The organism is Enterobacter sp. SECR19-1250 (assembly GCF_013391025.1).
GTDB lineage: Bacteria > Pseudomonadota > Gammaproteobacteria > Enterobacterales > Enterobacteriaceae > Enterobacter > Enterobacter cloacae.
The window spans coordinates 1-84,134 of sequence record NZ_JACASJ010000007.1 but is presented as its reverse complement, the minus strand read 5'-3'; the positions used below and the strand labels follow the sequence as shown (position 1 = coordinate 84,134).

General features: G+C 54.8%; 80 protein-coding genes, 2 tRNA genes and 2 pseudogenes. 36 read left to right on the top strand and 48 right to left on the bottom strand.

Going from position 1 to position 84,134, the window contains the following annotated elements:
• Window positions 1-50 precede the first annotated feature (50 nt).
• Window positions 51-587: pseudogene (locus tag HX884_RS03510) on the top strand (enterotoxin); the annotation flags it as partial.
• A gap of 53 nt (window positions 588-640) precedes the next feature.
• On the opposite strand, the gene rsmI reads toward HX884_RS03510, so the two are convergent.
• A complete protein-coding gene (rsmI, locus tag HX884_RS03505) occupies window positions 641-1,504 on the bottom strand; it encodes a 16S rRNA (cytidine(1402)-2'-O)-methyltransferase (protein ID WP_013098896.1) in 864 nt (287 codons plus the stop codon).
• A gap of 61 nt (window positions 1,505-1,565) precedes the next feature.
• Between rsmI and HX884_RS03500 the strand changes: the two genes are divergently transcribed.
• From HX884_RS03500 to dolP, 4 genes are read left to right on the top strand one after another with little or no spacing between them, the layout of a single operon-like run.
• On the top strand, window positions 1,566-3,725 hold the full coding sequence (locus HX884_RS03500; protein ID WP_040021951.1) for a penicillin-binding protein activator: 2,160 nt from the start codon (window positions 1,566-1,568) through the stop codon (window positions 3,723-3,725).
• Window positions 3,683-4,078 carry a YraN family protein gene (locus tag HX884_RS03495; protein ID WP_013098898.1) on the top strand — a complete coding sequence of 132 codons (396 nt, stop codon included), beginning with the start codon at window positions 3,683-3,685 and terminating at the stop codon, window positions 4,076-4,078. The genes HX884_RS03500 and HX884_RS03495 overlap by 43 nt, the downstream gene beginning before the upstream one ends.
• Before the next feature lie 21 nt (window positions 4,079-4,099).
• Window positions 4,100-4,690 carry a DnaA initiator-associating protein DiaA gene (diaA, locus tag HX884_RS03490; RefSeq protein WP_003861754.1) on the top strand — a complete coding sequence of 197 codons (591 nt, stop codon included), beginning with the start codon at window positions 4,100-4,102 and terminating at the stop codon, window positions 4,688-4,690.
• Window positions 4,691-4,699: 9 nt separating this feature from the next.
• Window positions 4,700-5,275 (top strand): division/outer membrane stress-associated lipid-binding lipoprotein, encoded by a 576-nt coding sequence (gene dolP / locus HX884_RS03485; RefSeq protein WP_038420691.1) that lies wholly within the window; start codon window positions 4,700-4,702, stop codon window positions 5,273-5,275.
• 49 nt (window positions 5,276-5,324) lie between these two features.
• On the opposite strand, the gene HX884_RS03480 is transcribed toward dolP, so the two are convergent.
• The gene (locus HX884_RS03480) at window positions 5,325-6,362 is read right to left on the bottom strand and encodes a permease (RefSeq protein ID WP_178327652.1); all 1,038 of its coding nucleotides are present in this window, start codon (window positions 6,360-6,362) and stop codon (window positions 5,325-5,327) included.
• Between the two features lie 40 nt (window positions 6,363-6,402).
• Entirely contained in the window at window positions 6,403-7,047 is a 645-nt protein-coding gene (locus HX884_RS03475; RefSeq protein ID WP_013098901.1) for an NAD(P)H-binding protein, read from the bottom strand.
• A 128-nt stretch (window positions 7,048-7,175) separates the two neighbouring features.
• Between HX884_RS03475 and HX884_RS03470 the strand changes: the two genes are divergently transcribed.
• A complete protein-coding gene (locus HX884_RS03470; protein ID WP_013098902.1) occupies window positions 7,176-7,694 on the top strand; it encodes a type 1 glutamine amidotransferase domain-containing protein in 519 nt (172 codons plus the stop codon).
• Here the strand turns inward: HX884_RS03470 and HX884_RS03465 are convergent.
• Entirely contained in the window at window positions 7,674-8,108 is a 435-nt protein-coding gene (locus tag HX884_RS03465; protein ID WP_013098903.1) for a YhbP family protein, read from the bottom strand. The two genes, HX884_RS03470 and HX884_RS03465, sit on opposite strands and share 21 nt — an antisense overlap.
• Window positions 8,109-8,122: 14 nt before the next feature.
• On the opposite strand from HX884_RS03465, the gene HX884_RS03460 reads away from it, so the two are divergent.
• Entirely contained in the window at window positions 8,123-8,452 is a 330-nt protein-coding gene (locus tag HX884_RS03460; RefSeq protein WP_020687335.1) for a GIY-YIG nuclease family protein, read from the top strand.
• On the opposite strand, the gene HX884_RS03455 is transcribed toward HX884_RS03460, so the two are convergent.
• A complete protein-coding gene (locus HX884_RS03455; protein WP_020687336.1) occupies window positions 8,439-8,942 on the bottom strand; it encodes a GNAT family N-acetyltransferase in 504 nt (167 codons plus the stop codon). The two genes, HX884_RS03460 and HX884_RS03455, sit on opposite strands and share 14 nt — an antisense overlap.
• Window positions 8,936-9,460: an SCP2 domain-containing protein gene (locus HX884_RS03450; protein WP_038420959.1), complete on the bottom strand. Its 525-nt coding sequence runs from the start codon at window positions 9,458-9,460 to the stop codon at window positions 8,936-8,938. Before HX884_RS03450 ends, HX884_RS03455 begins: the two co-directional genes overlap by 7 nt.
• Window positions 9,461-9,671: 211 nt before the next feature.
• Between HX884_RS03450 and HX884_RS03445 the strand changes: the two genes are divergently transcribed.
• The 3 genes from HX884_RS03445 (at window position 9,672) to HX884_RS03435 (ending at window position 12,638) form a co-directional block, all read left to right on the top strand.
• Window positions 9,672-10,667: a peptidase U32 family protein gene (locus tag HX884_RS03445; protein WP_062857462.1), complete on the top strand. Its 996-nt coding sequence runs from the start codon at window positions 9,672-9,674 to the stop codon at window positions 10,665-10,667.
• 7 nt (window positions 10,668-10,674) lie between these two features.
• Window positions 10,675-11,553: a U32 family peptidase gene (locus tag HX884_RS03440; RefSeq protein WP_038983605.1), complete on the top strand. Its 879-nt coding sequence runs from the start codon at window positions 10,675-10,677 to the stop codon at window positions 11,551-11,553.
• Window positions 11,554-11,630: 77 nt separating this feature from the next.
• Window positions 11,631-12,638: an LLM class flavin-dependent oxidoreductase gene (locus tag HX884_RS03435; RefSeq protein ID WP_023621081.1), complete on the top strand. Its 1,008-nt coding sequence runs from the start codon at window positions 11,631-11,633 to the stop codon at window positions 12,636-12,638.
• Window positions 12,639-12,723: 85 nt separating this feature from the next.
• On the opposite strand, the gene mtr is transcribed toward HX884_RS03435, so the two are convergent.
• From mtr to HX884_RS03375, 12 genes are all read right to left on the bottom strand, one after another.
• Window positions 12,724-13,968 (bottom strand): tryptophan permease, encoded by a 1,245-nt coding sequence (gene mtr, locus HX884_RS03430; RefSeq protein ID WP_038420695.1) that lies wholly within the window; start codon window positions 13,966-13,968, stop codon window positions 12,724-12,726.
• 141 nt (window positions 13,969-14,109) lie between these two features.
• Window positions 14,110-16,005, bottom strand: a complete 1,896-nt coding sequence (locus HX884_RS03425; protein ID WP_013098911.1) for a DEAD/DEAH family ATP-dependent RNA helicase — start codon at window positions 16,003-16,005, stop codon at window positions 14,110-14,112.
• Window positions 15,998-16,078 carry a protein YrbN gene (yrbN, locus tag HX884_RS03420; RefSeq protein ID WP_097533792.1) on the bottom strand — a complete coding sequence of 27 codons (81 nt, stop codon included), beginning with the start codon at window positions 16,076-16,078 and terminating at the stop codon, window positions 15,998-16,000. Before yrbN ends, HX884_RS03425 begins: the two co-directional genes overlap by 8 nt.
• A gap of 108 nt (window positions 16,079-16,186) precedes the next feature.
• Complete coding sequence (gene nlpI, locus HX884_RS03415) at window positions 16,187-17,071, bottom strand: lipoprotein NlpI (protein ID WP_013098912.1); 885 nt, start codon at window positions 17,069-17,071, stop codon at window positions 16,187-16,189.
• Between the two features lie 108 nt (window positions 17,072-17,179).
• A complete protein-coding gene (pnp, locus tag HX884_RS03410) occupies window positions 17,180-19,318 on the bottom strand; it encodes a polyribonucleotide nucleotidyltransferase (RefSeq protein ID WP_178327651.1) in 2,139 nt (712 codons plus the stop codon).
• Window positions 19,319-19,560: 242 nt separating this feature from the next.
• Window positions 19,561-19,830, bottom strand: a complete 270-nt coding sequence (rpsO, locus tag HX884_RS03405; RefSeq protein ID WP_013098914.1) for a 30S ribosomal protein S15 — start codon at window positions 19,828-19,830, stop codon at window positions 19,561-19,563.
• A 156-nt stretch (window positions 19,831-19,986) separates the two neighbouring features.
• The gene (truB, locus tag HX884_RS03400; protein WP_013098915.1) at window positions 19,987-20,937 is read right to left on the bottom strand and encodes a tRNA pseudouridine(55) synthase TruB; all 951 of its coding nucleotides are present in this window, start codon (window positions 20,935-20,937) and stop codon (window positions 19,987-19,989) included.
• Entirely contained in the window at window positions 20,937-21,341 is a 405-nt protein-coding gene (rbfA, locus tag HX884_RS03395) for a 30S ribosome-binding factor RbfA (protein ID WP_003024988.1), read from the bottom strand. Before rbfA ends, truB begins: the two co-directional genes overlap by 1 nt.
• A 102-nt stretch (window positions 21,342-21,443) precedes the next feature.
• Window positions 21,444-24,134: a translation initiation factor IF-2 gene (gene infB / locus HX884_RS03390; protein ID WP_013098916.1), complete on the bottom strand. Its 2,691-nt coding sequence runs from the start codon at window positions 24,132-24,134 to the stop codon at window positions 21,444-21,446.
• Between the two features lie 24 nt (window positions 24,135-24,158).
• Window positions 24,159-25,661, bottom strand: a complete 1,503-nt coding sequence (gene nusA, locus HX884_RS03385; protein ID WP_013098917.1) for a transcription termination factor NusA — start codon at window positions 25,659-25,661, stop codon at window positions 24,159-24,161.
• Window positions 25,662-25,689: 28 nt separating this feature from the next.
• Window positions 25,690-26,142: a ribosome maturation factor RimP gene (gene rimP / locus HX884_RS03380; protein ID WP_014833432.1), complete on the bottom strand. Its 453-nt coding sequence runs from the start codon at window positions 26,140-26,142 to the stop codon at window positions 25,690-25,692.
• 207 nt (window positions 26,143-26,349) lie between these two features.
• Window positions 26,350-26,426 (bottom strand) — tRNA-Met (locus HX884_RS03375).
• Between the two features lie 286 nt (window positions 26,427-26,712).
• Here HX884_RS03375 and argG point away from each other — a divergent pair.
• On the top strand, window positions 26,713-28,059 hold the full coding sequence (argG, locus tag HX884_RS03370; protein WP_178327650.1) for an argininosuccinate synthase: 1,347 nt from the start codon (window positions 26,713-26,715) through the stop codon (window positions 28,057-28,059).
• A gap of 177 nt (window positions 28,060-28,236) precedes the next feature.
• Here argG and HX884_RS03365 read toward each other — a convergent pair.
• The 6 genes from HX884_RS03365 to rlmE all read right to left on the bottom strand — a co-directional run bounded on the left by HX884_RS03365 (window position 28,237) and on the right by rlmE (window position 33,829).
• Window positions 28,237-28,323, bottom strand: a tRNA-Leu gene (locus HX884_RS03365).
• A 9-nt stretch (window positions 28,324-28,332) separates the two neighbouring features.
• On the bottom strand, window positions 28,333-28,665 hold the full coding sequence (secG, locus tag HX884_RS03360; protein ID WP_003861803.1) for a preprotein translocase subunit SecG: 333 nt from the start codon (window positions 28,663-28,665) through the stop codon (window positions 28,333-28,335).
• A gap of 223 nt (window positions 28,666-28,888) precedes the next feature.
• Window positions 28,889-30,226 carry a phosphoglucosamine mutase gene (gene glmM, locus HX884_RS03355; RefSeq protein WP_178327649.1) on the bottom strand — a complete coding sequence of 446 codons (1,338 nt, stop codon included), beginning with the start codon at window positions 30,224-30,226 and terminating at the stop codon, window positions 28,889-28,891.
• On the bottom strand, window positions 30,219-31,067 hold the full coding sequence (gene folP, locus HX884_RS03350; RefSeq protein ID WP_045902610.1) for a dihydropteroate synthase: 849 nt from the start codon (window positions 31,065-31,067) through the stop codon (window positions 30,219-30,221). The genes glmM and folP overlap by 8 nt, the downstream gene beginning before the upstream one ends.
• Before the next feature lie 98 nt (window positions 31,068-31,165).
• A complete protein-coding gene (gene ftsH, locus HX884_RS03345; RefSeq protein WP_178327648.1) occupies window positions 31,166-33,100 on the bottom strand; it encodes an ATP-dependent zinc metalloprotease FtsH in 1,935 nt (644 codons plus the stop codon).
• Between the two features lie 102 nt (window positions 33,101-33,202).
• Entirely contained in the window at window positions 33,203-33,829 is a 627-nt protein-coding gene (gene rlmE, locus HX884_RS03340; RefSeq protein ID WP_003861812.1) for a 23S rRNA (uridine(2552)-2'-O)-methyltransferase RlmE, read from the bottom strand.
• Between the two features lie 127 nt (window positions 33,830-33,956).
• Between rlmE and yhbY the strand changes: the two genes are divergently transcribed.
• The gene (gene yhbY, locus HX884_RS03335; protein WP_014833438.1) at window positions 33,957-34,250 is read left to right on the top strand and encodes a ribosome assembly RNA-binding protein YhbY; all 294 of its coding nucleotides are present in this window, start codon (window positions 33,957-33,959) and stop codon (window positions 34,248-34,250) included.
• Window positions 34,251-34,401: 151 nt separating this feature from the next.
• Here the strand turns inward: yhbY and greA are convergent, their stop codons facing one another.
• A complete protein-coding gene (greA, locus tag HX884_RS03330) occupies window positions 34,402-34,878 on the bottom strand; it encodes a transcription elongation factor GreA (protein WP_013098923.1) in 477 nt (158 codons plus the stop codon).
• A 227-nt stretch (window positions 34,879-35,105) separates the two neighbouring features.
• Between greA and dacB the strand changes: the two genes are divergently transcribed.
• Genes dacB through pmrB form a run of 3 tightly spaced genes read left to right on the top strand, consistent with a single transcriptional unit; the run spans window position 35,106 to window position 38,244 of the window.
• Window positions 35,106-36,539 (top strand): serine-type D-Ala-D-Ala carboxypeptidase, encoded by a 1,434-nt coding sequence (gene dacB / locus HX884_RS03325; protein ID WP_178327647.1) that lies wholly within the window; start codon window positions 35,106-35,108, stop codon window positions 36,537-36,539.
• A gap of 2 nt (window positions 36,540-36,541) precedes the next feature.
• Entirely contained in the window at window positions 36,542-37,204 is a 663-nt protein-coding gene (gene pmrA / locus HX884_RS03320; RefSeq protein WP_013098925.1) for a two-component system response regulator PmrA, read from the top strand.
• On the top strand, window positions 37,201-38,244 hold the full coding sequence (pmrB, locus tag HX884_RS03315; protein WP_178327646.1) for a two-component system sensor histidine kinase PmrB: 1,044 nt from the start codon (window positions 37,201-37,203) through the stop codon (window positions 38,242-38,244). Before pmrA ends, pmrB begins: the two co-directional genes overlap by 4 nt.
• 38 nt (window positions 38,245-38,282) lie before the next feature.
• On the opposite strand, the gene cgtA is transcribed toward pmrB, so the two are convergent.
• The 4 genes from cgtA to rplU all read right to left on the bottom strand — a co-directional run bounded on the left by cgtA (window position 38,283) and on the right by rplU (window position 41,111).
• Window positions 38,283-39,455: an Obg family GTPase CgtA gene (gene cgtA, locus HX884_RS03310; RefSeq protein ID WP_014833442.1), complete on the bottom strand. Its 1,173-nt coding sequence runs from the start codon at window positions 39,453-39,455 to the stop codon at window positions 38,283-38,285.
• Window positions 39,452-40,426 carry a DMT family transporter gene (locus tag HX884_RS03305; protein WP_178327645.1) on the bottom strand — a complete coding sequence of 325 codons (975 nt, stop codon included), beginning with the start codon at window positions 40,424-40,426 and terminating at the stop codon, window positions 39,452-39,454. The genes cgtA and HX884_RS03305 overlap by 4 nt, the downstream gene beginning before the upstream one ends.
• Window positions 40,427-40,522: 96 nt before the next feature.
• Window positions 40,523-40,780 (bottom strand): 50S ribosomal protein L27, encoded by a 258-nt coding sequence (rpmA, locus tag HX884_RS03300; RefSeq protein WP_004385076.1) that lies wholly within the window; start codon window positions 40,778-40,780, stop codon window positions 40,523-40,525.
• A 19-nt stretch (window positions 40,781-40,799) separates the two neighbouring features.
• Window positions 40,800-41,111 (bottom strand): 50S ribosomal protein L21, encoded by a 312-nt coding sequence (gene rplU, locus HX884_RS03295; protein WP_003025032.1) that lies wholly within the window; start codon window positions 41,109-41,111, stop codon window positions 40,800-40,802.
• Window positions 41,112-41,368: 257 nt separating this feature from the next.
• Between rplU and ispB the strand changes: the two genes are divergently transcribed.
• Both ispB and sfsB read left to right on the top strand, forming a co-directional pair.
• Entirely contained in the window at window positions 41,369-42,340 is a 972-nt protein-coding gene (gene ispB, locus HX884_RS03290; RefSeq protein WP_013098929.1) for an octaprenyl diphosphate synthase, read from the top strand.
• Between the two features lie 228 nt (window positions 42,341-42,568).
• A complete protein-coding gene (sfsB, locus tag HX884_RS03285; protein ID WP_038983629.1) occupies window positions 42,569-42,856 on the top strand; it encodes a DNA-binding transcriptional regulator SfsB in 288 nt (95 codons plus the stop codon).
• 63 nt (window positions 42,857-42,919) lie between these two features.
• Here sfsB and murA read toward each other — a convergent pair whose 3' ends face one another.
• From murA to mlaF, 7 genes are all read right to left on the bottom strand, one after another.
• Complete coding sequence (gene murA, locus HX884_RS03280) at window positions 42,920-44,179, bottom strand: UDP-N-acetylglucosamine 1-carboxyvinyltransferase (protein ID WP_178327644.1); 1,260 nt, start codon at window positions 44,177-44,179, stop codon at window positions 42,920-42,922.
• A 50-nt stretch (window positions 44,180-44,229) separates the two neighbouring features.
• Window positions 44,230-44,484 carry a BolA family iron metabolism protein IbaG gene (gene ibaG, locus HX884_RS03275; protein ID WP_008501458.1) on the bottom strand — a complete coding sequence of 85 codons (255 nt, stop codon included), beginning with the start codon at window positions 44,482-44,484 and terminating at the stop codon, window positions 44,230-44,232.
• A gap of 126 nt (window positions 44,485-44,610) precedes the next feature.
• Window positions 44,611-44,904, bottom strand: coding sequence for a lipid asymmetry maintenance protein MlaB (mlaB, locus tag HX884_RS03270; protein ID WP_013098932.1), 294 nt, complete (start codon window positions 44,902-44,904; stop codon window positions 44,611-44,613).
• On the bottom strand, window positions 44,904-45,539 hold the full coding sequence (gene mlaC, locus HX884_RS03265; protein ID WP_013098933.1) for a phospholipid-binding protein MlaC: 636 nt from the start codon (window positions 45,537-45,539) through the stop codon (window positions 44,904-44,906). Before mlaC ends, mlaB begins: the two co-directional genes overlap by 1 nt.
• 18 nt (window positions 45,540-45,557) lie before the next feature.
• Window positions 45,558-46,106, bottom strand: coding sequence for an outer membrane lipid asymmetry maintenance protein MlaD (mlaD, locus tag HX884_RS03260; RefSeq protein ID WP_013098934.1), 549 nt, complete (start codon window positions 46,104-46,106; stop codon window positions 45,558-45,560).
• A 4-nt stretch (window positions 46,107-46,110) separates the two neighbouring features.
• The gene (gene mlaE / locus HX884_RS03255; protein WP_178327643.1) at window positions 46,111-46,893 is read right to left on the bottom strand and encodes a lipid asymmetry maintenance ABC transporter permease subunit MlaE; all 783 of its coding nucleotides are present in this window, start codon (window positions 46,891-46,893) and stop codon (window positions 46,111-46,113) included.
• Window positions 46,894-46,900: 7 nt separating this feature from the next.
• Complete coding sequence (gene mlaF, locus HX884_RS03250) at window positions 46,901-47,713, bottom strand: phospholipid ABC transporter ATP-binding protein MlaF (protein ID WP_020687352.1); 813 nt, start codon at window positions 47,711-47,713, stop codon at window positions 46,901-46,903.
• A gap of 228 nt (window positions 47,714-47,941) precedes the next feature.
• Between mlaF and HX884_RS03245 the strand changes: the two genes are divergently transcribed.
• The 11 genes from HX884_RS03245 (at window position 47,942) to npr (ending at window position 55,861) form a co-directional block, all read left to right on the top strand.
• On the top strand, window positions 47,942-48,919 hold the full coding sequence (locus HX884_RS03245; RefSeq protein ID WP_013098936.1) for a calcium/sodium antiporter: 978 nt from the start codon (window positions 47,942-47,944) through the stop codon (window positions 48,917-48,919).
• 13 nt (window positions 48,920-48,932) lie between these two features.
• Window positions 48,933-49,919, top strand: coding sequence for an arabinose-5-phosphate isomerase KdsD (gene kdsD, locus HX884_RS03240; RefSeq protein WP_029883390.1), 987 nt, complete (start codon window positions 48,933-48,935; stop codon window positions 49,917-49,919).
• A gap of 14 nt (window positions 49,920-49,933) precedes the next feature.
• Entirely contained in the window at window positions 49,934-50,500 is a 567-nt protein-coding gene (gene kdsC, locus HX884_RS03235; protein WP_029883391.1) for a 3-deoxy-manno-octulosonate-8-phosphatase KdsC, read from the top strand.
• Window positions 50,497-51,072, top strand: a complete 576-nt coding sequence (lptC, locus tag HX884_RS03230; protein WP_013098939.1) for an LPS export ABC transporter periplasmic protein LptC — start codon at window positions 50,497-50,499, stop codon at window positions 51,070-51,072. The genes kdsC and lptC overlap by 4 nt, the downstream gene beginning before the upstream one ends.
• Window positions 51,041-51,595, top strand: coding sequence for a lipopolysaccharide ABC transporter substrate-binding protein LptA (gene lptA, locus HX884_RS03225; RefSeq protein WP_013098940.1), 555 nt, complete (start codon window positions 51,041-51,043; stop codon window positions 51,593-51,595). The genes lptC and lptA overlap by 32 nt, the downstream gene beginning before the upstream one ends.
• A 6-nt stretch (window positions 51,596-51,601) precedes the next feature.
• Window positions 51,602-52,327 (top strand): LPS export ABC transporter ATP-binding protein, encoded by a 726-nt coding sequence (gene lptB / locus HX884_RS03220; RefSeq protein ID WP_013098941.1) that lies wholly within the window; start codon window positions 51,602-51,604, stop codon window positions 52,325-52,327.
• Between the two features lie 47 nt (window positions 52,328-52,374).
• On the top strand, window positions 52,375-53,808 hold the full coding sequence (rpoN, locus tag HX884_RS03215; protein WP_013098942.1) for an RNA polymerase factor sigma-54: 1,434 nt from the start codon (window positions 52,375-52,377) through the stop codon (window positions 53,806-53,808).
• A gap of 22 nt (window positions 53,809-53,830) precedes the next feature.
• Window positions 53,831-54,118: a ribosome hibernation promoting factor gene (hpf, locus tag HX884_RS03210; protein WP_013098943.1), complete on the top strand. Its 288-nt coding sequence runs from the start codon at window positions 53,831-53,833 to the stop codon at window positions 54,116-54,118.
• A gap of 82 nt (window positions 54,119-54,200) precedes the next feature.
• Window positions 54,201-54,692 (top strand): PTS IIA-like nitrogen regulatory protein PtsN, encoded by a 492-nt coding sequence (gene ptsN, locus HX884_RS03205; protein ID WP_013098944.1) that lies wholly within the window; start codon window positions 54,201-54,203, stop codon window positions 54,690-54,692.
• 45 nt (window positions 54,693-54,737) lie between these two features.
• Window positions 54,738-55,592 carry an RNase adapter RapZ gene (gene rapZ, locus HX884_RS03200; RefSeq protein ID WP_013098945.1) on the top strand — a complete coding sequence of 285 codons (855 nt, stop codon included), beginning with the start codon at window positions 54,738-54,740 and terminating at the stop codon, window positions 55,590-55,592.
• Entirely contained in the window at window positions 55,589-55,861 is a 273-nt protein-coding gene (gene npr / locus HX884_RS03195; RefSeq protein ID WP_003861872.1) for a PTS phosphocarrier protein NPr, read from the top strand. Before rapZ ends, npr begins: the two co-directional genes overlap by 4 nt.
• A gap of 33 nt (window positions 55,862-55,894) precedes the next feature.
• On the opposite strand, the gene mtgA is transcribed toward npr, so the two are convergent.
• From mtgA to lptF, 5 genes are all read right to left on the bottom strand, one after another.
• Window positions 55,895-56,620 (bottom strand): monofunctional biosynthetic peptidoglycan transglycosylase, encoded by a 726-nt coding sequence (gene mtgA / locus HX884_RS03190; RefSeq protein WP_020687356.1) that lies wholly within the window; start codon window positions 56,618-56,620, stop codon window positions 55,895-55,897.
• Window positions 56,617-57,270 (bottom strand): isoprenoid biosynthesis glyoxalase ElbB, encoded by a 654-nt coding sequence (elbB, locus tag HX884_RS03185; protein ID WP_178327642.1) that lies wholly within the window; start codon window positions 57,268-57,270, stop codon window positions 56,617-56,619. The genes mtgA and elbB overlap by 4 nt, the downstream gene beginning before the upstream one ends.
• Before the next feature lie 231 nt (window positions 57,271-57,501).
• On the bottom strand, window positions 57,502-59,835 hold the full coding sequence (gene arcB / locus HX884_RS03180; RefSeq protein ID WP_013098948.1) for an aerobic respiration two-component sensor histidine kinase ArcB: 2,334 nt from the start codon (window positions 59,833-59,835) through the stop codon (window positions 57,502-57,504).
• Window positions 59,836-59,970: 135 nt separating this feature from the next.
• Entirely contained in the window at window positions 59,971-61,053 is a 1,083-nt protein-coding gene (lptG, locus tag HX884_RS03175; RefSeq protein ID WP_013098949.1) for an LPS export ABC transporter permease LptG, read from the bottom strand.
• Window positions 61,053-62,153, bottom strand: coding sequence for an LPS export ABC transporter permease LptF (lptF, locus tag HX884_RS03170; protein ID WP_029883394.1), 1,101 nt, complete (start codon window positions 62,151-62,153; stop codon window positions 61,053-61,055). Before lptF ends, lptG begins: the two co-directional genes overlap by 1 nt.
• A 265-nt stretch (window positions 62,154-62,418) precedes the next feature.
• Between lptF and pepA the strand changes: the two genes are divergently transcribed.
• From pepA to HX884_RS03145, 5 genes are all read left to right on the top strand, one after another.
• Window positions 62,419-63,930, top strand: coding sequence for a leucyl aminopeptidase (gene pepA / locus HX884_RS03165; protein ID WP_013098951.1), 1,512 nt, complete (start codon window positions 62,419-62,421; stop codon window positions 63,928-63,930).
• 86 nt (window positions 63,931-64,016) lie between these two features.
• Window positions 64,017-64,460, top strand: a complete 444-nt coding sequence (holC, locus tag HX884_RS03160; protein ID WP_008502815.1) for a DNA polymerase III subunit chi — start codon at window positions 64,017-64,019, stop codon at window positions 64,458-64,460.
• Entirely contained in the window at window positions 64,460-67,315 is a 2,856-nt protein-coding gene (locus HX884_RS03155; protein ID WP_178327641.1) for a valine--tRNA ligase, read from the top strand. The genes holC and HX884_RS03155 overlap by 1 nt, the downstream gene beginning before the upstream one ends.
• A 123-nt stretch (window positions 67,316-67,438) precedes the next feature.
• Window positions 67,439-67,942: a GNAT family N-acetyltransferase gene (locus HX884_RS03150; RefSeq protein WP_040021921.1), complete on the top strand. Its 504-nt coding sequence runs from the start codon at window positions 67,439-67,441 to the stop codon at window positions 67,940-67,942.
• Window positions 67,943-68,025: 83 nt separating this feature from the next.
• Window positions 68,026-69,045: an NAD(P)-dependent alcohol dehydrogenase gene (locus HX884_RS03145; protein ID WP_038420701.1), complete on the top strand. Its 1,020-nt coding sequence runs from the start codon at window positions 68,026-68,028 to the stop codon at window positions 69,043-69,045.
• 60 nt (window positions 69,046-69,105) lie between these two features.
• Here HX884_RS03145 and HX884_RS03140 read toward each other — a convergent pair whose 3' ends face one another.
• Window positions 69,106-70,752 (bottom strand): glycerone kinase, encoded by a 1,647-nt coding sequence (locus HX884_RS03140; RefSeq protein ID WP_020687364.1) that lies wholly within the window; start codon window positions 70,750-70,752, stop codon window positions 69,106-69,108.
• Between the two features lie 137 nt (window positions 70,753-70,889).
• On the opposite strand from HX884_RS03140, the gene HX884_RS03135 reads away from it, so the two are divergent.
• Window positions 70,890-72,392 (top strand): helicase HerA-like C-terminal domain-containing protein, encoded by a 1,503-nt coding sequence (locus HX884_RS03135; protein ID WP_038420703.1) that lies wholly within the window; start codon window positions 70,890-70,892, stop codon window positions 72,390-72,392.
• Here the strand turns inward: HX884_RS03135 and HX884_RS03130 are convergent.
• Complete coding sequence (locus HX884_RS03130) at window positions 72,372-73,313, bottom strand: TIGR01212 family radical SAM protein (protein WP_178327653.1); 942 nt, start codon at window positions 73,311-73,313, stop codon at window positions 72,372-72,374. The two genes, HX884_RS03135 and HX884_RS03130, sit on opposite strands and share 21 nt — an antisense overlap.
• Before the next feature lie 680 nt (window positions 73,314-73,993).
• Between HX884_RS03130 and gltB the strand changes: the two genes are divergently transcribed.
• Window positions 73,994-78,454, top strand: a complete 4,461-nt coding sequence (gltB, locus tag HX884_RS03125) for a glutamate synthase large subunit (protein WP_013098958.1) — start codon at window positions 73,994-73,996, stop codon at window positions 78,452-78,454.
• Window positions 78,455-78,463: 9 nt separating this feature from the next.
• The gene (locus tag HX884_RS03120; RefSeq protein WP_178327640.1) at window positions 78,464-79,882 is read left to right on the top strand and encodes a glutamate synthase small subunit; all 1,419 of its coding nucleotides are present in this window, start codon (window positions 78,464-78,466) and stop codon (window positions 79,880-79,882) included.
• Window positions 79,883-79,912: 30 nt separating this feature from the next.
• Here the strand turns inward: HX884_RS03120 and HX884_RS03115 are convergent, their stop codons facing one another.
• From HX884_RS03115 to HX884_RS27135, 5 genes and pseudogenes are all read right to left on the bottom strand, one after another.
• The gene (locus HX884_RS03115; RefSeq protein WP_013098960.1) at window positions 79,913-80,464 is read right to left on the bottom strand and encodes a membrane protein; all 552 of its coding nucleotides are present in this window, start codon (window positions 80,462-80,464) and stop codon (window positions 79,913-79,915) included.
• Window positions 80,461-82,887 (bottom strand): fimbrial biogenesis outer membrane usher protein, encoded by a 2,427-nt coding sequence (locus HX884_RS03110; RefSeq protein ID WP_178327639.1) that lies wholly within the window; start codon window positions 82,885-82,887, stop codon window positions 80,461-80,463. Before HX884_RS03110 ends, HX884_RS03115 begins: the two co-directional genes overlap by 4 nt.
• 6 nt (window positions 82,888-82,893) lie before the next feature.
• A complete protein-coding gene (locus tag HX884_RS03105) occupies window positions 82,894-83,601 on the bottom strand; it encodes a fimbria/pilus chaperone family protein (RefSeq protein ID WP_178327638.1) in 708 nt (235 codons plus the stop codon).
• A 110-nt stretch (window positions 83,602-83,711) separates the two neighbouring features.
• Window positions 83,712-83,918, bottom strand: a pseudogene (locus HX884_RS03100) (hypothetical protein); the annotation flags it as partial.
• 143 nt (window positions 83,919-84,061) lie between these two features.
• The coding region (locus tag HX884_RS27135; RefSeq protein ID WP_225677653.1) for a hypothetical protein at window positions 84,062-84,134 on the bottom strand (73 nt) is incomplete at its 5' end.

Here is an 84,134-nt window from a genome sequence, read left to right as displayed (position 1 = left end):
CATGATTGCACAAGAGTTAATCAGGCGCATAATCAGGGGAAGTCCCTTCCATTCGTAAAGGTCCGCTATTCCCGCTGAACTCCCTGATGTATCACGGGATCGTCAGCGCGGAGAATGCGTATTACGGTCTGGAGAAGGTGCAAACGGACAGCGATTTTGCTGACCAGGTCTGGAGCTACTTCGCCACCGGCACCCAATTGCAGGAGCTGTATATCACCCCTTCAATGCTCAACAAGGCGAAGTGGGATACCCTGGCGCAGGCTGCCAAATGGTCCCGGGATAACGCCAGTGTGCTGGTGGATACCCACTGGATTGGCGGAGACCCAACGGCGCTTGAGATCTACGGCTGGGCGTCGTGGAATAAAGACAAAGCCATTTTTGGATTACGAAACCCGTCGGATAAGCCGCAAAGCTATTATCTGGATTTGACGAAAGATTTCGAAATCCCGACCGGAGACGCGACGCCGTTTAGCCTGAAAGCGGTCTATGGCAGTAACGCCACGATACCGGCAGAGTATAAAAACGCAGTGGTGATTACCCTCAAACCGCTGGAAACGCTGGTGTTTGAGGCGATGCCTGTTCACTAATCGTAGGCCGGGTAAGGCGCAGCCGTCACCCGGCAAAATAAGCACGCAGGGGCTTACTCCCCCTGCTGCTCCAGCGCATATTTATAGAGCGCATTCTTCTTCACGCCGTGGATTTCTGCCGCCAATGCTGCCGCTTTCTTAAGCGGCAATTCAGCCTGTAGCAGTGCCAGAGTACGCAGCGCATCGGCAGGCAGTGCGTCCTCCTCCGCTTTATGCCCTTCGACAATCAGTACCATCTCGCCCTTACGACGGTTTTCGTCCTCTTTCACCCACGCCAGCAGTTCGCCGACCGGCGCGCCGTGAATGGTTTCCCAGGTTTTGGTCAGCTCGCGCGCCAGCACCACGTAGCGGCTCTCTCCCCAGACGGTCACCATATCTTCCAGGCTTTCCAGCAGGCGATGCGTGGATTCGTAGAAAATCAGCGTACGCGGTTCAGCTTCCAACTCTTTTAACACGTCACGGCGGCCTTTGGATTTGGCGGGCAGGAAACCTTCATAGCAGAAACGATCGGACGGCAGGCCCGCTGCGCTCAACGCAGCAATCGCAGCACACGGTCCCGGCAGTGGGACCACCCGGATCCCGGCTTCACGGCAGGTACGCACCAGATGGTAGCCCGGGTCGTTAATCAGCGGCGTACCGGCGTCAGAGACGAGCGCAATGTTCTGCCCCTCTTTGAGCTTCGCCACCAGCGTTTCTGCTTTTTGCTGCTCATTATGATCGTGCAGGGCGAAGAGACGAGCGTTAATCGCAAAGTGTTGCAGCAATAAACCGGTATGCCGGGTATCTTCAGCGGCAATTAAATCAACAGCTTGCAATACGGTCAGCGCACGTTGGGTAATATCAGACAAATTCCCGATAGGAGTAGGTACAATATAAAGCTGGCCTTGAGAATTCTCTGCCGTTTCGTGTTGTTTCATTGTTTCGTCCGTATTGCCGATTTAATATTGAGCATTGCGTAAAAAAATCACTGGATACAGTATGGTACCGTTAACGTTTCTTCGAAAAAAAGCCACGCGCAGCGTGCCGCTTCTGCTGGCAGCCCTGATCTTTGCAGGCTGTGGCACCCAGGCACCTGACCAGAGCACGGCCCATCTGCAGGGATCCGCTCAGGCTGATTCTGGCTTTTATCTGCAACAAATGTCGCAAAGCTCAAATGATACCAGGATCAACTGGCAATTACTCGCCATTCGTGCACTGCTGAAAGAGGGCAAAACCCAGCAGGCCGCCGAACTGTTCAACCAGCTTCCGCACGAGCTTAACGATGCCCAGCGTCTTGAGCAGAGCCTGCTCTCTGCCGAGCTGAAAGTCGCGCTGAAAGATTATGCCGCCGCGAAAAAGATCCTTGGCGACATCGACGTAAGCGCACTGGATAAAAATCAGCAGGCCCGTTTCTGGCAGGCGGGTATCACCGCTGAGCAGGGACGTCCTTCCCTGACGCTGCTGCGGGCGCTGATCGCCCAGGAGCCGCTGCTCGGCGGTGCGGACAAGCAGAAAAATATCGATGCCACCTGGCAGGCGCTCGCCTCAATGACCCAGGAACAGGCGCAGGCGCTGGTCATCAATGCTGATGAAAACGTGTTGCAGGGGTGGCTGGATCTGCAACAGATGTGGTTTAACAACCGCAGCGATCCAAACATGCTGAAAGCCGGTATTACCGACTGGCAAACGCGCTACCCACAAAACCCGGGCGCGAAAATGCTGCCGACACAGCTGGTGAACGTGCAGAACTTTAAGCCTGCCTCCACCAGCAAAATCGCCCTGCTTCTGCCGTTAAACGGCCAGGCGGCGGTATTTGGCCGCACCATTCAACAAGGTTTTGAAGCGGCGAAGAACGGTACCACGCCAGTGACCGGCAGTGCAGTTCCGGCGCAGGCAGCTCAGGCGGCAAACGTGAACGACGTTGTCAGCCCTTCCGCCGCGGAAACCAGCGACCTGACCACAGCACAAACGCCGCCGCAGGGGACGATGCAGAACCCGGTGACGGCACCGACTACACCTGCGGCCTCAGCACCCGCGCCTGCGACTCCGGTAGAGACACAATCCGCACCGGCGACGGAGCCTGCGACAGAGGAGCAACCTCAACCGCAGACCACTGAGCCCGCAGCACAACCTGCCGCTCAGCCTGCCGCCCAGCCACAGGCCGTAGCTACCACCAGCGCTAACCCGGCCGCTGAGCTGAAAATCTACGACACCAGTTCTCAGCCGCTCGATCAGGTTCTGGCGCAGGTGCAACAGGATGGCGCCAGCATCGTTGTGGGTCCGCTGCTGAAAAACAACGTCGAAGAGTTGATGAAGAGCAACACTGCGCTGAACGTGCTGGCGCTCAACCAGCCTGAACAGGTTCAGAACCGCGCCAATATCTGCTATTTCGCCCTCTCTCCGGAAGATGAAGCCCGCGATGCGGCGCGTCATATTCACGAGCAAGGGAAACAGTCTCCGCTGCTGCTGATCCCTCGCAGTACGCTGGGCGATCGCGTCGCCAACGCCTTTGCCGAAGAGTGGCAGAAGCTGGGCGGCGGCATCGTGCTGCAGCAGAAATTCGGTTCCGTCTCTGAACTGCGCGCGGGCGTTAACGGCGGCGCGGGTATTGCGCTTAACGGCAGTCCGGTGAGTGCAAGCCTGCCACAGCAGCAGAGCGTGACGATTGGCGGTCTGACCATCCCTGCCCCACCTACCGACGCGCAGATTAGCGGTGGCGGTAAAGTGGATGCGGCCTATATTGTCGCTACGCCACAAGAGATTGCCTTCATCAAGCCGATGATCGCCATGCGTAACGGCAGCCAGAGCGGCGCCACGCTCTACGCCAGCTCTCGCAGCGCACAAGGCACCGCAGGCCCGGATTTCCGCCTGGAGATGGACGGCCTGCAATACAGCGAAATTCCGATGCTGGCGGGCAGCAATCCGGCCCTGATGCAGCAGGCGCTGAGCGCAGTCCGTAACGACTACTCACTGGCGCGTCTGTACGCGATGGGCGTCGATGCCTGGACGCTGGCGAACCACTTTACCCAAATGCGTCAGGTGCCGGGCTTTGAGCTAAACGGCAATACCGGCGATCTGACGGCCACTCAGGATTGCGTGATTAACAGGAAGTTATCATGGCTCAAATACCAGCAGGGACAAATCGTCCCGGCCAGTTAAGCCGTAAAGAGACCGGCGACGCCTGGGAATTAAAAGCGCGTCGCTGGCTTGAGGGCAAGGGACTGCGCTTTATCGCCGCTAACGTTCGCGGACGTGGCGGCGAGATCGATCTGATCATGAAAGAGGGTCAGGTCATTGTGTTTGTGGAAGTACGCTACCGACAGTCTTCCCGTTTTGGCGGTGCTGCCGCCAGCGTGACGCCCGCCAAACAACATAAATTATTACAGACTGCCCACTTGTGGCTTGCCCGCCATAATGGGAGTTTTGATACTGTGGATTGCCGGTTCGATGTGTTAGCCTTCACGGGAAACGAGATCGAATGGCTGAAAAACGCTTTTGGCGAAGACGCATAATTAAGATTTAAAAGGGATAACGTGCTCGAAAGAATTAAAGTGTGCTTCACAGAAAGCATTCAGACTCAGATTGCCGCGGCAGAAGCCCTCCCTGACGCAATCTCTCGCGCCGCCATGACGCTGGTGCAGTCCCTGCTCAATGGCAACAAAATCCTCTGTTGTGGCAATGGCACGTCCGCTGCCAACGCACAGCATTTTGCTGCCAGTATGATCAATCGTTTTGAAACAGAACGCCCCAGTTTACCTGCCATTGCACTTAATACCGATAATGTGGTCTTAACAGCGATTGCTAACGATCGTCTGCATGACGAGATTTACGCTAAGCAGGTGCGTGCCCTGGGCCATGCGGGCGATGTGCTGCTGGCCATCTCCACGCGCGGCAATAGCCGTGACATTGTCAAAGCCGTCGAAGCCGCCGTTACCCGCGATATGACTATCGTTGCCTTAACCGGCTATGACGGGGGCGAGCTGGCGGGCCTGCTGGGGCCGCAGGATGTGGAAATCCGCATTCCGTCTCACCGTAGCGCACGCATTCAGGAGATGCATATGCTCACGGTGAACTGCTTATGTGATTTGATCGATAACACGCTTTTCCCTCACCAGGATGATTAAGGAGTTCTCATGAAGGCTTTATCGACCCTCGCAGTCCTTATGTCTGCATTACTGCTGCAGGGATGTATCGCTGCGGCTGTCGTGGGTACCGCTGCCGTCGGCACCAAAGCAGCGACCGATCCGCGCACCGTTGGCACCCAGGTAGATGACGGCACGCTGGAGCTGCGCGTCAACAGTGCGCTGTCGAAAGACGAGCAAATTAAGAAAGAAGCGCGCATCAACGTGACGGCTTACCAGGGCAAAGTGCTGCTGACAGGCCAGGCGCCAAATACTGACCTCTCCAGCCGCGCAAAACAGATCGCGATGGGCGTAGAGGGCACTGCGGAAGTCTTCAACGAAGTGCGTCAGGGGCAGCCAATCAGCCTTGGTACCGCCTCCAATGACACGTGGATCACCACCAAAGTCCGTTCCCAGCTGCTGGGTTCAGACCAGGTGAAATCATCCAACGTGAAAGTGACGACCGAAAACGGCGAAGTGTTCCTGCTGGGTCTGGTTACCGATCGTGAAGGGAAAGCGGCGGCCGATATCGCCAGCCGGGTGAGCGGCGTGAAACACGTCACCACCGCATTTACCTACATTAAGTAATTCCCACCTGACTGTAAGCCCGGTGAGCACTCGCGCCACCGGGCTTTTTTCACAGAAGCGCAATACCCCCCACAATCACCCCACTCAACGCCACCAGCCCTGCGGTGAGCCACAGCGCTTTCGCCGGGAATGACTTACGCAGCATGATAAGCGACGGCAGGCTGATGGCAGGCAAGGTAATGAGCAATGCCAGTGCCGGTGCGGTGCCCATGCCGGCCAACATCATGGTCTGCACAATCGGAATTTCAGCCGCCGTTGGGATCACAAACAGACAACCGGCAATGGCCATCGCAATGACCCACATCAGGGTATTGTTGATGGCGCCGTCGGCATGCGGGAATAGCCAGACGCGTGCGGCCCCGAGCACCAACACCACCAGGATATACACAGGAATGGTGCTCCAGAAAAGCTGCCACAGAGCATTCCCCCAGCGCGCAAAGAAGCTTCCCTGTGGCTCGCTGACATCAAGCTCAATGGCGGCCGGTTCAACGGCGTTATCTTTCACCCATTTCTGCACCAGCGTTGCCACCACCAGCACCGTCAGCAGACCGGCCACCAGGCGGATAAAGGCGAAATGCCAGCCCAGCACAAAGCCCATAAACACCAGCGTTGCCGGGTTTAACAGCGGGTTGCCCATCCAGAACGCCAGCGCACCGCCCATAGAGACTCGCTGACGGCGCATACCGGCGGCGACAGGCGCGGCACAGCACGAACACATCATGCCCGGCAGGGAGAAAATGGTCCCCAGCAGGGTGCCCTGAAAACGTGGCTGCCCCAGGGTTTTCACCAGCCAGTGACGCGGGATAAGCACCTGGATCAACGAGCCCAGAATGACGCCTAATACGGCGGCTTTCCAGACGGCAAGGAAATAGACCATGGCATAATCCCACGCCGCGCGAAGCGGGCTGGAATCAGCGTGAGCGAGAATAGATTTACCGATGCTGTGCGTTTCGGCGGCAGTGAAGGCTTTACCGTAGTACGGCTGCCATTTCACATACCAGAGGCCGATAATGACCACGAGAAAGAAGAGCGCGGGCTTCCACCATTGGACAGGTGTTGCCGCCTGAGATGAAGACTGACCAGTCATAGCATTCCCCGGAGAGTGTTATTTAATTAGCCGGGGGAGTTTACGCCTCGCCCTGCGCGATTTCACGCAGTTTCGCCGAAGGGATGATATTCACTCCCTCCTGCGATGGTGACAGCCCCTCTTTTAACATCGCACGTGCCACGTCGCGCGCCTCGATGGATTTCCAGTTACCAGGGAGAATGCGGAACAACGGGGCAAACATCGACTCGTTAAAACGACGCTCGTCGCGATGCCCCAGCAGCATGGAGGGACGGACTATTGTCAACCGCTCCCACTTCTGGGCAATCAGGGCCTCTTCCATCTCGCCCTTCACCTTGCTGTAAAAGAACGGCGAACGGGCGCTGGCGCCCAGCGAGCTGACCACCACAAAATGGGTGGCACCCAGCTTTTTCGCCGTTAGCGCCGTATCGACCACCAGCGTATAGTCAGCATGAACAAACGCCTCTTTACTGCCCGCCTCACGCCGCGTTGTCCCGAGGCAGCAAAAGGCGATATCGATGGGATCCTGCACCTGCGCCAGTGCGTCGGTCAGCTGTGGATCGTGAGGATTAAAGACGCCAGAAATGTCCGCCAGCGGTCGACGTGTCGGGGCCGCAATGTAGTTCACCCTGCGATCCTGGATCAGCAGCCGCAGCAGATGATCGCCCACCAGCCCGGTTGCCCCCGTAATCAGTACCTGACTCATTTCATCCCCTTTACAGAATAGTCCGTTTGCGAACTCAGCATGGTCAACCACACTTAGAAGTCTGTTACCGGTAAGTATTTACCACAAACGGGAAAAAAACAGTCTGAAGCGAAAACAACGGAGGAAGCATGGGTAAAAAAATCGCAGTCCTGATTACCGACGAGTTTGAAGATTCAGAATTCACCTCACCTGCTGAGGCGTTCCGCAAGGCGGGACATGAGGTCATCACCATTGAGAAAGAGGCGGGAAAAACGGTGAAAGGCCATAAGGGCGAGGCCAGCGTGACCATCGATGAGACCATCGATAACGTCAGCCCGTCTGATTTTGATGCCCTGCTGTTACCCGGCGGTCATTCACCGGACTCCCTGCGCGGCGACGAGCGCTTCGTAACGTTCACCCGCGATTTTGTCTCCACCGGAAAACCGGTCTTTGCTATCTGCCACGGTCCGCAACTGCTTATCAGCGCGGATGTGGTGCGCGGACGTAAACTCACTGCCGTGAAACCGATCGTTGTCGATCTGAAAAACGCGGGGGCCGAGTTTTACGATCAGGAGGTGGTCAACGACAAAGACCAGCTGATCACCAGCCGAACCCCGGACGATCTGCCGGCGTTCAACCGCGAAGCGCTACGCCTGCTCGGCGCGTAGCCAGTGCAGCTTTTTGCCAAAGCCCAGCGTGTTGTCGGTAAATTTCAGCTCATCAAGGCGGATTTCCCACACCGGGGCTTTTAAAGCGGCGGCTACCGGAAAGCGGCGCGTGTAGTGCTTACGGCGCGCGTCGCTCTCTTCACCGTCCAGACGACGGATCTCCCCTTTAAACTGCACCCCACGGATCAGTGCCACCGTTTTAGGCTGACCGTTAACTGTTCCTGCCACCTTCGCCTGCTGACCGGTCATCTGCGCATGGCGCGTTTTATCTTCGCTCATCACGTAAAACGCAACGCGCTCAGGGTCATAATAGTAAAACGCATTCGCGCACCACATTTCACCGTCGTCATACACGCACCAGGTGACAACATGCTGTTTCGCCAGCCAGCGGTTAATGGCAGCCAGAGTTTCCATTTTCGTTCTCTCTCATGCTATGGTGCGTTCACCTTAACATACTGAATCTGTTTACCGTGTGCTGGTTTCTCTATCTTGTCCGTACCGCCGATAACGCTCTCTACACCGGGATCACGACCGATGTGGCGCGGCGTTTTCTTCAGCATCAAACGGGAAAAGGGGCAAAAGCGCTGCGGGGGAAAGGAGAATTGACGCTCGCCTTTTCTGCCCCTGTGGGTGACAGATCGCTGGCGTTAAGAGTGGAATACCGCATTAAGCAGTTAACGAAGCGCCAGAAAGAGCGCCTCGTCACCGGAGACGGATCGTTTGAGGCGCTGTGTGAAAGCCTGATTAGAAGCGATTAAAATGGTCGTGATACTCCACGAGGCCATTTACGCCGTTGAGCGCGTCATCCGCCAGACGGTGCACCTGGAAGGCAGTTTCGGTGCCCGGCCAGCGACAGCGGAGATCATACTGCGCCGCCGGCTCGAAGCCCAGGCGACCATAGAAAGCAGGATCGCCCAGCGTCACCACCGCGGCGTAGCCAAACTCATTGAGCGAGTCCAGCCCTTCATACACCAGCTGACGTGCCAGCCCTTGTCCACGATAGTGCTCATCTACCGCAAGCGGCGCCATTCCTACCCACTGTAATTCTTCACCCTGAACGGTTACCGGGCTGAAGGCAACGTAGCCCACCACCTGACCTTCGTCATCGGTGGCAACCAGCCCCAGCGTGATCAGGCCGTCTTCGCGGAGATCGTGGACCAGTTGGGCTTCTGCGTCGCTCGCAAAAGAGCGGCGTAACAACGCATCGATACCCGGTGCATCAATCCCAATTTCGACTCGAATCAGCATGGCTCACCTACTGAAGTGTGTTTACTGTCAGGCGGGGTTTTCAGCCCGGCCTCAACGAAATCTGCCATTTGCATTAACATCACGCGCAGCGCTTTTGGCATCTGCTCCAGCTCAATGGCATCCATTAAATTTTTGACGTACAGACCCAGTTCCGTATCGCCTTCAATGACCAGACGGCGCTGGAAAAAGAGGGTATCCGGATCCTGCTTACGCGCGGCGATCATCAGCAGATCGCAGGCGTCGGCGCTAAAGCTCACATCCGCGTCGGCGGACTGGCGCACAATCAGCTGGTCATTCTCGACGGAGGTAAACCAGCGCAGACCGATATCACGCACTTCAATGCTTAACCAGCGGCCTTCCAGGAACGCCAGTTCGCCTTCCTGCAGCGCCTGGCGGAACTGCCAGCTCAGGAGCTGCTCCAGCACCTGACGTTTAAGCGCGAACGGCGCCAGTTTTACCGGCACGCTCAGCATTGATGGACCAAATTGTACGAGACGTGAACGCAGTTTATCCAGCACGAGCTTTACTCCCTGATAGCGATAGTCCGGGTATTTTGCCATATCCGGAGGAGAACATAGCGGCGTAAATCAACAAACCGTCGTCCGGTGTACCTCATTATTGGTGCCATCAATACGCCATTAGCTGCCTTAAATCAAAAATTGTCGCGTATGGGTTAATTAAAATCCCAGCTCGTTAACATTTTTGCTCTCGACGACATCAGGATAAATTATGGAGCTGCTCTGCCCTGCCGGAAACCTTCCGGCGCTTAAGGCGGCCATCGAAAATGGGGCCGATGCGGTCTATATCGGGCTGAAAGATGATACTAACGCCCGCCATTTTGCTGGCCTCAACTTTACGGAGAAAAAGCTTCAGGAAGCCGTTAACTTCGTACATCAGCACCGCCGCAAATTGCATATTGCCATCAATACCTTTGCCCATCCTGATGGCTATGCCCGCTGGCAGCGCGCGGTGGATATGGCAGCACAGCTGGGTGCCGATGCGCTGATTCTGGCCGATCTCGCCATGCTAGAGTATGCGGCAGAACGCTATCCTCATATTGAGCGCCATGTCTCTGTTCAGGCCTCTGCCACCAACGAAGAGGCGGTGCGTTTTTATCATCAAAATTTTGACGTGGCCCGGGTGGTCTTACCGCGCGTGCTCTCTATTCATCAGGTTAAGCAACTCGCGCGCGTCACGCCAGTGCCGCTGGAAGTTTTTGCCTTTGGTAGCCTGTGCATCATGGCTGAAGGCCGCTGCTATCTCTCCTCGTATTTAACCGGTGAATCCCCTAATACCGTTGGCGCCTGCTCGCCTGCCCGCTTTGTTCGCTGGCAGCAAACGCCACAGGGGCTGGAATCTCGCCTGAATGAGGTACTGATTGACCGCTATCAGGACGGTGAAAACGCTGGCTACCCGACGCTGTGCAAAGGCCGCTATCTGGTTGACGGCGAGCGTTATCACGCGCTGGAAGAACCCACCAGCCTCAACACGCTGGAACTGCTGCCGGAACTGCTGGCCGCTAATATTGCCTCGGTGAAGATTGAAGGTCGCCAGCGCAGCCCGGCCTACGTCAGTCAGGTGGCGAAAGTCTGGCGTCAGGCCATTGACCGCTGCATGGCAGATCCGCAGAACTACGCCCCGCAATCGGCCTGGATGGAGACGCTCGGCGCAATGTCTGAAGGCACCCAAACCACGCTTGGCGCGTATCACCGTAAATGGCAGTGAGATAACCATGAAATATTCATTAGGACCGGTGCTCTACTACTGGCCAAAAGAGACGCTGGAAGATTTTTATCAACAGGCCGCGACCAGCAGCGCCGATGTGATTTACCTTGGCGAAGCGGTATGCAGCAAGCGCCGTGCCACCAAAGCAGGCGACTGGCTGGAGATGGCGAAAAGCCTGGCCGGGAGCGGCAAACAGGTGGTGCTCTCTACGCTGGCGCTGGTACAGGCCTCATCTGAACTGGGTGAGTTGAAGCGCTACGTGGAGAACGGCGAGTTTCTGCTGGAGGCCAGCGATCTGGGCGTGGTGAATATGTGCGCCGAACGCAAGCTGCCGTTTGTCGCGGGCCATGCATTGAACTGCTATAACGCCGTGACCCTGCGCCTGCTGCTGAAACAGGGGATGACGCGCTGGTGCATGCCGGTAGAGCTGTCGCGTGACTGGCTGGTAAACCTCCTGAACCAGTGTGACGAGCTGGGTATTCGCAACCAGTTTGAAGTGGAAGTGTTGAGCTATGGCCATCTGCCGCTGGCGTACTCTGCCCGCTGCTTCACTGCCCGCTCTGAAGATCGCCCGAAAGACGAGTGCGAAACCTGCTGCATCAAGTACCCGAACGGGCGCAGCATGCTGTCGCAGGAGAATCAGCAGGTGTTTGTCCTGAACGGCATTCAGACCATGAGTGGTTATGTGTATAACCTTGGTAACGAGCTGGCGTCGATGGACGGACTGGTGGACATGGTGCGTCTGTCCCCGCTGGACACCAGCGTGTTTGCCATGCTGGATGCTTTTCGCGCCAATGAAAACGGCGCATCGCCGCTGCCGCTGACGGCAAACAGTGACTGTAACGGCTACTGGAAGCGGCTGGCCGGACTGGAGCTGCAGGCCTGAAAAGGCTCACTTTGTTAACAACGGTTATCATTATTTAATGCAGTATTAAAGATTGACCGTCGACAAAGTGAGCTGTTATGACTGACAAAACCCTTCCGTTTTCGGTGCTGGATCTGGCGCCGATCCCACAAGGCTCCTCGGCAAGAGAAGCCTTTTCGCACTCTCTCGATCTGGCTCAACTGGCCGAAAAGCGTGGCTATCACCGTTACTGGCTGGCGGAGCATCACAACATGGTCGGCATCGCCAGCGCTGCCACCTCGGTGCTGATTGGCTATCTGGCCGCGAACACCACTACCCTGCACCTGGGATCCGGTGGCGTGATGCTGCCAAACCATGCTCCTCTGGTGATCGCCGAGCAGTTTGGTACGCTGAATACCCTCTACCCGGGCCGTATTGATTTAGGCCTTGGCCGTGCGCCGGGCAGCGACCAGCCCACCATGCGCGCCCTGCGTCGCCATATGAGCGGTGACATCGACAATTTCCCCCGTGATGTGGCTGAACTGGTGGACTGGTTCGATGCGCGTGACCCGAACCCGCACGTGCGCCCGGTGCCGGGCTATGGCGAGAAGATCCCGGTATGGCTGTTAGGCTCAAGTCTTTATAGCGCGCAGCTTGCTGCACAGCTGGGGCTGCCCTTCGCGTTCGCCTCCCACTTCGCACCGGATATGCTGCATCAGGCGCTGCATCTCTACCGCACGAACTTCAAACCTTCTGAAAGGCTGGAGAAACCGTACGCGATGGTGTGTATCAACATCATTGCCGCCGACAGCAATCGCGATGCGGAATTCCTGTTTACCTCCATGCAGCAGGCGTTTGTGAAGCTGCGTCGCGGTGAGACCGGCCAGCTTCCACCGCCGGTGGAGAATATGCATCAGCTGTGGTCAGCTTCCGAGCAGTATGGTGTTCAACAGGCGCTGAGCATGTCGCTGGTGGGAGATAAAGCGAAGGTGCGTCACGGGCTTGAGGCGGTGCTGCGCGAAACGCAGGCTGATGAGATTATGGTTAACGGCCAGATTTTCGATCATCAGGCGCGTTTGCACTCGTTTGAGCTGGCGATGCAGGTGAAAGAGGAGTTGGTGGGGTAGTTTTTTTGCCCGGTGGCGCTTCGCTTACCGGGCCTACGGGATCGCGTAGGCCGGATAAGGCGTAGCCGCCATCCGGCACAAAAACTTACTGATATACCGGCAACAGATTAAAGCTCGACAGCACGTGGACCAGCGCGTTACCAACACCAAACACCAGAATCAGTGCAATCATCGGTTTACCGCCCCAGACGCGGAATTTCGGGCTACCGAAGCGCTGACGGGATTTACGCGCCAGCAGCGCCGGCACAATTGCCGCCCAGATGGTAGCCGCCAGACCGGCATAACCAATGGCGTACAGGAAGCCGTTCGGCCACAGCAGGCCGCCCACCATCGGTGGCAGGAAGGTCAGCAGTGCGGTTTTGAAGCGCCCCATCGCGGAGTCATCAAAGCCAAACAGGTCCGCCAGATAGTCAAACAGGCCGAGCGTCACGCCGAGGAAAGAGCTCGCAACCGCAAAGTTGGAGAATACCACCAGCAGCAGATCCAGACTGCGGCTGTTCAGTACACCGCTCAGCGCCTGCACCAGCACATCTATATTCCCGCCCTTCTGCGCAATGCCGATAAACTCAGGACGCGGGATGTTGCCCATCGTCCCCAGCAGCCAAATCACATACAGCCCCAGCGCCAGCAGCGTACCGTAAACTAGGCACTTGACGATTGTCCGCGGGTCTTTGCCGTAATACTTCATCAGGCTCGGTACGTTGCCGTGGTAGCCAAACGACGCCAGACAGAACGGCAGGGTCATCAGCAGATACGGCGTGTACGACGTATTGGTTTCAGCCACGTTAAACAGTGTTGACGGGGTAACGTGCCCCAGCAGGCTACCGAAGGTCAGAAAGAAAGTGATGACCTTTGCGCCCAGTACGATGGCCGTCATCCGGCTCACCGCTTTGGTACTCATCCAGACGATAAACGCGACACCCAGCGCAAAGCACAACCCGGCCAGACGCGCCGGAACGTTCAGCGACATCTCCGAAAAGGTGTGATGCAGAATCGAGCCGCTTGCTGAGATGTACGCGTAGGTCAGGATGTAGAGCACAAACGCGATGGAAAGGCCGTTCACCAGGTTCCAGCCTTTACCCAGCAGATCTTTCGTGATGGTGTCGAAGCTGGAGCCAATGCGGTAGTTCAGGTTGGCTTCAAGGATCATCAGCCCTGAATGGAGCATACAGAACCAGGTGAAGACCAGCGCAGCCAGCGACCAGAAGAACCACGCACCGGACATGACCACTGGCAGGGAGAACATCCCGGCACCAATAATGGTTCCGCCGATGATCACCACGCCGCCAAGCAGCGAAGGTGACGTTTGGGTGGTGGTTAGTGTCGCCATACAGCCATATCTCCAGTCAAAAATGTGGTTTGCATTTTAATGTGCTGCACTGTACCAGTACAAGAGTACAAAGGGAATAAAAAAAGCCCCGATAGTCTTTATCGGGGCTGTATATATTACTTTACGTCAGAAACGAAAGGCTTACGCGTCACCAAAACGACGACGGCTGGTGCCTTCTTCACGACGTGGGCCACGGCTATCACGGCGTTCACCGGAGAAACGACGACCTTCACCACCGCGACCTTCGCTGCGACCGCCTTCACGACGCTCGCCACCGAAACCGCGACCACCGCCACGACGTTCGCCGCCACGGTCAGGACGTGGCTGTGCATCGCCCAGCAGCTGCATGTTCATCGGCTTGTTCAGGATGCGGGTGCGAGTAAAGTGCTGCAGTACTTCGCCCGGCATGCCTTTTGGCAGCTCGATGGTGGAGTGAGATGCGAACAGCTTGATGTTACCGATGTAACGGCTGCTGATGTCGCCTTCGTTCGCGATCGCGCCAACGATATGACGAACTTCAACACCATCATCACGGCCCACTTCAATGCGGTACAGTTCCATTTCGCCAGCGTCACGACGTTCACGACGTGGACGGTCTTCGCCACCACGCTCTGAACGGTCACCACGTGGGCCACGATCGTTACGGTCACCACGGCGTTCGAAGCGATCGTCACGATCGCGGAACTCACGACGAGGACGCATCGGTGCATCTGGTGGCACGATCAGGGTACGTTCGCCCTGTGCCATCTTCAGCAGTGCTGCAGCCAGCGTTTCGATATCCAGCTCTTCGCCTTCAGCGGTCGGCTGAATCTGCGCCAGCAGCGCACGGTACTGATCCAGATCGCTGCTTTCCAGCTGCTGCTGGACTTTCGCGGCGAATTTTTCCAGACGGCGTTTGCCCAGCAGTTCCGCGTTTGGCAGCTCCGCTTCCGGAATGGTCAGCTTCATGGTGCGTTCAATGTTACGCAGCAGACGACGCTCGCGGTTCTCAACGAACAGCAGGGCACGACCCGCACGACCTGCACGACCGGTACGGCCGATACGGTGCACGTAAGACTCAGAGTCCATTGGGATGTCGTAGTTTACAACCAGGCTGATACGCTCAACGTCCAGACCACGTGCTGCCACGTCGGTTGCAATCAGGATATCCAGACGACCGTCTTTCAGACGCTCCAGCGTCTGCTCACGCAGAGCCTGGTTCATGTCGCCATTCAGCGCTGCGCTGTTGTAGCCGTTACGCTCCAGGGCTTCAGCCACTTCCAGGGTCGCGTTTTTGGTACGAACGAAGATAATCGCCGCATCAAAATCTTCCGCTTCCAGGAAACGCACCAGCGCTTCGTTTTTGCGCATGCCGTACACAGACCAGTAGCTCTGGCTGATGTCCGGGCGAGTGGTAACGCTGGACTGAATGCGCACTTCCTGCGGCTCTTTCATGAAGCGGCGGGTAATGCGACGGATTGCTTCTGGCATGGTGGCAGAGAACAGAGCGGTCTGATGACCTTCCGGGATCTGCGCCATGATGGTTTCTACGTCTTCGATGAAGCCCATACGCAGCATTTCGTCGGCTTCATCCAGTACCAGACCGCTCAGTTTAGAGAGATCCAGTGTACCGCGCTTCAGGTGATCCAGCAGACGGCCCGGCGTACCGACAACAATCTGTGGGCCCTGGCGCAGGGCGCGTAACTGCACGTCATAACGCTGGCCGCCGTACAGGGCTACCACGTTTACGCCGCGCATGTGTTTAGAGAATTCCGTCATCGCTTCCGCAACCTGAACCGCCAGTTCACGGGTTGGAGCCAGGACGAGGATCTGCGGAGCACGCAGGTCCGGATCAATGTTGTTCAGCAGCGGCAGCGAGAATGCTGCGGTTTTGCCGCTACCAGTCTGGGCCATGCCCAGCACGTCACGACCAGAGAGCAGATGTGGGATACATTCTGCCTGGATCGGAGATGGTTTTTCGTAACCGAGATCGTTAAGAGCTTCAAGGATAGGAGCCTTCAGGCCCAGATCTGCAAAAGTGGTTTCGAATTCAGCCATGTAGTACGAGTGCCTCAATGTCAATGGCGGCCAGTCTACTTAGCTCATCGTGAAAATGATCTGCAATTTTCATTGAAAAGTGTGAACCGGCTCAAATTAGGTGTATTGACGAACAACAACGCCCTCACCAGTGAAGGTGATGGCAATCAAAAAGATTACGGGCTGATGTTTATGTCGTCAGCTATTGCTGGTCCGATTCTGCCAGGTCATCTTGCTCCTGGCCCAAGAGCGATAATTCCAACAATGCATAACGGTGCTCAACGAAGTTGTGTACGTTGTTAGCAACCGCTAATTTGAACAGTGCCGTAGCGCTGTCCTTATCCCCCAGACTTAGGTAGTACTTACCTAAATAGAAGTTGGTTTCACTGAGATGCTCAGCGAGCGAGGTGTTATCCGTTGCGTCCGCCTTGAGGCGTTCCATCAGCGTTGCTTCGCTAATGTTGCCCAGGTAGAACTCGACAATGTTCCATCCCCACTGTTCCTTGTCCGATTTGTCGAAGCGCTGTTTCAGTGCCTCTTTTGCCTGCTTCTCATCGAGCTTCTGCTCAACGATGTAAAGCCACAGGCTACGGAAAGGATCATTAGGATCGTCTTGATAAAACGCCAGCAGATCATCTTGCGCTAACTTATCACGACCGCCGTAATACAATGCGATACCGCGATTCAAGTGCGCGTAGTTGTAAGTTGGATCAAGCTCAAGTACAGAATCAAACGCTTCATAGGCAGCATCAAAATTGCCTGCCTGCGTTAAATAAATGCCTAAGTAATTGAATACTTCAGGCATATCAGGTCGGATAGCCAGCGCTTGTGAGAAATCATTTCGCGCTAATGCCCTCAGACCGAGACTATCATACAACACTCCGCGCTCATATAAAAGCTGTGCGCGTTCGTCATCGGTTAAAGCCCGACTGGCAAGAATTTGTTCCATGCGTGCCAGAATCACTTCCTGCTGCAAAGTCGGTTGCAATGGCACTGCGAGGACTTCGCTCTTACGCCAGGCTGAGTTGCTGCATCCTGCCAGCGTTAAAGCTGTCGCAACGAAACACCAGCGCAAAAAAGGCTTCATTTCCCACTCCCGAAGACAACTATTGGATGAACGTCCTGTCCCCCGGCGGCTTAACAAGGCGTCCTGCCTGATAATGGCCCTCCGCGATGCGGAGGGCAAATGGCAACCTTACTCGCCTTGCTGTTCTGCTGCCGGTGCTTCTGGCGCAGCAGCTGGCTGAGACTGCTCGGTTGCTTCTTTAATGCTCAGACGGATACGGCCCTGGCGGTCAACTTCCAGAACTTTAACCGGTACTTCCTGACCCATCTGCAGGTAATCGGTCACTTTCTCAACGCGCTTGTCAGCGATTTGAGAGATGTGTACCAGACCTTCTTTACCGCCACCGATGGCAACGAACGCGCCAAAGTCAACGATACGGGTCACTTTACCATTGTAGATACGGCCCACTTCGATTTCTGCAGTGATTTCTTCGATGCGACGAATCGCGAATTTCGCTTTTTCGCCGTCGGTCGCTGCGATCTTCACCGTACCGTCATCTTCGATTTCAATGGTGGTGCCGGTCTCTTCGGTCAGCGCACGGATCACGGAACCGCCCTTACCGATAACATCTTTGATCTTGTCTGGATTGATCTTGATGGTGTGAATACGCGGAGCGAACTCGGAGATATCACCGCGCGGCGCGTTGATAGCCTGTTCCATCACGCCCAGGATGTGCAGACGCGCACCTTTAGCCTGGTTCAGAGCAACCTGCATGATCTCTTTGGTGATACCTTCAATTTTGATATCCATCTGCAGTGCAGAGATACCTTCGCGGGAACCCGCCACTTTGAAGTCCATATCGCCCAGGTGGTCTTCGTCGCCCAGAATGTCAGACAGAACAACAAAGTTGTCGCCCTCTTTCACCAGACCCATTGCGATACCCGCAACGGCGGCTTTGATTGGCACGCCTGCATCCATCAGCGCCAGAGAGGCACCACACACGGAAGCCATGGAAGAAGAACCGTTGGATTCGGTGATTTCAGAAACCACACGAACGGTGTACGGGAATTTGTCTGCGTCTGGCATCACTGCCAGCACGCCGCGCTTCGCCAGACGACCGTGACCAATTTCACGACGCTTAGGCGAACCCACCATACCGGTTTCCCCTACGGAGTACGGAGGGAAGTTATAGTGGAACAGGAAGCTGTCAGTGCGCTCGCCCATCAGCTCGTCGATGATCTGTGCGTCACGTGCAGTACCCAGGGTCGCGGTAACCAGCGCCTGCGTTTCGCCACGGGTGAACAGCGCAGAACCGTGAGTACGTGGCAGTACGCCAGTACGCACGTCCAGACCACGGATCATGTCTTTTTCACGGCCATCGATACGCGGCTCGCCAGCCAGTACGCGGCTACGAACAACGTTTTTCTCGATTGCGTGCAGAATTTCGCTCAGCTCGTTAGCGTCCAGCGTTTCGTCTTCAGCAACCAGCGTGGCGATGGTTTCGTCTTTGATCACGTCAACCTGAGCATAACGCTCCTGCTTGTCGGTGATACGGTACGCATCGCTCAGACGCGCTTCAGCCAGTGCAGCAACGCGTGCGTTCAGCGCGTCGTTAGCGGCTTCAGGCTGCCAGTCCCAACGTGGTTTACCGGCTTCTTTCACCAGCTCGTTGATGTTCTGGATAACAACCTGCTGTTGGTCGTGGCCGAAGACCACAGCGCCCAGCATCTGGTCTTCGCTCAGCAGCTCTGCTTCAGACTCAACCATCAGAACGGCGGCTTCCGTACCGGCAACAACCAGGTCCAGCTTACTTTCTTTCAGCTCTTCCTGAGTCGGGTTCAGCACGTACTGGTCGTTGATGTAACCAACGCGCGCGGCACCGATAGGACCATTGAATGGAATACCGGACAGAGACAGCGCAGCGGAGGCACCGATCATCGCAACGATATCCGGGTTAACCTGTGGGTTAACGGAAACCACGGTCGCGATAACCTGCACTTCGTTTACGAAGCCTTCCGGGAACAGCGGACGAACCGGGCGGTCAATCAGACGCGCGATCAGGGTTTCGCCTTCGCTTGGACGGCCTTCACGACGGAAGAAGCCACCCGGGATTTTACCGGCAGCGTAAGTACGCTCCTGGTAGTTAACGGTCAGTGGGAAGAAGTCCTGACCTGGTTTAGCTTTTTTCTGGCCAACAACGGTCACGAATACCGCGGTGTCATCCATGCTTACCATAACGGCAGCAGTAGCCTGACGTGCCATCATGCCGGTTTCCAGCGTGACGGTATGCTGACCATACTGGAATTTACGAACGATCGGATTCAGCAAAATTCTGTCCTTTCTTAAATGTTTGACAGCACACCACCGGTGTGCTGACGATTTAACCCGACCTTCTTCGCATCCTCGCGACTAATGACAACCAACACCCCCATGGGTGAAGCCTCTCATTAGCCGCGCGAACCTCTGCAAGGAAGATCATTTATAGCAACAATACAATAGTTTCCAGTGAATTGCTGCGGTCCGGTTGAAAAAAGGGGCCATCAGGCCCCCTTTTCTGAAACTCGCAAGACTTAGCGACGCAGACCCAGACGCTCGATCAGCGCGGAGTAACGTGCAACATCTTTACGTTTCAGGTAGTCGAGCAGTTTACGACGCTGAGAAACCATACGCAGCAGACCACGACGGCTGTGGTGATCTTTTTTGTGCTCTGCAAAGTGACCCTGCAGGTGGTTAATCTGTGCAGTCAGCAGTGCAACCTGAACTTCGGTAGAACCGCTGTCGTTAGTACCACGACCAAACTCAGAAACGATTTTAGCTTTAGCTTCAACGCTTAGAGACATTTTCAAACTCCAAAGTATAAAGAATGTAAGGATGCCGATCTCTAATTCAGCGATCCCCGTATACGCCCCGCAAAATTGTTAAACAATTTGCCGGACGTTAAGCCGCGATATTCTACTCGCCTCACCGGTTTACCGCAAGGTGAGCTGATATCGCCGTCAGCCTTCGACCGGGTATTCCACCACCAGACGGCGGGGCGCAACGCGTCCTTCACCGTCCATTTCACCCATGCCGATAAACTTACCGTCATCCCCTTCGGTCACGCGTACCAGGCCTTCCAGCGGTGCATTCGTGGTCCGAACCGGGTTTCCGTTCTTAAAGTAAACGGACGATGTTAAAGGAAGATTAACAACCGGGAAGTCGGCCGCCGGGCTATCCATCGGCATCAGCAGCGGGTCAAGCAAATCTGCCGCGGCAACACCCTGCGCTTGCGCCTGTTCAACCAGCGCGTGCAGATGCTCAAGGGTCACCATCCGCTCAACCGGATATTTACTGACGGCCAGGCGACGCAGGTAGATAACATGCGCACCGCAGCCGAGCTTCTCGCCCAGGTCATCGATAATAGTGCGAATATAGGTGCCTTTCGAACAGTGCACTTCCAGCTCCAGTTCGTCACCCTCGTGGCGAATAAAGAGCAGTTCATACACGGTGATCGGGCGGGCTTCACGCGGCACTTCAATACCCTGGCGCGCATATTCGTAGAGCTTTTTACCCTGATATTTCAGCGCAGAATACATCGACGGCACCTGCAGCGTATCGCCACGGAAGCTCTCCAGCGCCGCATCCAGTTGCTCTGCGCTAAACGTCACAGGACGCTCTTCCACCACCTGACCATCGGCATCGGAGGTGTCCGTGCGCTGGCCCAGCCTGGCGATAACGCGATAACGCTTATCGGAATCCAGCAGGTACTGAGAAAACTTTGTTGCCTCCCCCAGGCAGATGGGCAGCATGCCCGTCGCCAGGGGGTCCAGCGCGCCTGTATGGCCCGCACGGTTGGCATTATAAATACGCTTCACTTTTTGCAGCACGTCGTTGCTGGATGCGCCCTGGGGTTTATCCAGCAGCAGCACACCATGCACGTCGCGGCCACGACGACGAGGACGACTCATCAGTCCTCCTTGCTGTCGTCCGCCGGGTTAACACGACGTTCGTCGTCATGTTTCACCACGCTGGTCACCAGGTTGGACATACGCATACCTTCGACCAGGGAGTTGTCGTAGAAGAAGGTCAGCTCAGGCACGATACGCAGACGCATCGCTTTGCCGAGCAGAGAGCGGATGAAACCAGAGGCTTCCTGCAACGCTTTAATACCATTTTTCACTGCCGCTTCGTCCTGATCGTTCAGGAACGTTACGAACACTTTGGCATACGCGAGGTCACGGGACATCTCCACGCCGGACACGGTGGTCATCATGCCCACACGCGGATCTTTAATTTCGCGTTGCAGAATGAGCGCGATCTCTTTCTGCATTTCCTGCGCTACGCGCTGCGGGCGACCAAATTCTTTCGCCATAATAAATTCTCCAGACAAAAAAGGGGCTAAAGCCCCTTTTTAAAATTATTGCCGGGTGGCACGAGGCGATCCCGGCCGACATATGGACCTATCCCAACAGGATTAGTCGATGCTGCGTTGGATCTCGATGATTTCGAACACTTCGATCATATCGCCAACGCGAACGTCGTTGTAGTTCTTCACGCCGATACCACATTCCATGCCGTTACGGACTTCGTTAACGTCATCTTTGAAGCGGCGCAGGGATTCCAGCTCGCCTTCGTAGATAACCACGTTGTCACGCAGTACGCGGATTGGGTTGTGACGCTTGATGGTACCTTCGGTAACCATACAGCCCGCGATCGCACCGAATTTCGGCGATTTGAACACATCGCGCACTTCAGCCAGACCGATGATCTGCTGTTTCAGCTCTGGAGACAGCATACCGCTCATCGCTGCTTTCACTTCGTCGATCAGGTTATAGATGACGGAGTAGTAACGCAGATCCAGGCTTTCTGCTTCGATCACGCGGCGAGCAGACGCATCAGCACGCACGTTGAAGCCAACCAGAATGGCGTTAGAGGCAGCCGCCAGGGTTGCGTCGGTTTCGGTGATACCACCTACGCCAGAACCGATGATCTTCACTTTAACTTCGTCAGTAGACAGTTTCAGCAAGGAGTCGGAAATCGCTTCCACAGAACCCTGAACGTCAGCTTTCAGTACGACGTTCACTTCGTGAACTTCGCCTTCAGCCATGTTCGCGAACATGTTCTCGAGTTTAGATTTCTGCTGACGAGCCAGTTTAACTTCACGGAATTTGCCCTGACGGTACAGTGCAACTTCACGCGCTTTCTTCTCGTCACGCACAACGGTCACTTCGTCACCGGCAGCCGGCACACCGGACAGACCGAGGATTTCCACTGGAATGGACGGACCTGCTTCCAGCACTTCCTGACCCAGTTCGTTACGCATCGCACGAACACGACCGTATTCGAAACCACACAGGACGATATCGCCTTTATGCAGTGTACCTTCGCGAACCAGAACGGTAGCCACCGGGCCACGGCCTTTATCCAGGAAGGATTCGATGACCGCGCCGCTCGCCATACCGTTACGGATCGCTTTCAGCTCCAGAACTTCAGCCTGCAGCAGGATCGCGTCCAGCAGCTCGTCGATACCAGTACCTGCTTTCGCAGACACGTGTACGAACTGGCTTTCACCGCCCCACTCTTCTGGCAGGATGCCGTACTGGGACAGTTCGTTTTTAACACGATCTGGATCCGCTTCTGGCTTATCGATCTTGTTCACTGCAACCACAACCGGCACACCCGCCGCTTTCGCGTGCTGGATAGCTTCGATGGTCTGTGGCATCACGCCATCGTCTGCAGCAACAACCAGAACAACGATATCTGTCGCCTGAGCACCACGAGCACGCATTGAGGTAAACGCGGCGTGGCCTGGGGTATCCAGGAAGGTGATCATACCGTTGTCGGTTTCTACGTGATATGCACCGATGTGCTGGGTAATACCACCCGCTTCACCGGAGGCTACTTTCGTAGAACGAATGTAGTCGAGCAGAGAGGTTTTACCGTGGTCAACGTGACCCATGATGGTCACAACTGGCGCACGCGGTTCTGCCGCAGCACCGGTATCACGGTCGCTCATTACTGCTTCTTCCAGCTCGTTTTCACGACGCAGGATAACTTTGTGGCCCATCTCTTCGGCAACCAGCTGTGCGGTTTCCTGGTCGATCACCTGGTTGATGGTCGCCATTGCGCCCAGTTTCATCATCGCTTTGATGACCTGAGAGCCTTTAACCGCCATTTTGTTCGCCAGATCGCCAACGGTGATGGTTTCGCCGATCACAACGTCACGGTTAACGGCCTGAGCTGGCTTCTGGAAGCCCTGCTGCAGGGAAGAACCTTTACGCTGTTTGCCGCCTTTACCGCCACGCACGGCTGCCCGCGCTTCTTCACGGTCAGCTTTAGACTCGGCGTGTTTGTTGCCTTTTTTCGCCGGACGCGCTGCTTTCGCATTGCGACCACGACCACGACCGCCTTCTACTTCACGGTCGTTATCATCTTCAGCCTGACGTGCGTGCTGAGAAGTGGTCACGTGATAGTCGCTGGTATCTTCAGACTGCTCAGCGGTATCAATACCGTTCTTCTCGTTTTCTTCTGCCATACGGCGCGCTTCTTCAGCCACACGACGCGCTTCTTCTTCAAGCTTGCGGCGTGCTTCTTCTTCGGCTTTACGCTTCAGTTCAGCAGCTTCATTTTCACGACGGGCTTTTTCAGCCTGGGCGGTTTTAGTCATTTCGTCTGTCTGTTGATTGCTCACTTTGTCTTTTTCCGCAGCTTCACGCTTCACTTTTTCACTTGCGTCGCGTTTCGCTTTCTCTGCGGCCTCACGTTCAGCTTTTAATTCTGCCTCACGTTTGGCAGTTGCTTCTGCCTCACGCTGAGCTTGTTCTTCCGCTTCACGCTGTGCCTGCTCTTCCGCGGCAAGGCGCTCTGCCTCTTGCGGATCACGTTTTACAAAGGTGCGCGTCTTGCGGACTTCAATTTGTACCGATTTACTTTTGCCACCGGTACCTGGAATATTCAACGTGCTGCGCGTTTTGCGCTGCAGCGTCAGCTTGTCAGGCGCAGAGCCGTGTTCACGGTTGAGGTGCGCTAACAAGGTTTGTTTTTCGTTTGCCGTCACTGAGTCATCAGCGGTCTTCGGGATCCCTGCATCAGCAAATTGCTGTACCAGGCGGTCCACGGAGGTCTGAATCTCAGCAGCCAGCGATTTTACAGTTACATCAGTCATGCTGTTCCTTCCTGCTACAGTTTATTACGCTTCGTCGCCGAACCAGCAAATATTACGTGCGGCCATGATGAGTTCGCCGGCTTTCTCGTCGGTTAAACCTTCGATATCAGCCAGGTCATCAACGCCTTGCTCAGCGAGATCTTCCAGCGTACAAACACCACGGGCAGCCAGCTTGAACGCAATCGCACGATCAAGACCTTCCAGATTCAGCAGGTCATCAGCCGGCTTTTTATCGCCAAGGCTTTCTTCCTGAGCCAGTGCCAGGGTGGTCAGTGCGTTTTTAGCGCGTTCACGCAGGGCTTCAACGGTTGGTTCATCCAGACCGTCAATTTCCAGCAGCTCTTTCATTGGCACATAGGCCAGTTCTTCCAGCGTAGAGAAACCTTCTTCTACCAGAACCGTGGCGAACTCTTCGTCAATGTCCAGGTATTTCGTGAAGGTATCGATCGCCGCATGGGCTTCAGCCTGATGCTTGGCCTGCAGGTCATCAACGGTCATCACGTTGAGTTCCCAGCCGCTCAGCTGTGACGCCAGGCGTACGTTCTGACCGTTACGGCCGATTGCCTGCGCCAGATTACCCGCTTCAACAGCGATATCCATGGTGTGTTTGTCTTCGTCAACAACGATAGACGCCACATCCGCCGGAGCCATTGCGTTGATCACGAACTGCGCCGGGTTGTCATCCCACAGAACGATATCAATACGTTCGCCGCCCAGCTCGGTAGAGACCGCCTGAACACGCGCACCACGCATACCGACGCAAGCACCGACCGGGTCGATACGCTTGTCGTTGGTTTTCACCGCAATTTTCGCACGGGAGCCCGGATCGCGAGCCGCCGCTTTAATTTCGATAACTTCTTCGCCGATTTCAGGCACTTCGATACGGAACAGTTCAACCAGCATTTCTGGTTTAGAACGGGTCACGAACAGCTGTGCACCACGCGCTTCAGGGCGAACGGCATACAGCACACCACGGATACGGTCGCCAGGGCGGAAGTTTTCACGCGGCAGCATGTCTTCACGGAGAATCACAGCTTCAGCGTTGCCCGGCATCCCTTCGGATTTGATCTCCAGAGAGATGTTGTCGCGGTTCACTTTCTTCACCACGCCAGTGATGATTTCGCCTTCCTGATCGCGGAACTGATCGACAACCAGCGCACGCTCGGCTTCGCGAACTTTCTGCACGATAACCTGTTTTGCGGTCTGGGTGGTGATACGGTCGAAGGTCACAGATTCAATCTGATCTTCAACATAGTCACCAACGTTCAGGCTTTCGTCTTCAAAACGCGCCGCTTCCAGGGTGATCTCTTTGGTTGGCTGGGTCACTTCTTCAACGATTACCCAACGACGGAATGTATCGAAGTCACCGCTTTTACGATCGATTTCTACGCGAACATCGATCTCTTGTTCGTATTTTTTCTTGGTTGCTGTAGCCAGTGCACTTTCCAGCGCTTCGAAAATCTTTTCACGCGGCAGTGATTTCTCGTTGGAGACGGCTTCAACAACAGCCAAAATTTCTTTGTTCATCGCGGGCTTTTCACCTCAATCCAGACTGTTAAAAGTGGGGAACCAGGTTCGCCTTCTGGATATTACTCAGCGCGAACACTTCATCTTTGCCTTCGACTGTTACCGTGATCATTTCACCATCAACGGCTTTGATAATTCCCTGCCATTTACGGCGGTTCTGTACGGCCATACGCAGAACGAGAGCCACTTCTTCACCGGTAAAGCGCACATAGTGCTCGGCCGTGAACATCGGGCGATCGAGGCCAGGTGAGGAAACTTCCAGGTTGTACGCAACGGTAATTGGGTCTTCAACATCAAGAACCGCACTCACCTGGTGGCTAACATCAGCACAATCATCAACATTGATGCCATCTTCACTATCAATATAGATGCGCAGCGTCGATGTACGGCCGCGAACGAATTCGATGCCGACCAGTTCGTAGCCCAGTGCTTCGACCGGTGCAGTAATCATCTCTGTTAATTTTTGCTCTAATGTGGACAAGCCCACCCCCAAGACATAAAAAAAGGGCGTAAAGCCCAGTTATTCTGTAGTCAGATAACAAAAAACCCCGATAAATCGGGGCTTTAGATAACTGAACCCTATAGCCACAACTGTGGCCTGGAGCACTCTCCGAAAGAATTTTTTCAAATCCAGCTACGAAGGCTCTAAGTCTTCACAGTATATTTGAAAAATGACTTTATGGGAAAGTGGTTGCGGGGGCCGGATTTGAACCGACGACCTTCGGGTTATGAGCCCGACGAGCTACCAGGCTGCTCCACCCCGCGCCTGAAACGTGGCAAATTCTACGCGTTTTGGACAGAATTTGCAAATAATGCTGGGATTTGGTACCGAAGACGGGACGTAAAACCGGCATTTAGTATATTGATAGTGAGCCCCATCTGTCAACTCAGTTTCCGCCAGGGCATACGGAGGGAAATTTTTACAAAAAACGCACGAGTCTCTTCCGGTCATCGACAAAAGATGATTAAATGAATACTCACTTATTTTGCATAAACATGCATCGAGAGCGAAAGCGGTCTCTAATCAGTCAATCACGCAGGGTTTTATTTTATGACGACGATTCTCAAGCATCTTCCGGTAGGACAACGTATTGGCATCGCTTTTTCAGGCGGCCTGGATACCAGCGCTGCACTGCTGTGGATGCGCCAAAAGGGAGCGGTTCCGTATGCATATACTGCGAACCTGGGTCAGCCGGATGAGGACGACTATGATGCCATTCCTCGTCGTGCTAAAGAGTATGGCGCAGAGAACGCACGTCTGATTGATTGTCGTAAGCAGCTGGTCGCCGAAGGTATTGCCGCTATCCAGTGTGGCGCGTTCCATAATACCACTGGCGGTCTGACCTATTTCAACACCACCCCACTGGGCCGTGCCGTGACCGGCACCATGCTGGTTGCCGCCATGAAAGAAGATGGCGTGAACATCTGGGGTGACGGCAGTACCTATAAAGGCAACGACATTGAACGTTTCTATCGTTATGGCCTGCTGACCAACGCCGAGCTGCAGATTTACAAACCGTGGCTGGACACCGATTTTATCGATGAGCTGGGCGGCCGTCATGAAATGTCTGAATTTATGATCGCCTGCGGCTTCGACTATAAAATGTCCGTCGAAAAAGCCTACTCCACTGACTCCAACATGCTGGGCGCAACGCACGAAGCAAAAGATCTGGAGTTCCTGAACTCCAGCGTGAAAATCGTTAACCCAATCATGGGCGTGAAATTCTGGGATGAAAGCGTCAAAATCCCGGCAGAAGAAGTGACCGTGCGTTTCGAGCGTGGCCATCCGGTTGCCCTGAACGGCAAGACCTTCTCTAATGATGTGGAACTGATGCTGGAAGCGAACCGCATCGGCGGTCGTCACGGCCTGGGTATGAGCGATCAGATCGAAAACCGTATCATCGAAGCGAAAAGCCGTGGCATCTATGAAGCCCCGGGGATGGCGCTGCTGCACATTGCCTATGAGCGTCTGCTGACCGGCATTCACAACGAAGATACCATCGAGCAGTATCACTCCCATGGCCGTCAGTTGGGTAAACTGCTGTATCAGGGCCGCTGGTTCGATCCACAGGCACTGATGCTGCGTGATGCCCTGCAGCGTTGGGTGGCAAGCGCTATCACTGGCGAAGTCACTCTTGAACTGCGTCGCGGGAATGATTACTCCATTCTGAACACTGTGTCTGACAACCTGACCTACAAAGCAGAACGTCTGACCATGGAAAAAGGTGAATCCGTATTCTCACCTGATGACCGTATCGGTCAGCTGACCATGCGTAATCTGGATATCACCGATACACGTGAGAAGCTGTTCAACTACGTTGAGAATGGCCTGCTGTCAGCCAGTTCCGGCAACGGCCTGCCGCAGGTTGAAAACCTGGAGCACAGCGATAAGAAGTAATCGCTGATGTGAAGTGTAAAAGGCGTCCGATGGACGCCTTTTTTGTGGCCTTTTGTAGGGCGGGTAAGCGCAGCGCCACCCGCCATTTTGCCCGGTGGCGCTGCGCTTACCGGGCCTACGATCGATAAAAAATACAAACAAAAAAAGACGTCTTTCGACGTCTTTTTTCTGGAATATTGGTACCGAGGATGGGACTCGAACCCACAAGCCCGTTAGGGCACTACCACCTCAAGGTAGCGTGTCTACCAATTCCACCACCTCGGTACGGAATACTTACTGCGGGATATCGCTGGTTGGCTTAGCCGGTGCAGCTGGCTGAGTCTGCTCAGTTTTCGCTGGCGCGCTCAGATTTTCCCACTCGCTTCCTTTGCTGGTCTTGTTGCTGTTGATATTGCCAAGCACCAGGCTGATGATGAAGAACAGCGTAGCCAGAATCGCTGTAGTACGGGTCATGAAGTTCGCAGAACCACTTGAACCGAACAGCGTACCGGAAGCGCCTGCTCCGAAGGAGGCTCCCATATCAGCGCCTTTACCTTGCTGCAGCATAATCAGCGCTACGAGAGCGATGGCTACAATAAGGAAAATAACTAAAAGAGCTTCGTACATAATCAACCTGTTCCTTGCGGATTTGCCGCATACCAATGCTTCGACCAATTAGCAGGATTTTTGTTTCCCACTGAAGCGGGTGTGAATACTAACCAAAGCGAATGACCTTCGCAAGGGCAATTTTGACGCATTGTATCAACTGCAGAAAAAAACAGCAAAAAGCCACGAAATGCTTAAAACTAAGGCGGCAAGCGCCGCCTTTTTAAACACTTACTGTGAAAAGTTATGCAGCTTTTACAGCATCTGCAATACGGTGCGCAAATTCAGTCACCTGCGCTTCGTCTTCGCCTTCCACCATCACGCGGATCAGCGGTTCAGTACCTGACTTACGCAGCAGAACACGCCCACGGTTGCCAAGCGCAGCTTCAACGTCTGCCATCACCGCTTTGACGTTATCATTTTCCAGCGGATCGCCTTTGCCTGCGGTGAAGCGCACGTTCACAAGGATCTGCGGGAACATTTTCATGCCGCTGCACAGATCGTGCAGGCTCATATAGTTGCGTGCCATCGCGGCAACAACCTGAAGCGCTGCCACAATGCCGTCACCGGTGGTGGTTTTGTCGAGCAGGATCACATGACCGGAGTTTTCAGCGCCAATACGCCAGCCTTTCTCCTGCAGTTTTTCCAGCACGTAGCGGTCACCCACCTTCGCGCGAACAAACGGGATCCCCAGCTGTTTCAATGCCAGCTCCAGACCCATGTTGCTCATCAGCGTTCCAACCGCACCGCCGCGCAACTGCCCCTGACGCAGACCTTCACGCGCAATAATGTAGAGGATCTGGTCGCCATCGACCTTGTTCCCTTCGTGGTCAACCATGATTACACGGTCGCCGTCGCCGTCCAGGGCAATACCCAGGTCCGCTTTTTCTGCCAGCACGCGTGCCTGCAGGGCACGAACGTCCGTCGCACCAACCTGTTCGTTAATGTTCAGACCATCAGGCTCACAGCCAATGGTGATCACCTTCGCCCCCAGCTCGCGGAAAACATTCGGCGCAATGTGATACGTCGCGCCGTTTGCACAGTCCACCACAATTTTGAGGTGAGCCAGGCTTAGCTCGTTCGGGAAGGTGCCTTTGCAGAATTCAATGTAACGGCCAGCCGCATCAACAATACGGTTTGCTTTGCCCAGCTCAGCGGAATCAACACAGGTGATCTCTTTTTCCATTTCGGCTTCGATCGCCTCTTCCACATCATCCGGCAGCTTGGTGCCATCAATGGAGAAGAACTTAATACCGTTATCATAGAACGGGTTATGTGAGGCTGAAATCACGATGCCGGCTTCCGCGCGGAAGGTACGCGTCAGATAGGCGACAGCAGGTGTTGGCATTGGGCCAGTAAAGGATGCTGAAAGCCCGGCAGCGGCGAGACCGGCTTCCAGTGCGGACTCCAGCATATAGCCTGAAATACGGGTATCTTTACCAATAATGATTTTACGAGAGCCATGACGCGCCAGTACTTTACCTGCAGCCCAGCCCAGTTTCAGGACAAAATCAGGTGTGATTGGCGCGTCGCCTACGCGCCCGCGGATGCCATCGGTGCCAAAATATTTACGATTACTCATAGCGTTTATTTCCCTTCGCTGCCAGTGTGGCTTCCACCACGCGCATGGCCTCTACTGTTTCTTTTACATCATGGACACGAATTATATGCGCGCCCTGCATTGCTGCAATCACCGCGCAGGCCAGACTGCCGCTCAGGCGTTCACTCGGCCCGACATTCAGCAACTGCCCAATCATCGACTTTCTCGACATGCCAACCAGCAACGGCAGGCCGAAATGATGAAACTCGGATAAACGCGCAAGCAACGCATAATTGTGGGAGAGATTTTTACCGAAACCGAACCCCGGGTCGAGCAGCAATTTCTCTTTTGCGATACCTGCACGCTCACAGCGTGCAATATGCTCAATAAAGAAGCGATTCACATCCGCAAAGACATCCTCATACTTAGGCGCATCCTGCATCGTTTTCGGTTTTCCCTGCATATGCATCAGACAAACCGGCAGCCCGGTTTCCGCGGCCGCTTCAATCGCCCCCGGCTCGGTCAGAGAGCGGATATCATTGATGATGTGAGCACCCACTCGCGCCACTTCACGAATCACCTCTGGCTTAGACGTGTCGACGGATATCCACACCTCAAAACGTTGTGCGATGGCTTCAACCACCGGGACCACACGCGCCAGTTCTTCCTCCACTGAAACCTCTGCCGCCCCCGGACGCGTCGACTCACCGCCAACGTCAATGATGGTTGCCCCCGCGTTAATCATCAGATTGGCGTGCTTAACCGCCTCGATAAGCGTGTTATGCGTACCGCCATCTGAGAAGGAGTCAGGGGTAACATTCAGGATCCCCATCACATGCGGATGTGAGAGATCGAGATGCGAGTCCTGGGCGAAAAGTTTCATGGCTAAATCCCTGGTATTAATGTGGTTAAACATAAAAGAAAAACCCCGGAGCAAGCTCCAGGGTTTGAGGTACAGACACACTCGCCAACAGCAGTGACTTACTTGTCGCCCAACTGTTCTGACATGGTGTTACCCGGGTTCGGCGTACGCGGTTCATCAACCGGACGCGGCGCACGCGGGGTGCCATTGTTGTCAGAATTGTTGGAAGCGCCTGGGTCTTCCCAGCCTGCTGGCGGACGCACTTCGCGGCGAGCCATCAGGTCGTCAATCTGCGGAGCATCGATGGTCTCATATTTCATGAGCGCATCTTTCATCGAATGCAGGATGTCCATATTGTCGTTCAGGATCTGACGTGCGCGACCGTAGTTACGTTCAATCAGTGCTTTCACTTCCTGGTCGATGATACGAGCCGTTTCATCAGACATATGTTTCGCTTTCGCCACAGAACGGCCCAGGAATACTTCGCCCTCTTCCTCTGCATAGAGCAGTGGACCGAGTTTGTCGGAGAAGCCCCACTGAGTCACCATGTTACGCGCCAGGTTTGTCGCCACTTTAATATCGTTGGACGCACCGGTAGAAACATGTTCCGGACCGTAGATAATCTCTTCCGCCAGACGACCGCCGTACAGGGTTGAAATCTGGCTTTCCAGCTTCTGACGGCTGGCGCTGATCGCGTCGCCTTCAGGCAGGAAGAAGGTCACACCCAGCGCACGACCGCGCGGAATGATCGTCACTTTATGCACCGGATCGTGTTCCGGCACCAGGCGACCGATAATCGCGTGGCCCGCTTCGTGGTATGCTGTGGACTCTTTTTGCGCTTCCGTCATCACCATGGAGCGACGTTCCGCACCCATCATGATTTTGTCTTTCGCTTTTTCGAATTCCACCATCGACACTACACGTTTGTTACCGCGAGCGGCAAACAGTGCAGCTTCGTTGACCAGGTTAGCCAGGTCCGCACCGGAGAAGCCCGGAGTACCGCGCGCAATGATTGCCGCGTCGATATCTGGTGCCAGCGGTACGCGACGCATGTGCACTTTCAGAATCTGTTCACGACCACGAACATCCGGCAGACCGACCACAACCTGACGGTCGAAACGGCCTGGACGCAGCAGCGCAGGGTCAAGAACGTCCGGACGGTTAGTTGCCGCGATAACGATAATACCCTCGTTACCTTCGAAGCCGTCCATCTCAACCAGCATCTGGTTCAGGGTCTGCTCACGTTCATCGTGACCACCGCCCAGACCAGCGCCACGCTGGCGGCCCACGGCGTCGATTTCATCGATGAAGATAATGCACGGTGCTGCCTTTTTAGCCTGCTCGAACATGTCACGCACACGAGATGCACCGACACCCACGAACATTTCTACGAAGTCAGAACCTGAAATAGTAAAGAACGGTACCTTCGCTTCACCCGCGATGGCTTTCGCCAGCAGGGTCTTACCGGTACCCGGAGGGCCGACCATCAGGACGCCTTTCGGGATCTTACCGCCCAGCTTCTGGAAACGGCTCGGCTCGCGCAGGTATTCAACCAGTTCACCCACCTCTTCTTTTGCTTCGTCACAACCGGCGACGTCTGCAAACGTGGTTTTGATCTGATCTTCCGTCAACATACGCGCCTTGCTCTTACCGAACGACATGGCACCTTTGCCACCGCCGCCCTGCATCTGGCGCATAAAGAAGATCCAGACGCCGATAAGAAGCAGCATCGGGAACCAGGAGATGAAGATAGAAGCCAGCAGGCTCGGTTCTTCTGGCGGCTCACCTACCACCTTGACGTTTTTAGTCAGAAGGTTATCAAGCAGCTTAGGATCGTTCACCGGGATGTAAGTCGTGTAACGGTTACTATCTTTCTTGGTAACGTTGATCTCACGTCCGTTGATACGCGCTTCGCGAACCTGGTCCTGATTGACCTCCTGCAGGAAGGTAGAATAATCCACCTTGCGGCTATTCGACTCGCTGGGCCCAAAGCTCTGGAATACTGACATCAGCACAACGGCAATGACCAGCCAGAGTATTAGGTTTTTCGCCATGTCACTCAAGGGATTAACCTCATATTACAACTGTGTTAAAAACAGCGTCAGGATACTCTATATCCAGTGTCATTCAAACTTTCGTCTGAAATCTACCGGTTATCATTTTCGCCCGGTCGCTACAATATACACTTCACGGGAACGGGCCCGGGAAGAGTCCGGCTTACGAACTTTAACCTTCGCAAACAGGGAGCGAATTTCCTTAAGATACTCCTCGAAACCTTCGCCCTGAAACACCTTCACAACAAAACTACCACCAGGCGCTAGTACATCACGACACATTTCTAACGCTAGCTCCACCAGATACATGGCGCGGGGGATATCCACCGCCGGTGTTCCACACATATTTGGTGCCATATCCGACATGACAACCTGGACCTTACTGTCACCAACACGATCAAGTAACGCTTTCAGCACTAATTCATCACGAAAGTCGCCCTGAAGGAAGTCGACACCAACGATGGGATCCATTGGTAAAAGATCGCATGCGATGATGCGGCCCGTGCCGCCAATCTGCGTTACCGCATACTGCGACCATCCGCCAGGTGCCGCACCGAGGTCAACCACCGTCATCCCCGGCTTAAAAAGTTTGTCACTTTGCTGTATTTCATCAAGTTTAAACCAGGCACGGGAACGCAACCCCTTTTTCTGTGCCTGTTGAACATATTTATCGCTAAAGTGTTCCTGAAGCCAGCGGCTGGAGCTGGCAGAACGCTTTTTACCTGTCATTTAACATTTCCGTCCTGGTTCATCGTTGCTTGCCTGTGACGTAAATTTCTACGCAGCTATTTGGCGATATAAGGGAGATGGCGGTAGAATGAACCGTTTTCAATCCCAACGTAAGCAAAAATATACGATGAATCTGAGTACTAAACAAAAACAGCACCTTAAAGGTCTGGCACATCCGCTCAAGCCTGTAGTCATGCTTGGCAACAATGGTTTGACCGAAGGGGTGCTTGCCGAGATTGAACAAGCGCTGGAACACCACGAGCTGATCAAGGTGAAAATTGCCTCTGAAGACAGAGACACGAAGAACTTGATCGTGGAAGCCATCGTGCGCGAAACCGGTGCCTGTAACGTGCAGGTCATCGGTAAAACGCTGGTGCTCTATCGCCCAACTAAAGAGCGTAAAATCTCGCTGCCACGCTAAGGATATCCTGAATTAAACACATTTTCTGTGTAAAACGAGGGATTTCTGTCAGCAGGTGAGCAAAATGCCATGCTCCTTGAGTTGATAAAAGGCCGCTATGCGGCCTTTTTCCTTTCTTTACAATGTATCAACATCTTCGTGGAGAGGCGAATTACAGGTACTCAACCTTAATAATTTCGTATTCCACTTCGCCACCCGGGGTACGGATGGTCACGACATCGTCCTGCTCTTTGCCAATCAGGCCGCGAGCAATCGGTGAGTTCACTGAAATCAGGTTCTGTTTGAAGTCTGCTTCATCGTCACCCACGATGCGGTAAGTCTGCTCTTCGTCAGTGTCCAGGTTCAGCACGCTAACGGTTGAACCAAAGATCACACGCCCATTGTTTGGCATTTTGGTGATATCGATAACCTGCGCATTGGACAGCTTAGCTTCGATATCTTTAATACGCCCTTCACAGAAACCCTGCTGCTCACGCGCCGCGTGGTATTCAGCGTTCTCTTTCAGGTCGCCATGCTCACGCGCTTCCGCGATAGCGGCGATGATTTCAGGGCGACGAACAGATTTCAGGAAATCCAGCTCTTCGCGCAGTTTTTCGGCACCACGTAAGGTCATCGGAATAGCTTGCATTTGTTATACCTCTTAAACATTCCTGTTGGGAGCAGTGTTCCCTGCCCCGGCCCTCATGAGCGGGCCAGAAGCAAAAAGAAAACCGACCCGGGAGCAACGCCCCAGGTCAGCAGCAATTTTCAATTTGATACGTATTTTACCGCGAAGTTCACTATGGGTCATCGTTTACTTTGCAGTGCCATGCACCGTAGTATGACGGTTTGTTTTCGGGTTGTTAGCGCGAGATTATGCGATTTTCCAGATTTATCATCGGATTGACTACCAGTATAACGTTCAGCGTTCAGGCCGCGAATGTTGATGAATATATTAATCAGCTCCCTGCCGGGGCCAACCTTGCTCTGATGGTGCAGAAGGTCGGCGCGCAGGCACCTGAGATTGACTATCACAGTCAACAAATGGCGCTGCCTGCCAGTACTCAGAAGGTGATCACTGCGCTCGCTGCCCTGCTTCAGCTTGGTCCTGACTTCCGTTTTACCACGACTCTTGAGACCAAAGGAGAGGTTAAAGACGGTGAGCTGAAAGGCGATCTTATTGCCCGTTTTGGCGGTGACCCCACCTTCAAACGTCAGGATATCCGCAACATGGTAGCGGTGCTGAAAAAATCTGGCGTGCAGAAGATCGATGGCAACGTGTTGATCGACACCTCCATCTTTGCCAGCCACGATAAAGCGCCGGGCTGGCCGTGGAACGACATGACGCAGTGCTTTAGCGCACCGCCATCGGCAGCGATTGTTGATCGTAACTGCTTCTCGATTTCGCTTTACAGCGCGCCAAAACCGGACGATTTAGCGTTTATTCGCGTGGCGTCTTACTACCCGGTCACCATGTTTAGCCAGGTCCGAACGCTGGCAAAAGGCTCCCCGGATGCGCAATATTGCGAACTGGATGTGGTGCCCGGCGACCTTAACCGTTTCACGCTTACCGGGTGCCTGACGCAACGAGCCGATCCCCTCCCGCTGGCCTTCGCCATCCAGGATGGTGCAAGCTACGCGGGCGCAATTCTCAAGGACGAACTGAAACAGGCTGGGATCACCTATACCGGTACCCTGCTCCGCCAGACGCAGGTTAATCAACCCGGCACGGTTATCGCCAGCAAACAGTCTGCACCGTTGCACGATTTGCTAAGGATCATGCTGAAGAAGTCTGACAATATGATTGCCGACACCGTGTTCCGCATGATTGGTCACGCGCGTTTTGGCGTTCCGGGAACCTGGCGTGCGGGTTCCGACGCTGTGCGTCAGATCCTTCGTCAGCAGGCGGGGATCGATCTGGGCAACACCATCGCTGTCGATGGTTCCGGGTTATCACGTCACAATTTGATCTCCCCGGCGACCATGATGCAAGTGCTTCAGTACATTGCACAACATGACACTGAGCTAAACTTTATTTCGATGCTGCCACTTGCCGGGCATGACGGTTCACTTCAGTTCCGGGCCGGTCTTCACGCGGCCGGTGTGGACGGTAAGGTATCAGCCAAAACAGGTTCACTGCAGGGTGTTTACAACCTTGCAGGCTTCATCACCACCGCCAGCGGGCAGCGTCTGGCATTCGTGCAGTATCTTTCCGGCTATGCCGTCGAACCGGCCGACCAGCGCAATCGCCGTATCCCGCTGGTGCGCTTCGAAAGCAGGCTTTATAAGGACATCTACCAGAATAACTAGCGATGAAACTACTTATAGTTGAAGACGATCTGTTATTACAGGAAGGGCTGGCGCTGGCGCTGTCCAATGAAGGCTATGCCCTCGACTGCGCCGCCACGGCGGCAGAGGCGGATGCCCTGATCCAGAGCGGTGAATACAGTCTGGTGATCCTCGATCTGGGCCTCCCGGATAAAGACGGGGCCACGTTGTTAAGCCAGTGGCGGCGTCGCGGTGTTGACAACCCGGTGTTGATCCTGACGGCGCGCGATGCCATCGAAGATCGTATCAACGGCCTGGATTCCGGCGCGGATGATTATCTGGTGAAGCCGTTTGCCCTTGCAGAGCTACAGGCGCGCGTGCGGGCGTTAATTCGCCGCTATCAGGGGCACAGTGATAACTTACTGACCGACGGTGATATTACCCTGAATCTGCAAACTCAGCAGGTGCTGTGCCAGTCTCTGCCTGTTGAGGTCACACCGAAAGAGTTCGCCCTGCTTACGCGTCTGATCATGCGTAGCGGGCAGACGGTACACCGTGAAACCCTCCAGCAGGATATCTACTCCTGGCAGGACGATCCGGGGTCAAATACCCTTGAAGTCCACATTCACAATTTGCGACGCAAACTTGGCAAAGACCGGATAAAAACCGTTCGTGGCGTGGGTTATCGTCTGGAGAGACAGAAATGAACAGTATGCGTCGGCGATTAATGGTTTTGCTGGCGGTGATCCTGTTATTTTTCCAGTTGATAAGCGTGATTTGGCTGTGGCATGAAAGCCGCGAACAGATTGGCTTTCTGGTCAATGAAACGCTGTCTGCAAAGGCACGTAACAACCATGTCGTAAAAGAGATCCGCGAAGCGATTGCCTCGCTGCTGGTCCCTTCCCTGGTGATGGTCGGTTTTACCCTGCTCTTCTCCTTCTGGGCAGTCACCTGGATAACTCGTCCGCTGAATCAGCTGCGGGCCAGTCTGGCGAATCGTTCGGCGGACAACCTCACTCCGCTGCCCATGTATTCAGACATGGAAGAGATTGGCGCCGTCACAACCTCTCTGAACCAATTGCTCGCCAGGCTTGATCACACCATTCAACAGGAAAGGCTCTTTACCGCCGATGCCGCGCATGAACTGCGAACCCCACTCGCCGGGATCAGGTTGCATCTGGAACTGATGGCACAGTCAGGTTCGCCACAGGCTTCAGCATTACTCAGCCGTATCGATCAACTCATGCATACCATTGAACAGCTGCTGATGCTGGCGCGGGCCGGGCAGGCAATGGCGAGCGGCCACTATGAGACGGTAAACTGGACAGACAATATCATCACCCCGCTTGGCCTTGAGCATGAAGCCAAAGAACATACGGTGATATGGCCGGCCAAAAGTCCGCTAACGGTGCAGGGGGACGCGGTGCTTCTGCGACTCATGCTGCGTAACCTGCTGGAGAATGCCGGGCGCTATAGCCCCGCAGGGACCACTATCACAGTGACATTGACCGCACAGGACGGTGGTACGCGGGTCAGTGTTATCGATCAGGGTCCCGGTATTGATGAAGCACACCGGCAGTCAATTACCGAGCCGTTCCGTCGTCTCGATCAGCGCTACGGTGGCAGTGGCCTGGGTCTGAGCATTGTGCAACGCATTGTGCAGCTTCACCACGGAAAGCTGACGCTGGAGAATGCCGCAGAAGGCGGTCTCATTGCCAGTTGCTGGCTGCCTTCAACGTTAGAATAAAAAAAAGCCCCTGTATCAACAGGGGCCTTATCGGGTCATTAGTGCTTGTAGATGAACTCGACGCCTTCTTCGTCGTCTTCATCCCAGTCGTCGTCCCAGTCGTCTTCCTCTTCCGCTTCCAGCTCTTCAAGCTGTTGACGGTGGTAGTCATCCCACATGAATTCGACTTTTTCAGGCTGCTTCGCTTCTTCCGCCTGAACAACCGGGTTCTCGATGATAAAGGTCATCACATCCCAGCAGAGATCTTTCACGCCAACCTGGCTTGCCGCAGAGATCAGGTAGTATTTCTCTTCCCACCCCATCGCTTCAGCAATGGCTTTCGCTTTTGCTTCCGCTTCGGCTTTATCCATCAGGTCAATCTTGTTAAAGACCAGCCAGCGCGGTTTGTTCGCCAGTTTCTCGCTGTATTTCTCCAGCTCGCCGACGATGATACGGGCATTTTCTACCGGATCGGACCCGTCGATCGGATCGATATCGATGAGGTGCAGCAGTACACGGCAGCGCTCAAGGTGTTTCAGGAAGCGGATACCCAGACCGGCACCTTCCGCTGCGCCTTCAATCAGACCCGGGATATCGGCAACCACAAAGCTCTTCTCGTTATCCATACGGACAACGCCCAGGCTTGGCACCAGCGTGGTAAACGGATAGTCCGCTACTTTTGGCTTAGCGGCAGAGACGGCGCGAATAAAGGTGGATTTACCAGCGTTTGGCATCCCCAGCATCCCCACATCGGCCAGCAGCATCAGCTCCAGCTGCAGGTCGCGCTTATCGCCCGGTGTACCCATTGTTTTCTGACGCGGCGTACGGTTGACGGAAGATTTGAAACGGCTGTTGCCCAGACCGTGCCAACCCCCTTTTGCAACCATCAGACGCTGACCATGTTTGGTCATATCGCCCATGGTCTCACCTGTACCCTGATCGATCACACGCGTACCCACCGGCACCTTAATGGTGACGTCTTTGCCACGTTTACCGGTACAGTCACGGCTCTGGCCGTTCTGGCCACGCTCAGCGCGGAAAGATTTTTCGAAACGGTAGTCGATCAGCGTGTTGAGGTTCTCATCCGCCTCCAGCCATACGTCACCGCCGTCGCCGCCATCGCCGCCGTCAGGGCCACCACGAGGAATATATTTTTCACGGCGGAAGCTTACGCAACCGTTGCCGCCATCACCTGCCACGACCAGGATCGTCGCTTCATCAACAAACTTCATTTTACTCTCCGTAAATCATTCGCCTGAGCGGGGACCGCTTCATTTTTGCGCCAACGCCCCCAGAGACGATGACCAATGGCGGAATACATCGCGCCCGCAACCACGACAAACGCACCGAGATAGCCCAACAGGTTGAGCATCGGTCTGACGAAGACATCGGGCCAGGCCATTGATAACAAATCTGAAAATAACAGCGTAAACAGCGGAGTGAGCGTAATCAATGCGCTCACCTGTGCTGCCTGCCAGCGCGCCATTGCTTCGGCCAGCGCGCCATAACCGACCAGCGTATTCAGCCCACAAAATATGAGGCACGCCAGCTGCCAGTCGCTAAGCTGAGTGATCACCCCCGGCTTCGCTAACGGCAATAATGTTATTGTACACAAAGTGTACAGCAAAAAGAGGATCTGCTGTGAGGCAAGACGACGCAATAACACCTTTTGCGCGACGCCATAGCTCACCCAAACCGTTGCTGCCCCCACACCGAAGATTACACCCCAGGTGTAATCGGTCAGGCGGGTAAAAATCTCTATCAGGCTGGTATTGAAGAACATTACCAGGCCACATAGCAGCATGCTCGCCCCGACGATCTGCGTACCGCGCATCTTCTCCTTGAGGATAACGACGCTGGCAACCATCATGCCGACCGGTGAAAGTTGACCAATCACTTGCGACGCCGTCGGGCTGAGATATTGCAGGGAAGAACTGAACAGAATGAAGTTACCAAACAGTCCCCCCGTCGCAATAGCCAGTAATACCAGCCAGCGCGGTTTACGGAAGAGACGCAGGGGCGGAAGCTTGCCTTTAACAGCAAGGATGGCCCCCAGGCCGATACTTGCCATCAGAAAGCGATAAAACACCACCGTAGGCGGTTCCATCACTTCCAGTACCTGCTTCATTGCAATTGGCAGCGCACCCCAGCACATTGCGGTTGTGAGCGCCAAAAGAATTCCAATGCCGGCCTGCTGCTTCATGCCCGTTTTCCCTACAGAAAAAATTACCGGGTTTCCAATGTAAAAAGCCCCGCAACAGGTTGCGGGGCTTTAATCCGTTACCGGACCGAGAAAACCTTACTCAGCAACGATGCTGATGTATTTACGGTTGTTCGGGCCTTTAACTTCAAATTTCACTTTACCGTCTGCTTTAGCAAACAGAGTGTGGTCACGACCGCAACCTACGTTGTTGCCAGCGTGGAATTTGGTACCACGTTGACGAACGATGATGCTACCCGCCAGAACGGATTCGCCACCGAAACGCTTAACGCCCAGGCGTTTAGCTTCTGAATCGCGACCGTTACGTGTGGAGCCGCCAGCCTTTTTATGTGCCATTTAAATCTCTCCTCAAGTCTTAGGCGCTGATGCCAGTAATTTTCACATCAGTGAACCACTGACGGTGGCCCTGCTGCTTACGGTAGTGTTTACGACGACGAAACTTAACGATTTTAACTTTCTCGCCACGACCGTGAGCAACAACTTCAGCTTTGATAACGCCGCCATCAACGAAAGGAACGCCGATTTTGACTTCTTCACCGTTTGCGATCATCAGAACTTCTGCGAACTCAACAGATTCGCCAGTTGCGATGTCCAGCTTTTCCAGGCGAACGGTCTGACCTTCGCTTACTCGGTGTTGTTTACCACCACTTTGGAAAACCGCGTACATATAAACTCCGCTTCCGCGCACATCCTCGTATGAATCAGAGTGCGCTATAAATATTCACAATAGGGCGCGAATATTACGCAAAACGCGAGCCTTTGACAAGTGCTACCATCAATACATGAAGAAAAAAAACACAACACGTACGGTAGCGTTTATCTGAGCCGTTTTTTCAGTACAATCAGCAATACTATTGATAAACCGAAACCCTTCGTTACCCCATTAAAGATGGGATAAACAGGATAAAAAGCCCGGCTTTTGCGATGAATTTAGAAAAAATCAACGAGTTAACCGCGCAAGATATGGCGGGTGTGAATGCAGCAATCCTGGAACAACTCAACTCTGATGTTCAGCTAATCAATCAGTTGGGCTATTACATCGTCAGCGGCGGCGGTAAACGTATTCGCCCGATGATTGCCATACTGGCCGCCAGAGCCGTGGGTTATCAGGGAAAGGCTCATGTCACTATCGCAGCACTGATCGAATTTATTCACACTGCGACGCTTCTGCATGATGATGTTGTGGATGAATCAGACATGCGTCGTGGCAAAGCCACGGCAAACGCCGCCTTCGGCAACGCAGCCAGCGTTCTGGTCGGTGATTTTATCTATACCCGTGCCTTCCAGATGATGACCAGCCTCGGCTCTCTGAAAGTGCTGGAAGTGATGTCTGAAGCCGTTAACGTGATCGCGGAAGGCGAAGTGCTGCAGCTGATGAACGTCAACGATCCTGACATCACCGAAGAAAATTACATGCGCGTAATCTACAGCAAAACCGCGCGCCTGTTTGAAGCCGCGGCGCAATGTTCCGGCATTCTGGCTGGCTGTACCGCTGCGCAGGAAAAAGGGCTGCAGGACTATGGCCGTTATCTGGGGACCGCATTCCAGCTCATTGACGATTTGCTGGACTACAGTGCTGATGGCGAAACGCTCGGCAAAAACGTCGGCGATGACCTCAACGAAGGTAAACCGACCCTGCCGCTGCTCCATGCCATGCACAACGGATCCGCTGACCAGGCGAAAATGATCCGTGAAGCGATTGAGCAGGGAAATGGTCGCCATCTACTGGAACCGGTACTGGAAACAATGGCCATCTGCGGCTCGCTGGAGTGGACGCGTCAGCGCGCTGAAGAAGAGGCGGATAAAGCCATCGCGGCACTGCAGGTCATTCCAGACAGCCCATGGCGCGATGCGTTAATCGGCCTTGCCCACATCGCCGTACAGCGCGATCGTTAACCTCTCTCTTCTCCCCGCGGCCTTCGCGGGGAGATTTCAATAAGATCTTATAAATTCCATATTCGCGTAAAATCATCGGCTTACAGACCGCATGAATAAAGCCATGTCTTATTCTGAATATTCCTTCAAGTAACGCGAACTTTTTAGAGCCCGTGTTCAAAATGAGTATAGTAACCCCGTCGTTTCGGTAGAAATGACGTGGGTGATTACGAACACAAGGACAGCTTTATGGATATGAAATTTATCGACTGGCACTCAGCAGATATTATTGCTGCGCTGCGCAAAAAAGGAACATCGCTCGCCGCTGAATCACGTCGCAATGGATTGAGCTCATCAACGCTGGCAAATGCCCTGACTCGCCCCTGGCCAAAGGGTGAATTGATTATTGCATCGGCGCTGGAGACGCACCCGTGGGTCATTTGGCCCTCGCGTTACCACGATCCCATTACCCATGAGTTTATTGACAGAACACGCATGATTCGCCAGAAAAAAACCAGGAAAGAGCAACCGGTCTGACACGCTTTTTTTGACAGGAACAGCAACCCCCCGGCCATCTCTGGCAGGGGGCTGCCGGAACGATTACTCGCCCTTCACACGCTCGATATTGGCACCCAGCGCGCGCAGTTTGTCTTCAATACGCTCGTAACCACGATCGATGTGGTAGATACGATCCACAACCGTCGTTCCTTCCGCGATACAACCCGCTAATACCAGGCTCGCAGACGCACGCAGATCGGTTGCCATAACCTGCGCACCGGAGAGCTTCTCAACACCGTGGCAAATCACCGTGTTACTTTCGATCTCTGCATGTGCGCCCATACGGATCAGTTCCGGTACGTGCATGAAGCGGTTCTCGAAGATAGTCTCGGTGATCACACCGGTACCTTCCGCCACCAGGTTCAGCAGCGTGAACTGAGCCTGCATATCGGTCGGGAATGCCGGATGCGGCGCCGTGCGAACGGTTACCGCTTTTGGACGTTTACCGTGCATATCAAGGCTGATCCAGTCTTCACCGGTTTCGATATCCGCACCCGCTTCACGCAGCTTCGCCAGCACCGCATCCAGGGTGTCAGGCTGCGCATTACGGCAAACAATCTTGCCGCCAGAAATGGCCGCAGCCACCAGGAAAGTCCCGGTTTCAATACGGTCTGGCAGAACGCGATACACACCGCCACCCAGACGCTCAACGCCTTCAATGGTGATGCGATCGGTACCCTGGCCAGAGATTTTTGCACCCAGCGCTACGAGGAAGTTGGCGGTATCCACAATTTCCGGCTCGCGCGCGGCGTTTTCGATAATGGTGGTACCTTCTGCCAGCGTTGCCGCGGACATAATGGTGACGGTTGCGCCAACGCTCACTTTGTCCATGACAATGTGCGCGCCTTTCAGGCGGCCATTTACGGACGCTTTAACGTAACCTTCTTCCAGTTTGATCTCCGCGCCCAGCTTCTCCAGACCGAAGATATGCAGGTCAACAGGACGCGCGCCAATGGCGCAACCACCAGGCAGTGACACCTGGCACTGACCAAAACGCGCTACCAGCGGGCCAAGCGCCCAGATGGATGCACGCATGGTTTTCACCAGGTCGTACGGTGCTGAGAAGTTGTTCACGTTGCTGGCATCGATCCAGACGGAGCCATTACGCTCGACTTTCGTCCCCAACTGGGTGAGCAGCTTCATGGTGGTGTCGATATCTTTCAGCTTCGGTACGTTCTGAATTTCTACCGGCTCTTCCGCGAGCAGCGCAGCAAAGAGGATCGGCAGCGCGGCGTTTTTCGCGCCAGAAATTGTGACTTCGCCCTGGAGGCGCGTCGGCCCCTGTACACGAAATTTATCCATGGTGTGCTCTCTTATAAATTCAACCGTGCTGCGGGCGCATCGCCCTCAGCTCAAAAACCGTTTAGTTTGCGATCGCGTGCCCACTCTTGCGGGGTGAACGCTTTAATCGACAGGGCGTGTATGCGGTTATCCGCAATATATTCCATCAGCGGCGCGTACACAGCCTGCTGTTTCTTCACACGGCTCATACCGTCGAACATCTCACCCACAGCAATAACCTGGAAGTGACTGCCATCGCCTGTGACGTGGGCTTCCTGAAGGGAGAGTGCATTCATCAGCACTGTCTGGATTTCATGATTTTCCATGGGTTCTTAATCATCTGATAGTGAAAACAAGCCCAACATCTTAGAGCAAAGTGGCGTCGTCTTAAACAAGCAAAAAGCCCCGACGATGAAACTGTCAGGGCTTTCAGAAGTAACGCACTGAAAGTATTAATGCGGCAGTACGTCCTGAGGAAGATTGTAGAGCTGCGCCAGGGTGACGACATTATCGCTGGCCCCGTGAAGCGTTACGGTTGCCCCCTGCTTTTTCCCCACGGCAATGAGGTGGGCAAGTAGCGCCACCCCAGCCGTATCTACCCGCGTGACGCCGCTCAAATCGATCAGCGTAACGCCCTGCATGGCGTCATGGCGTTTATCCCATAACGGGTTGAGCAGATCCTGATCGAGTTCACCGGACAGCTTTAATGTTTCGCCCTCACGCGACCAGCTCAGTTGCTGCGACATTACTTCTTCTCATCCAGGGTGATTTTCTGGCGAGAGATAGACTGCAGCTGGGCGGTCAGGCCATCAATGCCTTTGGTACGCAGCAGGTCGCTCCACTCATTCTGTTTAGTCGTGATCATGCTCACCCCTTCGGCGATCATGTCATACGCCTGCCAGTTACCGGTCTGGCTGTTTTTACGCCACTGGAAATCCAGGCGAACCGGTGGACGACCGTTAGGATCGATGATCGTGACGCGAATAGGCACAATGGTGGCATCACCCAGCGGCTGTTCCGGTGCAATCTGGTAGGTCTGGCCGTGGTACATCGCCAGCGCCTGGCCGTAAGCCTGTTTCAGATATTCACGGAAGGCAGCAAAGTAGGCTTCACGCTGCGCAGGGGTAGCGTCTTTGTAATAACGCCCCAGCACCAGCGCACCGGCATATTTGATCTGCACATACGGCAGCAGCTCCTGATCGACCACGTCACGCAGATAATCAGGATTAGAACGAATTTTAGGCTGTTCGTTTTTAAGACGATCGAAGGTTTTCTTCGCGGCTTCGTCCATCAGTTTGTACGGGTTGCTCTGATCCGCGGCGTGTGCTGCCGTAAGAGGGGCAATAACCAGCATGGCAACCATTAACAGTCGTTTAAACATGAATGACTTCTCCTGATATTAATTCGTCGTGCCAGGTGTCGGTGCGACGTTGGTATGATCTTCAGTCTGCGCAGGGGCAGCATCGGACTTTTTATCATCTCCCTTACTGTTGTAAAGGAACTGACCAATCATGTCCTCCAGCACCATCGCGGACTTGGTATCCTGGATGACGCTACCGTCTTTAAGGATAGTCGTTCCAAGCTCAGGATCTTCAAAGCCAACGTTCAGTGCCAGATATTGTTCGCCCAGCAGGCCGGAGGTGCGGATAGAAAGCGAGCTGGTATCCGGAATATGGTTGTAACGCTCTTCAATATCCATCGCCACGCGCGGCAGATAGGTTTTTTCATCAAGCGTAATGTCAGCCACACGGCCAATAACCACACCGCCAATACGCACAGGAGAGCGCGCCTTCAGCCCTCCGATATTGTCGAAAGTGGCATAGATGCGATAAGTCGGTTCGGTACGCACTGAGGTGATATCCGCCGCTCTCAGGCAGATAAACAGTGCGGCAAGCAGTGCCAGCAACAGGAACACGCCGACCCAAATTTCATTTTTTCTCGTTTGCATGAACTCAATTCCCAAACATCAGTGCGGTGAGCACAAAATCCAGACCCAGTACGGCCAGCGACGAATGTACGACAGTACGTGTAGTTGCACGGCTAATGCCCGCCGACGTCGGGATGGCATCGTAACCATTAAATAACGCAATCCAGGTGACCGTAATGGCAAATACCACGCTTTGAATCAAACAGTTAACCAGATCCATTCGCAGATCGATGGCGTCCTGCATGGCAGACCAGAAGAAACCGGCATCAATGCCTTTCCAGTGAACGCCCACCAGCGAACCGCCCCAGATACCGACGGCCACAAACAGGATAGTCAGCAACGGTAAAGAGATAACCCCTGCCCAGAAACGGGGGGAGATAACACGCCGCAACGGATCGACCGCCATCATTTCCATACTGGAAAGCTGCTCGGTGGCACGCATCAGACCAATCTCTGCGGTGAGTGCCGACCCCGCGCGTCCGGCAAACAGCAGTGCCGCCACCACCGGCCCCAGTTCACGCAGCAGCGAAAGCGCCACCAGCATGCCGAGGCTGGTTTCCGCGCTGTAGGTCGTCAGAACAAGGTAGCCCTGCAGCCCCAGCACCATGCCGATAAACAGACCGGACACAATGATGATCAGCATCGACAGCACGCCGACGTTATAGAGTTGCCGTACCAGTAAAGGCGCATGCTTGCGGAACTCCGGCTTGCCGACCAGCGCGTTGAACAACATCAATCCGGCGCGCCCGAACGTCCTGATGGTTTTTATGCCACGGTGTCCAAGAGCGGCCAACGCATTTAACAGCATGAGTGGCTTAACTCCCTATTCCCAATAAATCGTCACGATAGTCGCCCGCAGGGTAGCGGAACGGCACAGGCCCATCCGCAATACCGTCGAGGAACTGCCGTACTCGCGGATCGCAGTTTTCCTGCAACGCCTGGGCGCTGCCGTGCGCGACGATCCTTTTGTCTGCCACAATGTAGGCATAGTCGGCAATACTCAACACTTCCGGCACATCGTGAGACACCACAATGCAGGTGACGCCGAGCGCGCTGTTCAATTCAGAGATGAGCTTCACCAGCACGCCCATCGTAATTGGATCCTGTCCGACAAACGGTTCGTCGAACATGATTAAATCGGGTTCCAGCGCAATGGCTCTCGCCAGCGCGGCGCGACGCGCCATGCCACCAGACAGCTCTGACGGCATCAGCTTTGCGGCGCCACGCAGCCCTACCGCCTCCAGCTTCATCATTACCGTGCTTTTCAGCAGCTCTGGCGGAAGCTGCGTATGCTCGCGCAGCGGATAGGCGACATTATCAAAGACGTTCATGTCGGTGAACAAGGCCCCCGACTGAAAGAGCATGCTCATCCGCTTGCGCACAGTATACAGGCGCGACCGCGACATCTCCGGTACGTTTTCGCCGTCGAAGAGGATTTCACCGCTATCGGGTGGGATCTGCCCACCGATAAGTCGCAGCAGGGTCGTTTTACCGATCCCGGACGGTCCCATGATGGCTGTGATTTTGCCACGCGGCACGGTCAACGAAATATCATCAAATATCAATCTGTTGCCGCGAGAAAAGCTCACCCCACGGACATCGACTAAATTCGCCATCGTTTGGCTCATTTACGGTTCCTTTCTTACCCTGCTTCATGCGAAGCGTGAAGCTTAAATCAGCCCTAAACCCCACATTTTTACAGAATATTAGCCGTAGAGGTTAGCGAAAGCTGGCATTTGTTTTACTTTTCCGGCGCATAAAGTCAAAATTAGGAATTCGTTACGTCTTAGGCTGTATGCAGCGCTAACAATTCCCGCGCGGTGGACCGGCGAGTATACCTGAAGAAAGGACTTTTGATGCTTTTAGCAACAGCACTGTTAATAATTGGTTTACTTTTGGTGGTCTACAGTGCTGACCGTTTGGTGTTTGCTGCATCGATCCTGTGCCGCCTCACTGGCGTCCCCCCTGTTGTCATCGGGATGACCGTGGTCAGTGTTGGAACCTCCCTGCCTGAAATCATCGTCTCTGTGACGGCATCGCTGCATGGTCAGATAGACCTTGCTGTTGGCACCGCGATTGGCTCTAACATCGTCAATATTCTGCTTATTCTGGGCCTGGCCGCGTTGCTCCATCCATTTCGCGTGCATTCTGATGTTCTGCGCCGGGAATTGCCGCTAATGTTGATCGTAAGCCTGTTGGCAGGATGCGTATTTTACGATGGCGTTCTGAGCTACAGTGACGGCATTTTCTTGCTGGCGCTGGCGGTCATCTGGCTGCTCTATAGTGTTAACATTGCCCGCCTGGCGGAAAAACAGGGTCAGGACAGCCTGACGCGTGAGCAGGTCGCCGAGCTACCGCGTGAAGGTACGCTGCCTGTGGCACTGCTCTGGCTGGGTGTCGCGTTGATCATTATGCCCATGGCAACACGGATGGTCGTGGATAACGCGACGGTACTGGCGAATTATTTCGCCATGAGCGAACTGACCATTGGCCTGACCGTGATCGCCATCGGTACCAGCCTGCCGGAGCTGGCCACGGCCATTGCCGGGGCACGTAAAGGTGAAGATGACATCGCCATCGGCAATATTATCGGCTCAAACATCTTCAATATTGCCATCGTCATGGGCCTGCCAGCCCTGATAACGCCCGGGCCGTTTAACCCGCTGGCCTTCTCACGTGATTACGGGGTGATGTTGCTGGTGAGCGTTATCTTTGCCCTGCTCTGCTGGCGGCGGCAACGACAGATCGGCAAAGGCGCAGGCGCGCTGCTGACGGGTGGATTTATCGTATGGATGGCGATGCTGTACTGGCTTTCGCCTCTTCTCTCTGGGTAAACGGAAACGCATTATGTCGCAAATAGAATTGCAGCCGGGTTTTGACTTTCAGAAAGCAGGCAAAGACGTTCTGGAGATTGAACGTGAAGGTCTGGCGCAGTTAGATCAGTACATTAATCAGGATTTTAGTCTGGCCTGTGAGAAGATGTTCTACTGTGCCGGTAAAGTCGTGGTAATGGGGATGGGCAAGTCCGGCCACATTGGCCGCAAAATGGCCGCCACTTTCGCCAGCACCGGCACCTCCTCCTTCTTTGTACATCCAGGAGAAGCGGCACACGGCGATCTGGGCATGGTGACGCCGCAGGATGTCGTCATTGCGCTGTCAAACTCCGGGGAGTCCAACGAGATCCTGGCACTGATACCGGTTCTGAAGCGGCTGCAGGTCCCGCTCATTTGCATGACCAGCCGCCCGGAAAGCAGCATGGCACGTGCGGCGGATATTCACCTGTGCGTGAAAGTGCCGAAAGAGGCCTGCCCACTGGGTCTCGCGCCAACATCCAGCACCACCGCAGCGCTGGTAATGGGCGACGCGCTTGCCGTTGCGCTCCTCGAAGCCCGCGGTTTTACCCCTGAAGATTTCGCGCTTTCCCATCCTGGCGGTGCGCTGGGTCGGAAACTGCTGCTGCGGGTTAACGATATTATGCATACTGGCGATGAGATCCCTCACGTCAGTAAAGAGGCCTCCCTGCGTGATGCGCTGCTGGAAATCACTCGTAAAAACCTGGGCATGACGGTGGTGTGTGACGATCTGATGAAGATCGAAGGGATTTTCACCGACGGTGACCTGCGTCGCGTGTTCGACATGGGCGTGGATGTTCGCACGCTGGGTATTGTCGATGTGATGACGCCCGGCGGGATTCGCGTTCGCCCGGGCACGCTGGCGGTGGATGTACTGAACCTGATGCAGTCCCGACATATCACCTCAGTGATGGTTGCCGATGGCGACCAATTGCTGGGTGTGGTACATATGCATGATCTGCTGCGCGCAGGCGTAGTGTAATGAAGGATAAGACAATGAGTAATGCGGGTGCATCCCTTGCAACCTGTTATGGTCCGGTCAGTGCCCACGTGATGGCAAAGGCAGAAAACATTCGCCTGCTGATTCTGGATGTGGACGGCGTACTGTCCGATGGCCTGATTTACATGGGCAATAATGGTGAAGAACTGAAAGCGTTCAACGTTCGCGATGGCTACGGTATTCGTTGTGCGCTCACATCGGGTATCGAGGTTGCCATCATCACCGGGCGAAAAGCTAAACTGGTAGAAGATCGCTGTGAAACGTTGGGCATTACCCATCTGTATCAGGGACAGTCCGATAAGATGGCTGCTTTCAATGATTTACTGGGTAAACTGTCTATCGCGCCAGAACATGTGGCCTATGTCGGGGACGACCTGATCGACTGGCCGGTAATGGCTGAGATTGGCCTGAGTGTCGCGGTTGCGGATGCGCATCCGCTGCTGATCCCGCGGGCTGATTATGTTACCCACATCAACGGTGGCCGTGGTGCCGTACGTGAAGTCTGCGATCTGCTTCTGCTGGCGCAGGGCAAGCTTGATGAGGCCAAAGGGCAATCGATATGAGTAAAACCAGACGTTGGGTTATCATTCTGCTTTCGCTTGTCGCACTGATACTGATTGGCGTGAACCTTGCCGATCGTGACGATACGCAAACGGAAGTGATCAACAATAACGATCCAACCTATAAAAGCGATCACAGTGATACCGTAGTCTATAGCCCGGAAGGTGCGCTGAACTATCGCCTGATTGCCCAGCACGTTGAATATTTTTCAGATGACGGTATTTCGTGGTTTACCCAGCCGGTCATGACGACGTTTGATAAGGACAAAGTGCCGACGTGGTCGATTAAGTCCGACCGGGCAAAACTGACGAATGACCGTATGCTTTATCTTTATGGCCATGTTGAAGTCAACGCCCTGACCGCTGACTCACAACTGCGCAAAATTACGACAGATAATGCCCAGATCAACCTGGTTACTCAGGATGTGACGTCGCAGGATCTGGTCACTCTGTACGGCACAACATTTAATTCCAGCGGTTTAAGAATGCGCGGGAACTTACGCAGCAAAAACGCCGAGCTGATTGAAAAGGTTAGAACCTCCTATGAAATTCAAAACAAACAAACTCAGCCTTAAAGTAATTATCGCCAGCGCGATGCTGGCGGCCAGTCTTCCCGCGCTTGCTGTTACTGGCGATACCGAACAGCCGATCCATATCGAGTCCGATACGCAGTCTCTTGATATGCAGGGTAATGTCGTTACCTTTACCGGCAACGTGGTCATGACCCAGGGCACCATCAAGATTAACGCCGATAAGGTGGTCGTTACCCGTCCAGGTGGCGAACAGGGCAAAGAGATCATTGATGGCTACGGCAACCCGGCCACGTTCTACCAGATGCAGGACAACGGCAAGCCAGTGAAGGGCCATGCCAGCCACATGCATTATGAACTGGCGAAAGATCTGGTCATCCTTACCGGTAACGCCTATCTGGAACAGCTCGATAGCAATATCACTGGCGATAAGATCACCTATCTGGTGAAAGAGCAAAAAATGCAGGCCTCCAGCGAGAAAGGCAAACGCGTCACCACCGTGTTAGTGCCGTCTCAGCTGCAGGACAAAGGCAAGGGCCAGGCCCCGGCACAGAAGAAGAGTAACTAATTCGTTATGGCAACATTAACTGCAAAAAATCTCGCGAAGGCCTATAAGGGCCGCCGTGTCGTGGAAGATGTCAGTCTGACCGTCAACTCCGGCGAAATTGTAGGCCTGCTTGGTCCAAACGGTGCAGGTAAAACCACGACCTTCTACATGGTCGTGGGAATTGTCCCGCGCGACGCCGGTAACATCATCATTGATGATGAAGACATCAGCCTTCTGCCACTGCATGCGCGCGCACGCCGTGGTATTGGCTACCTGCCGCAGGAAGCCTCCATTTTCCGTCGCCTGAGCGTCTTCGATAACCTGATGGCCGTTCTGCAAATTCGTGACGACCTGACCAGCGAACAGCGTCAGGATCGCGCCAACGAGCTGATGGAAGAGTTTCACATTGAGCACCTGCGCGATAGCCTCGGTCAGGCGCTGTCCGGGGGGGAACGCCGCCGTGTTGAAATTGCACGCGCGTTGGCAGCAAACCCGAAGTTCATCCTGCTGGATGAACCATTTGCAGGCGTTGACCCCATCTCCGTTATCGACATTAAACGTATTATTGAGCATCTGCGCGACAGCGGTCTTGGCGTGTTGATTACTGACCACAACGTCCGTGAAACACTGGCCGTATGTGAACGTGCGTATATCGTGAGCCAGGGCAACCTGATCGCCCACGGCACGCCACAGCAGATCCTCGAAGATGATCATGTTAAGCGCGTCTATCTTGGGGAAGACTTCAGACTCTGATAGGGTAGAGGTAAAGTAACGCCGAACCGGAGAAAAATGCTCTGAACATGAAGCAAGGTTTGCAATTAAGGCTCAGCCAACAACTGGCGATGACGCCGCAGTTACAGCAGGCGATTCGCCTGTTGCAACTGTCCACATTAGAACTCCAGCAGGAGCTCCAGCAAGCGCTGGACAGCAATCCGCTGCTGGAGCAAGCCGATCTTCATGACGAGGTAGACACTCAGCAATCACAGGACACGGAAGCTCTCGATACTGCCGATGCACTCGAACAAAAAGAGATGCCGGACGAGCTTCCGCTGGATGCCAGCTGGGATGAAATCTACACCGCCGGAACCCCTTCCGGCACGCGTGCAGACTACCAGGACGATGAGCTACCGGTCTATCAGGGTGAAACCACCCAGTCACTACAGGATTACCTGATGTGGCAGGTGGAGCTGACCCCTTTCTCCGATACCGATCGCGCGATTGCCACCTCCATCGTCGATGCCGTTGACGACACCGGCTATCTGACCGTCACGCTGGACGATATTCTGGAAAGCATGGGCGATGACGAGATTGAACTTGAAGAGATAGAAGCCGTTCTGAAGCGCATTCAGCGTTTCGACCCGGTGGGCGTAGCAGCGAAAGACCTGCGCGACTGTCTGCTGATCCAGCTTTCGCAGTTCAGCAAAGAGACGCCCTGGATCGATGAAGCCCGCTTAATCATCAGCGATCATCTGGATCTGCTGGCTAACCATGATTTCCGTACCCTGATGCGCGTTACGCGTTTGAAAGAAGAGGTGCTGAAAGAGGCGGTTAACCTGATCCAGTCGCTCGATCCTCGCCCCGGCCAGTCGATCCAGACCAGTGAGCCTGAATACGTCATACCTGACGTGCTGGTCAGAAAACACAACGGCCGCTGGGTCGTTGAACTCAATTCAGACAGTATTCCTCGCCTGCAAATCAATCAGCAATATGCCTCCATGTGCACCAGCGCGCGTAACGACGCCGACAACCAGTATATTCGTAGCAATCTGCAGGAAGCGCGTTGGTTAATCAAAAGCCTGGAGAGCCGCAATGATACGCTGTTGCGGGTGAGCCGCTGTATCGTCGAACAACAGCAGGCTTTCTTTGAGCAGGGCGAAGAGTATATGAAACCGATGGTGCTGGCGGATATCGCCCAGGCCGTCGAGATGCATGAATCAACGATTTCCCGCGTGACCACGCAGAAGTATCTGCACAGTCCTCGCGGCATATTTGAGCTTAAGTATTTCTTCTCCAGCCATGTGAATACCGAAGGCGGTGGCGAAGCCTCGTCAACGGCGATTCGTGCACTGGTGAAGAAGTTGATCGCCGCGGAGAACCCCGCGAAGCCACTGAGCGACAGTAAGTTAACCACCATGCTGTCCGACCAGGGTATTATGGTGGCACGTCGTACTGTTGCGAAGTATCGAGAGTCTTTATCCATTCCGCCGTCTAACCAGCGTAAACAGCTGGTCTGACACAACCGATAAGGAAGACACTATGCAGCTCAACATCACTGGACAAAACGTCGAAATTACTGAAGCCTTACGCGACTTTGTGAACACGAAATTCGCAAAACTCGAGCAGTATTTCGAAAGGATCAATCAGGTCTATATTGTGTTGAAAGTGGAGAAAGTGACTCATATCTCGGATGCAACCCTGCATGTCAATGGGGGCGAACTCCACGCCAGTGCGGAAGGGCAAGACATGTACGCTGCTATCGACGGCTTGATTGATAAGCTTGCAAGACAGCTCAATAAACATAAAGATAAACTGAAACAACACTAATTGTCCGGGCAGTTAACGGGTGCAGGAAGGCCTGTTGTGGAGCACAACAGGCCATTTGTACAGTTAGCGCTTAGGTGAAATTATGATGAACAACGATTCCGCTCTTCAATTGAGCAATGTCCTTAACCAGGAATGTACCCGCAGTGGCGTTCACTGCCAGAGCAAAAAACGTGCGCTGGAGATTATCAGTGAACTGGCCGCAAAACAGCTGGGCCTGCCACCGCAGGTCGTATTCGAAGCCATCCTGACCCGTGAAAAAATGGGCAGTACCGGTATCGGCAACGGCATTGCGATCCCGCATGGCAAACTGGAAGAGGACACCCTGCGTGCCGTCGGTGTGTTTGTGCAACTGGAAACGCCTATTGCCTTTGATGCCATCGATAACCAGCCCGTTGATCTCCTATTCGCGCTGCTGGTTCCTGCCGATCAGACGAAAACCCATCTGCATACGCTTTCACTGGTCGCTAAACGCCTGGCCGATAAAACCATCTGCCGTCGACTGCGCTCAGCGCAAAGTGATGAAGAGCTTTATGAAATTATCACTGAAGCAGAAGGCAGTCAGGATGAGGCATAACCAGGAGATGGCCTTCACATCTGTTGTCCTGAGGAGAAACGGAACATGGTGCTGATGATTGTCAGTGGCCGTTCAGGGTCGGGGAAATCCGTCGCCCTGCGCGCGCTGGAAGACATGGGTTTTTACTGCGTAGATAACCTGCCGGTGGTACTGCTGCCCGAGCTGGCGCGCACCCTTGCAGACAGACAAATCTCTGCCGCCGTCAGCATCGACGTCCGTAACATGCCTGAATCGCCAGAAATCTTTGAACAGGCGATGAGCAACCTGCCGGACACCTTTTCACCTCAGCTGTTGTTCCTTGATGCGGACCGCAACACGCTGATCCGTCGCTACAGCGATACCCGTCGTTTGCACCCGCTTTCCAGCAAGAACCTCTCTCTGGAGAGCGCAATCGACGAAGAGAGCGACCTGCTGGAGCCCCTGCGCTCACGTGCCGATTTGATTGTCGACACCTCCGAAATGTCCGTTCACGAGCTGGCAGAAATGCTGCGTACCCGTTTACTGGGCAAACGCGAGCGTGAACTGACAATGGTGTTTGAGTCATTCGGCTTTAAGCACGGCATTCCTATCGATGCGGATTATGTTTTCGACGTGCGCTTCCTGCCAAACCCACACTGGGATCCGAAACTGCGTCCAATGACCGGTCTGGATAAACCCGTCGCGGCGTTCCTCGACAGGCACACAGAAGTTCACAATTTTATCTACCAGACGCGAAGCTACCTTGAGCTATGGTTACCTATGCTGGAGACAAACAATCGTAGCTATCTGACGGTGGCGATTGGCTGTACCGGCGGTAAACATCGTTCGGTCTATATCGCCGAACAGCTGGCCGACTATTTCCGTTCACGCGGAAAGAACGTTCAGTCCCGTCATCGCACGCTGGAAAAACGTAAAACATGACCGTAAAACAAACCGTTGAGATCACCAATAAGCTGGGCATGCACGCACGCCCGGCAATGAAGCTGTTTGAACTGATGCAGGGTTTCGATGCGGAAGTTCTGCTGCGAAATGATGAAGGGACCGAAGCGGAAGCAAACAGCGTCATTGCGCTGCTGATGCTGGACTCCGCCAAAGGTCGCCAGATTGAAGTCGAAGCCACCGGCCCACAGGAAGAGGAAGCGCTGGCGGCGGTGATTGCGCTGTTTAACGCCGGGTTTGACGAGGATTAATTTCAGCCCCGCTGGCGGGTGGCGCTTACCCGCCTACATTAATTTATTGCGCTGCATAAACCCTTCCCCGCCTAACTGACGCATCTGGCGCATGATCCACGCCTGACGGCTTCGCACGTACCCGGACGGGGCACTGGCCTTAAAGCGGATGGGATTAGGCAAGACGGCAGCCAGGAGCGCTGCTTCGGACATACTCAGTCGGCTGGCCGGTTTATTGAAATAGCGCTGCGCGGCGGCCTCCACACCAAACACACCATCGCCAAACTCAGCAATATTGAGATAGACGGTCAGAATGCGTTTTTTGCTCCAGACCGTTTCCATCCCCAGCGTCAACCCCGCTTCCAGCCCTTTTCGTACCCAGCTGCGACCGTCCCACAGGAACAGATTCTTTGCGGTTTGCTGCGATAACGTCGATGCCCCACGGACGCGGTTTTCGTGGCGTTCATTGTGCGCCAGCGCTTTCTCGATTGCCGCCACGTCAAACCCCCAGTGTTCCGGGAATTTCTGATCCTCTGCCGCAATGACCGCCAGCCCCATAAAAGGTGAGATCTCATCCATACTCACCCAGTCCGAGTGGGCCACATAGCTGAAATCACCGCTGAGCCATGCCCCAAGCTGACGCTCGACCATCACGGCCGAAAACGGAACCGGCATAATGCTGAATAAGGCGAGTCCGCCGCCCCAGAATACCGCGAGCACGAGAACGATGCGCAACAGGGCGCGTTTCACCCACGCGCCTGCGCCGAATTTACGACTCATTCAGTCAACACCAGCACTCTGGCCACCAGTTTGTCGATGCCTGCAGCAGCCTCGGCAATATTCTGCGCCAGCATCCAGGCAGGCGTGGTAACGACCTTGTTGTCTTCATCCACCACAATGTCATCCACCGGACAAGGTACATGCTCGCCGCCCATCTCCTCGATGATTTCTGCGGTATCAATATCGGTGCCGATTGTCAGCCGCAGCGGGAAATCAAAAATTTTAGGCAGCATTGCCGGCGCGATACAGATAAAGCCCTGCGGTTTACCTGCCGCGTGCATCGCCTGCGACAGCGCTTTTAAATGGGGATCGATCTGACACGCCGCCCCTTCTGAAGCAAAGGTACTGAGATTTTTGGCCGCCCCAAACCCGCCCGGCACGATTAACGCATCGAGCTCAGCGGCGTCCGCCTGAATAAGGGGGTGGACATCGCCACGCGCAATACGCGCCGCTTCAATCAGTACGTTACGGGTTTCCGCCATGGCCTCTCCGGTCAGATGATTAATCACATCTGCCTGCTTTTTGTCTGGCGCGAAACAGATCGCTTCCGCCCCCTGCCTTGCCAGGGCCAGCAGCGTGATGACGGCTTCATGAATTTCTGAACCATCGTAAACACCGCATCCGCTCAGTACGACACCAACCTTTTTCATCCTGACGTTCCTTCTTTGCAACTTGCTGAAGCACATAATTAATTTTGATTAAAACGCTATGCTTCACACATTTCACTGATTCATGTAACAAACCATTTAAGATTTGCTATCTTATCTGCGTGCGGCCTAAATTTTCAGGCGGCGCCCATGCGAAAACAACACGAAAAATCAGGCGCAGCCACGATTTCCCTGGTGTTGGCGCAGTATTCGCGCACCCCGGTTAAGCCGGGGTCATTTTTTTCTGGCATCCACCCAGGCTTTTAGCACCGCCACATCGTTCTGCCACTCTTGTTTCATCTCTTCGACCCAATCACCCACGTTATCTTCCCATGCCGGTAAATCAGGTGACTGAATCTGTTGTCCCAACTGCTGTAAGTGGCGTAACCCGACAGAGCCAGCAGCGCCTTTGATCTTATGCCCTTCTTCCACAATGCCTTTCTGATCGCGTGCGGTCAGGTTGGACTCCAGCACGCTCAGGTAGCCAGGCATCATTTTTTCGAACACGGCCAGACCATCGGTAATCAGTTTTGGGCCAACCAGGTCGATGTACTGCTCCAGCATCGCAGTATCCAGAATCGTTTGGGCCTTCGCGCTATCAACAGATGTCATGGTGCTCTCCTCTTCATCATGGGTATCCCAGAACTTCTTGATCATGGCGGTCAGAGCAGGCACCGCCAGCGGCTTGCTGAGCACATCATCCATACCGGCATCGAGGTACTCTTTTTTATCTTTCAGGACGTTGGCCGTCAGCGCGACCAGCGGCGGCAGTTCATCGGCGGCATACTGCGTTGTCAGCGCACGGGAGATATCCAGCCCGGTCATGTCCGGCAGTTGAATATCCAGCAGGACGAGGTCATATTCGCCCGGTTTAAACATCTCCAGCGCGGCTTTACCGGTCATCGCCACGTCCACGCTGTTACCCAGTTTTTCCAGCACCGAGCGCGCCACAATCACGTTCAGCTCGATGTCTTCTACCAGCAGAACATGCAGCGCCGGGAGCGGCATATCGTCTTGTTCAAAGGTATCCTCAACCTCTTCTGCCACCGCCGGGGCATGCACCGTCAGCGTAAAGGTAGAGCCTTTGCCCGCCTGGCTGGCCACGGTGATATCACCGCCCATGCTCTTCGCGAGCCGTTTCGATACCGCAAGGCCAATGCCCGTGCCGGTAGCAGGCTTACCACCGTTGCTGTCCTTCACCTGATAATACATGGCAAAGATTTTGTCCTGCTCTTCCTGCGGAATGCCAATGCCTGAGTCTTCCACCTCAAAGTGCAGCATGTCTCCTTCGTCATAGCGGATACGCACCGCCACCTGCCCCTGCTGGGTAAATTTCACCGCGTTGCTGATCAGGTTCCAGAGGATTTGGCGCAGACGCGTGCCGTCCGTGACCACTTTGTGCGGCAGCGGCAGGGTTGGCTCCATGACAAAGCTCAGCCCCTTTTGCTGCGCCTGCAGGCCGGACAGGTTTTCCAGATCGGCAAGGAAGCTGGTGAAATCAACCGGCTGGTTATCAAGCTGGACTTTACGGCGCTCCATCTTATCCATGTCGATAATATCGTTGAAGATATTCCCCAGCGTGACCGCCGAGACATGGATCGTTTTGAGGTATTTTTCCTGTTCCGCCGTCAGGTCGGTGTCCAGCAGAATACGGCTTAAGCCGACGATGCCGTTCAACGGGGTACGCAGTTCATGGCTGATGGTGGAGATGAAGGTCGTCTTATCGCGGCTGGCGCGCTCAAGGGCATCCTGATAACGCTTACGCTCGGTGATATCGCGGCCAAAGCCCATCAGGCCGTGGCGTTTCCCGACGCGGTCGTAGTACGGCACTTTACGGATCTCAAAGCAGGCTTTACGCCCGTCCGGGTAATCCAGCCACTGTTCATAGGTCAGCGAGACGTTGTGGCGGAAGACTTTTTCGTCCGTCTCCATGACCTTGGCGGCCGCCTCTTCGGAGTACACATCCTGGGGTTTCAGGTGGATCAGCTGCTTTTCGCTTTTGCCGGTCAGCAGCTCCATCGCCCGGTTACAGCCGGAGAACTCTTTGTCTTCGTTGCGGTAGAAAACCAGATCCGGAGAAGCATCAAGGAATGAACGCAGGAAAGAGGATTGCTGCTCAAGCTGGATCTGCGTCACCTCACGCTCTTTCATTTCGATTTTCAGCTGCTCAAGCGTCGCCTGACGCTCGGCTTCCGCCTTCTCACGATCTGAAATCTCCTGGTTAAGCTGGGCAATGTTGTCTTTCAGCTGGACGTTGAGCTTTAAATCGCGCTCACGCATCTCTTCCAGCTTATCAACCAGTTTTGACAGGCGCTGACGGGACTCCTCCAGCTGTTCCACGACGACGGAAAGAAAATAGACCGCCCAGGGGGTGATCAGCAAACCGAAGAAGATAGAGCGGATGACGTCGATACTTTCGACCTGACCATGCAACACCATGGTCACGGCCATTTGCACGACAATGGCCAGAACAACCAGCGCCAGCGCCAGCAGCATGGAGAAACGCACCAGCCCGAGCTTCATCATCAGGTCGACGTAGTACTGGGCAAGCATTCGAATTTGCTTCATAGAGGATCCCTTCACGACTTTATCGCTCAATAATACTCAAATTCGCGGCGGGACGTTGAAGGTTGTGAGAAAAAGTGCGGGGTGAAACAGGAGATTAGCCTCGCTTCCGGCTAACCGGAAGCGAGGAGAGGACAATCAGGAGCGTTTCAGCAGCAGCCAGAGGCTGATCAGCAGGAAGCTGGCGCTCGGGAGCAGCGCACCAATAATTGGCGGAATGCCGTAAACCAGCGTCAGCGGGCCAAAGATCTGATCGAGGACGTAGAATACAAAGCCGAAGCTGATCCCGGTGACCACTCGAACACCCATCGGTACGCTACGCAGCGGGCCAAAGATAAACGACAGGGCCATCAGCATCATCACCGCCACGGACATCGGCTGGAAGATTTTGCTCCACATATTGAGTTGATAGCGCCCGGCATCCTGCCCGCTCGACTTCAGGTATTTGACGTAGTTGTGCAACCCGCTGATGGAGAGCGCGTCCGGATCCAGCGCCACCACCCCGAGTTTGTCCGGCGTGAGGTTGGTTTTCCACGTCCCGGACACCGTCTGAGAGCCGGTGATCTGTTTTGGGTTCGTCAGGTCAGACTCGTCAACCTGGGATAACCGCCACTGCTTGTGTTCGGGGTCAAACTTCGCTGACGATGCGTGACGTACAGACTGTAAACGACGCTCATCATTGAAGGCGTAAATACTCACGCCGCCCAGCTCATCATCCCCTTTCACGCGTTCGATATAGACGAAGTTCTGGCCATCTTTCGCCCATAACCCTTGCTGTGTTGAGAGCAGTGAACCACCGTACATCGCCTGGGCACGATAGTTACGCGCCATCTGTTCGCCCTGCGGTGCCACCCACTCGCCAATCGCCATGGTCAACAGCACCAGTGGGATCGCAGTTTTCATGACCGACAGCGCCACCTGCAAACGGGTAAAGCCCGATGCCTGCATCACAACCAGTTCGCTGCGCTGTGCCAGCATCCCCAGCCCCAGCAGCGCGCCCAGCAGGGCCGCCATCGGGAAGAAGATCTGCACATCTTTTGGCACGCTGAGCAGGGTATACATCCCTGCACCCAGCGCGTCGTAGCTCCCTTGCCCGGCTTTTTTCAGCTGATCGACAAATTTGATAATGCCGGAGAGCGACACCAGCATGAACAACGTCATCATGATGGTGGTGAAAATGGTTTTACCGATATAGCGATCAAGAACGCCAAACGCCTGCATTAGATGGCTCCTTTACGCGAAAATCGGGCACGTATGCGGCGCACTGGCACCGTATCCCACAGGTTTAATCCCAGCGCCAGTAAGATGTACAGGCTGTTGACGAACCACGTCCAGACCATCGGGTCCAGCTTACCCTTCGCGCCGTTAGAACGAATCGAGGTTTGCAGCAGGAAGTAGATCAGGTACAGCAGCATCGCCGGCAGCATTGAGAGCACGCGCCCCTGACGCGGGTTCACCACGCTCAGCGGCACGACAATCAATGCCATCATAAACACGGTGAAGACGAGCGTAATACGCCAGTGGAACTCCGCACGCGCTCTGTCAGTATCAGTGTTCCACAGCGTACGCATATCCATTTGCTCGGTATCCGTTGGATCGAGCGCCACCGCCTGATGACCAATAATGGCCTGATAGTTCTGGAAATCCGTAATACGGAAGTCACGAAGCATCGCGGTGCCTTCAAAGCGGGTGCCTTTATTCAGCGTCACGACCTGGGAACCATCTTTGCGCTGCGCAAGCTGACCGGAGTCTGCCACCACCACCGATGGACGGGCGTTTCCTTTGGTCCGCAGCTGTGCCAGGAAGACGTCGTTGAATTTACTGCCGTCAACGCTCTCAATAAACAGCACTGAGTTTCCGTCGGTCGCCTGCTGGAACTGCCCCTGCGCTAATGCCGCCATACCGGGGTTCGCTTTTGCTTCAGCCAGCACTTCATCCTGATGACGAGAGGACATTGGGCCCGCCCACATCACATTCACCGCGGCGACGATACCCGTGAACAGCGCCAGTATCATGGCGGCTTTCACCAGAACAGCCTTGCTCAAACCACAGGCATGCATCACCGTGATTTCACTCTCGGTATAAAGCTTACCGAGCGTCATGAGCAGACCGAGGAAAAGACTTAGCGGCAGAATAAGCTGCGCCATTTCCGGGATCCCTAAACCAAGCAGGGAAAGCACCAGATTCGTTGGAATTTCGCCGTCAACGGCCGCACCGAGGATCTTGACCAGCTTCTGACAGAAAAAAATCAGCAGCAGGATGAAGAGGATCGCCAGTTGGCTTTTGAGCGTCTCCCGCACCAGATATCTTATGATTATCACTTTAAATACGCCCGTAAAAACCCGTCTCTTTGCTGGAAAATCGCTTGTTTCATGGCTTAAACGTCATTTATTCTCTTGAGTCGTCGAAATCATCGCTAAGATTAAAACACCCGGCGGATTCACGCTTCAGGACTTTTTCTGACGTGTCGAAACCGTAATAACGTAAGATTAACACGAAGTCACCACAACAGCGGACTTGAGTTACGAAAGGTTTAAATCTATCCGTAGCAGCCGCTGTTGTCTTTAAGATTCAGGAGCGTAGTGCATGGAGTTCAGTGTAAAAAGCGGTAGCCCGGAGAAACAGCGGAGTGCCTGCATCGTTGTGGGCGTCTTTGAACCACGCCGACTCTCCCCGATCGCCGAGCAACTTGATAAAATCAGTGACGGCTACATTAGCGCCCTGCTGCGCCGTGGCGAACTGGAAGGCAAACCTGGGCAGACGCTGTTACTGCACCATGTTCCGAACGTGCTGTCCGAACGTATTCTGCTGATTGGCTGCGGTAAAGAGCGCGAGCTGGATGAACGTCAGTATAAGCAGGTGATTCAGAAAACAATTAATACCCTGAATGACACCGGCTCAATGGAAGCCGTTTGCTTCCTGACCGAACTGCACGTCAAAGGTCGTAACACCTACTGGAAAGTGCGCCAGGCTGTCGAAACCGCAAAAGAGAGCCTGTACAGCTTCGATCAGCTCAAGACCAACAAAAGCGAGCCGCGCCGTCCGCTGCGTAAAATGGTCTTTAACGTGCCAACCCGTCGCGAACTCACCAGCGGCGAGCGCGCCATCCAGCACGGTCTGGCGATTGCCGCCGGGATTAAAGCCGCAAAAGATCTGGGCAACATGCCGCCTAATATCTGTAACGCCGCCTATCTGGCCTCTCAGGCGCGCCAGCTGGCTGACTCCTACAGCAAGAATGTCATCACCCGCGTTATCGGCGAACAGCAGATGAAAGAGCTGGGTATGCACTCTTACCTGGCGGTGGGCAACGGCTCGCAGAACGAATCCCTGATGTCGGTTATCGAATACAAGGGCAATCCGTCAGAAGACGCGCGTCCTGTTGTGCTGGTCGGCAAAGGCCTGACCTTCGATTCCGGTGGTATCTCCATCAAGCCTTCTGAAGGCATGGATGAGATGAAGTACGACATGTGTGGTGCAGCGGCGGTGTATGGCGTGATGCGTATGGTGGCTGAACTTCAGTTACCGATTAACGTTATCGGCGTGCTGGCGGGCTGCGAAAACATGCCGGGTGGACGCGCTTATCGTCCGGGTGATGTCCTGACCACCATGTCCGGCCAGACCGTTGAGGTGCTGAACACCGATGCCGAGGGCCGTCTGGTGCTGTGCGACGTATTAACCTACGTTGAACGCTTCGAACCTGACGTGGTGATCGACGTGGCCACCCTGACCGGTGCCTGCGTGATCGCGCTGGGCCACCACATCACCGGCCTGATGTCGAACCACAATCCGCTGGCACACGAACTTATCGGCGCGTCCGAACAAGCCGGCGACCGCGCATGGCGTCTGCCACTGGGTGACGAATACCAGGAGCAGTTGGAGTCTAACTTTGCGGACATGGCGAACATCGGCGGCCGTCCTGGTGGTGCCATCACCGCGGGCTGCTTCCTGGCACGCTTCACCCGCAAGTACAACTGGGCACACCTGGATATTGCCGGCACCGCATGGCGCTCCGGAAAAGCCAAAGGCGCGACCGGCCGTCCGGTTGCGTTGCTGTCGCAGTTCCTGCTAAACCGCGCCGGATTTAATGGCGACGAGTAATTCAAAACGGCAGTAAATCGTAGGCCGGGTAAGGCGAAGCCGCCACCCGGCTTAAGCATTTAAAGTGAGCACAAGAAGCCCCATATATGAAGAATGCAACGTTCTACCTTCTGGACAATGACACCCATCAGGATGGCCTCAGCGCCGTAGAACAGCTGGTGTGTGAAATTGCCGCAGAACGTTGGCGCGCAGGTAAACGGGTTCTGATTGCCTGTGAAGATGAACAGCAGGCGATTCGTCTTGACGAAGCGCTGTGGGCGCGCCCGCCGGAGAGTTTTGTACCGCATAACCTGTCTGGCGAAGGGCCGCGCGGCGGCGCACCGGTCGAGATAGCCTGGCCGCAAAAGCGCAACAGCAGCGCGCGCGATATTCTGATTAGCCTGCGGATAGATTTTGCAGATTTTGCCACCGCTTTCACAGAAGTGGTAGACTTTGTTCCTTACGAAGAATCCTTGAAACAACTGGCGCGCGAACGCTACAAAGCGTACCGCCTGGCTGGTTTTAACCTGAATACGGCAACCTGGAAATAATGGAAAAGACATATAACCCACGCGATATCGAACAGCCGCTTTACGAGCACTGGGAACAGCAGGGCTATTTCAAGCCTAACGGCGATGAAAGCAAAGAGTCCTTCTGCATCATGATCCCGCCGCCGAACGTCACCGGCAGTTTGCATATGGGTCATGCCTTCCAGCAGACCATCATGGATACCATGATCCGCTACCAGCGCATGCAGGGCAAAAACACCCTGTGGCAGGCGGGGACTGACCACGCGGGTATCGCGACCCAGATGGTGGTTGAGCGTAAGATTGCCGCTGAAGAGGGTAAAACCCGTCACGATTACGGTCGCGACGCCTTTATCGATAAAATCTGGCAGTGGAAAGCAGAATCTGGCGGCACCATTACCCGTCAGATGCGCCGTCTCGGTAACTCCGTAGACTGGGAGCGCGAGCGTTTCACCATGGACGAAGGCCTTTCCAACGCCGTAAAAGAAGTGTTCGTCCGTCTGTACAAAGAAGACCTGATTTACCGTGGCAAACGCCTGGTTAACTGGGACCCGAAACTGCGCACCGCAATCTCTGACCTGGAAGTGGAAAACCGCGAGTCTAAAGGCTCCATGTGGCACATCCGCTATCCGCTGGCCGACGGCGCGAAAACCGCAGACGGTAAAGATTACTTAGTGGTGGCGACCACCCGTCCGGAAACCCTGCTGGGCGATACCGGCGTGGCCGTTAACCCGGAAGATCCGCGTTATAAAGATCTGATTGGCAAATTCGTGGTGCTGCCGCTGGTGAACCGCCGCATTCCGATAGTGGGCGACGAACACGCCGACATGGAAAAAGGCACCGGCTGCGTGAAAATCACCCCGGCGCACGACTTCAACGACTACGAAGTGGGTCGTCGTCACGCCCTGCCGATGATCAACATTCTTACCTTCGACGGTGACATCCGTGAAAGCGCAGAAGTGTATGACACCAAAGGCAACGAATCCGACGTTTACTCAAGCGACATTCCGGCAGAGTTCCAGAAGCTGGAACGCTTTGCCGCGCGTAAAGCGATTGTGGCTGCCGTTGACGCACTCGGCCTGCTGGAAGAGATTAAACCTCACGATCTGACCGTGCCGTACGGCGACCGTGGTGGCGTGGTTATCGAGCCAATGCTGACCGACCAGTGGTATGTGCGTGCCGACGTGCTGGCAAAACCGGCTGTTGAAGCGGTTGAAAACGGCAGCATTCAGTTCGTGCCGAAGCAGTACGAAAACATGTACTTCTCCTGGATGCGCGATATTCAGGACTGGTGTATCTCCCGTCAGCTGTGGTGGGGTCACCGTATCCCGGCATGGTACGACAACGAAGGCAACGTATACGTTGGGCGCAGCGAAGATGAAGTGCGTCAGGAAAACAACCTGAGCGCGGATGTCGCCCTGCGTCAGGACGAAGACGTGCTGGATACCTGGTTCTCCTCCGCGCTGTGGACCTTCTCCACCCTCGGCTGGCCAGAGAACACCGACGCGCTGCGTCAGTTCCACCCAACCAGCGTGATGGTGTCCGGCTTCGATATCATCTTCTTCTGGATTGCCCGCATGATCATGATGACCATGCACTTTATTAAAGATGAAAACGGCAAGCCGCAGGTTCCGTTCCATACCGTCTATATGACCGGTCTTATCCGTGACGATGAAGGCCAGAAGATGTCCAAATCCAAGGGCAACGTCATTGACCCGCTGGATATGGTGGACGGGATCTCCCTGGAAGAGCTGCTGGAAAAACGCACCGGTAACATGATGCAGCCACAGCTGGCAGAGAAGATCCGCAAGCGCACCGAGAAGCAGTTCCCGAACGGGATTGAATCTCACGGTACCGACGCCCTGCGTTTCACTCTGGCGGCGCTGGCCTCTACCGGTCGCGACATCAACTGGGACATGAAGCGTCTGGAAGGTTACCGTAACTTCTGTAACAAACTGTGGAACGCCAGCCGTTTCGTGCTGATGAACACCGAAGGTCAGGATTGCGGCTTCAACGGCGGCGAGATGATCCTCTCTCTGGCCGACCGCTGGATCCTGGCGGAATTCAACCAGACGGTGAAAGCGTTCCGCGAGGCGCTGGACAGCTACCGCTTCGACATCGCGGCGGGCATTCTGTACGAATTCACCTGGAACCAGTTCTGTGACTGGTACCTGGAGCTGGCGAAGCCGGTCATGAACGGCGGAACGGAGGCAGAACTGCGCGGTACGCGTAATACGCTGATTACCGTGCTGGAAGGCCTGCTGCGTCTGGCGCACCCGATCATTCCATTTATCACCGAAACCATCTGGCAGCGTGTGAAAGCGATCGCGGGCATCAACGCCGACACCATCATGCTGCAGCCGTTCCCGGAATTCGATGCCGCTAAAGTGGATGAAGCTGCCTCAGCGGATACTGAGTGGCTGAAGCAGGCGATCGTCGCTGTACGTAACATCCGTGCAGAAATGAACATCGCCCCGGGCAAACCGCTGGAGCTGCTCCTGCGCGGTTGCAGCGATGCGGCTGTTCGTCGTGTCACCGAGAACAATACCTTCCTGAAAACCATGGCGCGTCTGGAAAGCATCACCGTGCTGCCAGCCGATGACAAAGGTCCGGTCTCCGTGACGAAAATCATCGACGGCGCTGAGCTGCTGATCCCAATGGCGGGTCTCGTCGACAAAGACGCTGAGCTGGCACGTCTGGCGAAAGAAGTGGCGAAAGTCGACGTGGAAATTGGCAAAATCGAAAGCAAACTGGCGAACGAAGGCTTTGTCGCCCGAGCGCCGGAAGCGGTCATCGCCAAAGAGCGTGAACGCCTGGTTGCTTTCGCCGATGCGAAGACCAAGCTGATTGAGCAGCAGGCGGTGATTGCGGCCCTGTAATGCTTTTACCCCTTACGCTTCAGGGCGTAAGGGGTATTCTTCCTGAAAACTCCTCGCTTGCACTCCCCTTTCTGCGGTGCTATTAACAGCAGTTGTGTGTCAATTTTTGTAATGAGTAATGCTATGAGCGTGATTACCCCCGTCGCGACGACGATGCGTCGGATCGCTGTGCAGGACAACCCGGCTATCGCCGCCGTTATCCGTACGGTTTCTGCCGAATATGGCCTGACGGCTGATAAAGGCTATACGGTTGCTGATCCAAATCTGGACGAGCTGTTCCAGCTTTACAGCCAGCCGGGCCATGCCTACTGGGTTATTGAGCAGAATGGCCAGGTGGTGGGCGGCGGCGGCGTTGCTCCGCTCAGCTGCAGCGAGCCGGATATCTGCGAGCTGCAGAAAATGTATTTCCTGCCATCTGTTCGCGGACTAGGCCTGGCGAAGAAACTGGCGCTGGTCGCACTCGACTATGCCCGCAATCAGGGTTTTACACGCTGTTACCTCGAAACAACCGCCTTTCTCAAAGAGGCCATCGGCCTGTATGAACATCTCGGCTTTGAGCATATTGATGCACCGCTGGGCTGCACCGGCCACGTCGATTGCGAAGTCAGGATGCTGAAAACGCTGTAAATACTTTTGCTGCCCTCTTCTGTTAAGCGGTGGTTAACTGAATGCTCTACACTCTCAGTTCACACCATAACGGGGGAAACACGATGTCGAAGATAAAAAGCTACGCCGCACCGCAGGCGGGTGCAGAACTTGAACTGTACGAGTACGATGCGGGCGAACTAAAAGCGGAAGACGTCGAAGTACAGGTTGATTACTGCGGGATCTGCCACTCGGATCTCTCCATGATCGACAACGAATGGGGCTTTTCAAGCTATCCACTGATCGCCGGACACGAAGTGATTGGCCGCGTCGTGGCGCTCGGCAGCGCTGCGCAGGACAAAGGCCTGAAAGTGGGCCAGCGCGTGGGTATTGGCTGGACGGCACGCAGCTGCGGTCATTGCGACGCCTGTATCAGCGGCAACCAGATCAACTGCCTTGAAGGCGCCGTTCCAACCATCCTCAACAAGGGCGGTTTTGCCGATAAACTGCGCGCCGACTGGCAGTGGGTCATTCCGTTGCCTGACAGCATTGATATCGAATCCGCAGGCCCGCTGCTGTGCGGCGGCATTACCGTCTTTAAACCGCTGCTGATGCACCATATCACCGCCACCAGCCGTGTGGGTGTGATTGGTATCGGGGGTCTCGGTCATATTGCCATCAAACTGCTGCACGCGATGGGCTGCGAAGTGACGGCATTCAGTTCTAACCCGGCGAAAGAGCAAGAAGTGCTGGCGATGGGAGCGGATAAAGTGGTGAACAGCCGCGATCCAGACGCGCTGAAAGCACTGGCGGGTCAATTCGATCTGATCATCAACACCGTTAATGTCGATCTCGACTGGCAGCCGTACTTTGAAGCACTGGCCTACGGCGGTAACTTCCATACGGTGGGTGCCGTGCTGAAGCCGCTGCCGGTTCCGGCGTTTACCCTGATCGGCGGGGATCGCAGCGTGTCCGGCTCTGCAACCGGCACGCCGTTCGAGTTGCGCAAACTGATGAAGTTCGCCGGGCGCACGAAAGTATCGCCAACCACCGAACTCTATCCGATGTCGAAAATCAACGAAGCGATCCAGCACGTGCGTGACGGCAAAGCCCGTTACCGTGTGGTGTTGAAAGCAGATTTTTAATGTGACCCCCCCCCCTCTCCCACCGGGAGAGGGCGCAAACACTAAAAACGGTAACGGTTGTTACCGTTTTGCTTCTACCATGGCCTTAAACACCTCTGCCACCGCGACCGCTCCCGGATCCATTACCCCATCCAGATTCTCTTTATTCACATACGACGAACGTCCCGCGCCCGCTTTGCCCATTCTGGCCGTGGCCTCTGCGCCCTGCTGTGCCGCCTGCGCCGCCGCCTGAAGATCGTTTTTCTGCAACGCCTCCAGCGCCGGCTGTAGCGCATCGATCAGCGTGCGATCGCCGAGATCGGCCCCGCCATACTGCTTCATCTGTGCCAGCCCGCTCAGCAATGCATCCGCAAGCGATTGTCCGTCATGCAGCTTTTGTCCGGCTGCCGTGAAAAAGATCGACATTAATACGCCACTCGATCCGCCCATCACCGTTGCCAGCCGCTCGCCCACCAGCAGAAGTAATGTCGACACGTCGTTAAGAGGAAGGTTGTTCTCCTCCAGACGCTGCGCAATCTCCCGCGCCCCTTGCGCAAAGGTGGATCCGGTATCGCCATCCCCCACTTTCGCATCCAGCGCGTTCAGACGGTTTTCCAGCTGAATCAACGTCTTTGTCACCACAGAGACATATTCGCCCACCTGCGGATTTGCGGACGGGGTAAACTCCACGCGGTCATGGATCGCGCTATGCTCCTGGGTACGCAGCGGGGCAAACGCCACCGGCTTCTGCCAGCCCAGCGTCTCAACCTCTTCATGAAGGGCTTTTTCGAACAGATCGTTTAGCTTCAGCAGCGTCAGCGAAAAGCCTTTCATATCCAGGGCGCTCACCAGCGGTGCCGGGCCAATCAGGTACGCCAGGTTATCTTTCAGTGCCGAGTGGGCCAGCTCTTTGGTGAGCAGAGCCATCTCGAGCGCTGATACGCCCCCCAGGTTATTGATCAACACTGCGAAGCGCCCGTCACCCGCCTTCGCCTTGAGCGGCGTCACCAGCGTGTCGATAATCGCTTTACTGTTCTGCGTATCCACGACGGAAGCCCCCGGCTCACCATGAATGCCCAGACCCAGCTCGACATGACCTTGCTTAATGCGTCCTTCTTCCTCGTCGCTTCCCGGCAGGTTACACGTTTGCATCGCAACGCCCAGGCTCCAGAGGTTATCGCAGGCCTGTTGCGCAATATCACGCACTTCACTCAGCGATTTTCCGTGCTCTGCGGCATAACCCGCGATCTTATGAACCAGCGCCGTACCGGCAATGCCGCGCGGCTGTTTGTTGTCCGGCAGCGCAATATCGTCTGCCACAATGACCATCTCCACCTTCAGGCCGTAGCGTTTCGCCTTTTCTGCCGCCAGACCAAAATTCAGGCGGTCACCGGTGTAGTTTTTAACGATCAGCAGGCAGCCACGGTCACCCGTCACCGCCACAATGGCATTCAGCACCGCATCCACGCTCGGCGAGGCGAACAGATCGCCGCACACTGCTGCCGTCAACATACCTTTGCCGACAAACCCGGCGTGTGCAGGCTCGTGGCCGGAACCGCCACCGGAGATCACCGCCACGCGGCTCTTGTCCCAGTCGCTGCGGGCCACAATGCGAATGGCAGGATCAACATCAAGCTTGACGAGGTTACCGTGCGGAGCAGAAATCAGAATGCCTTCAATAGCATCGTTGACCAGTTGTTTGCGATTATTAAAAAAGAATCTGGACATACATTCTCAACTTGTTGTGAACCGTATGCAAAAGCATAGTCCGCGCTGGGTAATACGCCGCAAAGTAAGGAATTTTTAACGCCATTTTGCCGTCAGGTTGCCTATACTCCACCCAGGACTAAGAGAGGATGAGTATCATGAGTACACCATTGTTAATTGCCAGGACGCTGGAGAAAGAGCTGTTTTTACTGCCTGCGATGGCGAACCGTCACGGCCTGATCACCGGCGCCACCGGGACGGGGAAAACCGTTACCCTGCAGAAGCTGGCCGAATCGCTCTCTGAGATTGGCGTGCCGGTCTTTATGGCCGATGTAAAAGGCGATTTAACCGGTGTGGCTCAGGAGGGGGCACCCTCAGAAAAACTCCTTGAGCGTCTGAAAAATATCGGCGTCAATGACTGGACGCCGCACAACAACCCGGTAGTTGTCTGGGATATCTTTGGTGAGAAAGGTCATCCGGTACGTGCCACCGTCTCCGATCTTGGCCCGCTGCTGCTGGCCCGTCTTCTGAATCTCAACGATGTCCAGTCCGGGGTGTTGAACATCATCTTCCGTATTGCCGACGATCAGGGGCTGCTGCTGCTCGATTTCAAAGATCTGCGCGCCATTACCCAATACATCGGCGATAACGCTAAATCCTTCCAGAACCAGTACGGCAACATCAGCAGTGCCTCCGTGGGGGCCATTCAGCGCGGGTTACTGACGCTGGAGCAACAGGGTGCAGAGCATTTCTTCGGCGAGCCGATGCTCGATATCAAAGACTGGATGCGCACTGACAGCAACGGCAAAGGCATCATCAACATTCTGAGCTCAGAGAAGCTCTATCAGATGCCGAAACTCTACGCCGCCAGCCTGCTGTGGATGCTCTCTGAACTTTACGAACAGCTGCCGGAGGCGGGCGACCTTGAGAAGCCGAAGCTGGTGTTCTTCTTCGACGAAGCGCACCTGCTGTTCAACGATGCGCCGCAGGTGCTGCTCGACAAGATCGAGCAGGTTATCCGGCTGATCCGCTCCAAAGGCGTCGGCGTGTGGTTTGTTTCGCAAAACCCGTCGGATATCCCCGATAATGTGCTGGGGCAGCTCGGTAATCGCGTCCAGCACGCCCTGCGCGCCTTTACGCCAAAAGATCAGAAAGCCGTCAAAGCTGCCGCACAAACCATGCGCGCGAACCCGGCCTTTGATACCGAAGCGGCGATTCAGGCGCTGGGTACCGGTGAGGCGCTGATCTCCTTCCTGGATGCCAAAGGCAGCCCGTCCATTGTGGAACGCGCCATGGTGATTGCCCCTTGCTCGCGAATGGGGCCGGTAACGGACGATGAGCGCAACGGACTGATTAACCACTCCCCGGTTTACGGGAAATACGAAGATGAAGTGGATCGCGAATCTGCCTTCGAGATGCTGCAAAAAGGGGTACAGGCCACCACCGACTCGCAGGACGCCCCACCCGCCAAGGGGCAGTCAGTCGCGGTGGATGACGGCATTCTGGGTGGGCTGAAAGACATTTTGTTTGGCAGTACCGGGCCGCGCGGCGGCAAGCGCGATGGCGTTGTACAGACGATGGCGAAAAGCGCCGCGCGGCAGGTCACGAATCAGATAGTGCGCGGCATGCTGGGGAGTCTGTTAGGCGGTCGCCGCCGGTAGCGGAGCGACCCACGGCCGTCCCAGCGCCGAGCCCTGCACACCGTGCTCATGCAGATAGCAGTCAATCTCCACCATCCCCGTCCAGCGGTTCTCACACCATAGCGGTGCCAGAAGCGTTGGACGGCGGGCGCTGGCGGAGATACGGTGATAGACAATCTCGGGCGGCGTATGACGGATCATCTCCCCTGCCGTTACCGTATACTCGTCGAGTGCGATGCCGTTTAACCGCCCGGCTTGCCAGGCTTTGGCCATAATGCTGCCCTGCACAATATGCAGCGGGTGCAGCTTGATCCCGTCCACGCCTGTCTCAACGACTTTTTCCAGCGTCTCCAGGCCATGCTGCTGCCCTTCTCCCGGCAGGCCGACAATCAGATGCGTGCAGACTTTCAGGCCACGTTCGCGGGCCAGGCGGGTGGTGCGCTGATAGCAGGCAAAATCATGGCCGCGATTAATACGGTGCAGGGTTTTGTCATGCGCGCTTTGCAGGCCTAGTTCCAGCCAGATCTCATAGCCCTGCTCTTTATACTCGCTGAGTAAATCCAGCACCGCGTCGGGCACGCAGTCCGGACGCGTACCGACACACAGCCCGACAATGTTCGCCTGAGCGACCGCCTGTTGATACATCGAACGCAGCACCTGCACTTCCGCCCATGTGCTGGTGTAGGCCTGGAAATAGGCCAGATACTGCTTTGCCCGGTTCACAAGACGGGCCTGATGCGCGAGCTGTTCCGCGATAGATTTATGCTGCTGCGCCTCGTCCGCAAAGGAGGCCACGTTACAGAAGGTGCAGCCGCCGCGCCCGAGCGTACCATCGCGATTCGGGCAGCTAAAACCGCCATGCAGCGTCAGCTTGTGAACCTTTTGCCCGTAGCGCTGCAAAAGATCCCCACCAAACATATTGACTAATTTCTGTAACTGCATAATCTGATAGACCGTCCCGAAGAAAGGGGACAAGCCTGCCATTTTTAGCCACCATCGGCGATGACCTGGATCAATCGCCCTGGCTGGCCTTTATCTATTTGAATAACTACTCAAGATTACTGCAATTTCATTCACGCCAAATGTGATTACTTTTCCTTATGTTCTGATTGTTTTTTTATTTATAACGCCAGCACTGAAAAACAGTGACTTTATGCGGGTTTAAACCGCACAGCAGTTTATTATCCTGTAAAAAAACCGGCATTCAGCACGCTGCATCAATAATACCGCTTTCATATAGTGAGTCAGATCACACTCCGCTGCGACTTCGCAGGGCGCTTAGTGGTTGTAAAAATAGTTAAATATCTTTTAAATACAATGTATTATATTCTCTATAGCACATTTTTGTATAAATAAGATTGCCATTTGACCTGTGTACCAATTCCCGATAAGTTGGAAATCCGCTGGAAGCTTTCTGGATGAGCGGCCTGCTCATCATATTTATGCAGTAATTGAGATTCCCTCTGAAGCAAGTCCTCAAACTTGTTTACCTGCGCGAAAGGATGAAAAGAGGGCGAATGTGAGGTCCGCGTATGAAACGCAAACCCCGTCGCCATGCTCTTTCTGTGCCTGTGCGCCACGGTTCAGTGGGAAGCCCGACGAGCCTGGGGAGGTTCACTGATATGTTGTACGATAAATCCCTTGAGAAGGATAACTGTGGTTTCGGCCTGATCGCCCACATAGAAGGCGAACCTAGCCACAAGGTAGTGCGTACTGCTATTCACGCACTGGCCCGTATGCAGCACCGTGGTGCCATCCTTGCCGATGGTAAAACCGGCGACGGTTGCGGCCTGCTGCTGCAAAAACCGGATCGTTTCTTCCGTATCGTGGCGGAAGAGCGCGGCTGGCGTTTAGCCAAAAACTACGCTGTCGGTATGCTGTTCCTGAATCAGGATCCTGAAAAAGCTGCCGCCTCACGCCGCATCGTTGAAGAAGAACTTCAGCGTGAAACCCTTTCTATTGTCGGCTGGCGCGATGTGCCAACCAACGAAGGGGTGCTCGGTGAAATCGCCCTCTCCTCGCTGCCTCGTATTGAACAGATTTTTGTTAATGCGCCTGCGGGCTGGCGTCCACGTGATATGGAACGCCGTCTGTTTATTGCCCGCCGCCGCATTGAAAAACGTCTCCAGGACGACAAAGAGTTCTATGTCTGTAGCCTCTCGAACCTGGTGAACATCTATAAAGGTCTGTGTATGCCGGCTGACCTGCCGCGCTTCTACCTGGACCTGGCGGACCTGCGTCTGGAATCGGCCATTTGCCTGTTCCACCAGCGCTTCTCCACCAACACCGTTCCACGCTGGCCGCTGGCACAGCCGTTCCGCTATCTGGCGCACAACGGCGAGATCAACACCATCACCGGTAACCGCCAGTGGGCGCGCGCCCGTACCTATAAGTTCCAGACCCCACTGATCCCGGACCTGCATGATGCTGCGCCGTTCGTTAACGAAACCGGCTCTGACTCCAGTTCCATGGATAACATGCTGGAGCTGCTGCTGGCAGGCGGCATGGATATCGTGCGTGCCATGCGTCTGCTCGTGCCACCGGCCTGGCAGAACAACCCGGATATGGATCCGGAGCTGCGCGCATTCTTTGACTTTAACTCCATGCACATGGAGCCATGGGATGGCCCGGCGGGCATCGTCATGTCCGACGGTCGTTTTGCCGCCTGTAACCTGGACCGTAACGGTCTGCGTCCGGCGCGCTACGTCATCACCAAAGACAAGCTCATCACCTGCGCCTCAGAAGTCGGTATCTGGGATTACCAGCCTGACGAAGTGGTTGAGAAAGGCCGTGTTGGGCCGGGCGAGCTGATGGTTATCGATACCCGCGGTGGGCGTATTCTGCACTCCGCTGAAACAGACAACGATCTGAAGAGCCGCCATCCCTATAAAGAGTGGATGGAGAAAAACGTGCGCCGTCTGGTGCCGTTCGAAGATCTGCCGGACGAAGAAGTGGGCAGCCGCGAGTTGGACGACGATACGCTGGCAAGCTTCCAGAAGCAGTTTAACTACAGTGCGGAAGAGCTGGATTCCGTCATCCGCGTGCTTGGTGAAAACGGCCAGGAGGCTGTCGGCTCCATGGGTGACGATACCCCGTTTGCCGTGCTCTCCAGTCAGCCACGTGTAATTTATGACTACTTCCGTCAACAGTTTGCACAGGTGACCAACCCGCCAATCGACCCGCTGCGTGAAGCCCACGTCATGTCATTGGCAACAAGCATTGGTCGCGAGATGAACGTCTTCTGCGAGGCAGAAGGCCAGGCTCACCGCCTGACCTTTAAATCTCCGATCCTGCTTTACTCCGATTTCAAACAGCTCACCACGCTGAAAGAGGATCACTACCGCGCTGACACGCTCGATATCACCTTCGACGTGACCGAAGCGACCCTCGAAGAGACGGTGAACGCGCTGTGTGACAAAGCGGAACAGATGGTGCGTAACGGCACCGTTCTGCTGGTGCTGTCTGACCGTAATATTGCGAAGAACCGCCTGCCGGTACCTGCGCCAATGGCGGTGGGGGCTATCCAGACGCGTCTGGTCGATAAGAGCCTGCGCTGCGACGCCAACATCATTGTTGAAACCGCAAGCGCACGCGATCCGCACCACTTTGCCGTGCTGTTAGGCTTTGGTGCGACGGCGATCTATCCATACCTGGCCTACGAAACGCTGGCTCGTCTGGTGGACACCCGCGCGATCGACAAAGATTACCGTACCGTGATGCTGAACTACCGTAACGGCATCAACAAAGGCCTTTACAAGATCATGTCCAAAATGGGCATCTCGACCATCGCCTCTTACCGCTGCTCGAAGCTGTTTGAAGCGGTTGGCCTGCATAACGACGTGGCAAACCTCTGCTTCCAGGGCGTGGTCAGCCGCATCGGTGGAGCCGGTTTTGCCGACTTCCAGCAGGATCTGGTGAACCTGTCTAAACGCGCCTGGCTGGCACGTAAGCCGCTGGAGCAAGGTGGTCTGCTGAAGTACGTTCACGGTGGCGAGTATCACGCCTACAACCCGGACGTGGTGCGCACGCTGCAGCAGGCCGTCCAGAGCGGCGAGTACAGCGATTATCAGCAGTATGCTGAGCTGGTGAACAACCGCCCGGCAGCCACACTGCGCGATCTGCTGGCGCTGAACCCGGGTGATGAAGCGGTCAGCATCGACGACGTAGAGCCTGCGTCTGAGCTGTTCAAACGCTTCGACACCGCTGCGATGTCCATCGGCGCATTAAGCCCGGAAGCCCACGAGGCGCTGGCCGAAGCGATGAACAGTATCGGCGGTAACTCTAACTCCGGTGAAGGCGGTGAAGATCCTGCCCGCTACGGCACCAATAAAGTGTCCCGTATCAAGCAGGTGGCATCTGGTCGCTTTGGCGTAACGCCAGCGTACCTGGTCAACGCCGACGTCATTCAGATTAAAGTCGCTCAGGGGGCAAAACCGGGCGAAGGCGGTCAGTTACCGGGTGATAAAGTCACCCCGTACATCGCCAAACTGCGTTACTCGGTACCGGGCGTGACGCTGATCTCCCCGCCGCCGCATCACGATATCTACTCTATCGAGGATCTGGCGCAGCTGATTTTCGACCTGAAACAGGTCAACCCGAAAGCGATGATCTCCGTGAAGCTGGTTTCCGAACCGGGCGTCGGCACCATCGCGACCGGTGTGGCGAAAGCCTATGCGGATCTCATCACCATCGCCGGTTATGACGGTGGTACTGGTGCAAGCCCGCTCTCTTCCGTGAAATACGCGGGTTGTCCGTGGGAGCTGGGCCTGGTGGAAACCCAACAGGCACTGGTGGCAAACGGTCTGCGTCATAAGATCCGTCTGCAGGTGGACGGCGGCCTGAAAACCGGCCTCGACATCATCAAAGCGGCGATTCTGGGTGCGGAAAGCTTCGGCTTTGGTACCGGCCCGATGGTTGCGCTGGGCTGTAAATACCTGCGTATTTGCCACCTGAACAACTGTGCGACCGGCGTTGCAACCCAGGACGAGAAGCTGCGTAAGAACCACTATCACGGCCTGCCGTTCAAAGTGACAAACTACTTTGACTTCATCGCCCGTGAAACCCGCGAGCTGATGGCGCAACTGGGTGTAAAACGTCTGGTGGATCTGATTGGCCGTACCGACCTGCTGAAAGAGCTGGACGGTTTCACTGCCAAACAGCAGAAACTGGATCTGGGCAAGCTGCTGGAAACGGCCGAGCCGCATCCGGGTAAAGCGGTCTACTGCACCGAGAACAACCCGCCGTTCGACAATGGCGTGCTGAACGCGCAGCTGCTGCAGCAGGCGAAGCCATATGTGGATGAGAAGCAGAGCAAAACGTTCTGGTTTGATATCCGCAACACCGACCGCTCTGTGGGTGCGTCGCTCTCTGGTTACATCGCGCAAACGCACGGCGATCAGGGGCTGGCAGCGGATCCGATCACCGCGCACTTCAGCGGTACGGCGGGTCAGAGCTTCGGCGTGTGGAATGCCGGCGGCGTTGAGCTTTACCTGACTGGCGATGCTAACGACTACGTCGGTAAAGGCATGGCGGGTGGTCTGCTGGCAGTGCGTCCTCCGGTGGGCTCTGCCTTCCGCAGTCACGAAGCCAGCATCATCGGTAACACCTGCCTTTACGGCGCGACCGGTGGCCGTCTGTTTGCCGCGGGCCGTGCGGGTGAGCGTTTTGCGGTGCGTAACTCCGGTGCTATCACCGTGGTGGAAGGCATTGGCGATAACGGCTGTGAATACATGACGGGCGGGATTGTTTGCGTGCTGGGGAAAACCGGCGTGAACTTTGGCGCAGGTATGACGGGCGGTTTTGCATACGTCCTGGATGAAGATGGTGAGTTCCGCAAACGCGTGAACCCAGAACTGGTGGAAGTGCTGGACGTTGATACGCTGGCGATCCACGAAGAACACCTGCGCGGTTTGATTACCGAACACGTGCAGCATACCGGTTCTTCGCGCGGCGAAGAGATCCTGGCGAACTGGCCAGCGTTCTCTGCGAAATTCGCGCTGGTTAAACCGAAGTCCAGCGATGTTAAAGCCCTGTTAGGTCACCGTAGTCGTAGCGCAGCAGAGCTGCGTGTGCAGGCGCAGTAAGGAATTCAGATGAGCCAGAACGTATACCAGTTTATCGACCTGCAGCGTGTTGATCCGCCAAAGAAACCGCTGAAGATCCGTAAAATTGAATTTGTAGAAATCTATGAGCCGTTTTCAGAAGGCCAGGCCAAAGCACAGGCAGACCGCTGCCTGTCCTGCGGTAACCCTTACTGTGAGTGGAAATGTCCGGTCCATAACTACATCCCTAACTGGCTGAAGCTGGCCAACGAAGGGCGTATTTTTGAAGCCGCCGAGCTTTCTCACCAGACCAACACCCTGCCAGAAGTGTGCGGCCGCGTGTGTCCGCAGGACCGTCTGTGTGAAGGCTCCTGTACGCTGAACGACGAGTTTGGCGCGGTGACCATCGGTAACATTGAGCGCTACATCAACGATAAAGCGTTTGAGATGGGCTGGCGTCCGGATATGACCGGCGTGAAGCAAACCGATAAGCGCGTGGCGATCATCGGCGCGGGTCCGGCGGGCCTGGCCTGTGCGGATGTCCTGACCCGTAACGGCGTGAAGGCGGTGGTCTTTGACCGTCATCCGGAGATCGGCGGCCTGCTGACCTTCGGTATCCCGGCCTTCAAGCTGGAGAAAGAGGTTATGACCCGTCGCCGTGAAATCTTCACCGGCATGGGCATTGAGTTCAAACTGAATGTAGAAGTGGGCCGCGACGTGCAGCTCGACGATCTGCTGAAGGATTACGACGCCGTGTTCCTGGGCGTGGGTACCTATCAGTCCATGCGTGGCGGGCTCGAGAACGAAGACGCGCCAGGCGTGTACGACGCGCTGCCGTTCCTGATTGCCAACACCAAGAAGATCATGGGATATGGCGAAACGGCCGATGAGCCTTACGTCAGCATGGAAGGCAAACGCGTGGTGGTGCTGGGCGGTGGTGACACCGCGATGGACTGCGTGCGTACCTCCATTCGTCAGAACGCGGCGCACGTAATCTGTGCTTACCGTCGTGACGAAGAGAACATGCCGGGCTCAAAACGCGAAGTGAAAAACGCGCGTGAAGAGGGCGTGGAGTTCCAGTTCAACATCCAGCCTCTGGGTATTGAAGTGAATGCCAACGGTAAAGTGAGCGGCGTGAAGATGGCGCGCACCGAGATGGGTGCCCCGGATGCCAAAGGCCGCCGTCGCGCGGAGATCGTGGCTGGTTCTGAGCACGTGATCCCGGCTGACGCGGTCGTCATGGCGTTCGGTTTCCGTCCTCACAGCATGGAGTGGCTGGCGAAGCACAGCGTTGAGCTGGATTCGCAGGGTCGTATTATCGCGCCAGAAGGCAGCGACAATGAGTTCCAGACCAGCAACCCGAAAATCTTCGCCGGTGGTGATATCGTTCGTGGTTCTGACCTGGTGGTGACGGCAATTGCCGAAGGCCGTAAGGCGGCAGACGGTATACTGAACTATCTGGAAGTGTAAATAATGGCCCGGCGATTGCCGGGCCAACTTTTATTTTTTAAGCAGTTGCCAGGTTAAATCGGTCTCCAGCGCGGTTTGATCCGAAATATGGTTAAACGCGCTGTCATTGAGCACCGGGAAAATGGTGACGGTAAAGTTCATCTGCTGGCCGCTGGGTACCCTGCCGTTTTCAACCGCCACGACAGCCTCGTTATTGCGGATATAGAGCGATGACCCATTATCAGTATCCGGCGTAAAATTCACCTGATCCGTTGTTTTCCCTACGTTGTAGCTTTTACCATCCAGCGTCAGGTTGCTGACCTTTATCGCCACACCACCGTTCTGACCAAACTGAAAACGCCCTTTCTGACCAGAAGCCCCCTGTAACAGCGTCGCCATCTGCTGTTTTTCCGGGCAATAGACGCTGACATTTATGTCTTTTTCCGGCATTTTGTTCCAGCTCTGCTGGCTGGTGACAATGCTGTCACGCCGCATCTGATGATAATCCACAACCGGCTGAGAGAGCGTTAGCTGACAATCGTCAGCATAAGAAAGGCACGGTAAAGCAAGCAGCAATAGCGCAGCCAGACGTTGAATGTTCATCGACATACTCCCTTAACTTCTTCGTAAAACGCGTCTTCGTCGTGCTTTTCAGGAAGCGTAAAATCAAGTTTGCACAGACGGTTATTGTCATCATCAACGGCATAAAGCGCGCTAATCTGATCGGCATCGTTCAGGAAGACATGTCCGTCATCAACCACCGTCACCACGTAGTTATTTTTATCATCCACCACCGACAGACCTTTCGTCAGCGGCTTCCCGTCGGCCTGCTTAATACGTAACATCACGCGGCGACTGTTCAATACTTTAAAGCTCACTTCGCTTACCAAGCCATGTGCAGCAGCAATATATTTGGTCCCGTTCGCCAGGGTCATGCTCTGCGGTAGCTTGTTCGCATCCACTTCGATACGTGAGTTACGCCATTCAGTCAGGCCGGGAATGACAGCCTGGCCCCAGCGGTCGGTCCAGACGGTGCCCTGCGGCGTGGTGATCTCAACGCCCGCTTTCGGTTCGCTGAGTCTGGCGATGGCAAACGTGTCCTTGATGGAATACGGTGAGAAGGTCACACCGTCTTTGTGCATCGCAATGCCGCCAGACAGGGTCGCATTGTAGTTACGCTGATGATCGCCGCTGGTACCGCCCCCGACGCTAAGCTGGGTGTAGTGAAGATTAGTGTTGATGTTGCCGTTGAAGCTGTTTTCCTGTGATTCGTCATCACGATCGGCAGAAATATAGTAGTTGGTGTTCTCCCCCAGCGACCCGCTGTTCGCCAGACCATAGCTGGTGCTGTCGCCCTGCTTACGCATATACGAACTCAGGCTCTGCGAACCGCCTAACGGAATGCTGAGGTTGATATAGAGCAGATCGTCGTCCTGGTCGTCATCCGTGCTGCCCACTGCGCTTTGCCAGTTCACGTTGATTGAAGCGTATTTGAAGGTTTTCCCCCACGACAGAAGCAAGTAGCGGGAATCTTCGCCGTCTCCTGCGGCCTGGTTGTAGCTCAGGCCCGCACTAAATGCCCCGGCCAATTCTGTGGACCAACGTACGTTGGCCGAATAACTGTTGTCATAGCCCTGATAATCATCATCCATGGCATCTGCGAGTTCGCGATAATCACCGCTGTAATGCGCCACGCTGGCAGACAGGCCGACATTCTCAGTCAACGAGTAATCGCTCTGGAGTTCGTTTTTGATACCGTTATCACTGTCGCCAAATTGCGCGTTGCTGGCGGCCATACTGGTCGAGACGTTCCAGCCATCGGTAACCATAAATTCTGTGCGCGCCCCCGCGGCCTGGTAATCTTCGGCCACCACGCCGGAGGCAAGCAGGTTCATCCAGGGAAAAATTCGCCAGCCATCGGATACGTTGAACACCAGCGGATCGCTGTAGTCACTGTCTATACCACGCACCTGGCCCGCCGAAACGGTCAGGCCGTTTGGTTTTGAAAGATTTCGTGCTTTTACGGATGCGGCGGGAACAATATAGCGATTGGTCGAACCATCGGACTCCACAACGGTGACGTCAAGATCGACATTGTTACGGACCATCGGGACGTCATCCAGCGTGAACGGGCCCGCCGGTACTAACGTGTTGAAAATGAGTCTTCCGTTTTGACGCACTTCAACGCGCGCCTGCGAGGTTCGGGCAATACCGGATACGCTCACCCCCGAACTGTCTTTCTGCAGACCGCTGGTCGGCATTAACTGCACACCGGTAATCGGGACGCCGCTTAACACATCTGACATGGCGTTAATTTCCCCCACCTGCATGGTCAGGCGTTGAGGAACAAACACATGCTCTGCGTAGGTATAAATACTCTCTGCGTTTCGGTTGCCGTTGTCATCCGTCAGGATATAGCGGCTGCGTAGCGACCAGTCCATCGCGTTGAAGCCCGCCTCCAGGCTTGCCTGTGAGTAACGGTTACTGCTGCTGTCACTTCCGCTGTATTCGTTTTTGGTGCTGAAGAGCGAGTAGTTAAGCATGCCTGCCGTGCCGCCATGCTGGAAATTTTTGACATCAGCGCTCAGGCTGTTAAGTGCTTCCGCTGGCAGATAAAGCTCGACCGCTTCCTGGTTTGGCAAGGGATTGATCACCGCCTGAGCGTAATCGCTACGCAGATCATGGCAGGTCTCATTCGCCTTTATGGGCACCGGCATGAGACCTGCAAATTCCAGGAAGTCGTTATCAACGCACATCGTTCCGTCTTCACTGAAGCGTACGGCCGCTGTTCCGCGATCGTTACCGTTCACTTTGACAGAAACGGAATGCGTCCCCGGTAAAAAGCGCGGCGCTTGTGCAAAATAGCGGTTTAGATCGGCCCCAAGACCACGTGATTTCAGGATATCAGTATCAAACGTCACCTCCCTCGCGTGGAGGGAGGGAGCATCAAGCAACATCAGAGGTATTGCGCTATAAATCACAGCGCGCACAAAAAGTGCAAGTTGGCTTTTTTTACGCACCGCCATAATCCTTTATTTTTTATTGAGATCCGAGATAAAGCTGGGCACTTCGACCCCATAGCGGCTGGCCGGGAAAAACTTCACTTTCGTGTTTCCACTGACGGATTTGCCCATAGAAACCGTCATGGTTTCACCGGGTAAAATGTAGGTTTTGACAAGCGATCCGCTGATGCCTGAAGGCTGCAGAACCACGTTCTGTGCCAGACGCACAACATATTTGCTTGGGTTTTTTACCGTGACGGACGTGCCTGACGCGGTCCATTCGAGGAATTTCCACGCATCGGTTACCACGGCCAGCTTCGCAGGGCGAATCAGTACGGGCAGGTCCTGACGAATATTGATGCCAATTTTCACTTTATTGTCATCGCTCTTCGGCGGGATCCCTTCAAAGGTCACACGCTTGTAGTGCTCAACGTCCAGCGGTTTGCTGGTTTGCAGGATGAAGCGCAATTGCTGAGTCTGACCGGGCTCGAGACGCACCACGGGCTGAGTGGTGACGAGTTTCAGGCCTTTATCATCTGGCAGATCCACCACGTCGGTGTACAGCAGCGACGGATGGCTATCGGTATTTTTGACGTTAATGGTGCCACTGTGGGTCGCTTCATCAATCACCAGCAGACTGGTTTCTGGCACCATACCGGCTGCATGTACGCCAAACTGCACAGAGAATAAAGCTGCGGCAGCGAGTGTTTTAAATAAAACCTTTTTAGAGCATGTCATATGTATATTCCTTGAAAGCACTACTTAACATTCCGTGTTGATGGCGCTTATTTTTGAGAGAAAGGGTGTTCCCTCTGCATTAAATTTAACTCACTTTAAATTTGAAAGAATTACAGATACTTTAGGCTGATCGTCAACTGACCATCCAGCCGGGTATCATCGGTAATGGAAAGCGTTGTGGTATTCTGAATAGCCAGAGACGTTACCAGCGGAAATGTTGCTGTCTGGAAAGCAAGCGGGTCAATACTTCCCGCTAATGCGACGGTAATATTACGATTATTTTCACCCTGACTTGAACCATCAGTACTCTTAGGGAAGGTGCGAATAAGCAGGTCATTTCTTCCCAAGCTGACTCGCTGATTAAAATTTCGCGGATCTGGGCCGATTTTTTTCCCGCAAACACATCGAATCAGCCTATTTAGGCTATTTTTTCCACCATTTCTGGCGTTATTTCCGGTTTTTACTGAGATCTCTCCCACTGACGTATCATTTGGTCCACCCGAAACAGGTTGGCCAGGGTGAATAACATCGCC

What these genes read in the sequence shown, in the direction of transcription:
- rsmI (WP_013098896.1), bottom strand. Translation starts at nt 1,504, where the DNA reads ATGAAACAACACGAAACGGCAGAGAATTCTCAAGGCCAGCTTTATATT.
- HX884_RS03500 (WP_040021951.1), top strand. Translation starts at nt 1,566, where the DNA reads ATGGTACCGTTAACGTTTCTTCGAAAAAAAGCCACGCGCAGCGTGCCG.
- HX884_RS03495 (WP_013098898.1), top strand. Translation starts at nt 3,683, where the DNA reads ATGGCTCAAATACCAGCAGGGACAAATCGTCCCGGCCAGTTAAGCCGT.
- dolP (WP_038420691.1), top strand. Translation starts at nt 4,700, where the DNA reads ATGAAGGCTTTATCGACCCTCGCAGTCCTTATGTCTGCATTACTGCTG.
- HX884_RS03480 (WP_178327652.1), bottom strand. Translation starts at nt 6,362, where the DNA reads ATGACTGGTCAGTCTTCATCTCAGGCGGCAACACCTGTCCAATGGTGG.
- HX884_RS03475 (WP_013098901.1), bottom strand. Translation starts at nt 7,047, where the DNA reads ATGAGTCAGGTACTGATTACGGGGGCAACCGGGCTGGTGGGCGATCAT.
- HX884_RS03470 (WP_013098902.1), top strand. Translation starts at nt 7,176, where the DNA reads ATGGGTAAAAAAATCGCAGTCCTGATTACCGACGAGTTTGAAGATTCA.
- HX884_RS03465 (WP_013098903.1), bottom strand. Translation starts at nt 8,108, where the DNA reads ATGGAAACTCTGGCTGCCATTAACCGCTGGCTGGCGAAACAGCATGTT.
- HX884_RS03460 (WP_020687335.1), top strand. Translation starts at nt 8,123, where the DNA reads ATGCTATGGTGCGTTCACCTTAACATACTGAATCTGTTTACCGTGTGC.
- HX884_RS03455 (WP_020687336.1), bottom strand. Translation starts at nt 8,942, where the DNA reads ATGCTGATTCGAGTCGAAATTGGGATTGATGCACCGGGTATCGATGCG.
- HX884_RS03445 (WP_062857462.1), top strand. Translation starts at nt 9,672, where the DNA reads ATGGAGCTGCTCTGCCCTGCCGGAAACCTTCCGGCGCTTAAGGCGGCC.
- HX884_RS03440 (WP_038983605.1), top strand. Translation starts at nt 10,675, where the DNA reads ATGAAATATTCATTAGGACCGGTGCTCTACTACTGGCCAAAAGAGACG.
- HX884_RS03435 (WP_023621081.1), top strand. Translation starts at nt 11,631, where the DNA reads ATGACTGACAAAACCCTTCCGTTTTCGGTGCTGGATCTGGCGCCGATC.
- mtr (WP_038420695.1), bottom strand. Translation starts at nt 13,968, where the DNA reads ATGGCGACACTAACCACCACCCAAACGTCACCTTCGCTGCTTGGCGGC.
- HX884_RS03425 (WP_013098911.1), bottom strand. Translation starts at nt 16,005, where the DNA reads ATGGCTGAATTCGAAACCACTTTTGCAGATCTGGGCCTGAAGGCTCCT.
- yrbN (WP_097533792.1), bottom strand. Translation starts at nt 16,078, where the DNA reads ATGAAAATTGCAGATCATTTTCACGATGAGCTAAGTAGACTGGCCGCC.
- nlpI (WP_013098912.1), bottom strand. Translation starts at nt 17,071, where the DNA reads ATGAAGCCTTTTTTGCGCTGGTGTTTCGTTGCGACAGCTTTAACGCTG.
- rpsO (WP_013098914.1), bottom strand. Translation starts at nt 19,830, where the DNA reads ATGTCTCTAAGCGTTGAAGCTAAAGCTAAAATCGTTTCTGAGTTTGGT.
- truB (WP_013098915.1), bottom strand. Translation starts at nt 20,937, where the DNA reads ATGAGTCGTCCTCGTCGTCGTGGCCGCGACGTGCATGGTGTGCTGCTG.
- rbfA (WP_003024988.1), bottom strand. Translation starts at nt 21,341, where the DNA reads ATGGCGAAAGAATTTGGTCGCCCGCAGCGCGTAGCGCAGGAAATGCAG.
- infB (WP_013098916.1), bottom strand. Translation starts at nt 24,134, where the DNA reads ATGACTGATGTAACTGTAAAATCGCTGGCTGCTGAGATTCAGACCTCC.
- nusA (WP_013098917.1), bottom strand. Translation starts at nt 25,661, where the DNA reads ATGAACAAAGAAATTTTGGCTGTTGTTGAAGCCGTCTCCAACGAGAAA.
- argG (WP_178327650.1), top strand. Translation starts at nt 26,713, where the DNA reads ATGACGACGATTCTCAAGCATCTTCCGGTAGGACAACGTATTGGCATC.
- secG (WP_003861803.1), bottom strand. Translation starts at nt 28,665, where the DNA reads ATGTACGAAGCTCTTTTAGTTATTTTCCTTATTGTAGCCATCGCTCTC.
- glmM (WP_178327649.1), bottom strand. Translation starts at nt 30,226, where the DNA reads ATGAGTAATCGTAAATATTTTGGCACCGATGGCATCCGCGGGCGCGTA.
- folP (WP_045902610.1), bottom strand. Translation starts at nt 31,067, where the DNA reads ATGAAACTTTTCGCCCAGGACTCGCATCTCGATCTCTCACATCCGCAT.
- ftsH (WP_178327648.1), bottom strand. Translation starts at nt 33,100, where the DNA reads ATGGCGAAAAACCTAATACTCTGGCTGGTCATTGCCGTTGTGCTGATG.
- rlmE (WP_003861812.1), bottom strand. Translation starts at nt 33,829, where the DNA reads ATGACAGGTAAAAAGCGTTCTGCCAGCTCCAGCCGCTGGCTTCAGGAA.
- yhbY (WP_014833438.1), top strand. Translation starts at nt 33,957, where the DNA reads ATGAATCTGAGTACTAAACAAAAACAGCACCTTAAAGGTCTGGCACAT.
- greA (WP_013098923.1), bottom strand. Translation starts at nt 34,878, where the DNA reads ATGCAAGCTATTCCGATGACCTTACGTGGTGCCGAAAAACTGCGCGAA.
- dacB (WP_178327647.1), top strand. Translation starts at nt 35,106, where the DNA reads ATGCGATTTTCCAGATTTATCATCGGATTGACTACCAGTATAACGTTC.
- pmrA (WP_013098925.1), top strand. Translation starts at nt 36,542, where the DNA reads ATGAAACTACTTATAGTTGAAGACGATCTGTTATTACAGGAAGGGCTG.
- pmrB (WP_178327646.1), top strand. Translation starts at nt 37,201, where the DNA reads ATGAACAGTATGCGTCGGCGATTAATGGTTTTGCTGGCGGTGATCCTG.
- cgtA (WP_014833442.1), bottom strand. Translation starts at nt 39,455, where the DNA reads ATGAAGTTTGTTGATGAAGCGACGATCCTGGTCGTGGCAGGTGATGGC.
- HX884_RS03305 (WP_178327645.1), bottom strand. Translation starts at nt 40,426, where the DNA reads ATGAAGCAGCAGGCCGGCATTGGAATTCTTTTGGCGCTCACAACCGCA.
- rpmA (WP_004385076.1), bottom strand. Translation starts at nt 40,780, where the DNA reads ATGGCACATAAAAAGGCTGGCGGCTCCACACGTAACGGTCGCGATTCA.
- rplU (WP_003025032.1), bottom strand. Translation starts at nt 41,111, where the DNA reads ATGTACGCGGTTTTCCAAAGTGGTGGTAAACAACACCGAGTAAGCGAA.
- ispB (WP_013098929.1), top strand. Translation starts at nt 41,369, where the DNA reads ATGAATTTAGAAAAAATCAACGAGTTAACCGCGCAAGATATGGCGGGT.
- sfsB (WP_038983629.1), top strand. Translation starts at nt 42,569, where the DNA reads ATGGATATGAAATTTATCGACTGGCACTCAGCAGATATTATTGCTGCG.
- murA (WP_178327644.1), bottom strand. Translation starts at nt 44,179, where the DNA reads ATGGATAAATTTCGTGTACAGGGGCCGACGCGCCTCCAGGGCGAAGTC.
- ibaG (WP_008501458.1), bottom strand. Translation starts at nt 44,484, where the DNA reads ATGGAAAATCATGAAATCCAGACAGTGCTGATGAATGCACTCTCCCTT.
- mlaB (WP_013098932.1), bottom strand. Translation starts at nt 44,904, where the DNA reads ATGTCGCAGCAACTGAGCTGGTCGCGTGAGGGCGAAACATTAAAGCTG.
- mlaC (WP_013098933.1), bottom strand. Translation starts at nt 45,539, where the DNA reads ATGTTTAAACGACTGTTAATGGTTGCCATGCTGGTTATTGCCCCTCTT.
- mlaD (WP_013098934.1), bottom strand. Translation starts at nt 46,106, where the DNA reads ATGCAAACGAGAAAAAATGAAATTTGGGTCGGCGTGTTCCTGTTGCTG.
- mlaE (WP_178327643.1), bottom strand. Translation starts at nt 46,893, where the DNA reads ATGCTGTTAAATGCGTTGGCCGCTCTTGGACACCGTGGCATAAAAACC.
- mlaF (WP_020687352.1), bottom strand. Translation starts at nt 47,713, where the DNA reads ATGAGCCAAACGATGGCGAATTTAGTCGATGTCCGTGGGGTGAGCTTT.
- HX884_RS03245 (WP_013098936.1), top strand. Translation starts at nt 47,942, where the DNA reads ATGCTTTTAGCAACAGCACTGTTAATAATTGGTTTACTTTTGGTGGTC.
- kdsD (WP_029883390.1), top strand. Translation starts at nt 48,933, where the DNA reads ATGTCGCAAATAGAATTGCAGCCGGGTTTTGACTTTCAGAAAGCAGGC.
- kdsC (WP_029883391.1), top strand. Translation starts at nt 49,934, where the DNA reads ATGAGTAATGCGGGTGCATCCCTTGCAACCTGTTATGGTCCGGTCAGT.
- lptC (WP_013098939.1), top strand. Translation starts at nt 50,497, where the DNA reads ATGAGTAAAACCAGACGTTGGGTTATCATTCTGCTTTCGCTTGTCGCA.
- lptA (WP_013098940.1), top strand. Translation starts at nt 51,041, where the DNA reads ATGAAATTCAAAACAAACAAACTCAGCCTTAAAGTAATTATCGCCAGC.
- lptB (WP_013098941.1), top strand. Translation starts at nt 51,602, where the DNA reads ATGGCAACATTAACTGCAAAAAATCTCGCGAAGGCCTATAAGGGCCGC.
- rpoN (WP_013098942.1), top strand. Translation starts at nt 52,375, where the DNA reads ATGAAGCAAGGTTTGCAATTAAGGCTCAGCCAACAACTGGCGATGACG.
- hpf (WP_013098943.1), top strand. Translation starts at nt 53,831, where the DNA reads ATGCAGCTCAACATCACTGGACAAAACGTCGAAATTACTGAAGCCTTA.
- ptsN (WP_013098944.1), top strand. Translation starts at nt 54,201, where the DNA reads ATGATGAACAACGATTCCGCTCTTCAATTGAGCAATGTCCTTAACCAG.
- rapZ (WP_013098945.1), top strand. Translation starts at nt 54,738, where the DNA reads ATGGTGCTGATGATTGTCAGTGGCCGTTCAGGGTCGGGGAAATCCGTC.
- npr (WP_003861872.1), top strand. Translation starts at nt 55,589, where the DNA reads ATGACCGTAAAACAAACCGTTGAGATCACCAATAAGCTGGGCATGCAC.
- mtgA (WP_020687356.1), bottom strand. Translation starts at nt 56,620, where the DNA reads ATGAGTCGTAAATTCGGCGCAGGCGCGTGGGTGAAACGCGCCCTGTTG.
- elbB (WP_178327642.1), bottom strand. Translation starts at nt 57,270, where the DNA reads ATGAAAAAGGTTGGTGTCGTACTGAGCGGATGCGGTGTTTACGATGGT.
- arcB (WP_013098948.1), bottom strand. Translation starts at nt 59,835, where the DNA reads ATGAAGCAAATTCGAATGCTTGCCCAGTACTACGTCGACCTGATGATG.
- lptG (WP_013098949.1), bottom strand. Translation starts at nt 61,053, where the DNA reads ATGCAGGCGTTTGGCGTTCTTGATCGCTATATCGGTAAAACCATTTTC.
- pepA (WP_013098951.1), top strand. Translation starts at nt 62,419, where the DNA reads ATGGAGTTCAGTGTAAAAAGCGGTAGCCCGGAGAAACAGCGGAGTGCC.
- holC (WP_008502815.1), top strand. Translation starts at nt 64,017, where the DNA reads ATGAAGAATGCAACGTTCTACCTTCTGGACAATGACACCCATCAGGAT.
- HX884_RS03155 (WP_178327641.1), top strand. Translation starts at nt 64,460, where the DNA reads ATGGAAAAGACATATAACCCACGCGATATCGAACAGCCGCTTTACGAG.
- HX884_RS03150 (WP_040021921.1), top strand. Translation starts at nt 67,439, where the DNA reads ATGAGCGTGATTACCCCCGTCGCGACGACGATGCGTCGGATCGCTGTG.
- HX884_RS03145 (WP_038420701.1), top strand. Translation starts at nt 68,026, where the DNA reads ATGTCGAAGATAAAAAGCTACGCCGCACCGCAGGCGGGTGCAGAACTT.
- HX884_RS03140 (WP_020687364.1), bottom strand. Translation starts at nt 70,752, where the DNA reads ATGTCCAGATTCTTTTTTAATAATCGCAAACAACTGGTCAACGATGCT.
- HX884_RS03135 (WP_038420703.1), top strand. Translation starts at nt 70,890, where the DNA reads ATGAGTACACCATTGTTAATTGCCAGGACGCTGGAGAAAGAGCTGTTT.
- HX884_RS03130 (WP_178327653.1), bottom strand. Translation starts at nt 73,313, where the DNA reads ATGCAGTTACAGAAATTAGTCAATATGTTTGGTGGGGATCTTTTGCAG.
- gltB (WP_013098958.1), top strand. Translation starts at nt 73,994, where the DNA reads ATGTTGTACGATAAATCCCTTGAGAAGGATAACTGTGGTTTCGGCCTG.
- HX884_RS03120 (WP_178327640.1), top strand. Translation starts at nt 78,464, where the DNA reads ATGAGCCAGAACGTATACCAGTTTATCGACCTGCAGCGTGTTGATCCG.
- HX884_RS03115 (WP_013098960.1), bottom strand. Translation starts at nt 80,464, where the DNA reads ATGAACATTCAACGTCTGGCTGCGCTATTGCTGCTTGCTTTACCGTGC.
- HX884_RS03110 (WP_178327639.1), bottom strand. Translation starts at nt 82,887, where the DNA reads ATGGCGGTGCGTAAAAAAAGCCAACTTGCACTTTTTGTGCGCGCTGTG.
- HX884_RS03105 (WP_178327638.1), bottom strand. Translation starts at nt 83,601, where the DNA reads ATGACATGCTCTAAAAAGGTTTTATTTAAAACACTCGCTGCCGCAGCT.